We start from the raw sequence: 115,343 nt of genomic DNA on the forward strand, positions 1-115,343 counted from the left end.
TTATTAATGGAAGTTACCATTGAGCTGCTTCGCGAAGCGGGAGCCCGGCTTCCAACCAAAATCGGTCAGACGATTGGTATCGTTGGCGGTATCGTGATTGGACAGGCAGCCGTGCAGGCGGGGTTGACCAGCAACATTCTTATCATTGCCGTTGCATCATCTGCCATTGCTTCATTCGTCATTCCGAGTTACGTGATGAGTGCATCGATCCGGTTAATCCGGTTTGGACTTATCATGTTAGCCGGTTTCTTGGGCAATCTCGGACTGGTGTTCGGCATTGCGGCTATCGTCATTCACTTGTCGGGTCTGACCAGCATGGGAACGTCGTATCTCAACCCGGTTGCCCCGTTCAAGCCAAAAGATTGGAAGGACATCTTTATTCGAGCTCCCTTCACAGCCTTGCGGGAAAGACCTTCGCAAAGCTCTTCCCCAAATGTGATGCGAAATAAAACCAAGGAGTGACCCTTATGAATACGGAGACGAAGGAAAAGCTCTCTCCATTCCATACCACCATCCTCGTTCATATGATTCAAACGGGTGTCATGGCTTTAATACTTCCGCAGCTGCTCGCGGAGACCTTCGGCACAAACGGATGGGTTACGGTGCTGGGGTTTGGTCTTATAGCCACCGTAAATATTCTTTTGATTGGGGCGGTATATAAGCTGGGGAAAGGGCGGTCGATCTTTCAAATCCTGCAGCAGTCGATCCCCAAGTTTATGCTGGTACCCGTTTATTTAGCTTTAGCTATCGTATGGATCATGCTTGGCTGCATGGCGGGGAAGGAATATATTCTTATTTTCCAGATGTACGCATTCCCGACTACGGATCCTATGGAATTCAAATTCATCATGGATCTCCTTGTCTTCTGGCTGCTAACGAAAGGCTTGTACAATATTACTAAAGCTTCTACCGTATTCTTTTGGCTGTTTGTGTGGATGTTCTTTCTGCTGTTCTTTTTCTATACGGATTTCAGCTGGTCCAGGCTTACGCCATTCTTATTCAAGGGAGGACATTTCACTTATCTTGAAAGCCTGGATATTTATTCGTCGCTTCTAGGTTACGAGGTTGTACTTCTCATGTTTGCGTATACAAACCAGAAGACAAAGTTCGTAAAATCGGTCTTGATCGGCAATGGCATGACCACTCTGACTTATTCCTATCTCTCGATCGTTACGTTTGGGATCTATAGTCTCGAACAATTAAAGAACAAGGCTTTTCCCGTGCTTGAAATGTTGGCCTATATTCGTTTTCCGTTTATGGAGAGGATGGAGAATTTGCTGTACGGTTTTGTTTTGTTTACCGTCTTATTCTCGATCCTGATGTACGAGTGGTGTGCTTTGGAGGTGCTGAAGCAAATTTTTCCCAAGCTGAAAGCAAACTTTCTCGCTTTTATCGTTATGTTGACATGCTTTCTAATCGCTTATATTCCGGAGACGCTAAACGAGGTTGGGGATTGGCTAAGTACGCTAAGCATGATCGAATGCGGGATTGCGTTTGGTCTGCCTATTTTGCTATTGATTGTGCTTATGTTTCAGAATATGGGGAGAAGTCCTGCTCATGAATAAATTACCGATTAGCTTACTGGCGATTTTGATGCTTGCCGTCCTTCCCGGATGCGACTATCGGATATTGGAGCGAATAGGTTTTACCTACGCGGCCAGCTATGATACGGCTCCGGAAAATCAGGTGGAAATTACCGTCAGTATACCGAGAGCCGAGCCGACGATAAAAGTGAAAAGGGAGGTCCATTCCGCAATCGGACAAAGCTCAAAAGATGCGAGAGTTAAATTTGCGAACGAAACAGATCTGCTTCTCGTTAACGGACAAATCCGAGTGCTGCTTTATTCGGAGGCGCTCGCCCGCAAAGACCTGGCGAATGAAATAAACAGCATATTAAGGGACACCTCGATTTCCCCGTTGGTCAAGGTCACTTTAGTAAACGGGAACGCAAAGGATATGCTGATCAAAAACTACAAGCAGCATTTGTCTACCGACAAATACATTAACCGCCTTCTTGAGAAATCGAGCAACAACAACCGTATTCCGAAAACAACTCTATACGAGTTCGAGCGGGATTATTACGATGACGGGATTGACCCGATTGCGCCTATTTTGAAAGAAAAGGGGGAAGATATTACCGTTGATGGCATTGCTTTATTTCAGGATTATAAATATGTTGCCAAAATCCCTAATCGTGACGCCTTGTTGTTCTCCATATTGCGGGGGAAATTCAAGAAAGGGGACATGAGCTTGGTCTTGAGCGGAGGGGGAGACGGGAGTTCACCGGAATATATCATGTTCACTTCCGTACTCAGTGACCGCAAAGTGCGTGTGGAACGCAGAGCCGGCGGCACCATGCATGTAACGATCAATGCCAATTTCAAAGGCTCCGTACACGAATACATCGGGAATAACAAACTTAGCATTGACGCGCAACGGCATGAGGTGGAGAGTAAAGTCTCCGAGATCATGACCGAAAGCGCAAATCGACTTGTAAAGCAGCTGCAGCTGCACAAGGTGGACAGCCTTGGCATCGGCATTCATGTCCGCAACAGCATGTCATACGAGGCATGGAAAAAGCTGGACTGGCGAGAAGAGTATCAGAAGGTTGAAGTTGAATGCAAGCTTCATTTTAAAGCGAAAGATTATGGGAAAATAAGGTAGAAATAACAATCTGCCATCTTTCCGATCGGGTAAAACTCTTGTATGATATTGCCGTATCATTCTGTTATTGATAGGAGCGTATATCCTTGAAAACCCTGATCACCCGTCTAACCCCGCTAGTCATTGCAGCTTCCTTGTTATCGCCGGTATCCACACTTCACGCGGCCAGCAGCTCGCAGCAATTCAATGATCTTGCCGATCTGGCGCCAGAGATGAAAGCGAAGCTGGACGCTTTAATCGCAGCGGATATTTTTAACGGAACCAGCACGGATACTTTTGGACTTGATCAAACGATGACAAGAGCGCAGCTTGCTGTTGTATTGGCTCGAGCTATGAATTTAAACACATCAATGGTTGCCAATACTTCCTTTACGGATATACCGGCGACGAGTTATGCTTCCTCGTATGTTGAAGCTGTGAAAAAGGCCGGCCTCATGAATGGTATCGGAAACGATGGCTTTAATCCAAACGGCAATGTAACCAAAGAGCAGCTTGCCGCGGTTCTTGTCCGCTCGCTTGGGGAACAGTCAAGCATTGGAGATAAGGTAAACGGTACCGTTTCCGATTGGGCACAAGGGTACGTCTCCGAAGCCCTGAAAATGAAGTTAGTGGAAGCGACCGATGATTACGCTAATCAAAACGCAAATCGTGAAGATCTGGTTAATGGCATTTATGGAACGTTGCAGCAATATTCGGAGAAGGACAAGCTTTCGCTGATTGGTGGCAAGCAGCTTGGTGCCAAAAGTCTGTACGTGAACTTCAATCAGCACACGGATCCTTCAACGATCAGTTTTAGCGTAACCGTGAATGGGGCGGAGGTTAAGGCAAATGCCAATCCGGATGCGCTTAACGGTTATATTCTACGCTTTCCGGACCATTTGACAGCAGGCACATATAGCGTGAAGGTCAGCAGCTCGCAATCGGAAGTAAGCAATTCCTCCGTGCAAGTGAAGGTTCAGGAAGAATATCCTGTCGGCATTCAAATGACAGGCAGCGATACGCTCCCAAGCTCAGAGCAAGCTATTATTCCGTTTGAGGTTAAAAATCAGTTTGGCGAAGCGATGAACTATCCTTCCTCGAAGCTGAAGCTTTACTCGTCCGAAAAAAGTGCTTTAATTAACGATGATCTACAAGCTATAGTGATGGACACGACATCCTACAAGTATGATTTTGATCTCATTCATGTGTATCTTTACTTAGATGCTTCACCAGGCATCTCAGTGACAAAAATGTTCAAGGTTGGACAAGCTTCAATTGCCTCCGCAGTGAGAAATGTGACGATTCGCAATGCAAAAGGAAATGCCGTCTCCAGCTTAACGCAAGGTCAGAGCTATTACATGAACTTCGATGTATTGGACCAATACGGGACACCGATTTCCTTGAAGTCCTTAGCTGCTGCAAAGGTAACTGCAACTGTCAGCGATACGGACCTTCTTACGGCAGGTCCGATCCAGGCAGCGGCTTCTTCGGACGAAGCCGATTTTACGATTCCTTTAATCGTTCGATACCCGGAAAAGGACACGGATGTAACGGTTGCTTTAACCACGGAAGGGCAAAATAGGTCAACATATACTATTCGCATCGCAGGAGTCCCAAAATCGGTAACATCCCCAAACCCTCCGGTTGTTACGCCCGAAGCTCCTCGTCTAAGCGAGGTTACGCATCAGACTACCGCCGGCGGACAAATTTTTGCGACGAGCAGCCAGAAAGGATTCGTGTATTTACTTCCAGGCGGTCCGGAGGCAAATTCTACGATGGAGTCCATTATGAACCGCTCCAGCGAGGAGGGAGGACTAGCAGTAACGGCTGAAGCTGGTGTTCCTCTTTCATTGTCAACCGAAAATTTGGAACAGGGCGAATATGTTCTATATGCGGTAAATCCGGATACCGGACTTATCTCCGAGCCGGCATTAGTTACTTTGACGCCAGCTCCGGCGGATACTTCTGCACCTGTAATTACGGGCGTTCAGGATACGGAGTTTTTAAGTACGGAGACGAAGGAATTGAAGGCTACAAGCTCAGAGGATGGCTTTTTATATTTGGTTCAGGCGGATGTTGGGGTTTTGGGTTCGCCATCATTAGAAATGCTTGATCTTTACGCGACAGGCTCCGGTTTGAAGGTGGAGGTATCGGCTGGGGAGGAAGCAACGATTACGGTAGAGGCAGGGAGCTTTATTCCGGGATATTATACTTTCTTCGCCGTAGACGAGTCAGGAAATATTTCAACGGCTGCCGGTACGATTATTGTCCGCTAAAACAAATAGCAAACCCGCTGCAGGCACCAGCCTGCAGCGGGCTTTTTTGTGTCTTATTGCATCGAGCGGTATGGCGTCGAATGCATGCTATCGTTATGGGAGTTGAAGTTCGAATACGAATGTTGCGGCTGCTGCGATGCATATCCCGTGTTGTAGGACGGAGTATGGGTATTAAAGGATTGCGAAACCGAGGAGTTGAATTGCGTATGAATCATGCTCTCCACTTGTCTGCAAATTTGCGATACTTGCTGAAGCTGTTGAATAGCTGTTTGGTGGCCTTGAAGAGCGGTTTGGATGATTTGGGCTGCTTTTTGCTCGCGTGCCGCGAGTTCTTCAAGACGTTGCGCATTTTGCTGCTCTTGCTGAAGCAGCATTTGATAATTTTGGCTGGCTTGCTGCGTTTGGTTAACCAGCTGTTGAATCACTTGCTCACATTGATGAAGGGATTGGCTTGCTTGATTGTTGTTTGAAAATTGCATGTTCTGAAATTCCTCCTTTGGTTTGACGAACACGTATAGAATCCCTTTCGTGGCGATAACTATTCAAATTTTTTGTCCGACATAAATCGAACGGGAAAGGGTCATTCTAATAAGCGGTGCTCGATTTAATCCCGACTTGTTTACTTGGAGGAAATCATGGAGAAGAAGAAGCAGTTGGATCTGGCTTCCATCGCAACAATTCCTTTAACAATGACCTTGGCGAACTCAATATTGATCCCTGTCCTTCCTTCCATGCAGAAAGCGATGGGAATAACAGCAGTGCAATCCAGTTTGTTAATTACGGCTTATGCCGCTGTCGCAATCTTGTTTATTCCCATTGCCGGATACCTCTCTGACCGCATCGGCAGGAAAAAAGTGATTTTGCCAGGGCTGCTGCTGGTTGCGGCGGCAGGCGCCTTTTGCGGCTTTGCCGCTATATCGTTCGATAAACCTTATGCTCTTGTTATGACGGGAAGGTTGTTTCAGGGATTAGGTGCGGCAGGCTGCTTCCCGGTCGTGCTTCCGCTTGTCGGTGATTTATTCAAGAAGGAAGAGGACGTAAGCAGCGGACTTGGTCTTGTCGAAACGGCAAATACGTTCGGCAAAGTGCTGGCCCCAATCATTGGCTCTGCTTTAGCTATGTGGACCTGGTATATGCCATTTTGGTTTATTCCGGTATTCAGCCTGATATCGTTTATTCTGGTAGCCGTATGGGTTAAGGCACCCAAAGATAAAAAGCCGGCTGTTCCTTTTGGCCAATTTGTCCGGGATGTCATCTCTTTGTTTCGGGAAAAGGGAAGATGGATATGGGGCGTTTACGTAGCGGGCGGAATCAATATGTTCGCTATTTTTGCCTCCTTGTTTTATTTATCGGAGATTCTGGAGGAACGGTGAAGTCACGGTATATTGAAGGGCTGTCTCGTGGCTATCCCGCTCGCGGCCTTGTGTTCCACCTCATGGGCGATTGGCAAATGGATCGGACAGAACAAGAAATTGATGAAATGGATCAGCGTAATTGGCTTTATTGAGGCCGCAGGCAGCCTTATATTTTTGGCATTTGGGGGAAGGGACTTTATTTGGTTCATTATTATCCTCCTTTTCGTTGGCTCTATTGGCCTTGGAGCCGCATTGCCGAGCCTCGATGCTTTGTTGACGGAAGGTATCGAGAAGGATCAACGCGGCACGATCACGTCCATTTACAGCAGTATCCGATTCCTTGGTGTTGCGGCGGGGCCTCCCTTAGCCGCGTTGCTGATCGCGCATTCGAAATCTTCCTTATTCTGGCTGCTAACCGCTTGCTGCGTTGCCGCCGCTCTTATCGCTCTTTTTACGATTAAGCCAAAGCAGGCTTAAACGTTATATCCGGGCAGATCCCTTCATACCTTCTTAAGGAACGGTACCGGAGGAGGGATCAGCGTTTTGGCCAAGTCTGAATGGTATGAGCACCGCTTTTGGCTGCAGATTTTGGGTGATCACGGGAGGTTTATTTTAAATACTTTATCGCCTGTTGAGAGCAATGATATCAAGCTTGCCAATTATTTTATAACGGCCTTCGACCAGTTACTCGAGTATGCAAGGCAGTCCTCATCCGAGACGGATTGCTTGTCCATCAGCAGACAGGCACTCGAATTGACGATCGAATTACGGTCGTTCAAGCTGAGTTTGCTGGAGAGAGCCTTGTTAGGAAAAGTGAAAATCATGCTGACTCCGACTTTTCTCAACCATATGGTCAACGAGCTGGAGGAATATCTTCGTATATTGAAGGAGCTTGTTGCAGGCAAGCCGGTTCCCGTATTCGATGCCCTTCATCATGATTTCTTGTGGCTGCCGGATGCGGCCGGTCATGCGGCTGCCATAGGCAGTGACCTTGATTTTGTTGAGAAGCCGCTGATCAAGCAGACTCAACTATTCGAAGAACGCTTTAATCAGCTGTACTTAAAAAGTATCGAAATGGCTGGTTACATGAGAACGGAATTGAAGGATTTTCCCGCATTCCGCAGGCTCCATAAAGAAGTGGATGTGGAGATGAAGCTATTTGTAGCTTTTCTCAAAGAGCTCGAGGAGCTTGAGGTAACCGATGAGGTACTTGACCGGATCAGCCCGTTAATGCCAGATCATATGATGCGGGAAGAGTGTTATTACCTTACGAAGCTGGCTCAGCTTGGACTGGTGCCGAACCCGAACTGCCAGGCGGATAAACCGAGGGTTCAACCCTGACGCTGGAATGACTATCTCGTGATGAGATAGTCATTTTTTTATGGCGAATGAAACATAGGGAAACCATGAAACGTTCAAGGTATATGTTTTTATTTTCCATATAAAGGAGTCTGAAGGGCATGATGAAACAAATGATGCTTGCTGCGGCGTTTGTTACGTTGTTAAGCGGTTGTGGCTCGAATAACGGGGAGCAGGTACAGCAAGTTCGATATTCCATAGGCGATCAAGAGGTTATGCTCAAAGGACTGCAGGATATCAAGTTATTCGGACAGAAAGAAGAAAACGGTTTATTCAAGGAGATCTCGGTCACGACATTGGCCGGGTCCAAGTCATTTCCTTGGTCCAATGTAACCAACCCAGCGTATTATCCGGCAATAGAGGTTGCTGATCTGAATGAGGACGGCGATAATGAAATTATAATTGTCTTGACGAAGGGGTATGGGACAGGCGTAAATGCACAAGAGCTCCATATTTTAAAAGAAGATGATCTATCGGAGTTAACGGTCGAGAATCCCCTCCATTACATAATCAAGCATTCTCATTCCAGTATTCAGAGCATAGGCGACAAGGTGAAGGTCACGGTTTGACGTTGACGGTCAAACCTATAACAAGGACTACGCGAAATCTGCCGCCGGCACCTGGAATGATAAAATATGGTTTGGTAACGTCTTGAATTACGCAGTGATGGATAACAAGCTGGTAGCGTTCGTACCCGGAAACCTATCCCCTGCGGAATACCCGTTCACGATTAAGCTCGAATACGGGAAGGATCTTAAGGTAGCCGGATCAACGATAATAGAGCAGTAGGAGTTGAGGCTTGTGTTTCTTAGAAGCGTAGAGATCAGGCGGGATGAATCTATCAATGAACGGGAATATCCGTTCACGATTCCGGCGATCAAGTCGATGGACAGGCTGCATTTCCGTTCAAACGTAACGTTTCTCGTTGGCGAGAATGGCTCGGGCAAATCGACCTTGCTTGAGGCCATTGCTTATCAATGCGGTTTCCATACGGCTGGCGGAGGAAGGAACAACGCTTACGAGGTGGATGCTTCATCGGCGATACTGGGCAACGCCATCAGGCTGGCTTGGATGCCCAAGGTGACGAACGGGTTCTTCCTGCGCGCGGAAACCTTTTATCATTTTGCGTCTTATATCGACACGCTTGATCCCGATGTATTAAGCAATTACGGAGGCCGGTCCTTGCACAAGCAATCGCATGGGGAAGCTTTCCTGTCGCTGTTCAAGCACCGGTTCGGCAAAAAAGCCATCTATCTCCTTGACGAGCCCGAGGCGGCGTTATCCCCGGCTAGACAGCTGGCTCTTATGCGCGTTATTAAAGATTTATCGGAGGATGCCCAGTTTATAATCGCGACGCATTCCCCGATTCTGCTGGGGTATCCCGATGCGCAAATCTATAATTTCGATGAGCAGCCCATTGAGGAAATCGCTTATGAAGATACGCTGCATTACATTTTGACTCGCAGATTTCTCGAGAACCGGAAGACGGTGCTCAAGGAATTGTTTGAAGACTAATGGACAGTAAGGGGAGATTGCAAGCGTGGAGGACCAATGGAGAATTGCTGCGCATAATCCGCTGTGGCATGACATGTTCCGGGAAACAGCCGAAAAACTGAGAGAAGCCCTAGGCGACATTGCATTAAGAATTGATCATATCGGTTCAACCTCCATCAGCGGTTTGGATGCGAAGCCTATTATCGATATTCAAATTTCCGTTTCCCGATTGGGCGAGCTGGTTGGTTATAAATCCAGGCTTGAACAGCTCGGATTCGTTTATAGGGAAGACAATCCCGACTTGTCAAAGCGATACTTCAGAGAAGCTCCCGGCAATTGCAGAACACATATTCACGTAAGGCAATCAGGGAGCTTTTCGGAGCAGATGAACCTGTTATTCCGTGATTATTTGCGGCAGCACTCGGAGGATTGCCTGCGTTATGGGCAAGAAAAGCACAGGTTAATGGAGCAGTACAAGCATGAACGGATGAAGTATGTGGAAGGCAAAGGTCCTATCGTATGGGACATTCTTCATAAAGCGCATCTCTGGTCGCAAGACATCGGCTGGCAGCCTGGCGAGACAGATAAGTAGAGGAGGGACAACGTTGACGTTAACTCAACTAAAATACATTATCGAAGTCGCGAACCGCGGTTCGATTAACGAAGCGGCGAAGAGGCTGTTTATTTCCCAGCCAACGCTGTCGAACGCGATTAAGGATCTGGAGGAAGAGCTACAGCTAGCGATATTCGAGCGTTCGAATAAAGGGATTTCCCTTTCCAAGGAGGGAGTCGAGTTTCTCGGTTATGCCCGTCAGGTAGTGGAGCAGGCAGAGCTGCTGGAGGGCCGTTATTTGAACAAAAAGCCTTCTCCGCAGCATTTTTCGGTGTCCACGCAGCATTATGCTTTTGCCGTAAATGCCTTTGTAAGTTTGGTGCAGGAATACGGACAAGAGGAATACGAGCTGTCGCTACGGGAGACGAAGACTTACGAAATTATCGAGGACGTTAGAAGCCTGCGGAGCGAGATCGGCATCCTTTATCTGAACGAATTCAACGGCAAGGTAATCAATAAGCTGCTGAAAGACTCGAACCTTCATTTTACGAGCTTGTTTACGGCCAAGCCGCATATTTTCATCAGCATCAAGAACCCTTTGGCGAAGCAAGCCAAGGTAACGATTGACCAGCTGGACGAATATCCGTATCTGTCCTTTGACCAAGGGGAGTACAACTCCTTCCATTTCGCGGAGGAGATTCTCAGTACGTTATCGCATAAGAAAAGCATCCGGGTTAACGACCGCGCGACGTTGTTTAACCTTCTGATCGGGCTGAACGGTTATACGATTTCGACCGGAGTTCTTAGCGCGGATCTGAACGGGAACGAGATTATTCCAGTGCCGCTTGATACCGACGAGACGATTAATGTGGGCTGGATTGCTCACAGGAGCACCGCGTTGTCCAAGCTGGGAACCGCCTATATCGAAGCCTTGCATCAGGCGATACCGCCGGCTCCATGATATAGCTATTGGCTATAACTAGATATAGCATTTTACAGTTACACTATAACTCGAAATCCATGATATCTTTCTTGTAACAAATATTGAGGAGTTGTTGCAAGATGGCAAAGAGCAGTGTATTGGGGTACCCTCGAATCGGTGAAAACCGTGAATGGAAAAAAGCGCTGGAAGCATTCTGGGCAGGCAAGCTGGAGGAATCCGAGCTTCACAAACAGCTGCAGGAAATTCGCTTGAACCATCTGCGCAAACAACAGGACAAAGGCATCGACTTCATTCCGGTGAATGACTTCAGCTACTACGATCAAGTATTGGATACAGCCGCCATGTTCGGAATCGTTCCGAAGCGGTTCGCCTATAACGGAGGTCCGGTTCCGATTTCCGTCTATTACGGTATCGCCCGCGGCACGAAAGACGCTGCTGCAAGCGAAATGACGAAATGGTTCAACACGAACTACCATTACATTGTTCCGGAGTTCTATGGCGCTCAGCCGGCTCTTACGGAAAATAAACCGCTTATCGCTTACCGCGAAGCGAAAGAAAAGCTCGGCATCGAAGGCAAGCCGGTTATTCTTGGGCCGTTCTCCTTCCTCAAGCTGTCGAAGGGATATGGCCGCTCCGAGGTGGACTCCTGGCTCTCGATCCTTCTAAAGCTGTATGTGCAGGTTCTTCAAGAGCTTGCGGCCGAAGGCGTTCAATGGGTACAGATCGATGAGCCGGTGCTTGTGACGAAGCTGAGCAATGACGACGTGGCCCGCCTGAGAACGGTATACGGCAAAATCGCCGAAGCGGTACCCGGTCTGAACATTATGCTGCAGACTTACTTCGAATCGGTTGATCAATACAAGGAAATCGTTAACCTGCCTGTACAGGGCGTTGGCTTAGACTTCGTGCACGGATTAAAAGGCAACTTGTCCGCGATTCGCCAATACGGCTTCCCTGCAGACAAAGTGCTTGGCGCCGGCGTGATTGACGGCCGCGGCATTTGGAAGGCATCGCTTGGGAAAAAGCTGGAGCTCTTGAAGGAGCTGCAAGGTCTTGTACCGGCTGACAAGCTGCTCGTTCAGACTTCCTGCAGCCTGCTGCATGTCCCTGTTACGACAAAGCCCGAGACCAAGCTTCAGCCTGAGCTGAAGAATGCACTTGCCTTCGCGGATGAAAAGCTGGACGAGGTCGTTCTGCTTACCCAAGCCTTGAACAATGGCGAAGCATCCGTTGCCGAAGCGCTTGCGTCGAACCAGTCGGATGTTGGGGCATTGGAGCAGTCCGCTTCCCGGAACCGTTCGGATGTTCAATCCGCGGTAGCGCGCATTGAATCGCAAGTACCGGCAAGAAAATCCCCGTTTGCGGAACGCAACTCGGCTCAGCAGGAGAAATGGCAGCTGCCGTTGTTCCCGACCACAACGATCGGAAGCTTCCCGCAATCGACGGAAGTACGCAAGGCGCGCCAGTCTTGGCGCAAAGGCGAATGGAACAACGAGCAGTATTCGAGCTTTATTCAGGACCAGATTGATGCTTGGATCAGCTATCAGGAGGAAATCGGTCTTGACGTACTGGTACACGGCGAGTTTGAACGGACGGACATGGTTGAATTTTTCGGCGAGAAGCTTGAAGGCTTTGCGTTTACTCAAAACGGATGGGTGCAATCCTACGGCTCCCGCTGCGTGAAACCTCCGGTTATTTTCGGAGACGTTGCTTTCAAGGAAGCGATGACGGTCGAAGAAACCGTGTATGCGCAATCCAAAACAGACCGTCCGGTAAAAGGCATGCTTACGGGGCCTATCACGATTATGAACTGGTCCTTCGTCCGCGACGATATCGAGCGCGAGCAAATTGCTTATCAGCTTGCTTATGCTCTCCGCCAGGAGGTGGAAGCGCTTGAGAATGCCGGCATCGGCATGATTCAGGTGGATGAGCCGGCCGTGCGAGAAGGCCTTCCGCTGAAAGAAGAAGAGCAGAAGCCTTATCTGGATTGGGCGGTTAAAGCGTTCCGCATGACAACCTGCACCGTTTCGGACACGACGCAAATTCATACTCATATGTGCTACTGCGAATTCCATGACATGATTGATTCGATCGAAGAGATGGATGCGGACGTTATCTCCATCGAGACTTCCCGCAGTCACGGCGAGCTGATCCACAGCTTTGAAGTGAATACGTACAAGCATGGCATCGGCCTTGGCGTTTACGATATTCACAGCCCTCGCGTACCGGATGTTCAGGAAATGACCAATATGATTGACCGCGCGCTTCAAGTTCTTGATCCTAAGCTATTCTGGATTAACCCGGATTGCGGATTAAAGACACGCGGCAAGGAAGAAACCATCGCTTCGCTGCGCAACATGGTCGAAGCCACCAAGCTGGCGCGTGATAAGTTTACCGTTAAGGCATAAGATGATTCCGGAGACTCTACCAGATCGATTGGTAGAGTCTCTTTTTGAGTCATTTTATCTTTTTTTTTATATTTGGGCTCAAGGTGTTACAAAATAGAGTTGATAGCCGTCTTATACATGTCAACGTTAAGCCCGGGGCAAGCGTTAAGGCAATTGAATATCAAGGAGGCAATGGAGAATGAACCTATCCAATCCGGCGCCGGATTTGTTTAAAGATATCTTTCATAAGCATTATCCGTCCGTACTTCGAAAATTAATAGCACTCCTGCGTGATCAATCGGCTGCAGAGGATTTGGCCCAGGAGGTATTCCTGAAACTTTACAAAAATCCGCCGTCAAGGCCGGAGGCCGTTGGAGCTTGGCTGCATCAGGTTCTAACAAGGAGCGCCTACGATTACTTGGATCAGAAGGCAAGAGAACGAATGCTGGTGCAACGGCATGAGAAGCAGCTGATGACGGAGCCGCAGACCTTTCAATCCGGGGAGCAGGCCGTAATCAAGCAGGACGAGGAAGAGCAGGTTCAAGGCTGGCTGAACTCATTGCCCGAAAGGGACAGAGATTTGCTGCTGCTCCGTTATTCGGGATACAGCTATTCGGAAATCGCGCAGGAATTAAACGTGCAGCAGCCTCAAGTAGGCATGCTTCTGAAGCGGGCGGGAGAACGATTAAGAAAGCAAGCGTTAAAGCATGAAAATCAATGGTCGCAAGAGTAAGGAGAGAGAGCAAATGACAAATTATCCAATGGATGAACGGAAGCAAGCAGCCTTGCCCACTTCGGAAGAGACGAACGATGCTTGGGCAAAGCTTGAGCTTAAATTAAAAGAACAAGAAGGTTCTCCGGTGTGGGAAGCATGGATGAGGGAGGGCGTTACAGCGGAAGATACGGAGCATAAAGCCGCGGGTCCAGCTCCCATGCTCGGAGAGGAACAAGACGCTTATACCGGGAAAGTCGAGGAGAAGGAACGCTACGCAGCGAAGCCGCTGCCTTCCCCTTATCGCAGCTGGTTGAAGAAGCATGGCGTGAAGACTGGCGTTGCCGCGGCTGCCGTACTGATCTGTGCTGCAATCGCGATTCCGTCTACAAATGAAGCGCTGGCTTCCATTCTCGGCAAGTTTAAGATGAATCAGGTTGCGGTTGTGCAGGAGGATGATCTCAATACGGCATTGGAGGGCTTCTTCGGAGCCAATGCGTCCGTGGAATCGAGCAACAAGTTTGGTCAATTCGAGCGCACCTTTTCCGGTGAAGACGCCTCCGATCTAACGGTTGCGCAAGTACGCGAGAAGTACGAGATCGAGCTTAAGGAGAAGCTGGACCTGCCGACGTACGGGAAGCTAGCCGAGCTTCATATTTACGCACAGCAAGGGCAGGCTATCACTCTTCGTTTAGACGTGGATAAGATAAACGAAGTGATGAAAAAACTCGGAGCGCAGCAATTGCTGCCGGCGTCCGTTGACGGCAAAGCGATCACGCTGCGGATGGGCGAGGGAATAAACGCCGATTACAGCTTTGTGGATTCAAACGGTAAATCGCATTATGTCGGAGTCAACGTCATTCCTGTTCCGGTGGTCGAAATGGACCCGTCTATTGAAACGGAGGACGCTTATGAAGCTTTGATCCGATTCCCCGTTCTGCCGACTAACTTGAAAAACGTATTAATGCAAAGCACCCGCATTTCCGAAGGAGAGGTACCTTTCCCGATTATTACGAACGGCAATGTGACGAAATCGGCAGTGAACGGTACGGACGTCTATTTCGAGAACAGCAAGAACGTTTGGAATGGCTGGAACGCCACTTGGCTGAAGAACGGAAAAGTCACGCAAGTTCAAATGTATGATGCCGATTCGCGCGAAGAGGCCGAACAGATAGTGAAGGAATTGATTGCGCAATGAGTTATGCCATCGAAACATTCGGTTTAACGAAAAACTACGGGAACGGGCGTGGCTGTCACGATGTCACGCTCCGCATTCCTGCCGGGGAAGCCTTTGGCTTCCTTGGCCCTAACGGGGCCGGCAAGAGTACCATCGTTAAAATGCTGGTAGGGCTAACCGCGCCAACGGAAGGGAAAGCGTTATTGTTCGGCCAGCCTGCCGGGTCAGTGGAAGCGCGCAGGCGAATCGGCTATTTGCCGGAATTATTCCGCTACCCTGGATGGTTAAGCGGAGAAGAAGCGATGGTTTTCCATGCCAAGCTTTGCGGAATGAAAGGGGCGGAACTCAAACGCCGGATTAACCGCTTGCTGGATGAGGTAGGGATCGGGCAGCGAGGGAAGGATCGGATAAAAGGCTATTCCAAAGGGATGCAGCAGCGGCTGGGTCTCGCCTGCGCGTTGTTGGCCGATCCGGACATCGTATTTCTAGACGAGCCGGCATCGGCCCTCGACCCTGTTGGCCGGCATGAAGTAAGGGAGCTGCTCCAGCGTCTGCGCAAGGAAGGCAAAACGATTTTCTTGAACTCCCATCTATTAGAGGATGTGGAGCTTTTATGTGATCATGTGGCGCTGCTGAACAACGGCAGAATTCTGGCCGACGGACGCGTATCGGATGTACTTCGGGCTTCGACCCGATGGCGCTTCCGGGTAGGCGGCATGACTCCGGAGCTGCTGGACTGGCTTCGCGAAGCGATGATTGTACCGGTAGATATCATTCCTTGGGAAGGCGGCGACACGCCTGCATGGGGAGAGCATTGGCTGGAGGCCGAGCTTGCCGAGGACGAGCAAGTCGGCTATTTTAACCGTCTGCTGATGGAACAGGGACTGACTTTATACGAGACGCGCAAAGTGAAGTCAAGCCTGGATGAATGGTTTCTGCAGGCAGTATCGGGTTTGGAGCATAGGGGGGAAAACCGTTGATTGCCGTGTGGATGTTAACCTGGAAAGAGCTGATACGCAAAAAAGTCACCTTGATGACTTTGCTGCTTACGGTTTTGTTTTGGATCGCTTTTTATTTTATCGCGCGAAGCGCGGGAGCGTCGGTATCGCATTACGAATCCGGCATCATAAGCTTGGATAATTTAATCGACCGCTTCAGGGGAAGCGCTATTTTGCTATGGATCGGTTTTTTCTTCGCCTCCTTTGCGACAGGATTTCTGGCTATATTCAGCTCCGTGGCTGCCATTACCGGAGAAGCGGAGCATGGGGTGCTGCAATCGGTATTCGCAAGGCCGATTAAACGCACGTATTGGTATTTGGGCCGTTGGCTCGGTTTTGTTACGTTTTGTCTTGTTTATGCGCTAATATTATTCGTATCGATCATTGGTATCGTAACTTACGCGACTGGGGTTCACCCGGATTGGTCCTCCATAGGGCAGGCACTTGTTCTGTTCGTCAGCCCGGTGCTGCTGATGGTTACGCTGACGATGCTTGCGTCCTGCTGGCTTGCGCCGCTTGGCAACGGGGTTGCAATGGTGCTGCTCTTTGGAATGGGCTGGCTTGGTACCATGCTCGACCGAGTTATTGCAGCCGGCATGTTCGCATCCAACGATTCGACGAAAACATCCGATACGATGGAAATGGTGTCGGGTCTGATCCGGCTTCTTATTCCAACAGATGCCCTGCAGCAGCGGATGTTATCGGACTTATTCCAGGTTAAGGACCTGGGACAGTCGTTCACCTCCAGGGATTCCTTAGGCTACTTTTCAATCGTAAATCCGCCTTCAGACGCTTTCTTATATTACACGGCCGTTTATTTCGTGTTTTTCCTTGCGGCAGGTTTGTTTGCTATTCGACGGAAGGACTTTTGAACCAGCTTGTTTACAATAGCGGAATATCCCGGTCCCCGTAATGGGGACCTTTTGTCTTTAGGCCTGCTTGGAACGGGTGTAGCGAACCCGGTTGTCGAGAGTTGCTCCAGTTACTCCAGAATCGCCGTGTTCAGGATTTTTACGGTTACTTTCGGCTTAATGCGGAGTGTGGGATATTGCTCACGCCAGTTGAGATTTTTGTATAGGTTCGGATGAAAGACGGCCACCTCATGGCCCAGCTGCAAGAAATCGCAGTTCGCCTGCTGGAGAGCTGCCATGACTTTAGTTGTTCTAGTTGTAAGATCCGCTGCGATAAACGTCTCCATATCCTTAAGCATTTTATCCGTATGCCTTTTGAACTCGGAGCCGTCCTCAACCAATTTAACCTGCAGCTGCATCGAGATTTCGATCTCATGGAGCTTATCCGCATTCGTCAACACATGAAAACGGCGTTTGGCAGATTGAATAAGTACCGAATACTGCTTTCCATCCCGTTGGCTGGATAGCAATTGGTTCTTTCCAGACGAACTTTCGATCAAGGTGGCAAGCTGAGTCTCCTCATTATTCAAATTTTTCCCGGTATACCGCCCATCGCTGAATAAAGCTGTACCGGCCAGACGCGCTTCGTCCCGATAGGGCTCGAACCGGTTTAAGGCGAAATCGTTCATGAACTGGTTACCCCCGAGGATGTAATGAAGCAATTTATTGGAAGGAATCTCTCCCCTGCGGATTTCATCATCAAGAAGACCAATCAGGAAATTGGATACGGTCTGATCATTCATGCTTTTTTTGCTGAGCAGCTCCGAGAGATCACCGTCATACACGGCTAAATAAGCGTATAACGGGTTGGAAGCAAATTGACTGGCAATGTCCAGATGCCGCAATGGTTCATCCTTGGCGAAGCGGGAGCTTATCAGATACAGTCTCGTCTCAAGAACTGAAAGGATACCGGGCATTTCCTTGTTTGTATTGGAAACAGCATCATAGAGGTTGGTCCCGGTTGTCTTCATATGCAAGGAGGTTTGTCTTCCGCCGCCCTGACTTGCTTCCCGAAGGGAAGAGATGACGTAGTCCACTTTAAGCTGCTTGCTGTTTCCCTCGTAATCAATCCCGATAATATCGACAAAAAGCAGCTTTTTTAATTGAAGCTGATCCCAGCAGCCCGTCATAAAAAGACAAAGCACCAGGGCTACAACCGTTCTTGTTCTCTTCATACCCGATGCCTCCCGGCACTCCGAATTCCGGAAATAAGGAGCAGGAGAAGGGGTAACGCCACAACGGCGAGAATCGAGAGCTGATCCTGAAAGGCGGCGATTCTCAAAATATCATTGCGCTTTGTTAGAAAGAAGCTTGCGGCAAAGCAAATCGTTACAATAGCCCAGACCCAGTGATAAGAATTGCCGAGCCCCGATGTGCGCAAATGCACAAAGGCTTTGGAAGCCAGAAAGAAGTACACGTAGATCGTGGCGGAGACGACAAAGACATAAAAGACAAGAAACAGAATATCCAGGCTTTGCAAGACCTGAATGCGGTAGTTTTTCAAAATAAAAACAATCGGCTCCGGCACGATAATCAGCTGCTTCTGGCCAAACATCGTTGTACAGACGAGGCAGACGGTTACATAAAAAACGATGGTGAGAGCGTTGGCAACCGACATCGCAATCAGCAGTTTCTTTTTGCTTCCGGCTTGCACATAGGGGTAAGCATATAGAAGCAGATCGTATCCGATATAAGCGCTATAGGCGACATACACGCCTTTTATGACGTGGGCCCAGCCATGCGACAACACTGGCAGAAGATTTCTAGCATCCAATCCGTATATCCCGCTAAACGCAATCAGCAGGAAACAGATAACGGGAAAGATTATAAAGGACTGCGAGATGAAGGCCATTCTCTTAAGTGAAGAAGTGGCTGCATATCCGCAGATGATCATAAGCATAAGGAAGATTAGCCACCTTGGCGTAAGCAAGAACATCCAACGTTTTAAAATATCGGTGTACAGCGCGGTAATGAGCAGTCCGGAGAAGGAATAGTAGCATCCATACAGCAGGTTGAGGACAAAACCAATCGGTCTCCCGACAACTTCCCGGGTATACGCGTAGAAGTTCCGATTCGGATACCGGCTGCCGAGCCACCAGATTAACAAAATTCCGATTTGCGCGGCTACACCGCTAATCAGCACAGCAAGCCACGTATCTTGCCGGGCATTTTCTGCTCCTACGTGGGGAAGGGATAGAACCTCGGTACCGAGCTGAGCCATTACGGTTAGCGTGATCAACTGTCTTCCGTTGATAGACTCTTCCCTCATCATCTTTTCCAACTCCTCGGATGCCTCAGCCTAGTTTGATTATATGGCGAGGTTCCTGCCGGTCTTTTTTTCAGATTCCAAATAGGTGAACGGATCAGCGTATCTCTTATCCCGCTCAAAGAGAAGGGAGGAGAAAAATAAGGCTGTCCCATTGTGCTCATTTGACACAAGTAAATAAAGATGATCATGAAGAAAAACGCCAGACCCAGCAGCCCAAAGACGGAGGACAATAGAATCGCCGGATAACCGAGTAGTCTTACCGCGCTGCTCATCTCGTAGGATGGAATAATAAAAGAAGCCAAGCCTGTTAAGGCAGCTACGATAACCATCGTGTTGGAAGCCAGGTTCGACTGCACAATGACGGTTCCGATAACGATACCGCCTACTACGCCTATGGTTTGGCCGGCTGGACTGGCAAGCCGTATGGTGGCTTCCCTTAAGATTTCAAGCAAAAGCATCATGGCAATCGTCTCGATTAACGGCGGGAAAGTCACGTATTTCAGCGAGCTTTGCAGCGTATTCACGAAATTAATCGGCAGCAGCTGGGGGTTAAAGGAACTGACCGACACATAAAAGGCGGGCAGCCCAATGGTCAGCAGAAAGCAGGCAAGACGAAGAAGCCGGAAGAAGGTTCCAAGCAGCCAGCTAATATGGTAATCGTCAGGGCTTTGAAAAAAGGACCAAAACGTTACAGGCAATATAATCGCATCCGGTGAACCTGAGGTTGCAATGACCATTTTGCCTTCCATTAAATAGGCGCGTGCACGGTCTGGGCGTTCGGTAATTAAGAGCTGCGGGAACAGGCTGAATTTTTTGTCCCGGATCAGTTCGTCAATAAAACCGGGCGATTCCGTATAATCGCTATCGATGCTCAAGAGACGCCGGTCCAGCTCCTCAAATAATGACGGATCCGCGACCGACTTTATGTACATGACTGCTACCTTAGTCTTGGATAAACGGCCTATCGTATACGTTTTGACGACAAGCTCGGTTGAAGGAATCAGCTTGCGCATCAAATTCAGATTGGTATCCAGATTCTCAATGAACGCTTCATTTGCTCCGCGAAGAATACGCTCATTTGACGGAATGTTAATGGTGCGCTCCTTCTTCAAATCCGCGCCAAGCAAATACAATTTGCTCTCTCCGTCGCGATGCAGCACCGTCTTGCCGCATACAACCGCTTGAACCGCTTCTTCGACGTGATCCGTTTCCTCATAGTCGAGTATCGATATAACCTCGCGTACGTCATTCAAAGGCTTAGAAAGCAGAGGTTTCAAGATGAATTCCTGGACATGGGAGGAATCAATCAAAGTGTCCAAATAAAATAGTCTGTACTCGATTCCGCCAATCAGCAGCTTTTTTGATTGAAAATCGCTTTGACCGGAGAATTGCTCGTAGAAAAATTGCTCTGATGCCGCGACGGACGGGTTCACATGGATCTCCTCCTATGCCATTGATTTCCTTACTATAGCCATCGGATGGGAAGATTATGTGGCAAACAGTGATTCGGCGAAGGTAAGAATGAAGAGTATTAACAGGAGACGCAGCACCTTCTAAAACTATATTTGAAAGCGGTTGCATATATAGGAAAGCTGGGGGGATGTTTTCTTAGTTAAGGAAAAACTGGAACGTCTGGATAAAACAAAGAGGGTTATTGAAGAGTCGATCTTCGATAACCCTCTATTCGTTAAGATTACCTTAATAATAGGGTTCCATCATTAGGAACACAACAACCCCGGTTAAGCTGACGTAAAGCCAGATCGGCATCGTCCAGCGGGCGATTCTGCGGTGTTTGTGCAGTTGGTTTGTCCATCCCCATACGAGAGTGAACAAAGCTAAAGGCACGATGACGGCAGCTAGGAAGCTGTGAGTGATCAAGATGAAGAAATAAATCGGCCGGACTATGCCTTCACCACCGAAACTCGCTGTCTCCGAAGACATGTAATGAAACGTTAAATAGGAGACAAGAAACAGCAGCGTTGAAGAAAAGGCAGCGAGAATGAACCCTTTGTGGAGCCTAACGTTCTTCCGCAGGATCGCGATTAACGCCGCTAGCAGGAAGATGAAGGTGAAGCTGTTCAACAACCCATTGATTCTGGGGAAGATGGTAAGGTCGAAATCGATATTTCCCTTGTAGCCAATCGGCGAGAAGAACAAGAGTAAAATAACGATATTTGCGATCAGCGAGATCGTGACGATAGCAGCCGTATAGTTTTTGTTGCTGGCTTGCTGCATTACATTCTGTTTTTTGCTCATTAAAACCGAAGAACTCCTTTCCAACTACATGGTAATGGCTTCATTATAGACGGGTTTTGCCGAACATTAATCAAGCTTTGATGTCAAAATAGCGAATTCTTATTGACTATTTCGAGGCGGAGTTTTAAAACTATCCAATGTTTAACCGTGTTCTTAAATGTGTTGCCCACTGTTGATGTACTTCCGACGAAGGGGAAGAGAAAACAGTTTCAAAATCGTTTGGTGTTCTAATGATCTTATTTAGACCTTCTGAACCGTACTTTTGCAGAATAAACTCGCAAAGGAGAAGGGAGAATTGAAAGCCTTTCATACTCTCGAAATCCCAAGTGTCATTCTCCAGTTCTGAAAACGTGGGGATTTCACCTCGCGCAACCAATTCCATTATGGATTCATTTATATAATCTCTTGTCATTAGTCCGGCTTCATAACCGCCTATTCCTTGGTATAGCCACTTTGGTGCCAATGGATTTATATCTTTAACTAACCATATTGTAAAGAGGTGCACGGTTGACTTTAGTATGGATTGATAAGTGTGCTCCGGGCCGGGGTTTAAAGGGGATGTGATTTTTATCGTATCCGCTTCAATCATGCCCATAAACCAATTCGGAGCGTCGGGTTCGTTAACGGCTTGGTGGAAAGAGTTAAGATCCGGATAGATCTCAATGGTTATTCTTTTTGAAGGATGATGCTTTAATTTTGAACAAATATGATCAACGTTAACTCTTAGATGTTCGATAATATCCCGGTAAATCTTATGATCCGGTGTGGTCGTGCGGGTTGACCCGACATCTTTGCTCACAATCGATATGGTATCCAGGATGGACATCATTTTTTGAGCCTCCCAATCATCAAGTTCGTTTCTTAACTTTACCAGTGCTCTATATAGTCTGTTTTTTACCGCACTCATCCTCATCTCGACAAGCTCCGATATTTCTTTAAATGTGCAGCCTACGTCAAAATGAAGCGAGATAATTTCGCGGTCAAGCGGGTTAAGTTTAAGCAGCGCCGTAGTTACGTCTATTCGTAGTTCAACATTTTTAGTGAACTCAACCGTGATAAAGCGATTTTCCATTTCTTGAAAATTTACCGAAGTTTCTAAGCTTCGATCTCTTTTTCTAAACTCATTTTTTAATAGGTTGTAGGCTATTTGGCTTATCCAAGTGAATACGCTGGAATCTCCTCGAAAGGTGTGCCAATTTTCAAAGGCTTTAATGAATGCTAACTGAGTTGCGTCCTCTGCGGTTTGGTGATCCACTTTAAGGGAGAGGAATCGAAAAATTTTTTTATAATATTGCTCAAAGATTTGATCGAATTCGTCGTTGGGCCCAGACACTAGCGAACCTCCTTTGTTTTCACTTACATTAGACACCACAAAATTGAAAATAGCCACATAAACGATAAATTTATATCCTATCGCATTCGTTTTTGAAGATGCAGAATTACGGAAGCTTCGGCTAATGACACAGCAAAGCTCTTGGCGATATTGGAGATAGATGAGGGATCAATATTTATTGGAGAATTCGGTATGGGATTAAACCCTTCTTCTTTACTGATATACGCAACAAGGAGTTGACATTTAGCGTCTATATGGATGAACCTTGACCTGTGAAACAACATAAACAAATGTTTTTGGAGAGGATAATATTGAAACAAATAATAACTGCAGCTGTCATCTTATTAAGTATGATTTGTATAACGGGCTGTTCCTTTGACAAAGAAGCTAAAGAAATAAAGCCGATATTATATAAGGAAACGGTGGGAGATTTGGCTTATGAAATCATACTGGACAAAAAACAGGTATGGAATAAATGATGATATCGTAGTGAAGACAAAACTAACAAACCAGGGGGAAGATACGCTAACCTATGTTTCAGGCAGTTCTAGTTGTCCTAAACATGCAGTCGTGAATATCGTACATGTTGAAACAAATAAGAGATTGGAAATAAAACCTTACGGGCCTTGCACGGCTGATTTAGGCAAATCGAAATTGAAGCCAGGTCAAACGGTCGAAGATACGGATATTTATATTACGAAGGTTTACGGAAAATCCGGACAGGAGCTTGCACCTCTCGGAAAATACGATATCGAGGTAGCTTTGCCATCGGAAGATATCAGATCGACTGAAAATAATCATTCTGTTCCAATAGAACAACGTCAAAGCGTAAAAACACAGATCGTTTTGGTGAGATAAACGTCGTTTCTTTCTATTTACTAACTAAGATTGTGGAGGAGCTGTCGCGGACAGCTCTTTTTTTATATTTACTGCAGTTTTTAACCTAGCGATTCAATAACTCATAGTTAAATCAATTGATACAATAAAATTGTAATTAAAAGTGAAAAACCAAAAATTTAACTGAATGATTCATATAAATTGTAATAAAGCGTTGACAATTTCTAGAAAGTGCCGATATACTCTCGATATATTGGATTAAAGTAATGAAATGAGGTGATTGGGACGATGGTGTAAAGGGAAGATCATCATAGTCAGTCATTGATGAAAGCGCTTTAAATAAATCGATGAGGTGATAGGTTTGATGTTGAAACGAAGTATAGTGACTCTGTTGTGCGTACTGCTATTGTTTGCCCCTCAGGCGGCATTCGCTTACAAGAATCCGGCATCGCTGCCGGACGAATGGGGACAATATGGGCTTGGAGACCCTTACGTGCTGAAGTTTAACGGTAATTATTATTTGTACGTGAGCACGAGGGATACCGATATCGGGGTTAAGGTGTGGAGCTCGCCAGACCTTGTCCATTGGAGCTATGGAGGATTGGCCACAACCGATCCGGTTACAAAAGGAGCCTACGCTCCTGAAGTCGTGTATTGGAACGGATATTTCTACATGTATACCTCACCTGCCGGCAATGGCCATTACGTGCTGCGCAGCGAGAGCCCGACCGGTCCATTCACCGTGCAGACGGGTAATTTGGGCCATTCGATCGATGGAAATGTCTTCATTGACGATGACGGCAAGTGGTATTTCTATCATGCGAACGGAGCGGGAATTCTCGCGGCTGCGATGCCTACGCCAACAACGATCGGCAACAGCGTAAACACAGGCGCGAACATGAACGGTTGGACGGAAGGCTCTACGTTGTTCAAGCGGAACGGAAAATACTATATGACGTATACCGGCAACCATGTATTCAGCAAAGGTTACCGGGTCGACTATGCGGTCAGCTCAAATCCGCTCACGGGATTCGTGGCTGATAAGGATAACCCGATTCTGATCAGTACGGAAGGCCCGACAGTTGGCCTCGGCCATAATACGGTAGTCGTTGGACCGAACCTGGATGCCCGCTATATCATCTACCACAATCTCGAAGGACCGGGCATTGTTGGACCTCTTCGCCATATGGGGATGGACCGGATCGTATTCAACGGGGATAAAATGTCGGTGCTTGGACCAACGACATCCGAGCAGCCGGATCCGCAGATGCCGGATTTCGAGGACCGGTTCAATGGCGCGGAACTCGGCACGGCGTGGACGAATGCGGACGGTGGCAGCTGGAGCGTTGATTCCGGTATTCTGAGCCAGCAGACCGCCGGTACAAGCAGACTGGTAACTGCAGCTGCGACGGAAAACAGCTATACGGCAGAATTCAATCTGCAGCTGGCTGAGGCTAATGATACCGGCAGTTCGCAGCTTGGGGTCGTATTTTCCTACAAGGGCGATAATGATTTCGGAACGGCATTGTTAGATCCGGCGAGCAATTCGGTGAAGACGCAGTTCCGGGTAAATGGGTCCGATCTGGGATGGGTGTCGAGCACGCTGCCGGAAGGATACGATTATACAAAACTGCACAATATCCGGGTTGAGAAAGCGGGAGACACGTTCAAGATCTATGTCGACGGCATGCTAAAACAGACACGCAGCGTGACGCTTGGCGGCGGCAGCATCGGCTACGTCACGGAGAACGCGAAGGCTAATTTCGGGTATGCTGCTTTCAGCAACGACGTGAACGGCAGCAGCGATTTTGACGCTGCGAAACCGGTTCCGGGTCAAGTCGAGGCCGTTCATTACCTGTCCGGAGGCGAAGGAGCCGGGTATCACGACCAGACGCCTGATACAATCGGTGATTACCGAGGAGAAGGGATGGATACGGGCAAAGCAGAGAATGGCACCTCGCATATCACCGCTTTCGAGAAACGCGAATGGCTGCGGTACCGGTTAAACATCTCGGAAGCAGGAAAATACGATATCGATCTTTCTTATGCGGATGCAGCCATGGGCAGCAAGGTACAGCTCACTCTGGATGGTGGACAACCGCTGGGCGAGTTCGAATTGACAGGAGCCGCTGATACTGCTGATAAAGGATGGCAAACCGCACAGCTGAATGGGGTTGAATTGCCTGCAGGTGTACATGACTTGAAGGTCGCTGCCTTATCAGGCACTGTGTCTCTGGATAAGCTGACGTTCCACAAGCACGTGGACGTTCCGGTTCTCTATGATAATTTCGATGATGGCCAGGACGACGGTTGGAAACGATATGAAGGCTTCTGGAGCGTAAAGAGCGACATTGCCGAAGAAGAGCAGGCTTACGATGCTTATCATTCGATCCCGGGTTCGATTGGAACGGTCCATTATATCTCCGGCGGCGAGGGTGTCGGATATCATGAGAATACGCTCGAGAACATCGGCGGCCAGTACCGGGGAGATTCGGTCGACATTCGTTCCAATACGGTTGGAGGCGGGTATAACGTCGGTTGGAACCAGACAGGCGAATGGCTGAAGTTTAACATTGATGTGGCGGAAGCCGGATCCTATAACGCGGAATTCAAAGTAGCTACTACGCTGGACGGAGGTCAGATCCGGCTTTGGCTGGACGATACGACGGATCTGACCGGCATCGTGGACATTCCGAAGACCGGTGACTGGAACATCTGGAATGTGGTGCGTAAATCCGGCGTTACGCTGCCGGCAGGCAAGCATACGCTGAAAGCCGAAACGGTCCGCGGAGAATTCGATTTTGCGGGTATAGCGCTGACGAGGATGGAGCAGCCAATACCAGTACCCGGCGTCATCGAAGCCGAGCATTACAAGCCCGGCGGTGAAGGCGTAGGTTATCATGATTTAACTCCGGCGAACATTGGAGGCAAATACCGCAGCGATCAGGTAGATATTCGTTCGGCTGCATCCGGCGATCAGATCGTAGGCTGGAATCAAACAGGCGAATGGTTGAAGTACAACATCCACGTCGCGGAAGAGGGGTTGTACGATCTAGACTTATGGGCAGCTACGACATTCACGGATGCGCAAGTCCGGTTATGGCTGGATGACACAACTGATTTAACAGGCGTATTGAATGTTCCTGCTTCCGGAGACTGGAATAAGTGGAAGTCGGTTAAGAAGTCCGGTGTTCAGCTGCCGGCCGGCGATCATGAACTGAAGGTCGAGATTGTCAAAGGCGAGTTCGATATGACAAGATTGTCGCTTACCCAATTCGATAAGCCGCACGTGCTGCCCGGATTTATCCAGGCTGTTGATTACAAGGCAGGCGGCGAAGGAACGGGCTACCATGATCTGACTCCCGCTAACATCGGTACGGAATACCGGAATGAAGCGGTTGATATTCGCCAGAATGCGGGGGGCAGCTACAATGTGGGTTGGAACGCAACCGGAGAATGGCTGGCCTACAACGTAGATATAACCGATGCCGGCGTGTACAACGTTGATTTCGTGACAGCTACATCGATGGACGGTGCGAAAGTCCGGCTGTGGCTGGACGATGCAACCGATCTAACCGGTGAGGTCGATATTCCGAATTCCGTTACCTGGGAGAACTGGGCAACAACAACGAAGCAAGGCATCTATCTCCCGGCTGGGAAACATACCTTGAAGGTCGAAACCGTGAAAGGTGAATTCGACTTCCAAGGAATCCGGATTCATCAGAACCCGGTCGAGCCGAAGGTTGCTCATACCGGCGAATACCAGGCGGCGGTTGGCAGCTTCGCAAAGACGACGATCGGCGATGCCAACTGGTCGGATTACAGCGTGGAGTCCGATATCAAGCTGATTAACGATTCGGGTGACGGAGGTATTCTGTTCCGGGCAAATAACCCGGCTCACGGCAAGGAGCTGAATCAGAACAACGCGAACTTTGTGCAAGGATATGTCGCGTATCTGAATAAACAGGGCGTTCATCTCGGCAAGCTGAATTACAACTGGACCTATCTGACGGGAGTGCCGCTCGAGATAAAGACAGGCGAATGGAAGCATGTGAAAGTCGTCGCGCAGGGAGCGCGTATCCTGGTGTATGTGGATGATATGAGCAAGCCGGTTATCGACTATACGGACCGCAGCGGAAATCCGTTCACGCACGGCAAGGTTGGCATGCGGACGTTCATGAATGAAACGAGCTACGACAATTTCACGGTTCTTCCAGCTCCCATAAACGCTCCATCCGTCGGAAAGCTGCTCGATTGGTTTAGCTCAGCCGGACAGCTGGACGAGAAGACCCGGAAGCAGCTGGATAAGGAGCTTGAGCATGCAGCCGATGCGGTTAGCAAGAAGAAGCCGGACTGGAAGCAGGGTATTAAGCATTTGGAGAATTTATTGAAGCAGCTGAATAAAGAGAAGAAGCAGGAAGAGATATCCGAACAAGCAATGACAACGCTCAATCGGAGTGTTAACGCACTCATTGAAGCGTGGAATGCAAATCTGGGCAAATAGGCGACAATGCCAAGTCCAACTAACAATTAAAAACGTCCCTGTTCCGAAGAAGATTCGGTACAGGGACGTTTTGCGTCATTGTATTCGGTAATAGCTATGATGTTGTACCTTATGCCCGATTGGCATGAAAGGAATGACTTTACGCGCTGAACTTCCTTGCGCGAGCCTCCTTATCCGCTGCTCGGGAAGCTGCACCGACGCGAAGGTAACCGAATGCAGCTGCTGATATGAGTGCGGCTATGGCGACGCCGGCAGCGCCGATCCAAGTGATGGCAGCAAGGGATGCCCCTTCTACGACGACGCCTCCGATACCCGCACCTGCAGCCATGGCCAGCTGTATAACAGAGCTGTTAAGGCTAAGCATGATGCTGGTTGCTTCGGGAGCGAGTGAGATCAGATGGTATTGCTGCGTAGGGCCGGACGACCAAGCGGAGAAGGACCAGAGCATGAGCAGCGGGAACATGAGCGCTGGCGAATGTGCGGCGAACGAAATCACGACTAGCCAGACCGCGTGAAGCAGCATGCCGTTCACCAAAGTTCGCTTGAATCCCCATCGGTCGGTACTGAAGCCGCCAAGTTTGGAGCCGATAAGACTAGCGATACCAAACGCAAGCAGCGCGATGCTGACGAATTTCTCGCTCATGCCGGTAATATCAAGCAGGAAGGGGGAAATATACGTGTACGTTATGGAATAGCCGCCAAGCCAGAAAAACGTTATGCCAAGCGCGACGAGAATTTTAGGATTCTTGAGCAGTTTTAATTGATCGCGCAGCGGTACCGGCTGCTCGCCATCCGTCTTTGGAATCGCTAAGGCAATGAGCAATAGCGCCAGCAATCCGAGCAGTCCGATACCACCGAAGACCAATTTCCAGTCATAGGCGGAAGCGACAAGTCTGCCGAGCGGTACGCCGACGATCAGTGCCGTACTAAAGCCCATAACGAGCGTGGCGATAGCACTGCCCTGCTTCTCCGCAGGCGCGAGCTTTGCGGCGACCGTGAGTGCCGTGACGACGAAAACGCCGCTGCTGAGTGCAACGATAACGCGGGAAACGATGAGGGCGGTAAAGCCGGAGAAGAAGTAAGCGGCGACGTTGCCAACGATAAATATCGAAAGAGCGTACAGCATCAGCCTTTTGCGGTCGACTTTGGCAGCGGCCGCCATCAGGAATGGCGTCCCGAATCCGTAAGCAAGAGAGAACACGGTAATCAGCTGGCCTGCCGCTGCCACCGAGACGCCAATGTCGTCGGACACTTTATCCAGAATGCCGGCAATGATGAATTCGGAAGTGCCGACGAGAAAGCTGACTAAAGCCAGCATATATATTTTTAAATGGTAAGACAAATGTTCCAGCTCCTTATCCGTATCTCTCTGTATTATAGTTTTATATTTCTAAATCTATCGAAATATAGACCAAAAAAAAGGTTACCCCAAAAGATACGGGGCGTATTTCAACGCAACTTCTTTATTGACACTGTAATAAATGTACGTGCCGTCCTTGCGCAGCGTGAGCAGGCCGCATTCCGTAAGCTGCTTCAAGTGATGAGACAGCGTTGAACCGGCAACGGACTCCAGCTTGCTGCCGATGGCGGAGCAGCAGAGATTCTGCTCTTCCGTAAGAAGCATCGCTATTTTGATCCGGGTCGGTTCTCCGAGTGCTTTGTATACTTTCACTGCCTGTTTAACTTCCTCGTTATCCTCGACCATGGGTTCTCACCGCCTTTGCCAATGTATTTCGAAAACTATGGAAATAAGAATAGCACAACTCAGCAGCCGTTGTAAATGGGCAATTCGGGCGAGTATAAAGGGAATGTCCCCTTGGAACATTCCCTTTTCATTATCCAAATATATTTTCCAAAGCTTCTTTCTGTATTGGCTTAACATCAATAATTGAGCGAATTTGTTTTGCTTTTGAGATAGCGTCTTCTATGCTTTCAGCGATTCCCAACTCCAGAAGAGTGCCGGCTGCCACTGTACCCGTACGTCCTTTTCCCGCACAGCAATGGAAAGCAACTTTCTGACCATTGCGATAAGCTTTTACTACCTCGTCTATTGCTTGCTTGAACGCAATATGCTGGTTTTCTGGAGAATTATCGCCAAGCGAGATGGGCACATACTGTGCCTTGGATTCTGGATAGGCACGACCATCGGCCTCACCGCGCAAGTCGACAATCACATCAATATTTTCGTTTTTCTCCATTGCTTCTACGTCAGCAGCTCCGCCCATAAAGATCTTATCTTCATGAAGAGAGTGATAGTTCTTTTCCATGATGATTAAACTCCAATGCATTTTAATTTTTTTTAAAGTTATTGGAAGCAGACATTTATTCGCCATCTCTAACAAACTGTTCAATACGAGACTTAATGGAGTCTCTGACCGTACGGAATTGCTCCATGATTTCTTCTTCTGTACCTGTCGCTTTAGCTGGGTCATCAAAACCCCAATGCCATTTGATAACATCAGGATTCATAATGACAGGGCAGTGCTCGTCAGCATGTCCACAAAGGGTAATCACATAAGTAGCGCGATTCAAGATCTCGGGATTAATTACATCAGAGCTATTACCGCTTATGTCTACTCCGGCTTCTTTCATGACTTGAACAGCTCTAGGATTCAAACCATGCGCCTCTAGACCGGCACTTTTCACTTCGTACTTTTCTCCACCGATTGCGTTCAAAAAACCATCGGCGATTTGGCTGCGGCATGAATTCCCTGTGCATAGAAAATAAACAAGTGGTTTGTTAGACATATTAGAAACTCCTTTGAAATGTAATTTTATTGATCATCAGCCTACAACTTTTAGCCATAGATAAAGCCCGCATAAGGTAATAAACAAAACAGGTACCGTTAGGATAATACCCGTTTTAAAGTAAGCTCCCCAGGAAATCTTAACTCCCTTAGTCGATAACACGTGCAGCCAAAGCAAAGTAGCGAGTGAACCGATAGGGGTGATTTTCGGACCTAAATCAGATCCGATCACATTGGCATATACGAAAGCTTCATGAATGATTCCCGTAGAATTTGTATTATGAATGGCAAGCGCATTAATCATAACTGTCGGCATGTTATTCATAATCGAAGAGAGGATCGCAGCGGTGAATCCGGAACCTACTGTGGCTACAAATAAGCCTTGATCACCGACCCATTTAAATACACCGCCAAGTTCATCTGTCAGTCCAACATTTCTAAGTCCATAGACCACGACATACATGCCAATGGAGAAGGTGACAACTGCCCATGGCGCGCCTTTTACGAGCTTCCAGGTATGAATTTCCCTGCTCTGACGGGCAAGCACCAAGAAGATAATAGCTGCCACGCCAGCGATAATTGACACTGGTACGTTGATAAACTCACTTGATAAATAGGCGATTAGAAGAACGGCAAGGATAATCCAGGAGATCTTAAATAACCGCATATCTTTAATTGCATCTACCGGCTTCTTCAGTTGTGCCAGGTCGTATTGCTTAGGTATGCTTTTCCTGTAGAAGAGAAAGAGCACTAGTAAGCTTGCGGAAACAGAGAAGAGAGTCGGAACAATCATGCGGCTAGCGTATTCAGCGAATCCAACACCGAAAAAGTCCGATGACACGATATTCACCAAGTTACTAACGACTAGCGGGAGTGAAGCCGTATCGGATATGAATCCACTCGCCATAATAAAGGGAATAATCATACGTTCATCAAATTTCAACGCCCGGACCATAGCTAGAACAATAGGCGTTAAGATAAGAGCCGCACCGTCATTTGCGAAAAATGCAGCTACTGCCGCACCTAATAAAATGACGTACACGAACATCATAAGGCCTTTTCCTTTGGCAGCTCTAGCCATGTGAAGCGCTGCCCATTCAAAGAAACCAATCTCATCTAGAATGAGTGAAATTAGAATTACCGCAACGAACGCAAGAGTAGCGTTCCAAACGATTTGGGTTACATCCCACACATCATGAAAATTTACAACTCCAAAGATGAGTGCGATTACAGCACCGCCACAAGCGGACCAACCGATGTTAAGACCTTTTGGCTGCCAAATGACAAATACTAACGTAACTAAAAAAATGATTGATGCAAGTGCCAGCATAGTGCCTCCTGGATTACGTACAGCCTTTGACTGCATTGATGTTCTCTTCCATGGATGGAAGCTGATCGATTAGTTGCTTCAAATAACCCTTGTCATGTAAGTTCAATGAATAGTAAATCCATTGGCTACGGCGCTCCTCGTTAATGAGACCGCCCATTCTTAGTTTTTTTAGATGTTGACTAATGTTTGGTTGTGTTGTTTCTAAAATTTCAACGATATCACAGACACACATCTCTCGGTGTCGTAAAAGCGCCATAATTGTTAATCTGGTTTTATCGGAGAGAAGCTTAAGTTCATCGGACATTTCCTCAATGGATTGCAATTTCTTGCCTCCTTTCTGTAATTAGATTGCTAACTACAGGGCCATTATATACGCGATCAATTATATAAGTAAATGATTATATTAGTAATTACTTATTTAATATTGAGTTAACAAAGATTAACGCACGCAAAACAAAAGGAGGATATAATAAAAAGCTTCTGCATTTTTGCAGAAGCTTCTCATTTTATTAACATCCTGTATCCGTTTCACATGATGTAGACGCATTATTTGAACTGCAGCAACCACTACTCATACTCGTTACGGCGATTGGCCTGATAGACATCTTCTTAGGGGTAGTTGTGCAGCAACTGTTACTGTTATCACTTATTTCTGTTGATCTGGACACGGAGCAAACGCCAGTTTCCGGTAGATGAAGCTGCACTTCACGCGCTGCTTTAAAATCACCTGCTAATGCAGCAACAACACTACGAACTTGTTCGTAGCCCGTAGCCAGCAGGAACGTCGGAGCGCGACCGTAACTTTTTGATCCCACGATATAAAAGTCCTTTTCCGGCTGACGCAATTCGGCTTCACCGTGAGGGCGTACGGTGCCGCAGCTGTGAATATTGGGGTCAATCAAGTCGGCAAGCTGTGGGACAGACTCCACAGAGGTATCAGCTGCGTATCTCAATTCAGATAGGAACGAGAAATCCGGTCTTGCTCCCGTTGCTACAATAACCTCATCGATCTTATCAATAGAGTATGCCTTATCTAATTTAGTGCCATATAGAGTTATGGTCTCGGATTCTTTCTTAATTCGATCAATAAGAAATGGGGTATGAACCTGTACATTGCCTTGTTGTACATATTGGTTAGCTCGGGTACCAAGTGCTCCTCTTGCCGGTAAGCCGTCATTTTCTCCGCCTCCAAAAGCTTCCGCAACCTTTTTCTTTCTAAGCACCCAATGGATTGTTGTTTCCGGGTTTTCCAATTTCAACTCATTTAACAGGGTGAGTGATTGAATCGCTGAGTGACCACTGCCTACAACAACTATGTTTTTCCCCGCATAACGTTGTTTATCAGCACCTAAAATATCCGGAATTCCGTACTGAATATGATTTTTATTTTGTATCTCGCCTTCAGCAGGATGACCACTTGTGCTCATCGGATTTGGTTTGAGCCATGTCCCAGTGGCGTCAATGACAGAAGCAGCTTCTTCGCGCAATAGTTTACCGTGCTGCTCATATTCAATAATAAAGGAAGCTGTATCCCGACCGGCTGTTTTCATTTTATCGAATCCTTTTCGATAGATGGCTTTAACGGACGATTGAAGTTGAATAAAGGGCTGTAATTGATCTAACTGAGATAGTGGCAGCAGATACTCATTAACTAATTCTACCCCTGTAGGCATGTGGTCTTTTGCTGGAGCAGTCCATCCAGTTTCCATCAGGAGCTCCTTGGCAGCTGTATCCATATTAAATTCCCAAGGGGAAAACATCCTTACATGTTTCCAACTAAGTATAGAGGATGCGATATAAGCACCTCTTTCAAATAAAATAAAAGGCATGTTTCTCTTTACAAGTTGTGCAGCAGCAGCTAAGGCTACAGGACCGCCACCGATAATAGCTGTTGGTAATTGTGTATTCATTTTTTACGTCCTCCTCGAATTTTATTTGCAAAATGCAAGTATAAGATAAACGGTAGGCCTCCAATTTATTTTGGAGGCACACAACATGTTGCTGATTTTGTCATAGCATTATTAAACAATTGAATAGAGCGAAGCACCGTTTCTCTTTCAAATTCACTCATGGTTGAAAGGACGTCATTTAGTTGGGCATTTACGGTAAGATTAATCGCATTCTCAATAGTTAGCCCTTCGGGTGTTAGTGATAAAATATTGATTCGTTGATCAGATGGATGAGGCGTTTTCTTTATGAATCCCTTGTCTGTTAAGGTTTTAACCTGTCTGCTAAACGTGGTGATGTCCATTCCAAGTGCTCCTGCAATATCCTGCATAGAGGGGTTATGCTGACGATTTATTTCATATAGGATATGGCTCTGTACAAGTGATACCTCTTGACCGCAACAAGAATCACAGCATTGTTCACTTAATAAACCAAAATTTCGGGACAGAATCTGAAACATATTCCTCACATTTTCCATTTGAATGACCTCCTGAGAAAGTTATAGCATTTTTATTTGCAGTTTGCAAGTAATTATGTATAATCGATTTTAAAATCACCATAAGCAGGAGGGAAATTGGGATGTTGGATGTCTATAAGCTGTTTGGATATCCCTTGGATTTCGTTGTTGGGAGAAGAAAGCCATGTTAAAGGGCTGTTCTCCGCAGGACATTTATCAGCGCATAGTCATGGTCCTGCATTTCGATTTATACTTGGACTGGACAAGGCTTCAAGAACGATTATCCACACGATAACAAAACAGGAGGAGAGCTAATGCCGGAGATTCTAGTGAGACATGCAACATCCATGGATCTAAATAATGTATTATCCATCTATAATCAAGGAATTGAAGATCGTATTGCCACGCTTGAAGTTGAACTAAAAGATATCGACTATATGCAAAACTGGTACAACGGGCGCTGTGAGCGATATTCTGTTCTTGTTGCAGTTAAAGGTGATGTCATCGTAGGCTGGGCATCCTTAAACAAGTATTCTCCACGATCCGCTTATGATGGGGTGGCTGATCTGTCGATCTACATTGGAAGAGATCACAGAGGTCAGGGAGTTGGAAGTATATTGCTTGCTGCACTTGAAGAAGCTGCCGTACAGCATGGTTTTTATAAGATTGTTCTTTTTACTTTCCCATTTAATGCCTTGGGCCAAGGACTATATCGTAAACATGGATACCGTGAAGTCGGAATCTTTAATAAGCAGGGGATTATAGACGGCAACTTTGTAGATGTTATGGCGATGGAAAAGATTTTGAATTAATGGGGGACATTATTTCAACGAATAAAACTGCAGCAAATCGGAGGATGTACTGCAGCTTTTGTTGAAGTAAAGGGCATTTTTGCTTATTGTTAGCATTGCTACTCATAACGTTCTGAAAAGAGAGGTAAGAATGAAGCCATATATCAATTGGAGATATACGATCACCATCTACAAAAAAAAGCATGGAAGGAGCGTGATAAATTAAAAAAAAGGAGCAGAATGAAATGATACAAAACAGAAAAGCAACCGTTAATGACTATGATATGATCATAAATCTTTGGGAAAGATCGGTAATGGCCACTCATCACTTTTTGAGTTTCAAGGATAAAGAGGAAATCAAAAAAGAACTACCCCTGTATTTTCCTCATCTTGATGTACGTCTCTGGTTTACCGAAGACTCTATCATTGGTTTTACCGCCATCAATGGACATCACTTGGAAGCATTGTTTCTCGATCCCGCAAAAATTGGCAAAGGGTATGGGAAACAAATTATGCATTCATGCATCAATGATTTTGGGATCACTTCCGTCGATGTGAATAAACAAAATGAGAATGCGACAAGGTTTTACTTAAAAAGCGGATTCGGAATAACCGGTGAAGATTTGACAGATGGAGCAGGCCGCCCATATCCCATTTTACATTTGAAATATAATGAACAGCAGAAGTAATTGTTTTATCCAGGCTGTCGAGAAATCGACAGCCTTTTATCGTGTTGGCCGGCTATAGTGACAGCGCAAAAGCCTCAGCGAAATGCCGCTGCGGTTCTTTGACATGCCCGCATGCTTAATTGGAAGAACATCCGTACTGGCGATGTTAGCAAAATCGAGCTAAACCTGGATTTATTCCAAATTAAAGGAACTTTGGGAGAGATTTAACGTAATACCTGTGACTACGATCTTTGATAATTCTTTTTAGGAGGTATTATGAAAACAAAAAAATTGTTTCTAATGCTGGCAATGATGACATTGATGTTGTCGATGCTGGCACCGATTGGCGTAGTGGCAGCCGCCACGGGCGAGGGTTCACTTGCTTACAAGGATACCCAGAAGGCCGCAAACGAGAAAGCCTCGCTCCTCACGGGCCAATACGGTACGACAAGCGTTCAATACGCGCTTATCGATCAAGGGAAGATCGTTGTTTCCGGACATGCCGGAATTAACGATACTGCTGGCAAAAAGCCATTAACGGCGGGCACGATGTATGGTATCGGGTCGACAAGCAAAATGTTCACGGCGGCAGCAGTCATGAAGCTGGTAGATGCAGGCAAGATTAATCTGGATCATCCTGTTACGGAATACGTCCCGGATTTTACAATGAAGGACGACCGATACAAGCAAATTACTCCCCGCATGTTGCTTAATCACTCCGCGGGTTTTAACGGTTCATCACTGACGAATGCATTCTTATTCTCGGATAACGATACTTACGCGCATGATACGCTTCTTAAGCAATTGGCCGAACAGCAATTAAAAGCGGTGCCTGGCGCCTATTCGGTCTATTGTAATGACTGTTTTTCTCTAGCAGAAATTTTAGTTGAAAGAGTAAGCGGTACCGATTTTACTTCCTATATCCATCAGAATTTTACCCAACCACTGGGGATGATGAATACCAAAACACCTCAGGATCAGCTAAATACATCCCAGTTTGCTGCACTTTATTTCCCTAATTCCCAAACTCAACTGCCAAGAGAAACGGTAAACGCTATTGGAACGGGGGGAATCTACTCCACGGCGGAAGATCTGGCTCGATTCTCTCAGATTTTTACCGGGCAAGCTGCTGGCATTCTATCATCCGGCTCGGTAGATGCGATGGCGCAAGCCGAGTATAAGAAGGGCTTCTGGCCGGAGGATGCGGATACTGTAGTCAATTATGGATTGGGCTGGGACAGCGTCAACCTGTTCCCGTTCGGCGACTATGGCATTCAGGCATTGACCAAGGGCGGAGATACGATTCTGTATCACGCGTCGCTAGTCGTTCTTCCCGGAGAAAACATGGCAGCGGCCGTACTGTCATCGGGAGGCTCCAGCACAACCAATCAACTGCTGGCTAACCAGATTCTGCTCCATGCCTTGAAGGAAAAGGGAACCATAGATGAAATTAAGGCCGAGAAGTCCTACGGAGCACCTGTTAAAGCCGACATGCCCGCGGAATTGCTGGATTCTGCAGGGATGTATGGTGCAACGAATCAATTACTTACGGTTAACATTGCCAAGAACGGGGAGTTGTCGATTGCGACGCCTCAAGTTCCGAATTATCCAGCCGAGAAATACGCGTATACGGCAGATGGTTCATTTTTGAGTGCGGATGGAAAAGTGAAAATTAATTTCGTCAAGGAGAACAACGGACGTACCTACTTGTGGACTCGACAATATTTATCGTTACCGGGACTCGGACAACTAGCTTTGTCGGAGTATGCTGCCGAGAAGCTCGAACCTAACGATGTCTCTGAAGAAGTGCTTCATGCATGGAAGGAACGGGACGGCAAACGTTATTATGTCATTAACGAAAAATATACTTCCGTCACCTTATTGAGCCTCGGCTCCTTACAAGTTCGATTGTTCAAGGAAGCACCTGGTTACGTTATAGACCAGAAAATTACGGGTCTGAATACTGCAGTCGCAGACCATCAGATTCCTACAACGGGCAGCAGAGACGTTACGCCGCTTGATTTCTACGAGCAGGATGGTGTTGAGTACCTTCGTTATGGGGGGAGCCTGTTAGTAAGCGAAGATGCCTTGAAGCCGATCTACACGGGCAAACACTCTTCAACGACCATTCAAGCAACCGGTTATGCCAAGTGGTACTCGATTCCAGATCGTGCCGCCGGCAAGACCATGACGGTATCATCATCATCCAAGGGCTCATATGCCGTGTATGATGAGAACGGAGCATGCGTCGGTCTCGGTATCGTCAAACCGGGCAAAGCAACTGTACTTCCTAAGAATGGCACCATTATGTTCGCGGGCGAGGCGGGAGCAAAGTTTGAAATTAAATTGAAATAAGCATAGCCTAAAATATAAAAGCGGTGCAGGCAGCTATGCCTGCGCCACTTTTTTTGAGCCTAAACGCTATTTGAGGAGGAGGAATTTAATGAAAAATCAATTAAAAGGTAAAGTTGCTGTTATTTTAATAATAATGACTTGTTGTATCCTCTTATTTTTATTTTGGTTGTTATTTAATATGGTCGATGCTCCAGATCCGTTAAATCCCTGACCGATCGAGCATCGCCATTAATTTTAGATGCGTTTAAAATGAAGGAAACTCAATTTGCAAGAAAACGCATAGTCTATAGGTAATAATCGTTTATGGAGTTGAAAAATGATACAACAAATAACCTTGTTTAGGAGGTAATATGCGTAAATATAGTCTTTGTTTAATGCTAATTGGGATACTTGCTTTTCTTCTTGCCAGTTGCAGTCAGACATCGATCTATGGTACGCCCGCGCCTATCCAGAAATTGAAATGGGGTATGAATGAGGAGGAGGTAATGAATGCTCTAAAACTATCCGAAAAAGATATTACCAAAATAGATACAGGGCTTGCTCAGAATGATCTAATTCATTTAAATCATTCAATTAAATTATATGACCGCTCTGCTGAGGTCAGCTTTACCTTCTCCTATCACATCTTAATTGGACTTACAGCACATTTTAAACCGGAGGATGTTGAATACGTAGAAAAAGCGATAACGAAAGAGCGTGGAACAGGAATTTATGAATATAATGGTAAGAATGAGAAAACCGATGTAACCTGGCAAGACGAATTACTGGAAAACAATAAAACGTGGAAAGCAGCAGTGGAAGAGATCTATAAAAATCTTGGATTCAAGATTAGCGATGATCCCATGAAGGACGGAATATCCGTTGGTCAAAAGCCGATAACGTGGTGCAGGCTAACGATGGATAGTAATAGCCCCTTATACGGAAACCTGTATTTTAATGGCGATGTCGCATCGATGCTTAATTATCCTGAAAAATATGCTCCAGAATTCATTCTGAAATAGGTACAATAACCCCCTTTTAATTACAAAGACGACGGTTCATAATTTGGGGGGAGTATATCAGGTAATTCTGAAAACTTTAAAACGGCAGCTGACGGCTGTCGTTTTTTTTATTCCCCGTTGCAAATCATTCCCCTATTAAAACGGTTTAATGCTGCTTTTTTCCTAACTCCATGAGATTTCACCCGAATTTCTGCGATTATACGTGACTTTAAGACGAATTTTCTATTTTTACAATAACTAATTATCATTCTGAAATAGATTTTACAAAACCGGTTTAAGCTTAACCTCGTGTCCGGCATCACGGAAGAAAGCGAGGTTTAACGATTTTGGCAACTATTGATGACGTCGCCAAGGCGTCCGGCGTTTCCAAAGGAACGGTTTCAAGCGTGTTCAGCAAGAAACGCCCAATCAGCAAAGAGGTCACAGAGCGCGTTCTTGCTGCGGCTAAATCGCTGAACTACAAGCCGAATTATTGGGCGAGGAGCCTGGTGAACCGCTCCACGCGCATACTCGGATTGAATATCAGGGGGGAATCGCTCGAATTCGGCCAGTTCCACCATTCTCTTCTTAACGGCGTTCTTCGCGTCTGTTACGAGAATGGCTACCGCCTGCTGGTTAATGCGCTGTCGCCTTCCTATCTCAGTCAAGTCGAGAACATCTCTTCGGATCCGGTGGACGGCGAAATCTTATTGGACCCCATAGAATCGGATGCCAGGATTGAAGAGCGGCTTCAGAGCGGCATGCCCATCGTCATTATCGGCCGCCCGCCTGAGCCCTACGAGGCGCAGGTCAGCTATGTCGATAACGATAATATCGGCATGGCTGCAAAGGCCACAAACTACTTGATCGGTCTTGGGCATACGGAAATTCTGTTTCTGAATGCGCCGATATCAAGAACGGTATCGGAGGATCGAAGTGTCGGATACAAGGCTGCCTTCAAGCATGCCGGCATGCAGCCGAAGCCTGAGCTGATCCTGCATAAACCGCTTAAAGGCGAAACCGCACATGCCTTTGGCTATGAGTCGGCGTTGGCGAAGCTAACGGCTTCGCCTGGTATTACGGCGGTCATCGCCGATACGGACATGATGGCGCTTGGCGTGTATAAGGCCGCGGAGCAGCTAGGACTGCGCATTCCGGAGCAGTTGTCGGTGTTCGCGTTTAGCGACGATACCGTGCTCTCCCCTGAATTGTCGCCGCCGCTCACCGGCGTTCGGCTCCATGCCGACCGGCTTGGGATTGAAGCACTGCGGCTCTTGCTTGAGCAGTTGAACGCAACCCAGAAGAGCGCCAAACGGGTGCTTGTTCCGACGGAGCTTGCGATTCGCGGCTCTTGCGCTGCGCCTGGCGCACGAAGTAAGTAGAGGCAGCCTGTTGTGTTGTACCTTTATCGCTCTGATTTAGAATACCAATACGCTTGTGCATGTAGGAGGTTAACAACCCATGAAAAAAGTATGGTTAACGATGTCGACCGTTGCAGCTCTCGGAACGCTGCTTCTATCCGGCTGCGGTTCGGAGAATGGAACGAACAACACCGCTAATACGCCGGCAGCTGATAATACGCAAACCGGCAATGGCGCGAACACGCCGGCCAATACACCGGCGGCAGATATGAAGCTTCGGATTCTGGACGGTAACGTCGGCGGCAAGACACCGGAGGAGACTACGAAGTTCGCAGCCGAAATCACGCGACTGACCGGCATTGATACGACGATTGAGAAGCCGGCTAGCGATTACGATCAGAAGGTGTTGACGGCACTCGGCTCCGGCGAGAAATATGATCTCATCGAGCTCAGCGACCTCGGCAAGCTGGCTACCTTCGTCGATCAAGGGGTTGTCACGGATCTGACGGATTTCGTCACCGGCTCCAAAGTGCTCTCGGACCCGACAGTCGTCCCAACAAGCGAATGGGAGCAGCTGAAGGATAAGGACGGCAGAATTGTTGCCGTGTTTAACAAATTCCAAGGCGGCACGATGCCGATTGTACGCAAGGATTGGCTGGACAAGCTTGGTCTGAAGGAACCGAAGACGCTTGACGAGTACTATAACGTGCTTAAGGCGTTCAAGGAGAAGGATCCTGACGGCAACGGCAAGAATGATACGTACGGTCTCAGCACGGCCGATATTTACGATATACAAGCCTTCATGAGCGCCGCCGGCGTTAAGGCGCATTATGTAATGAAGGATGGCAAGCGCACCATTCCGTATGCGACGGAAGCAGCCATTCCGATTTATGAATGGTTCGCCAAGCTGGTGAAGGAAGGAATCATGGATCCGAATTTCGTAACGAACGACACGGGCAAAATGCGCAATCTGTTCCTCACCGACCGCGTCGGAATGGTCACCTATTGGGATGCCTGGGTTGGCATGTTCAACAACACGCGCAAACAAGAGGATCCGAATACGACGTTTAACGCAGAAGCTCTTGAAAGTATCCCTGGAGCTGACGGTACCAAACTTATGAGACGAGGAGATCCGGATTTCTGGATCATTCCGTCCAATGCCGAACATCCGGAAGCCGCGCAGAAATTCCTGGAATTCTGGCATACGGAGCCAGGCATTATGCTTGGAAGCCTGGGCATCGAGAACGAGGATTACACCAAGGAAGGCGATGCGTATAAGCTGACCCAGACCGGCACCGAGCATAACATGGACCACGGGGTACCGTTCTGGTACAACCAAAACGTGAAGTATCCTTTCGGCAAACTGCCGGGCGTACAAGAAGCGCAGGATCTCGTGAACAAGGACGCGACGCTTGAATTGTCGTTGCCGGGTTGGCCTGACGCGGAGAAGATCGTCAAGAATTACGCGCTTAAAGCGATGTCCGGTCAAATGGACGCTGCGGAAGCCGTAAAGAAGATGCACGAAGAGCTGCTTGGGAAGAAACTGATCGACGAGTAAACCCGATCCGAATGAATGGAATACAAGCAGGCAGGGGAGTATGAATTCCCCTGCTTGCGTGCTTTTCATCCCGATAATGGTTCCCTTTACCAGATAAGGACGTGAATAAAAGGATGAGATTATTGAAGAAATACAGCGCCCTCTACGTCATGATGGTGCCGGTGATCGCTTATTTTCTTGTTTTTGCCTATTACCCGCTCGTGAAAGGGCTTCAGACCAGCTTTCAGGATTACAAACTGATGGGGGACAGACCATACGTCGGATTCGCGAACTACTCCGCAGTGCTTCATGACTCGTTATTCTGGGAAGCGGTGATAAACACGCTCGTCATTGGAGGAGGCATTCTCTGCTTCAGCTTCGTTGCGCCTCTCGTGATCGCGCTGTCGCTTAACGAAGTGCTCAGGACCTGGTTCAAGAAGGCGGCGCAGATGATTTTGTACGTCCCGCATCTGCTCTCGTGGGTCGTTGTCGGAGGAATCTGGATCTTCATGCTATCGCCCGACAGCGGGATCATTAATATGATCCTTGTTCATGTGTTCCACATGAAGCCGATTAATTTCATGGCAGACTCCGGATGGGCGCGCTGGATCTTGATTCTTCTTGCAACATGGAAGGAAATGGGCTATACCTGTATCCTGTTCCTGGCAGGGATCGTATCGATTAATCCGTCGCTCTACGAGGCGGCGCGCATGGATGGCGCGACGCGCTGGAAGCAATTAATCTACGTCACGATTCCGCAGCTCAGCAACACGATGAAGGTTGTTTTCCTGCTGAATACGCTTGGGATTCTGAGGATCTTCGACGAGGTTTTTATTTTGCGCAACCCTACAATCGCCGCGAAAGTAGACGTGCTCATGATGTACACGTTCCAGAAGGGGATTCTCGAAATCCAGCTTGGCCCTGCGGCTGCCGCCAGCTTCTTCGTACTGCTACTAACTCTTGCGATGACACTCGTCGTACGGCGAATCACGCGATTTGATGAGGTGTAAAAACAATGTCCGATCGATTTGAACGTCTCGGGTGGAAGAATAAAGCGTTCGACATGCTAAACGTCTTGTTTCTGTTCGGGCTCATGCTGACCATGATCATTCCGTTTATTAACGTACTGGCGTTGTCCTTCTCCTCGGGTATCGCCTCCATGAGGCCGGAAATCGTGCTGTGGCCGAAGCAGTTCAGCGCGGAGGGCTACTCCATTGTATGGAAAAGCCTAGACATCTGGCGCCCCCTGATGAACAGCGTCATCGTGACCGTGGCCGGCACCGTACTGCACGTATTGCTGTCCAGCTTGGCCGGCTATGTATTTATCTATCCTCGTCTTCCCGGCAGGAAGGTAATGCTGACGTTCATTCTGATTACGATGATGCTGCCGCAGGAAGCGATCATGATTCCGCTTTATGTGGTCAACAAAGACCTGCATCTGATCAATACGCTGAGCTCGCTTGTGCTGTCGGGTCTCGTCTCCGGCTTTTCGATCCTGCTTATGCGCAGCTTCTTCCTGAACGTTCCTTACGAGATGTCGGAATCGGCCAAGATCGACGGCGCCGGAGAGTTCCGTATCTTCCTGACGATGTATATGCGTCTTGCGGCCGCGGGTCTTGCGACCGTTATACTGTTCGAGTTCGTTGGACGGTGGAACATGTTCACCGCTCCGGTCATGTTTATTAACGATTCCATGAAGTACACGCTTCAGGTTGCGCTAAAAGCGATGATCATCGATACGAGCAGCAATTCCGGTACCTATATGGTCACGACGAACGTGCGGATGGCAGGTATCGTCATCAGCATTCTTCCGCTGCTCGCGATATATCCTTTTGTGCAGAAATATTTCATGAAGGGCATCCTGCTTGGTGCCAGCAAAGAATAGGAGGAAGTAAAATGCAGGTTAAGAAACAACGGCTCGTGCTGCGGAGATGGATCAACAAAGACGAGCAGCGTTCTTATTTGGAGGTTCCTTTCGCGGTGGAAGGAGCTGTGGAGCGTATCGATATCGCCTACCGTTACGACCGCGGTGAAAACGGCGGGACGGTTGTCGATATCGGTCTTCGCTCGCCGAAGCGGATCGTCGGCTGGAGCGGCGGCGCTCGCGAAGCATTCTTCGTCGGCACGGAGAAAGCAACCCCGGGCTATCTGGCTGGACCGATCACCCAAGGTGAATGGGCCGTGCTGCTTGGTGCTTACAAGATCCCCGAGGGAGGCGCGGAGGTTATCGTTGAAGTGGAGCTGACCCGGCCGCACGGCCGCTGGATGAAGGGTGACCTTCATATGCACAGCGTGCATAGCGACGGGAGCTACACGATCGGGCAGGCGATTGAATCGTGCAAAGCCCGCGGTCTGGAATTCATGGCGCTTACGGATCATAATACGTCCTCACAGAATTATGCGGCGCTTGTTCCAGACGAAGAGTTGCTGCTTATTCCCGGCGTTGAGATGACCAGCTATTTTGGCCATGCCAACGTCCTTGGCACGACGGACGCGCTTCAAGATTTTCGCGTGACGACGGCAGCACAAGCGGACGCGGTGCTTGGGGATGCACGCGAGAGAGGCGGCTTCGTGTCGCTGAATCATCCATTCTGTCCATCTTGTCCATGGGAGCTCGGTTTTGACGTGCCATATGATGCAATCGAGGTGTGGAACGGCCCATGGCGCGGGCTTAATGAGCGCGCGCTTGCCTGGTGGCAAGGGCAGCTTGCAAAAGGACGCCGCGTGATCGCCCTCGGAGGAAGCGATGCCCACCGGGAGGAAAGGTTTGTCAAACATGGGCGTCCGACAGCTTCTGTGTGGACGGAAACCGACACGGTGCATGGCGTGTTGGCCGGCATCCGCCAAGGCCGCGTCGTACTGCAGTTCGATCCTGACGAGACCTGCCTTTCCCTTACCGCCGGCGAATACGGCATTGGCGAGACCATTCCGCGCACGGCTATCAAAGGGATGGATGGCATCCCGTTGACAATCGACGTTTGCGGCGCCAAAGGTGACCGCGTGCTCTTATGGTCTGACCGCGGTATTGAAGCGGCATGGGACATTGCCGTTGTGCCGGCATTCGTCGAAGCGAAGGAGAGGGAATCGGATGGCATGGAGTCGAGCGGCCGGACCGTGCAGCGGGAAATCGCCGCGATGCTCGAATTTGATGCGGCGGATAATAAAGACTGCGCTTTGTGGGCGCCGGAAGGAGCGTTTGCGCCTCAATGGATAGAAACGGAGAACGGTCAGGTCCGCTTGCGATTCGAGGGCTCGAGCGACAGATTATTCTACCGGCTGGAAGCACGACGCAGCGTGGAGGGGCTTAAGCAGTCGGCGGTGACTTGTCTGACAAATCCGATTTACATCGATCAAGACTAGCCTCCGCCGGAATCGAACGACTTTTCCCGGGAGAAAATGGTTCTCTTTTGTCGGAGTTGCCGTCCAGACTGCGCTTGGAAGCTTTCTTTTTGGGTCATACTGGCTAGTAAGGTAAGACGACAGAAGGAGGCGCATCAAGCATGACCATTTTGCCGATACATGAACGACTTGCGGAGTTGTGGACCATACGCGGCAGCCGGCATCTGACCGGGGAAGAGCAAGCAGACTTCGAGCACTGTCTAGCGGTAAATGCTATGCATATCAGACAAATCGCCAATTTGTATAATCTATCGCTGGCCGCGTCCATGGCGGGGGATGTGGAATGGCAGCACGAGATTTGCCAAAGGCTGGAGAAGTTGGGCGGCAGGCTGCCGGGCTCGCCCCAATTATAACGAATGCCCGTCGCTAGCCAACCGGCATAGCCTATTCCAATCTCGCTAAAAGCCGCGAAAATCGCGGTTTTTTACTTGTTCCAATCATTGATGCCAACAGAGTGAATCCGATTTCGTTCGTCTGGTAAAATCAAATCTTCATACATAATTATGGATGCATTAATCCAGCCTAATAGGCAGGATGGTGAACAGCAATGGAATCAAAATCACAGAATGAACCGACCGAGAGCGAAAGCAGGTTCCATAAAAATATCGAACTAGATTCAAATGTCAATGAGGACCGCGGGCGTGAGTTGCAATTGGATGCTTCTTTTGAAGAATGGTACCGGACTATCGGGCATTGGGAAGAACAAAAGTTAGAAATGACTCAAGCTCCCGAGTCCAATGTGTTTGATGACGCAGCCCATATGGATCGCGAACAAGAATAAAAACAGCGTGCTGACAGCGAAAGTGAGGATCAACATTTATGTCCAATAAAAAAAACTACTATTCCTTCGAAGATCCATCCGGAACTACGATTGAGTTTCGAGCCACCAGTTTACAGCAGGCAATGGTCATTAAGAAAAAGCTGGCTTTAAATTTGGGGATTTCCAAGGAGGATTTTGAAATAACGAACATTAGCAATAAACGAACTGCATCCAGTGATCATTCTGACGAATGACAAGTTGCATGGAGACAAGGCAGACGATCAGCGTGATCGTCTGCCTTGTCGTTTTATATGCATTCAACCTTTCCAAGCCGTAATTACAACACTGCCCATCACATTGGAGAAGTTGCTCAATAGGCGCTCGTTTGTCATCATCATGGCAATTACATCCGGCTTCGTGAATAGTTCGTGATCGATTACCCGTAAGGGGTCATCATCGCCCGCCAGCTGCTTCATTTGCAAAAAAGGAGACGCGGAGTGCTTATTAAACTTTGATTTGCTCATCAGCTTCAGCCATTCCGGAACGGTTCGCAGATGATGAAGTCCGTAAAACGACTGCAGCTTTTTCTTTTGCACCGTAGTTAATTTTACGGCAAAAGCCAGCTCTCGATCGTAGAGGACTCCTTTTGGCTTCAGGACTCGCCAATATTCGCTTATTGCGGAGCTTCCTTTGGTAAACGCCGTTACCGACTCCGTAAAAACGGCATCAAACGTTTCATCCGCAAAAGGCATTGAAGCGGCATCTGCCTGCAAGATTCGGACGGGTAGTTCGCTTATCTTCGCGCGGTAAGCCGCTTTTTGAATCATTTTCTCGTTCCGGTCAATGGCAGTCACGCTGCAGCCTAAGCTGGCTAAATAACAGGCCGTCCGGCCTGTTCCGCATCCTACCTCCAGCACTTTCGTGCCGCGCGGAAAATGGATCTGTCCGATTAATTCTTTGGTTGCTTGAAAGCCTCCCGGATGCGCGCTGCCTTCGCCGAGCCGGGCTAATAATGAATGGTAATCCAACGCCTTCTCACCTCTTCCGATATTCTATGCATATCCTCCGTTATGACTGCACCCATTCTTCGCTGCTTTTTGCATGCTCGCACCCTCATCTTTTATATTCGAATTGCTAGAGAGAATGGAGTACAATTCGATTTTTTTCTAAATAGAAGACAATCGTACAGACCTTATAGCAGATTTTTTCATAGTCTAAGATATACGAGCATCAGGTTAGGAGGAATGAAGTTATGCAGGAAATTTATCCGATTAGCCATCATACGGTATATCCGTACATCGGACGGAGGGTTAGTGCGGTTACGCATGACGGAAGGCATTTTATCGGAACGATTAAGGGAGTAGAAGACGGAAAGCTAGTCGTGGAGGATTGTATTTTTGATAGAAAGCCTTTGACTTTGTCGTCCGTTCGGAACGGAAAACCTTCAAAAAAACAAACGCGCTCCAAGCATAAAGCCAGACTGTCCAATTATGGTTACGGTTATGACGGTTACGGCGGGGGTTATGGCGGTTACGGCGGAGGCTGCGGTTTTGGCGGCGATTGTTACTTTTTCCCGTTTGCCATACTTGCTTCGCTTTTCATTTTGCCTTTCTTCTTTATTTGATTGCGGTAAAGAGGGCTTACGATGGCATCCAGGAAAGCTCCTAAAAAAAGAAAACCCGAGGGAAGAATTCTTGCGGTCAAAAAAGCAAGCCGTTGTATCGGGCAGCCCGTTTGCATACTGTTAAATGACGGTAACTGCTATGTCGGAACGGTTCAAGCCATTCATGACCATCAGCTGATCCTTTCCGAAACCAGAAGCTGCGGGAGTGTAAATCTTTCTGATCGTTCGAGAACACCGGAAATCCAAGTATCGGGACTGCTAGATTCCTTGATAGGCGGAATCGGCGCGATCAATTCTTTTGGTTCAATGGCGACAGGCTTATTTAAGCCAATGTTATCTGGACCTTCGGGTCAATCAGGAGCGGGAGTACAAACCAAACAAGAAGATACGAAGAGCCCTGCTATAGGGCAAGCAGTAGGAGAGCAGCAGAGCAGTTTTTTCGGATCTTTTAAACAAATGCTGCCGACTATTCAAGTTGGACTTAATATGGTGAAGACGATTATGCCTTTAATGAACATGTTTAAAATTTGATGCTTTAATCCGTTTAGCTCAGCCTGCCGGGAATGCCCGGTGGGCTGAGTGTCATTTGCACTACGGGAAAGACAAGCTTTCGTGAACGACGGAATACAGCCTCCATATTTACATTGACAATGGTACAGGCGGTTCGTATGATCAAACTAGAACTGTAAAAAATTGCAAATGGGATCGGAGGCGGATGGCGATAGCTGACTGGACGAACAAAATTACCGAAATCACATTGTTTGTAGAAGATTTGCATCGGTCGAAGGCATTCTATCAAGAGACATTCAAGCTTGCAATCCTATATGAGGATGAAAGCTGCGCGGTGTTCGATTTTGGCAATACAAGTATCAATTTGTTGAAACAATCGAATGCCCACGAGTTGATTGAACCCGCGCGGGTTGGCAGCGGCGAAGATGGAGCGCGGTTTCAGTTCACAATCCAAGTGTCGGACGTTGACAAGGTATGCGAAGAGCTGGACATGCTGGGAATTAAGTTGTTGAACGGTCCGATAACGCGCCCCTGGGGGCGGCGGACGGCTTGTTTTGCCGATCCGGACGGGCATGTATGGGAGATTGCACAGGTGCTGTGATAAATAGGCATTAACGGTAAGAGCCAACGTTAATGTATTGAGGGGTTATAGTGAACGAAACGGCAGCAGATCTTAGATCTGCTGCCGTTTTTATTGAGTAATAAAGCGTGATGGCTATCGCCATTCACATGGTTGTAATCACACTAGTTTGTAAAAAATCATGATTTTGATGTCGGATTCGTTAGGATTGCGTAGGTTTTCCATATAGTTGTCTACACAGTATGTTATCTAACTTAACACGGCCTGTCCATCAAAGCGTTGCAAGCAACGGAAAGGGGGATTGCATTGATTGAATTCCGGCAAGTGGAGAAGCACTATGGCGATTTTCATGTGCTAAAAGGCATCGATCTTAGCATCGCGCAGGGTGAAGTCGTCGTTGTGGTGGGGCCTTCCGGCTCGGGAAAGAGTACACTCCTCCGCTGCATCAACCGGTTGGAGGCAATTACGAGCGGCACTTTGACCGTCAATGAAGTCAATGTCGCCGACAAAAAAGCCGACATCAATAAGCTGCGGCGGGAAATCGGCATGGTGTTCCAGCACTTCAATCTTTATCCTCATATGAAAGTGGTCGACAATATTACGCTCGCTCCAATGAAGTCGCTCGGCGTGCCGAAGCCGCAGGCGGTGGAAACGGCCAATATGTATTTGGAGAAAGTCGGCATATCGGACAAAGCTGGCGCGTTTCCGTCACAGCTGTCCGGGGGGCAACAGCAGCGCGTGGCAATCGCCAGGGCGCTGGCCATGAAGCCTAAGATCATGCTCTTCGATGAGCCTACCTCCGCGCTTGATCCGGAAATGGTAGGAGAGGTGCTGGACGTCATGAAGACCTTGGCGCAAGAAGGGATGACGATGGTCGTCGTTACGCACGAGATGGGTTTCGCGCGGGAAGTGGCTGACCGCGTCGTCTTTATGGACAAAGGGCAAATCGTCGAAATCTCTCCGCCGGAGGAGTTCTTCGAGCAGCCTAGGGAAGAAAGGGCGCGGTTGTTTCTTAATCGCGTGCTGCGCCACTAACGTTTTGCGTTAGGGCGCCATGTTGCCAAAATCATGCAATCCTATAATGGAGAGGGGTTTCAAGCTATGAAGAAAAGAAGCTGGATGACGCTTGGCGTCGCACTGACGTTTCTTGCCACTGTATGGTTGGCCGGATGCAGCAGCAAAGAAGGAGGGAACGGCAACGGCGCAAGCGGGGAGCCAGCGTCCGGAACGGCTTCGGCGCTGGAGAGCATCAAAAGCCGAGGGAAACTCGTTGTCGGCGTTAAGTACGATACGAAGCTGTTCGGCCTGAAGGATCCGGCGAGCGGCAACGTCGAAGGCTTTGACGTCGACATCGCCAAGGCGCTCGCCAAGGAGCTTCTTGGCGACGAGACCAAGATCGAGCTGAAGGAGGTTACTTCCAAAACGCGCATTCCGATGTTGAACAACAACGATATCGATATAATCGTCGCCACGATGACGATTACGGAAGAGCGCAAGAAGGAAGTCGATTTCTCCGACGTGTACTTTAAAGCTGGCCAGTCCCTTCTGGTGAAGAAAGGAAGCCCGATCAAGAGCATCGACGACATCAAGAAGGGTACGAAGGTATTGGCCGTGAAAGGCTCGACCTCGGTCGACAACATTAAAGCGAAAGCGCCGGATGCCACCATCCTGGAGTTCGATAATTACCAGGACGCGTTCAGCGCGCTTAAAGCCGGTCAAGGCGACACGCTGACGACCGATAACGCGATTTTGTACGGCATGGCGGTTCAGGATCCGAACTTCGAGGTTGTCGGCGAGCCGTTCACCGATGAGCCGTACGGCATTGCGATCAAGAAAGGCGAGACCGATCTTCTGAATAGCGTAAATGCTGGATTGAAGAAGCTCTATGACAGCGGCGAATACGACAAGATTTACGAGAAATGGATCGGCAAAGCGCCGTCCGGGGAATAGAAGTCTGCGAACAAGAGGATGGGTGGCCAATCGCCACCCATCCTCTGCATATCAAGAATAGAGGGAGGGAGTAGCATGCCGGACATAGCGATTTTCACAGACAATTTCGAAATTTACATGAAAGGGTTTGGCAACACGGTCTGGGCGAGCGTCATTGCATTACTCGGCAGCTTCGCTCTAGGGACGATCATCGCCGTATTCCGCATTTCGTCCGTCAAGCCGCTCAGGTGGATCGGGACGGCTTACGTCGAGTTTGTTCGGAATATACCGCTTTTGCTAGTCGTCTTCGTGTTTTATTACGGCTTGCCATCGGTCGGCGTGACATTAAGCGGATTTATATGCGGCACGGTCGGACTAACGGTATATACGGCTTCCTTCGTTGCCGAAGCGATCCGGGCGGGCATTATGAGCATTCCGGCCGGACAGACGGAGGCGGCCAGAGCTTCGGGATTGACATACATGCAGACGATGCGGCATGTCGTGCTTCCGCAAGCCATTAAAATCGTCATTCCGCCGCTCAGCAATCAATTCATAAACCTCGTGAAAAACTCGTCTGTTCTTGGCGTCTTCGCAGGATTCGACTTGATGTATTACGGCGATCAGGTGGCGAGCAAGACGTACGCGACCTTTGATACTTACCTCTTTGTTGCGGCGCTGTATCTCGTTCTTACCATTCCTTTGAGCTTAGCGGCGCTGCAGCTAGAGCGAAGGTTAGCAAAGAACGGTTAGAGTTCGTTTTTACGCCACTGAACACCGTGAACCGCAAAATTCGCGAATAACTTTTAGGAGGATCGGCGGATGGACATTGCTGGCGCTTTTTCATACCATAATCTCATCTTCATCATAAAAGGCTTCGGCATCACGCTCTGGGTTGCTTTCATCGCGATCGTGCTGAGCTTCGTGCTGGGCAGCATCACCGGAACGCTTCGTTATATGAGAATTCCGGTCGTATCCCGCATCCTCGGCGTAATCGTCGAGTTTATCCGCAATTTGCCGCTGCTGCTGATCTTGTTTTTCACTTACTTCGCGATGCCGGACGTCGGTCTCAAGCTGGGGGTCATGAGCTCGGCCATTGTTGGTCTGGCGGTATTCGAAGCTGCCATGATCTCGGAAATCGTGCGCAGCGGACTAAGCTCCATCCCGAAAGGCCAGGTCGAAGCAGCCCGTTCGTCGGGTCTCACCTATACGCAAACGGTGTGGCATATCGTGCTCCCGCAAGGATTGAGGCGCATGGTTCCGCCAATCGTAAGCCAGTTCATCTCCCTTCTCAAGGACACGTCGCTAGCCATCGTCATATCCCTGCCTGAGCTGATGCATAATTCCAAGATCGTCATCGCGCAAAATTTCAATTATACCCTTCCCATTCTTGCACTCGTGGCCGTCTTATATTTCGCAATTAACTATGCGCTGTCGCTTGCGGCTAGGCGCCTGGAAAATAAATGGGGCTAAGCATCCTCGGACTTTAGATCCCGATGGGGGTCATTCCTATAACCATTACAAATTGGTACAAATCCGAAAGCATGCAAATGACCGTCGTCGCCATCGTCGTTGCGGTTGCCGGGGAATTCAAAATCAACCCGTTCAGCGGAGAGGTCTTTCGCATCGGTCTTGGCAGCAGCGCCTTTCTGTTCTTGCTTCTGTTGATGAGCCATCTGCCTTATTTGCGGACGGGACTTGCCGCAGGCGCGACGGTACTGCTGTTTCGGGTATCTTTTGACGGAGCAGCCTCTCCCGGGGCTTTCTATCTTCTCGGCAGCTTGAAGACGCACTTCTCCGCCATGCTCTATTACATCGTCTTCGCGGCCGGAATGGCTCTCATTCAACGCAGATTGCATCAATTGAATCCTCTTATTCTCGGCGCGTGCGTGTCCCTCATCGACTTTGTCTCCAATGAAGCGGAGCTGCTGATGCGAAGCGTCGCTTTCGGATTGCCGTATTTTCAAACCAATCAGTGGCTGTTGATTCCGGTCATCGCCGTGGTGCGCAGCTATTTTACGACGGGCATCTACAGCAGCATCGCCGTACACCAAATGCGGAGCGTTCACGCCGAACAGCAAAAACGGATCGAACAAATGATCAATGTCGGCAGCGGGCTCTATGGCGAGGTATTCTATTTGCGCAAATCGATGGATGTAATCGAACGGATTACCGCAAAGAGCCATGATCTGTACGGTCTACTGAACAAAGAAGGGCTAAACGACTACGGCCGGTCCGTTCTCGAGATTACCCAGCAGATTCACGAGGTGAAGAAGGATTCGCAGCGAATTCTTGCGGGACTGATGAAGCTGGCAGACTTGGAGAGCGCCCCGGAAATGACCTTGGCTGAGATTGTTGAGCTTGTGATGAAGTCGAACGGCGAATACAGCCGGATGCTGAAAAAAGAGGTCCGGATCGAGAAGGAAGTCGGGATTGATTACCTGACAGCTCACTACATACCGCTAATCACCGTACTCAACAATTTGGCCGCCAACTCGGTCGAAGCAATTGAGCGGCTAGGAACGATTCGCATCCGCGTAAGCGAACGCGAAGGCGAAACCATGTTTATCGTCAGCGATACGGGAACGGGAATTGCCGAACAGGATAAAGAAATGGTGTTTGAGCCCGGATTTACGACCAAATTCAATCAGGAAGGCGTCGCTGCGACGGGCATCGGCCTCTCGCATGTTCGCGATATCGTTGGCTCGTTCAGGGGCAGACTCCTCCTTATGGAACCGGGACGGGAAGCTGAAACCACGTTTGTCGCGGCCTTTCCGACCGTTAAGTTGAAGAAGGGAGTGTAGGCGCAATGCTATCATTCTGTATTGTCGACGACGATGCGGTCAGCAGGCGTATGCTGCAGACCATTATCGAGAAAGGCGGCGTGGGGGAGGTGCTGGGAATGGCGTCGGGCGGCGTTGAAGGGAAGCGGCTTGTACTGGACGAGAACCCCGATGTTGTGGTCATTGATCTATTGATGCCGGACCAGGACGGAATCGAAACGATTGCGCGGCTGAAGCAGGAAGGTTACGGGGGCAAGTACGTCATGATCTCGCAGATCGAGAACAAAGAAATGATCAGCAAAGCGTACCAAGCGGGCATTGAATTTTATATCCAGAAGCCGATTAACCGGGTGGAAGTAAAAGCCGTGCTTGGCAAAGTAAGCGAGCAATGGCGAATGGCCCGTTATCTGAAGGAAATCAAACAGTCAATCGCAAAGCTGGATGACCTGAATTCAGAGCCCGCGGGGACCCGGAAGAAGCATGATGCCAAAGAGACCATGCGGATGATCTTAATGGACATGGGTATCGTCGGGGAGAGCGGAAGTCACGACATCATCGAGATGACGTCGTGGTTGATTGGGCGGCAGCAAGGCGGCGGCTTCCCGTCACTGAAATTATTGTACGAGGTTGGAGCACGGGCGAGCAAGCCGGAGGGCTGCGATATGGAAAAGGAAGGGAAGGCGGTCGAACAGCGCGTCCGCCGGACGGTCATTGCCGCTTTATCCAACTTGGCAAGCATTGGGCTCACGGATTACAGCCATCCAAAGTTCGAGCATTACGCACCGCTTTATTTCGATTTCGAAGACGTGCGTCTCAAAATGAGAGAAATCGACGAGAAATGCCCGCAGGAGAAGCGCAAAGTAAACATCAAGAAATTTCTTCAAGTGCTGTACCTGGAAACGCTGGATAAAATGAAAAACCAGTAATAGATAAGTCGCATAAACTGCGGCTTTTTTATTTTTATAGGAAGTTAGATACATAAATGATTTCCGGGCAGTTTTTCATTATTTAAACCAACTGTCGAATTATGTCGCTATTTCGTGTATCCGAATAGTCCCGCTGCCGTGACGATTTAGGCCCTGTAAAATAGTCCTTCTATATAGGGGCATCTCCCTATGTACGGGCCATGATCGGACAGGCATAATAATCTTGCGCAAGCAAAAGGAAAAGTTTACCTGTTTTTCAAGCCTTCGTTTGCGCTGCTTTACATACGGGACGATGTTCCGAACGATAAGGAGGAAAAGTCAAAAAATGATGAATTCGAACACCAGGATCAATCATAGACGGCAGCTCGCGAAAGCGGCGATGGCCGTCCTGCTGCTTCTCGGCCTCGTCTATATTCATGTCCAGCCAGCCCGCGCCGCTTCGGTACCGCGACTTGTGGTAACGAGTCCGGTGGCCGATTCCTTCGTGCAAAATCGCATCTTTGTCCGCGTTACGGTCAATTCTCAGGTGCCCATTGCCGAAACAAAGGCCACGGCGGCAAGCCTGCCGGCGGTCAGCTTAACGAAGCAGGCTAGCGTCTGCGGATCGTCCTGCGAATACACCGGCTGGGTCGATGTCTCTTCGCTTCCTTGGGGGAATTTCACCTTGACGCTTTCCGCGGTTGACGTCGATGGCATTTCCAGCGCTCCGACCGCCATCACGCTTAAGCACAACCAAAATCCCGTGATTCATCCCGCTGCGCCGCTTCCGTTCGAAGTCGCTGACCCGAATCTGGCGGTCAACGTTTCTTGTACCGACGATAATCCCGGATCGGGCTGCAGCAGCCTGAAGCTTAGCATCAACGGAAAGTTATTGCTATCCGGCACGAATACGCTTGCCGAGACGATTTCCGCGGAGCAATGGCTCGGTCAGCCGGCTACCATACAGCTCAGCGCGACCGACTCCAGCGGGTTGACCAGCACGCAGTCGTATCCGATCTACGTCGAGAACGTCTCGAACCTGACGACCGTCTCGAAGGAAGCGGGCCTTGTGCTGGATACGGACGCTTCGCGCACGTTGCTATGGAATGCCTACGATCATCGTCTGCGCATTCACCACAGGGATACAAACGAAGTGGAGACGCTGCCGCTGCTCGTAGCGGAACAGACGCAGATGAACGTACGGCTAATCCCTGGAGGCGCTATGGGTAGCGCGTTTGATGCAACCGGCTTAGACTTGCCCGACGGCTATTATCGGAAAGGTCTCGACCCGCTGGGTACCTATTCGCGTTTCGTATGGCGCAACGGCCAGCTGCAATCCCTTGCGGGGGATGATATTCGCGTGAGTGGAGACTGGGCTGCCTACCATGCTCCGGGAGGAGGACTTCGCGAGCTGATGCTTGCGAACACCGCATCCGGTGAAACGGTCTCCGTCGGCTTCACCGACCGATTCGATTATGCGCTTGACGATCAGGGCACGCTTGTGTTTGCGCGAGAGGGCAAGCTATTCCGGTACGCGGAGGGCGCGGCTGCGCAAATTACGCCAAACGACGGGTTCACCTACCGCTCACCGGTCATGGACGGCGGCGTGCTGCTCTATGCACGGGATGACCAATCGACGAACAGCTCCAAGCTTATTATCGATCGGGATGGCGTTACGGAGGAGCTTGTTGGCGCATCTACCGTGACGGGGGATTACCTGACGGCAGGCGGCTGGATTGCCTATACGGTATATACGGAGGCCGGTCAGAAGCAGCTATGGCTGCGGTCGCCTGCCGGAGAGAATGAGCGGTTGACGCCGACCAGCACTGCCGACAGCCATTTCGTTGCTCTTTCGGCTGCTGGCGAAGCCGCTTACACCTATGACGGCGGTATTTGGCTGAGTCGTCTGCAAGAGGATGGCAGGCTGCCATCCGAGCGGATCGTCACGGATAAAGCGAAGATGCAATGGAAGGACGGGTGGCAGGTCTATCTCGGCACCGCTTGGTACGAGGTGCCGGGTACGGATCCAGGAACGGACCCAGGCACGGATCCAGGCACGGATCCAGGCACGGACCCAGGCACGGATCCTGGTACGGATCCAGGCACGGATCCAGGCACAGACCCAGGCACGGATCCTGTGCCAACGGCTGACCTCGACGGCAATGGCCAGATCGATTGGCTGGATGCGATCGAATTCCTGCGTTCGTACGGAACGGAGCGAGGTCAGCTTCATTATGATCCCAGGGCCGATTTTGACGCGGACGGCGTTATTGGGAAGGCGGATCTGATCGTTTTCTTGAGAGAGGGACATTTTGGCGCCAACTTGAACGCCGCCCTGCATAAGTTGATAAACGAAATCGCGGGCGGAAGCCACCGGACTTCGATTATTCACCGGTAGCAGCAGGTTTACGCGAAGGAACGAAAAAGAGCTATCCTCGAAGCGTCTGCTTCTTGGATAGCTCTTTGTGTTCTCCAGACGGGCATGTTCAGCTTTTGATCGCGCCGGCAGCGATGTCGGAAATAAACTGCTTGCTGACAAACAGGAACAAGACGATGAGCGGGATTACCGCCAGCAGCGTGCCCGCGACGACCATCGCATAATCGGTCACGTAAATTCCGTTCAGAGAGGAGAGCGCCACCTGCAGCGTAAATTTGCTTTCATCATTAAGGATGATCAGCGGCCAGAGATAATCGTTCCAGGAGCCGATGAAAGTAAATGCCCCCAGGAAAGATAACGCCGGGCGAAGGATAGGTATGGCGACGTTCCAGTAGAGACGAAAGTAACCGCAGCCGTCGATCCGTCCGGCATCCAGCAGCTCGGATGGAACGGCTTCCTGCGCGTATTGGCGAATCCAGAAAATGCCGAACGCATTGGCCATACCGGGAATAATCAGCGCCTTGAAGGAGCCTACCCACCCGAACTTCGCCATAATGACGAAGGAAGGAACGAGCGAGAGCTGCGACGGCGCCATCATCGTTGCGAGCAGAAGGACAAACAGCCACTTTTTGCCCGGGAAACTGAATTTAGCGAACGTAAAGCCGGCCAGGGAATCGAAGAACAACACCAGCAAGGTGCTGCAGGAGGCCACGAAAAGCGAGTTGAGAAACGCGCCAAAGAAATCAACGTTATCGAACACCCGCGTTATGTTGCTTATAAAATGCGTCCCGAACCAAAACTTTGGAGGGAAGCTGTATATTTCCGCCGTCGTACGCGTGGCCATCACGGCCAGCCAGTAAAAAGGAAAGACGGAAACGACAAGTCCAATAATAAGCCCGAGATAGAGCAGGATGGCAGATTTCCTTTTAACCATGCGTATCACCCCGTTTATTCATCTTTGGCACCGCCGCCCTGAACGATCCGCCAGTTGAAGACCGAGAAGAGGGCTATCAATATGAACATGCCCCAGCCTACGGCGGAACCGTAGCCGAAGTAATTGTTCACAAATGCCTCCCGGTACAGGTAGAGAACGATGGTCAGCCCCCCGCCGCTGACGCCGCCGTCGTTACCGACGAGCACTTGCGATTCGGTGAAGATCTGCATGCCTCCGATGGTGGACGTAATGACGGTGAAAAGAATAATTGGCCGCAAGTTCGGGATCGTAATGCGGAAGAAGGACTGGATGCCCGTGGCTCCGTCAATTTTGGCCGCCTCATAGAGAACGGTAGGAATGCTCTGGAGTCCCGCCAAATAAATGATGGCATTGTATCCGACCCAGCGCCAGATGACCATGACGGATACGGCCAGCTGAATGCCCCAGGTTTTGTTCAGCCATTCCACGGGGGAAAGTCCGAAGAGGGACAGGAAATAGTTCAGCAGCCCGTAATTATTGGAGAATACCGTGCTGAACACAATGGCAACCGCTACAAGCGATGTGACGTTCGGCAAGAAATAACCGATGCGGAAGAAGGTGCGGAACCTCGTGAACGACGCATTCAGCAAAAACGCGATGATAAGCGCGAAAAACAGCATTGGAATGGACGAATAGATCCAGATCAGGAGCGTATTGCCTACCGCTTTCCAGAACTCGGGATCGGTGACCATAAATTGATAATTGTTAAGACCGTTATAGGTCATCACGCCGATGCCGTCCCATCTCTGGAAAGAAAGATACATCGAGAATAGTATGGGGAATAAGCCAAAGACGGCAAACAAGATGTAAAAGGGAGAAATGGCCAGATATTGTTTCCGGTGCTTCCATATTTCAGACGCTAAACCTTGCTTCCGCTCCGAGAGCTGCATGGAGCTTCCGCTATCGAATTGAGTTCGGTTCTGTAAGGGTTGAGCCATCAGATTCTACCTCCATTGCCGGGATGGTATGATTCTTTAACGCAGCAGCTCCTTTTTTACTCTGGAAAGCGCGTCATTCCAAGCCTTATCCGGGCTTTTGCCTTCAAGGGCAACCGATGACAGCTCTCGGTTTACGATTCCGTTTAGGTTGGAGTATTTCGTTCCGAAATACGAGGGTTTCACGTTGCGGGCGGACTCCGTAAAAATCTCACCCGTAGCTTGACCGCCGAAAAACTCCTCTTTCATCTTCATGGCATCCGAATCGAGCGCCTTGGAGGCGGAAGGGAACAGGTTGAGCTCCTTGAAGCTTGTCACCTGATTCTCTGAATTCAGCAGCCATTTCATCACCTCGAAGGACTCCTTCGGGTATTTGCTCGTTTTCATAATGGCAAGGAAAGAGCCGCCGTTATTGCCGTCTCCGCCCGGAGCTCTCGCGACGCGCCACTTGCCCGCCGTATCCGGAGCCGCGTCCATCAGAATTTGTTTACTCCATACGGCTCCCACGAAGGAGGCAATCTTGCCGTTGTTCATCGCCGCGTTCCACTCGGTGGAGAAGGTGCCTGTATTGGCAAGCAAGTCCATCTGCGAGGCTTTTACCGCGAGATCCCACGCCTTTTTCATGGAAGAGGAGGGATCCTCGCCAATGAAGTTTTCGTTTTTATCAAAATAAATTTTATCCGACTGCGCGTTGACTTGGTTATACACCTGTCCGATATTGTCAAGCAGCTTCACCTTGCCGCCAAGCGCCTTCTGAAGCTTTTCGCCTGCGGCGAAGTAGTCATCCCAAGTGCCCATCATCCGATGAACCTCTTCCGGGTCGGTTGGCAGCCCCGCTTGTTCGAACAAGTCCTCTCGGTAAAATAAAGCTGTTGGACCAGTGTCAATCGGCATGGCGATCATTTCGCCCTTCGGCGTAACCCCAAGCTGCCATTTCCAGTCGAGATAGTCCCCCTCGATGTCCTTCGCTCCGAGCTCGTACAAATTGTAGAAGCGGTCGGCGCTTGGGAACAGCTCGGTGACCCAGTCGTTAAAGGCGACGATATCCGGGCCGCCTTTGCCGGCGGCGAGAGTCGTTTTCAGCTTGGATTTGAAGTCGCCCCCGATTTTCTGGGCGTTGATGCGAATTCCCGGAAACTGCTTCTGGACCTCGTGGATCAAGTTATCGTCCAGACTCCGGTTCCAGTACCAAAGGGTAAGCGTTTTCGTACTGCTGTTAGATGAGGTCCCGCTCGAACATCCGCTAATCATGATAACCAGAAGCAATAAACACGTTACTAATGCTCGGTATTTAGTCATCGTTTTCGGCCTCCCATTGCGGCATTTTGGTACTGCGGCAGCATCACCACCACTCTTTGAATGCTTGAGACGCGTTCGTCTTACGAAACATTATAGACGCATCCAAATCGATTTTGAACACGCTTTCACGAATTGAGGCGATGGTAGGACATCGCCCGGGTGCCATTTTATGAGGTATGGGTTCATAGTCTTAAGGGATTGTCTCGACTGTTATCGCATCCTGACGATAGGCTTAATTCCGCCTTGAATTAGCAAGCTTTCACAAGTAAAAGCTCGAAAATAGTCCGTCTGTTTTTAGTTGCGATAAGAAAATTCCATGTAATTCTAATATTTTTAGATGTGTTGCGAACGTAAGTTCTGATATAATGTAAAAAAATATTGAAGTCGAAAGGAAGCAACGATGAACGCTATAGAAGCTATAGTACAGAATTTAAGCGAAGTTAGACGCAGAAGCCTGATTATTTGGGGGAGTATTCCGGATGCGTTATTGGACTGGAGACCGGATTCGGAAGCGCTGAGCATGAAAGAGATGATCCGCCATGTCCTGGAAAGCGAACATTATTACCATCTGGCTTTGTTGAATGAAGGAAGTCTAACCTCTTATGAATCCCCCTATGAGGCTCGTGCTTTTACAACGCTCAAAGATGAACTCCGCTTTTCAGAAACTTATCGAAATGAATTTATGAATACAGTAAAATCTTATACGGAAGAGGATCTATCAAGAATCCAGATTGATAGAAAAGACGTAGGGTACATTCGATCATTAGGAGACATGCTTATGAGAATTGCATACCACGAAGCAGTCCATTCAGGTCAACTTTTAGATTATTTAAGAACAGCCGGGGTAAAACGGCCTAAGGTTTGGGATTGACGAACCGTTTAGAGAGGTGCAAATATGAGTGAATTTACATATGGCAAAATCATTCGAATGGCCGATAAGCCTAAGCTCTATGAGTTTTTGCCTACAGGAACGCCTACTATGAAGTTGAACGAGAAGAGGGTGTTATTTTATTGATTGCCGAAGCCATTATTATACAAAATGACTCTGTGCTTATGGTTAAACAATACGTTGAACGGGGAGATATCGTTTGGAATTTTCCTGGGGGCGGAATTGAAGAAGGAGAGAGTCCCGAACAAGCGTGTATACGGGAAGTTCATGAAGAGACGGGATTCGATATTCAATTGAAGGCATTGTTACACGAGGGAAACGAGAAGTTTAGCTTCATAGGAGAAGTTGTTGGGGGAGAATTGTATCTCGATAATGATAACCAAGATAACCTTGATATCATAGAAATTGCATGGATTCCATTAATTGAACGTGAAAAATTTGATTCCATAACCTCACCGATGCTTGAGCTAGCAAAAGCGCATTTGAATGTATACGATTGAGGAAAGCTAGAATAACGACGAAATAGGCCATTCCGAAAGGATGGCCTAAACGATTTTCACCTGTTGCTATAGGCTGTGGTTCATTAGTTCCGACTGCAGCTGAAGGCGTAGTTTCTCAATAATTGAAAAATTCGTCGCAGCCGTGTAAAACAATTTAATCTGTGAATCTATGGATTCCGCTGCCGCCAAATGGGAGGTGGCTTCCTTCATTTTCGCCGAATAACGTTCTTTAATTTCCGCTATTTCCGCTGCATACGTTTCATCCGTTCCTGGGATCATCGTACGTTCATACATATCCAAGATCTCATCCCCGTCCCGGTCCGGAAAGTATTCATGAGGAGCGGTACTGTCGAATATAGCTGTGCTAAGTTTCGGGAAGATCAGCATATCCAGACTGTTTGGATCAAAACCGCAATGAAACAGTTGAACTTCGATGCCATTCTTCTCGGCCGTTGCCGCAAGTTTTTTCAAAAGCGTGGATTTACCGGAACCCGGTCTTCCCTTGATAAAGATTCTCCTGTTTAATGGAGCCGTCAAGCTTTGAATAAAATCAAAAGCACCCTTCGGAGTCGCTGCGCCGAAAAACAAATGGCGTCCAATGGTTGGCGTTCCGATTTCATGACCAGCGTACAATTCCTCAATCAATTCCTGCGTGACTTTATCGGCCTTATCGAATTCCATGCTTTCGATATAAAATTTTTCCCATTCATCATGAATTCGCAGGGCGGTTGCAAAAGATTCATAGGCTTTGGAATAAGCAGCACTTAGCTTTTCTTTAAGCTCTTCGATTATATCAATAGCATTCGTGGAAAAATTTCTGCTATCGAGTGCCACGCCGAAATCGATCTCAATCACTGCACCTGCTCCGCCCTCTATGTTCCAGTCGCAAGCTTGCCCGTCAACAATGCCTACCTTTAATTCGGTTGCAATAATACCGTCCAGCTCATCAGGTCGAAGCGGGGAATGAAAGCATTGCACCTGCTGCCCGCTGTCCAACAGACTATCGGCTAATTTACGAATGATTGTGGATTTACCTGTACCACGGGGACCCATTAGGACGAGAATTCGATCAAGCCCTCGGAAAGCTGATTTATACAGAATATGAGCTCCGTGTGCCGTATTGCCGCGGGCAAAATAGTGAGATGCCTTTTCAACCAACCTGAACACTCCTTTGTGCGCCTATCCTGTGATATAAGCGCATATGGGATAGATGCCTATCGTTAAGCTTATTCCGGTTGGCGCACAGAGGTGTTTATAATGTTGAGTTGAGAATAGACTACAGTTTTATGAATGATTGATTTACGGAGTATAAGCGATATTTTCCGTGCCGCCAGTAAGTGAATTGATGTATACAAGCGCAATGCCCTCTACGCCAGACACGGGTATTTTATACACGAGCTTGCTCTCGTGAATTTCGAGTATAGGCGAGCCGGTCGCTCGCAAGTTCGGACTGATTGCCGCGGCAGCTTGCTCCGCTGTAAGCTTGGGATGAAGAGGAAAACTTTTATTGTAATCTTTAAAATAGTTGGATGCATCAAAATTCATCAGATCGCCCGTTTGCGCATCGAATTTCCATACAACCTTCATTTGCGTAATAGGGACTTGCTCTCGGACTGGAATATACACGAGTTGAATCGAGGTAGTCGATTTCTCTTTCATTACGAGTGTCAGGCGGTCATCGGACCAACGTTTCATCCATTCGTCTGCGAGCGCAACGGTTTGTTTCATGTCTACCGTCTTCGAAGAAATTTCTTTCTGCATGTCGCTGCGCGTCACCCGAATGACGTGTCCACTTTTGCTTAGCGTAACGATATACGGGCTAGTCCTTTTTCCGTTGGCATCCGATAACGTAAAGTCCATGACCTCTCCCAAATCGGGGCTGCTACCGCCTGATATCATATGAACGAATTGTTTGCCGGGGCCCTTGTTCCAGCTATCGCCCATGAAGATTTTGGCTTTAGCCGCCAGTTCCGTTGCTTTATAGGTCGGCTCGCCTGCAAACACAGTTCCTTTCTTCGACGGCGTGTAAGGATTCAGATTGTACTGGAAGTCATTGAAATCTTTATTGCCGTAAATTGAAATCCCATTGAGTTGGCTGAGTGCCGTCTCCATCTCTAACGAGATACGTTGAATTTCGGCGAGAGAGATGCCATTTGCTTTCATTCGATCTATGTAAGGCATCGCAGTGCGGGCATATTTACGCATCCGACTAATTTGTTCCAATTGATCCGAAAGGAGCGCCGGTCCTTTCTCGCTGGCAGGATAGGGCAGGTATCGACTGCTATCGATTGCAAATGATTCGTAGGCTGGCCAATATAACCCTTGGAAGTTGATCATTGCAGATCCGTTGGTAAGTACGCTTTTGATGAGGTCTGAGTCCTGAATGGCTTCATCGATTGCCTCTTGACGCTTGCTAGGAGAGTTGGCTGCAAGTGCTTCCGCAAGTGAATAGTCAAAACCGTTCAAGTACATGGATTGCATTTGAACCAAATACAAGATGTTTCGATACTGTTGCTGTTCCCATTGCCTAGAGTGCTGATGTTCTTTATAGCCATAAATCGCGCCTGCAATCGTTGTTGCTCCTAGCAAACCGATAATGGCTTTGGAAAGAAGGTTCATATTTAAGTAAGCTCCTGTCTTCGTCTTCACATGTCCTATCCACTTTAACAAAGACGGGAATGTAGATTAAGATGTAAAAACTACCAATTTCAAAGCCAATGCCGTATGCGCCTTATAAATCTATATTATTGAAATAACTTTAGGCATATTATTTAGGGAGTGTAGGCTTTCTTTAAATAAGGCTTTACAGCTATTCTTCCTTATCTTTTTTCTTTCTCGGAAACATGAACAATAGTGACGATGTCTCCAGCCATTCGTAATTCTCCGTGATGCCGTACATATCTGCTAAACTAAAAATGACTAAGAATGGTAAAAGACCAAGTGCAAATACAGCAATTAATAATCCGATTGAAATGGATTTGAAAATCTCCATTGCTTTCATAAACTCATCCCCAATCTAAAATGGATTCCAAATGCCTTCATTGGCTACAGGCTTATCCTTTTAGATAATGTATCGTATTACGATATAAATATGTAGAGGAGCATGTATTAATGTCAAATCCGGTTGTTACAAAATCCTTGTACGAGCGATTGGCTAGCTTCAGATACAAGTTACGGGTATTTATGCAGTTTAGTGAAAGCGTTGCAAAGGAAGTGGGTTTAACTCCTCAGCAACACCAACTGCTTCTAGCCATACAAGGTTATCCAGGTCGTGATTATGCGACTATTTCGGAGGCGGCAGAGAAATTGCAAATAACGCATCATGCTTGCGTCGGATTAGTATCCCGCTGCCAGAAGTCCGGACTTATAAAGCGCCGGCGAAATCCGGATGATGCGAGAAGTACTCTAATTTCTCTAACGGACAAAGGTCTCATACTCTTGGAGCATATATCCGAAGTTCACCTAAAACAGCTTCAAGATCTAAAGATTGACCTTGCATTTTTTGAAACGACCATTCCATAATTGCATATTGCTTTTCATAATCCCATGTCGGATTCAGGACCTTTTTTTATTTTCCAAATAAAGGCATGCGAGTGAGAGGTTATCATGCTATAATGGGTTAACTTGAAAGTTATTGGAGGTATCTAATTAGACATCATGTGGACCTAATTTCCTGTCGATCATGATTTTCGAAAATGACGATAAGCGATAAGAGCTCAGCCTATGCGCGGAGCGGATTAGGATACGTGTGTCTATTGGAGAGGACTCCTACCACCTTGGTGAATGCCATTTATTGGCGTCTATTTAGGGTGTTTTCACGCTATTTCTATATCCGCATATCCTTAGCCGCAGGCGCGTCCTGCGGTTTTTTTTTCTTCGACAATCATAACCCTTGTCAGTTGTTCAACTAAACTTGAAGCGGTGATTGGAATGACAATATTAACCTTACGCGGAATTACAAAAAGCTTTGGCGACACGAATGTGCTCGTGAACGTAGACGCCGATCTGGCATCCCGAGAGCGGATTGGCTTGGTCGGGATGAACGGGGCAGGCAAAACAACGCTCGCCAATCTGATATTTGGTACGATTCTACCTGACAACGGTAAGATCACTTTCCACAAGGATCAACTTCGAATCGGTTATTTGCTGCAATCGACTTCGTATACCGTTAATACCTTCAGCAACATGATGAACCATTCCGATGAGTCCCATGAAACCGAGCAGTTTCTAAAGACTACGAGCCATTTCGGCTTGCAAAAGGTGAAAGAGTGGGACGGAGCGCGTTTAGCGGGATTAAGCGGGGGAGAGAAGACGAAATTGGCGATTGCCCATATTTTGTCCTCCAAACCGGATATTCTGCTGCTCGACGAACCGACGAATCATTTGGATTTTGAAGGCGTCGATTGTCTCGTTCAAGAGCTACGACGGTATAACGGCACAACAATTGTAATATCGCATGACCGTTATTTTCTCGATCAAACGGTGGACCGGATTATCGAGCTGCAAGATGGCGTTTCGACGTCATTTCCGGGCAATTATACGTTCTATCGGGAGGAAAAGTCCCGCCGTTTTCAGAGTCAACTGCATCAGTATGAAGAACAGCAGAAATACGAGCAGAAAATTGAAGCGGAAATCAAGCGGTTGAAAAGCTGGTCCGAGAAAGCGCATCGCGAAGCCGGTAAAGTTGGGAAAATGGCTGAGATGCGTGCAGGCGTGAAGGAATTCTATCGCAGTAAAGCCAAAAGCATGGATAAGCAAATCAAATCCCGCATTCATCGCCTGGAAAAGATTGAGATAGAAGGCGTGAAGAAGCCTAATGAGGAAGCAAAGGTATTCTTCGGCTGGGATCACCCAGACAAACGCGGCCGGCGAATCGTGGAAGCACAGCAGATTAGCAAGTCGTATGGCAGGCGCTCCTTGTTTAAAGATAGCTCCTTTTATTTGCAACGCGGGGAGAAAATCGGTTTGCTAGGACCTAACGGCTGCGGGAAAACGACGCTTATTCAGATGCTGTTAGGCAATAAATCGGTAGACTCCGGTCAGCTATGGATTAGTCCAACTGCAAAGGTTGCGTATTTAACGCAGGATGTATCGGATCTTAATCAGCAGCAAACCGTTCTCGAGCTTTTGCAGGAGAGCCATGAAATCCGGAGCGATATTGGGAAAGCACGGACCTTGCTGGCCAATATGGGGTTCGATGCGTCAATGCTGGAAAAGCCGATCGCTCAGCTAAGTCTTGGTGAACGCACGCGGATCAAGCTGTCGCTGCTAATGATGCGCGAGCAAGATTTGCTCATATTGGATGAGCCAACGAACCATCTCGATCTGGCAAGCCGCGAGCAGCTTGAAGAGACATTATCGGAGTATCGCGGAACTCTTATCGTAGTCTCGCATGACAGATATCTGATGGATAAGATCTGCACGAAGCTGCTTGTTTTTGAAGATGGCAATATAAAGCGGATTGAATCCGGCTACGAAGCGTTTCGCGAGCGGACACAGAGTATCCTTGGTTCAGGAGACAAGTACGAACAGCAATTGGAAGAGGAAAAGCTGGTTATTGCGAATCGAATCGTTTTTGTACTTGCGGAACTAAGCATGCTGAAGCCAACCGACATCCGGTATGCGCGGCTTGATGAAGAGTATAAGCAACTGCTCGTTTTGAAGAAGCAGCTAGGTACTTGAAAAGCTAGGAAATAGAGTGGAAATGGCAGTTGATCAGAGGATCAGCTGCCATTTTTATTGAAAATCAAAGTAAGTTCTGTTCCAGTATGTGGTAACATAGAAGTGGCTGGGATTGGGGATCTAGCCAGAGGTTTATGATAATCGGAGCCGTGTACAAACCAGAGGCGGATACTATTTCTTTGTTACGGTGGCTGCTGGAATGGCAATCACTGTCGTTTTATGGGCACGGAAATAACGCAGTAATAAAATGATTGGATGAGATAAATGAAAAGAAATAAAAATCAGAAAAATATAATGGTTGCCAATATTTTGTTATTTGCTGCAATGTTCGTTGCTTGCCAAAGCTTGTACGGGAATCTGAAAACTTTGCTGGATGTCATTCATAATTTCAACTTCGAGATCAAAAATGTTACCTATTCCTATTGTGTTTTGACCGTACACACCGATTTTAAAACAATTCGGTTTGATCTTTTGGCTCCACTTTTAGTTGCTACTATCGGTATCCTTATTAACGTTGTGAATCTTCTATTTTACTATTCGAAAGGCAATTCGAAGGATCGTTGATGTAACAGTTTAAATGATTGAGTTTCCGAGTTGAATTCATTTTAAGGAAGAAGGCATATTGTGGATTTCAAAGAAATAAAGAAAGACCTGTTCACTATGACGGAGGATTATGACTTAGCGCATTGCATTTCTGCGGATGCAAAAATGGGTGCAGGAATTGCAGTTGAGTTCAGAAAACGGTTTAAGCTTAAATCTCTTCAAGATATGGCAGACAAGAATCCATTAGAAATAGGGAAATGCTATAGAGTGGGAAGAGCTTGAATCTAATTACCAAATCGAAATACTGGCACAAACCCACATACGAATCTCTTACCCAGGCTGTTGTATCAATGAAAGAGCTGTGCTTAGCTGAAGGAATAACCAAGCTTGCTATGCCGCAGATAGGATGCGGGCTTGATAAGCTTCAATGGGGAAAAGTAAGAGAAATTATAACGGAAGTTTTTGAACATACGGAAGTTGAAATTATAGTATGTCACTATCGATAGCAAGGAGGTAAGAGGTATAGAAGGAAACCAATCACTTTGGCGCGTACTTCGAGCTGTTTGTTGACGGAGGGACTGCATGAAAAAAAGATATATGATCATCCTTGTACTGATATTCGGTATTTTAATGTTAATTGGCTATAATAGGTATTCATATAAGTTCAAGAGCCTTGATAATGCAACATTATTTCTGGGTCCAATAGAATCACCGGATGGTAAATATGAAGCTAGCTCGTATTATTTAAATTATGGCGGTGCAGCTGGCGGAGTAATGTATATCGTTGAGGTTGAACAAACCCAGACCGGCGAGAAGAAAAAGGTATATTCGAGTAATCATAAGAATGATTTTTCGATGTCTTGGAAAGCATCGGACATCCTGTCTATAAAAAACGAAAGCCCTAAATATAATGAATACAGGAATATTGATCTAAATGTAAGTACGGATATATATGAAGAGTCAGGAGCTGCATGTCGAAGTCTTTTGCTTAAAAAAATTTTAAAAACTGCTATAAAGCGGAGGACATTAAGGAGCCTTTTATTTTTAAGCTGCTTGGTTTTTGATCAACTAACTCGAATCGTAAAAGTACATTACATATAGCTGGACAGTTGAGTTATAAGGAAAAAATCCATTGTCCAGAATTTTCCTCCCGACTAATATGGTATTGATGATGCACTTGTTTAAAATCCATATCCTCGGAGGAAAAGCACATATGTCTTTCAGTTATTATGGTGAACTTTGCACAGAGGTTTATGACCTTACTAAAAAAGTCGGGCAATCCTTCAGCGGAGATATAGAGTATTATCGCGAAAAACTTAAGCACTGCAAAGGACGTATTCTGGAGGCCATGGTAGGCTCTGGACGAGTGATCATTCCTCTCCTTGAATCAGGATTAATCGTCGACGGGGTTGATTATTCCGCGCAAATGCTTGCTTCTTGCCGTTATCGCTGCGAAGCACGTGGATTAGCTCCGGACTTGTATCAAGCAAATTTGCAGGAGCTTTCTTTGCCGCATAAGTATGAAGCGATCATTATACCTGGGGGCTCGTTTTTGTTGATTGAACAACGGGAGGAGTCGATACAGGTATTAAATCGGCTATATGAACATTTGGAACCAGGCGGAAGGTTGATCCTTGATCTGTTTTTGCCTGACAACAATTACAACAGTTCGGAATTAGGGCGATGGGACGGTACGGCAACTTATTACTTGCCAAATGGTGATCTCATTACGATGGAAGGCAAGAATGTGGAAGTTGATTTGTTCTTCAATCAATACCGTGTCAGCTATTTGAAATATGAAAAGTGGCGAAAAGGGGTATTGATCCAAACGGAATTACAACGTTTTGCCATGCGCTGGTACGGGGTAGAAGAGTTCAAATTGATTCTAGAGGGTATTGGTTTCTCTGACGTAACGGTTTGCGCTGATTTTGTGGATGGGGAAAAACCTTCAAACGGCAATCAGAAGTTTGTTTATCAAGCTACGAAAATATAAAACGAATTTGTCCAAGGGATGGACATTTGGCTTGTTGATAAATTTACATTTTACACAAAACCACCGAAATCATGACAGGATACGGTGGTTTTCCGTTTTTCTGGAACTTTTTAGCGCTGGATTTACAATTCCTTAGGCTCGGTTTAACGCAGAAGAAACATCCGCTCCTTAATCTATACGTATGGGAACGATCCCATATGGGAACGGTCTCACAGCTATGAAAGGGAGTGCACCGTGGACAATCCGACCATCAAAGAAATCGCCCGGCGCGCCGGGGTATCCAAATCTACCGTTTCGCGGATTATTTCCGGGAATGGTTATTCCAGTCCGGAAGCGCGTGACAAGGTTCTTGGGTTAGTCGAGGAATTGCAATATAAACCCAATGCGGTCGCTAGGGCTATGGTATCGCAAAGAACACATAACATCGGGGTGCTCTTATATAGAAGTGAACTTCCGATTGCCTCGCATCCCTTCTACGGGAAAATCGTCGATGCCGTCTTGTTGGAAGCGGCACGGTTGAATTATTCGATATTCGTTACAACGGATCACGATATGTCGTATCGTTCGGCCGACTTCATGATCGAGAAGCGGGTGGACGGGCTTATTCTCATCAGCCGGCTACAACAGAACGTGATTGATCACATCACGAGCTTCGGCATCCCATTCGTTATGGTGAACGGTTCGACGGATGTGGATGGCGTTATCCATATCGTCAACCAGGATGAAGAAGGCGGCAGAATGGTCGCCGAGTTCTTGACGCAGACCGGGCATGAGCGAATATTTGTTGTCGCGGGGCCGCAAAGTCATCGCAGTCATCATTTGCGCCTAAAGGGATTTATGACTTCTATCAGGCAGGCTGGTATCCAAGAAGCCGATACGGCAATCCAATCAGCGGCTACTTCGACCTTTGCAGAAGGATACGAGATTATGAACCGGGAGTGGGAGCAATTCCGGGAGGGTGGGTATACGGCGCTCTTCGCCACCAATGACATGCTTGCCATGGGCGCGATGAAATTTTTGCTGGAGCAATCGGTCCGGATTCCCGAGCAGATGTCGGTGGTAGGATTCGATGACGTTGATTTCGCGGCAATGTTCTCGCCATCCTTGACGACGGTCAAGGTGGATACCGGGGATATGGGTACGCAATCCGTTCGGCTCCTCGATCAATTGATCCGGCAGGAACAGAATGTTGCGCATCCCAACCAACTGGTGCCCCGGCTGATCGTCAGACAGTCTACCAGATCACTATAGATCCATACCGAAAGGAGCGATAACTCTTCATGCGCTGGTATTTCAAGGCACTTGGAACAAGGAAAATCATTGAATTTATCGTGCTTGTCGTCTTTGTCATCTTCTTTTTAGGACCGCTTCTGAACTTGGCTATTCTAGCCTTCACCGGAAAATGGAGTTATCCGGACGTTATGCCAACGGAGTGGTCCATGAAATGGTGGGCTTTCGTCTTCAAGCAGGAGGACATCCCACAGTCAATCGGCTTGTCCTTCATGATCGCCGCGATTGTAACAGGGCTGTCTATTGTATTGTGCATTCCGGCAGCCTATGCGTTCGCCCGCATCCGGTTTCCGTTCAGCCGATTCTTCCTGTTCTCGTTTCTGCTGACCCATGCGTTCCCTAAGATGGGGCTGTATGTCTCGATCGCGGTGCTCTTCTACAAGCTTGGACTCATGAATACGCTGCTTGGCGTTGTCCTGATCCATATGATCAACGTGCTTATGTTTATGACTTGGATTCCGACGGCCGCTTTCCGGAATGTGCATCAAGCACAGGAAGAATCGGCTAGAGACGTGGGAGCTGGTCCGTTCCGCGTATTTCTTAAGATCACCTTGCCGATGGCACTGCCGGGCATCATTGTCGCTTCCATCTTCACTTTCCTTAACTCGCTCGACGAAGCGCAGGGCACGTTCCTGGTTGGCATCCCGAATTACAAAACGATGCCGATCGTCATGTATTCGATTATCAGCGATTATCCCGCTTTTGCTGGCGCGGTGTTTTCCATCATTTTGACGGCACCAACGATTATTCTGCTGCTCGCAGCCAAACGTTTCGTTAGCGCGGATGTCATGTCCAGCGGGTTCACATTGAAGTAACAAGGCAATTCTCGCACGACAAAGGAGGCTATTACGGGTATGGTTCAAGGCATTCAAGATGTTCGAGAAAATCAAGGTATTCAAGGTAAGCAGGGAAAGCAAGAAAACCACCAGGTTCGGGGCAGCCGGGAAATCCAGCTATCCGTGCAGCAGCTTTCGAAACGATACCGCACCGGCGAAGGGGTTACTTCGATCTCGCTTGATGTGCATAAAGGTGAGCTCGTTACGCTGCTTGGTCCTTCCGGCTGCGGCAAAACGACGGTACTGCGCAGCATTGGCGGTTTTCTAGAGCCGGATTCCGGCGATATTCTCATCGAAGGGGTGAGCGTGCTCAAATCGCCGCCGGAGAAACGTCCGACCTCAATGGTATTCCAAGGCTACAATCTATGGCCGCATATGACCGTGTTCGATAATCTGGCATTTGGTCTTAAAATACGCAAGGTGAAAAAAGCCGATATCCGCAAACAAGTTACGGAAGTGTTGAAGCTCGTACGTTTGCCGGATGCCGAGAATAAATTCCCCGGCCAGCTTTCGGGCGGTCAGCAGCAGCGTATTGCTCTTGCCAGATCGCTGCTTTTGAAACCCGCCGTTCTATTGCTCGATGAGCCATTCTCGGCGCTGGACGCGAAGCTTCGGCATGAGATGCGTGAAGAGCTGCGGGAGATTCAGGCGGAGACCGGTCTTACGATGGTATTCGTTACGCATGACCAGGAAGAAGCGCTGTCGATTTCCGACCGGATTGTCGTCATGAATCACGGCAACATCGAACAAATCGCATCGCCGCAAGAAATTTACGATCATCCGAACACGCTGTATGTCGCTCAATTTATCGGCAAAATGAACTTTTTGAAAGGGGTGGTTTCGGAAGGTCAAGTAATGGTAGGAATAATGAAGTTCCCAAATTCGAAATCGTTGTCCGGCGGAGTATGGCTGGCAATCCGGCCTGAAGATGTCATGCTGTCAAGTCATGGCCAAGAGGGTTTGCCCGGTATCGTCAAGCAGATTATGGTTCTAGGCCATTATGCCGAAGTATCGATCCAATTACCGGAGTATGGCGTCATTCGGGCGTTTCAGCCGCGGGATGCCGTGAAGGAGCTGAATTCAGGCGACCAGGTTTACATCAGCTTCAAGAAAGTCATTGCGTATCCGGAAGTTTAAGCAAATCGCATCTCGAACGAGAACAAAAATTCCTCAATGCCAAGGAGGCAAATAAGCATGTTAAGCAAAAAATCCACCCTTACTTTACTGACTGTAACAACCGTTACCGCTGCTCTTCTCGCGGGTTGCGGGAACTCCAATAATTCGGATACTGCCAATGCCGGCGGAACAAACCCCGGAGCGACGAATACGGCCTCGGCGAATCCATCTGCCCAGCAAGTCGAATTCAGCTTTTACTTTACAGGCTCCGAGAACGTAAAAAATCTATGGGATACGATTATACCGATGTTCGAAAAGGATCATCCGAACATTAAGGTTAAAGAGGTGTATATTCCATCCGGCACAGGCGCGCAGCCGACGTATGACCGCATTCTTGCTGCGAAGCAGGCAGGCAAAGGCTCCGGCGGAATCGATCTGTACGAGGACGGGCTAAGCAACGTAACCCAAGGGCAAAAGGACGATCTGTGGGAAACACTTGATCCGGCTAAAATCGGCAACCTTGCTTCCGTTGACGCGAATACGATGAAGGACGTATCCAACCTGGCAATTCCGTATCGTTCGTCCGCCGTGGTGCTCGCATACAACAGCGAGAAGGTGCCGACGCCTCCGAAGACGCTGGATGAGTTGTTCACTTGGATTAAAGCGAATCCGGAACGCTTCGCTTACAACGATCCTTCCACGGGCGGAGCCGGCAGCTCGTTTGTGACAACAACGCTGTACGACAAGCTTCCAGAGGATGCGATTCATAATTCCGACCCAAGCGTTGAGAAGGAATGGGACAAAGGATTCGATACGCTGAAGGACCTCGGCAAATACGTTTACGGTAAAGGCATTTATCCGAAGAAAAACCAAGGCACGCTGGATCTGCTCATCAGCGGCGAAGTAGACATGATCCCGGCATGGTCGGACATGGCGCTTGAGCAAATCGGTAACGGCCAGCTTCCGGCTACGACGAAAATCGCTCAAATTACCCCGGGCTTCAACGGCGGCCCGACCTACTTGATGGTACCGAAGCTGTCCGATAAGAAAGACGCGGTTAACGAGTTTCTGAACTTCGTCTTGTCGCCGGAAGCGCAAGCGGTTGTGGTGACCAAGATGCACGGCTTCCCTGGCATCCAGCTGTCAAACATGCCGCAGGACATTCAGGATTCCTTCAAAGGCGTGGCTGAAGGCTTCCGGACGTTCAACATCGGCGATTTGGGCAATGAAATCAACAAACGCTGGCAAAGCGACGTAGCGGCGCAATGATGAAAAAACAAGTGAAAATGGGGATACTGGGATTGCTTCTGGTCATCCCCTCTTTTCTGCTGCTGTTCCTCACGGTCGTCATCCCAATCGCGGTCTCGTTCAAAGAAAGCTTGACCAACAAAGAGGGCGGCATGGACCTGTCGAATTACAAGTTCTTATTCACCGACAAGCTGATGCGCTCCAATATCGTATTTTCGCTGGAAGTAACGGTTATATCGGTCGTTATCGTGCTGATCGTTAGTTATGCGCTAGCAGCTTACATGCGTTTCAACAAAGGCAAGTTAGTCAAGTGGATTCGGAATATGTACATGATCCCGATGTTTATTCCGTCGGTTATTGCGACGTACGGCTTGATTCAGCTGTTAGGCAACCACGGCTGGGTAGCCCGGTGGGTGCTGTTGTTTGGAGGAAGCGGAATTCCGCGCCTTATTTTCGATATGAAAGGCATTATTATCGCTAATTTGTGGTTCAACATTCCGTTCACGACGATGCTGCTTGGCTCTGCCTTGGCGGGAATTCCGGACTCGGTGATGGAAAGCGCAAAAGACGTAGGTGCGGGGAAGCTTCGCATTTTCATCCGTTTTATCGTGCCGCTCACTTACAAAACGCTGCTTGTGGCGGTAACCTTCGTCTTTATGGGCGTAATCGGTTCGTTCACCGCGCCGTTCCTGCTTGGACCTAATGCACCGCAAATGCTTGGCGTGTCCATGGAGCAAATATTCGGCGTGTTTCAGGAAAAAGAGCAGGCTTCCGCACTCGCATTCTTCACCTTCCTGCTCTGCTCGTTTATGGGCTACTTCTACATTCGCAGCATGATTAAGGAAGAGGGGGCGCGTTCTTAATGAAACGTCTTGTTCTGGAAGCGGAGGGACAGGTGACTCCGGTATGCTCCAAAACGCATATTGCCTACAGCTTTCATCTGGATCGGCAGGGAGGCAAGCTTTGGATCGGCTTCTCTTACGAGCCTAAAAATCTCGAGGACCGCGAGCAAGCTCATCCGTTAATCGCGGCCGGCATCAACAAGTATACGGAGCAGGCGCAGTGCGCTCGATTATTGGAAAAGTGGGAATCGTTTCTTCCTCTTAAAAACCTGATTACAATTTCGGTCGACGACCCCAAGCGGCACCGCGGAGCCGGTCATCGGCATAATCCGGAGCAGTTGCTGTTGATCGCAGGCGAGGATGCTTCTCCGGGTTTCGTCAGCGGCGAATTGAGCGAAGGGCTGTGGCGCGTTACGTTAAGTCTTCATGAGATTGTAACGGATCATTGCCGATACCGCCTGCGAATTCATCATGAGGAGGCTTAATGGAATGCGCTGGATGGCATGTGAGCTGCACAGTCATACGAACCACAGCGACGGCAGGCAATCTTTGCTGGAGCTTGCGCAAGGAGCAAAGGCGCTTGGCTTTGACTCAGTGGCGCTGACCGACCATAATACGATGACGGGCTTGAAGGATCGGGAGAGTGTAGAGCAGGAGACCGGCTTGACCATTATTTCAGGCATGGAATGGACGACGTTCTACGGACATATGGTGACGATCGGTCTAACGGAATTTGTGGACTGGCGTCCCGCAGGTCCGGGCGATATTCACGAGGGGATTGAACAGGTTCATGCGTTTGGCGGGATTGCCGGGATGGCACATCCTTATCGCATCGGTAATCCGATGTGCACGGGCTGCTTCTGGGAGTTTGAAATTCGAGACTGGAACCAGCTGGATTATATCGAGGTATGGTCGGGTACGTTCCCGTCGATTAAGACGGATAATGCCCGAGCGTTTCGTCTATGGACCGATCGGTTGAACGACGGATTCCGGATTGCGGCAACTTCGGGCCGCGATTGGCATGCGCAGGAACTGACGGATGAACCGTTGCCGGTGACGTATTTGCAGCTCGACGAAACCGAAGGCAGCTTAACGGAACAAGCCGTACGCGCGCTTGCCGCAGGGAAAGCTTCGGTGACCATGGGACCGTTAGTGACGCTGGAGCTACATTCCGGCAAGATCGTTTATACGATCGGCGATTGCGTACCGGAGCAGGAGCGAAGCCTTAGCTACGAAGCTGTCGTAAACATTGATTTTCAGGTTAGGGCAGGCTATTGGGCATTTCCCGAAGCTCGATATTCGATCGCGCTGACGAGCAACCTCGGCGTTATTGGCGAGCAGCCGGCGAGTCCGGAGCAGGAGCAATATCGCTTCGGAATTACCGGTAAGGGATTAAACTGGGTTCGGGCAGAGCTAAAAGGAAACGTACGCGGTATGCGTACGATGATTGCTTTTACGAATGCGATTTACGCGGAATCCGAATAAGCTTATGATGAACGAAAGACGGTAATTAGGAGTGTGACGGGAATGACGCAAAGTTTTCCGCTGATTACGGCTCATGCAGGCAGCATGAACACGGAAGCGCATACGCTTCGATCGGTCCAAATCGGGCTTGAGCTTGGCGCCGACGTGGTGGAAGAGGATATCCGGGTGACCAGGGACGGGATTCCCGTGCTGGCGCATGACGATGAATGGCTTACCGTTGAACGGTTTCATGTGAATATAGCGGACAGGAGTTACTCGGAGCTAACCGAATGGCATGCCGAGTCGGGGAAAGGTACCGTGCCGCCGCTCCTTAAGCTGGAAGATATTCTGCCCCTCGTACAAGCTTCCGGTAAAATCGTGAATTTGGACTTGAAGGTTGATGCGGCGATTGAGCCCGTTGCGGCGCTGGTCCACAAATTCGGCCTGTCGCGGCAAGCTTTCTTCTCCGGCTGCGAGCGGGAGCGGGCGCTTCTCGCGCAGCGGCTGCAGCCGGAAATGAGCAAGCTGCTTAACACCAACGTCGAATTGTTTAAGACCCTGCCTTACCGGGAAGCGATGATTCAAACCTGCGCGGATGCCCGCGAAGCTTCCTGCATCGGAGTGAATATTTATCACGGAATCTTGCGGCAGGAGTTTGTGGAGTATGCCGCGGGACTTGGAATGCCCGTATACGCATGGACCGTTGAGGATGAAGCGCTCATGCGCCAATACGCCGAATGGGGCGTGCATTCCATAACAACGCGTAATGTGGCGTCCTTAATCCGCGTGAAGCAGGCGTTCCGGGATCAGCAGCCTTCCGTCTAATCTATTTATATCGAACCGCCCTTGTTCAGGGGCGGTTTTTTGTTGTTCAACGAAATAATGATTAATTCTATCTATCGTTACGATAGAAACAACGATATTGATCAATGATTCTGAATTTCATACAATCAGGCAACAGGAGTCACTGCTAATAAACCTAAAGGATATCACCAACTTAGGCGTGGAGAGAGAGGATAAATGTCATGGGCGAGCTTTTTATGAATGATAGAGTGACAGGTTCGGAAGTCTTGCTAAGAAGTTTGCTAATTGAAGGGGTAGAGTGTATTTTTGGTTATCCAGGTGGCAGCATTTTGAACATATACGATTCGATTCTGGATATTCCGGAGTTCAAATCTATTCTGGTGCGGCATGAACAAGGCGCCATCCATGCTGCGGACGGTTATGCTCGCGCAACGGGCAAAGTTGGCGTCTGTTTTGCGACTTCGGGTCCCGGGGCTACCAATCTGGTGACAGGAATCGCTACAGCCAATATGGATTCGGTTCCATTAGTTGTGATTACAGGAAACGTCTCTTCGTCCTTGCTCGGTACGGATGCGTTTCAGGAAGCGGATATTGTCGGAATAACGATGCCGATTACGAAGCACAGCTATTTGGTACGGGATATCGAGGAATTGCCCCGGATCATTCATGAGGCGTTTTATATCGCATCGACGGGGCGGAAGGGACCGGTATTAATCGATATTACCAAGGATGTAACAAGCCAATTAACCACATTTGAGTATTCGCTTGATACTCCCCAAATCCGAGGCTATAAACCGGATACACAGCCGGATTCCAATCAAATCGACAAGCTGCTTCGAGCCATTGAAGAAGCGGAACGGCCCGTCATACTGGCGGGGGCAGGGGTCATTTACTCCGATGCTTCGAAGGAATTGCTTGCTTTTGCTGAAAAAACGCGGATACCGGTTACAACGACCCTGCTCGGGTTAGGAGGTTTTCCTAGCGGACATGAACTATGGATAGGCATGCCAGGCATGCACGGAACCTATACGGCCAATACAGCCTTGCAAAATTGCGATCTTCTCATCAGTATCGGAGCACGCTTCGATGACCGGGTAACGATGAAAACGAACGGATTTGCTCCAAAAGCCAAAACAATCGCGCATATCGATATTGATCCGGCAGAGATTGGCAAAATCTTATCGACCGCGATTCCGTGCATTGGCGACGTAAAAACGATCCTTCAACAAGCAAACCTGTCTGCCGCTCCCGCCAAATCAGAATTATGGCTCGAACAGATTAAAGAAAATAAAAACAGCTTTCCGCTTCGTTACACCGACTCGGACGTTACTTTAAAACCGCAATTCGTTATCGAAATGATTAGCGAATCGACCGGCGGCGAAGCGATTATTACGACGGATGTCGGCCAACACCAGATGTGGGCCGCGCAGTTCTACAAATATATGCATCCGCGTTCGATCATTACGTCGGGTGGACTTGGTACGATGGGCTTTGGCCTGCCTTCGGCAATAGGGGCGCAGATCGGCAATCCGAACCGGCTCGTAGTGTCCGTTAACGGTGATGGCGGCTTTCAAATGTGCGCGCAGGAGCTTGCGGTTTGCGCTTTGTACAATCTTCCGGTGAAGATCGTTATATTGAATAATCAGGTTCTGGGCATGATCCGGCAGTGGCAAGAACTCATTTATGATAACCGGTTTAGCAGCATGAACCTATCCGGCAGTCCGGACTTTGTAAAGCTGGCTGAGGCTTACGGTGTCAAAGGCTTTAGAGCAACGAATAAAGAGGAAGCTATTGAAGTATGGAATAAGGCTCTGGAAATCGACGGTCCAGTCGTTATAGATTTTACGATCAGTCAGGAAGAGAATGTCTATCCGATGGTTGCCCCGGGTTCGACAATAGATGAGATGATTATGGGGGATGAAGCATGAAACGCTGCACGTTTTCGGTACTGGTAAACAATCATCCGGGTGTTTTGCAGAGAGTCACGGGCTTATTTAGTCGTCGCGGTTTCAATATTGACAGCATTACGGTTGGCCAGTCGGAGACACCGGAGCTGTCACGAATGATTATTGCGACTTACGGTGATGACAACACGCTGGAGCAAGTCAAAAAGCAATTAAATAAATTAATCGATGTCGTGCAAATCGTCGAATTAAGCGCCTATCCGATGGTTGACCGCGAGTTGGCTCTCATCAAGGTAAGTTCCGTTAATAAAGCTGATCCGGCAATATTAAGCATCGTTGAACCTTTTCGGGCTTCCATTGTCGATATAGGCTCGGAAAATATAGTGATCCAAGTGGTTGGAGACCAAGAAAAAATAAATTCTTTTATAGAGCTGCTGAAGCCATACGGCATTGTAGAGTTAACCCGCACGGGGATGACGGCTATGCTCCGTGGTTAATGATTGAAGTCATCTATCGTTTTCATAGAAACACCGATATTGATCAATCTTATTATCTTTCATAGAATGAGGTTGCAGGGCAGGAGCCACACGAAAGGGATGGGATAAAATGAATTCTAATAACCTTCAATTTGACGTTCATTTTGATAATGCTTTATTCTTCGGTCAATACGTGATGGTTATTCGGAATGAGAAATATACCGGTGGAGGTTTACTGGAGAAATATGATCAAGAGTATGTATGGATAAGAGGCAAAAAACATTCTCGAGCCCATTGCTCCTTCATTCAAATGCCGCCGCCGGACGTGGATTTCCCGAACTAGTATAGGATGTAAACAGCTGGCGGATATTAAGGAATAATTATGCCTTGGAGAATCCGAAAGCAAGCGATATTGAAAAGGAGAGGAATGGAGATGTTTTGGGAGGCATTTAAATCCGGACGTTTTTTATCGGCATACCTATTAGTTTTTCTAATGCTAGCGGTTGCCGTGGCTTCTCATCAGCGGGATATTCTATTCCCCGAAATCGCCGGCATGGCTATGGGAGTTATGGTGTTTCCCGTACCGCATTGGGTTAAAAATCCCGTTCATTTGTGGCTTTCTCCAACGATAGGCGCCTTTATCGGAACTTCGATGAACTTCTTGTCGATGCCGCCTTTGCCCAAGATTTGGTTGGGATTAATTATTATCGTCATTTTGATGCATGTATTCCGCGTTAACTTTGGACCAACGATTCCCGCAGCGCTATTGCCGATTTTTCTTGGGCTGCACAATTATACATTTGCAATCTCGACAGCCATCTTTACCTTTGTGATTATGGCTGCCGCCTTTAAATTCAGAGATCCGAACAAGTTGTCCGGAAGTGACGTTCGCAAGGTAAAGGATACGGTTATCATAACCTTGATTCTGGCTCTTTGGATTGGACTGGCTTTTTCGACCAAATTGAATGTACTCATCATTCCGCCCGTATTCGCGCTCATTTTCGAGCTGTTCCATACGGAGAAGTTCCATTGGAAGATGATATCGCCCCGTCTATCCGTATTGACCGTTACGGCTATACTGTCCGTTGGCGTTTATCATTTAATGCCGGGTTCCATTATAGGGGTCGGAGTAATAAACGTGCTCATTACCTTCATTCTCTGCAAACTGTTCAAAACTCCCGTACCTGTTGCCTTCGGCGTTTCGTTAATGCCGCTTATCGTCCCTGATTGGGGGACATGGGCATTTCCGGTTGGCGTATTTGTTACGACAGGCTTTTTAATGTGCTTTTCGGCTGCGTATCGCCAGTTCACGAAGAGACATGCGGTGCTTGCCGCACGAACTTAATTTATTAAGCGGAAGACAAGAAACCATGGAGCAGAGCTTCATGGTTTCTTGTCTTTTTTGTCGAATAAAGCGAGGCAATAATTGGGAAGATATAACTAAACGAAGGTTCTGCGAAGGGGGCATTGGAGTGAAACGGTTCAAGAAATGGATGCAGGCTAAACCAAAGCATCCATTCATAGCTGAAGGATCTCCGGAGGATATCGAGTATGTCGATCTGTCCTCTGCTTTGGATCAAAACGAGGCGATGTTCCAAGCCATATTCAAGAACTGCTCCGATATGGTTTTCCGCAAAGTATGTTACTCCGGACAAGAATCTCTTGTTGTCTATCTCGCGAGTCTTGCCGACGAACAGCTGATTGACGATCATATCCTGAAAGCTTTGTTCGAGGGCAATATTGAGCAAGAGCAAGGTCGTAATTCTTCCGGAGCTGAGGCTCTGGGTAAATCGATCATCTCCGCGGGAATGACAAAGCTGTCTTCTGATGTGAAGGAGATTGTTCGTCAACTATTGGACGGTTACGCGGCCGTTTTAACGGATTCGGACAGCCAGGCCTTGCTGGTCAAGGCAAACGGAGTCAAACATCGCAGTCTCGAAGAGCCATCTTCGGAGCAGGTTATCCGCGGTCCTAGGGATGGATTTATTGAAAATATAGCAACGAACATCGGCTTGATACGGGGTAGACTGAAAACGGCAAGGCTAAAGATGGAGTCCGTCGTAATCGGTGAATTAACGCAAACGCAAGTTGTCATAACCTATATCGTTGGAATTGCCGAGGATTCGCTCATTGAAGAAGTTCGCAGCAGGGTAACCCGAATTCAGATAGACGGCGTTCTCGATTCCGGCTACATTGAAGAATTTATCGAGGATTTGCCGTACTCGCCTTTTCCGCAAGTCCATAGCACGGAACGCCCGGACGTCGTAGTTGCCGAGCTTCTGGAAGGAAAAGCAGCCATTCTTGTGGATAACACCCCATTTGTATTAATCGTTCCCATGACATTCTGGACAGGACTCCAAGCAAGCGAGGATTATTACATACGGTGGCCAATTGCCACTTTTGTCCGTTGGATTCGTTTCTTGTTCATTTTCATCGCTATCTTTGCTCCTTCCTTATACGTGGCGATAACAACCTTCCATCAAGAAATGATTCCGACAAATTTGGTGCTGAGTATTGCGTCCTCCAGGGAGGCCGTGCCTTTCCCAGCCATGTTCGAGGCGCTCTCGATGGAGATTGTCTTTGAAGCGCTGAGGGAAGCGGGCATTCGTCTGCCCAAGCAGATCGGACAAGCGCTCAGTATCGTAGGAGCATTAGTTATCGGACAGGCTGCCGTGCAAGCGGGGATTATATCCGCTCCCGTCGTTATTATCGTATCCATAACGGGTATCGCCACATTTGCCATCCCTCGTTTTAATTTCTCGAGCGGTATCCGGCTGCTGCGATTTCCGATCTTGTTTTTAGCGGGAACGCTTGGTCTTTACGGGATTGTGCTCGGATTTCTATGCATCGTATTGCATGTCGCCTCGATCCGTTCGTTTGGCGTTCCGTATATGACGCCGCTTGGCCCGATAACGATGACCAATCTGAAGGATATCCTTATTCGAGCACCTATCTGGGCGAGAAGATTCAGGCCTCAGGCGACAGGAATGAGCGATCCGGTTCGAGAACCGGCCGGACAAAAGCCAAGTCCCGACCGTAATAAGCGAAAGTAGCTGCTAGCAAGTCGCGAAGAAAGAGAAAGGATCCGACATGAAACGATTGCTGCGAATTTGCTTGATCTTGCCCATCCTCCTAACTAACGGTTGTTGGGACCGTACGGAAATCAATGATCTTGCCTTTATTACGGGGTCTGCGTTTGATTTGACAGAGAGCGGGGAAAGTCTGTTGACCCTGCAATTTGCGATACCCTCCGCTTCACAGTCGGCAGGGACGAGCGATCAGCCCAAAAAGTTCTTCGTCTTGTCTGCCACTGGAAAAAATGTCAGCGAAGCGTTTGTGAAGATTCAGAAGAAGAGCTCGCGAAGGCTGTTCACCTCTCACCGCAGCGTGATATTTATTGGCGAATCGCTCGGCCGGCAAGGGATTAACGATGTCCTTGACGTATTCGCGCATGATCCGCGCCAACGTCTGAGAACGTACATAATGGCTGTAAAAGGGGGAGAAGCAAGACAGGTTCTGGAAGCGCAATATCCTTTTGACCAAGTGCCAATGGAAGCGGTCAAAGAGATGGAAATCGAGCAAAGCGAAATTGCGGTAACCTTGCGGGATTTCTTCATGGCGTCTTCCAGTCAGGGGATTTATCCGATCATGGGGGTTATAGAGACGGATTCGGAAGGCACCGGAAAAAGTAAAACCAGTGTGTTCAAGCTGTCAGGGACTGCCGTGTTTAAAAACATGAAATTAGTCGGTCTGTTGAATAGTTACGAGACGGATGGCTTAAATTGGGCAAGAGATCATATGGAGGATGGCAGAATCAATTCCGAACTGCCTGATGGCAAAGGGAATGTGGGGATAATTGTTACTCATGCCAACCGCTCCATCAAATCGGATATAACAGGAGATAAAATAAAATTCAAGATCCTGTTGCAAGCGAAAGGTGCTCTTGTCGAGAATAATTCGACTCTGGATGTTACACGACCGCAAAATCTAATTCTCGTACAACAGGCATTGGAGAAGGCAGCGGAAAAACAAATTCAGGATGCGGTTATGAAGCTTCAGAAGCGCTTTTCCGCGGATGCCGTCGGATTAGGGCGGGAGCTTTACCGGAATAAGCCGAAGGAATGGAAAGCTGTTCAAACGCAATGGGACAGCAAGTTTTCCGAGGCAGACATCACCGTTGACGTGAAGCTTTCGATTGGCGGAGCCGGAATGGCCGGTCCTCCGTTGCAATTAACCGAGAAGGAGATTAAACATTGACTGCCTATATAATTGTCTACGTGCTTTTTGTGATCGTTTGCTTCATTTATCATTTTAAGTCCTTGCGGGCAAAGGAAGAGACGAGGGAAGTCGTCGTTTGCGGGGGGATTTTGGTCGTTTCCATGCTGATTGGCTCCTTGCTGATGGCTCATGTAAAGGTGCCGAGCTTTATCCTCGCTTTTCAAATCTGGCTTGAACCAATCGGTATGCGTTTATTGAACCATTGAGCGCGTCCCTTTTTTTCGTATCGAGTCAATCAACAGCAGCAATACAGGGATTAGGCTTTGATTAATGAAACCCAATAAAGGAAAGGTGTAGGCCAGATAATTGAGAAGCTCTGCGTTATTTTTGAAAATCCAGACGGATCCAACCAGAGACAGCAGCGTGAGTGAAAAAATCAAGCTTCGGTTATTGCGCAGCTCAAACAGCTGACTTACGCAGAGGCTTAAAATAAACATGGACACCGAAACTTTTACGAAACAACCAATCACCCACGTGGAAACCGCAATCGCCTCCAGCCGCTCGAAAGAGCCCTCGACTCCGATATATTGGACAACGCTCAAAAAAGAATAAGTTAGTTTGCTCGTAAGCGGACCAAAGATCATAATCGTAAGGGTTACGATGCTTACGGAGAGCAAAGTAATGCCGGAGAGCGCAACAAATGAAGCTTTACGGGCAGCCTTAGGCTGATTTAAGTAGGGAAGGAGCCATCCCAATATATAGAGCTGATTCATAAAGCCTCCTGCCGGGTTGACTGCTCCACGAAGGACCGGATAGATGCCACCGCTTAAAATCGGTTTAATTTCGTTGAAATTAGCTTCTCTTATCGTAAGAATTAAAAGCGGTATGAAAAAAACGAGAAGTAATACGGTCAGGAATTCGGTGCTTCTGGCAATAACTTCTATGCCAAGGCGAGCGGCCAGTCCGCAAATGACGAGAAACGTCAGACTAATGATAAGGGTAGGGCTTGTCGGAAGCAGTAACGTGCTGATGAATCCCGTGTGCTGCATCGTAATGGTCGTAATGGATACAAACCAATAATAAACGTAATTGGCCGCTACCAACTTCCCTAAGCCTTTACCTAGAATTTTCGAGCTGTATTGCGTGATGGTCTGTCCCGGATATCGTTTCGCGAGTTCAATCATCACGAGGATGCAAACAACTCCCGTAATAGGCGCGATCAGGGCGGACAACCATGCGTCTTGCATCCCAAACATAACCATAAAGGAAGGAACGGTTAATAAGTTCGTCGAGATGATGAACGTAAATATTAAGAAGCCTAGTTGATTTCCCGTAATTTTCTCGGTTGCTCGCATGTGGTGTTCTCCGTTTCCTGGCAAAGGTGTTCCAAGTATTGACGGCGCAGGAAGGATTTATACCGATCATTTATTTTATCTATCATAACGATAGAAACAACGATATTGATCAATCATTGCGATTTTCATAAAATGGGCCAATAGGAGATCGTAGATCGGCGCAGCAGATTGCACTCCGCATTAAATAAACAGAAAGTGGTGTCCGTTTCATGCAATCCATGACTGCCGTTGAGAAACAAAGAAGCATTGGTTCCATTCAGTTTTTGCCCGTTAATCTATTCGCATCGGTTATGGGGATATCCGGATTGTCTCTCGCCTGGAGAGAAGCCAACCGGCTGCTGGGTACCTCTACCGTTATCGCTGACGTATGCGGGATTCTGGCCATAGCAATCTTTATCGTGCTAAGCATAAGCTACTTGGTAAAGTGGGTCTTGTATCCGCAGAAAGTAAAAAATGAATTTATTCATCCCGTTATGGGAAATTTCTTTGGTACGATTACGATCGCCATTCTTCTGCTTTCCTCGGTTATCGGAAGCTACAGCCAAGCGACAGGACAAGCGATTTGGGTGATAGGGACGGTATTGGCATTGGTACTGGGTTTTGTTTTTGTAGCGCGCTTGCTGAACGGAAATTACAACCCGGAAAATATGGTTCCAGCCTTGCTGGTTCCCGTGGTGGGAACCCTGGATATTTCGGTTGCCGGCGGGCAAATGCCCTTTCCCTGGGCACGCGAAATCAACTTGCTATCCCTTGCCATTGGCGGGGTTGTTGCATTAGTCTACTTCACTTTGATTGTATCCCGACTGATCCATCACGCCCCGATGCCGGCTGGTTTAATGCCTTCCATGATTATTATGATTGCGCCGTTCGAGGTTGGATTTCTCGGTTACACCAATTTCGAGCAGCGGGTTGATTCCTTTGCATCCATTTTGTTTTACTTTGGTCTGTTTTTATTCCTTGTGTTGTTCTTTAAAGTGTTCAAAAAAACGATACCGTTTGGCGCTTCTTGGTGGGGGGTAAGCTTCCCGATGGCGGCGCTTAGCAATGCGGCTTTAAAATACGCGCTATATACCGATGCATGGCCGTTAACCGTGATTGCCGTAATCGTACTCGCTTTGCTGAGCATCGTATTGCTGGTGCTCTTTGTTCGCACATTGAATATTTTGTTTAACGGAAAACTTCTTAAAGGATAAGGGAAGCGAAAGGCAGCCAATCCAGGCTGCCTTTTTCGTGGGTTTGGGTATCGTAAAGTGAAATTATGTAAACGGTCTGCCGACTCCTCTCGCGTAAACCTTAAACGTTTGTTCAAAGCGGGAAATTGGTTCGTTTATCCATTGCTTTCTTGGGCGGAGGTCATTATTATAAGACAATGTCAGTCCAACTAAATAGTAAAATCCTCATCCAATTCGATGAGGTAGAGGTCGCGTAGTTGATGAGTAGATCAGGGGAGGTCCAGTAAGACCGCCGATCCCGATTGAAAGGCAGCATCGCCGAAGCCGTCCGGTATACTGACCGTGGCAGGCTGGGGCCGTTTCCGAACAGGAACGGAACTGTCATATTGCTTGTAATCAACGGCAATATGTTGTGCTATCTTGATATTGGAAGTGGGGAAGATGAAGCGGTCTTTCTTGTTTTTGCGAAGAGAGGCGGCTTTTTTTGCGTTTATATCGCTGCTATTTATGGGACATTATTGGAAACGTAGATAAGGGGAGTATGAGTTCGTGAAAGAAGAGAACAAATTACGCAGAGGCCTGAAGTCCAGGCATATGGCGATGATTTCCCTGGGAGGTTCTATCGGGACGGGGTTATTCCTGGCGAGCGGCGGAGCGATTCATGACGCGGGTCCGGGCGGCGCATTGCTTGGTTATTTCATCATTGGCATTATGGTATACTTCCTTGTTACCAGCCTTGGCGAAATGGCGACCTACATGCCGGTATCCGGTACGTTCAGTACGTATGCAACAAGATTCGTGGATCCATCCCTCGGCTTTGCGCTTGGCTGGAACTACTGGTATAACTGGGCTATTACGATTGCGGCAGAGCTGTCCGCCGCAACCTTGATTATCAAATTCTGGCTTCCTGACAGTCCTTCCTTCTTATGGAGTGCGCTGTTCCTGGCTTTAATGGTTGGTCTTAATCTGTTGTCCGTCAAAGGGTACGGGGAATCCGAATACTGGTTCGCCATGATTAAGATCGTTACCGTCATTGTATTTATAGGTATCGGCTTATTAATGATCGTTGGGATCTGGAAAGGCGACGCGGTTGGCTTCAGCAACTTTACGGCGGGCGACGCTCCGATCTCGGGAGGATGGCTTGCGGTTCTGGGAATCTGTATGGCCGCAGGATTCTCGTTCCAAGGAACGGAGCTTGTAGGTATTGCGGCAGGGGAATCGGAGAATCCCCGCGAGAACGTTCCGCGTGCAATCCGCAGCGTATTCTGGAGAATTCTCTTGTTCTACATCCTGGCGATATTTATTGTAGGAATGTTGATTCCATACTCGACAGACACGCTTGCGGATGACAGCGTAGCGGCTAGTCCTTTCACTATCATTTTTGAAAAGGCCGGCCTCAGCATCGCCGCTTCCGTCATGAACGCGGTCATTCTGAGTTCGGTATTGTCGGCAGGCAACTCGGGCATGTATGCTTCGACCCGTATGTTATGGGTGCTCGCGAAAGAAGGAAAAGCTCCGAAAATCTTCGCGAGGCTGAACAAACGCGGCATTCCGGTTTATGCGCTGCTTGCTACGGCAGCGATTGGCATGCTGGCCTTCCTGGCCTCCTTCTTCGGCGATGGACAAGTGTATATCTGGCTGCTTAACGCATCCGGTATGTCGGGCTTTATCGCATGGCTCGGCATTGCCATCAGCCATTACCGGTTCCGCAAAGCTTATGTGGCGCAAGGCCGGAATGTAGAGGATCTGCCGTACCGTTCGCTTTGGTATCCGTTTGGTCCGATTCTGGCAGGCGTCATGTGCATGATCGTCATTATCGGTCAAAGCTTCAGCGCCTTTACGGACGGCAAGGTAGACTGGACGTTTATGCTTGCTTCTTATATCGGAATTCCGTTCTTCCTTGCGATTTGGCTCGGATACAAATGGAAGTACAAAACCAAAGTATTAAAGCTTGAAGAATGCAATATTGATCCTACAGCGGAATAACAAAAGGAAAAGCAGAGGCTGCCGCAGCCTCTGCTTTTTTTATTCGATATCATGTTCAACCGGCAGGATCAGTTCATTGGATTGGCTTTCGCCGCTGCAGGTACTGTCATCATAGGTATAGTTGAAACGGGCGGTGTATCGCGTAGCTACTTGGGTAAGGGATTCGTTCTCTATTTCCTCCGAGTCGGACACGTAAATCCAGTAGCTGACCTTAACCGTTTGACCAGGTGCGATTAAGCCTAGACTCGCGCCTTCCGAATCCGTAAAGGAGGGAATCTGATTATCGTTGATTTGAGGATCAAGCAGATAGAAGCCCTTCGGATAATCCGTGCGGTATAAGGTGACTCCCGCTGCGAGATTCCCCGTATTTTGCACGTAGGCAGTAAAATGGACCGAACGCTCCGCTTCGTAATACATGGGCTCTGCTTTTGCCTGAACGGAAATAACCGCCGCAAAGATGTCGGTAACTATAGGGTTGGACACCGCATTTTGCCGGACTAACCGTCCGTCGGTCAGTCTATAAGTGTAGATAGCCTCTACTTGATTCGGAATTTGAGAATTTGCCGTCCGGATGGTGACCTGATAAGTAATGACGGCAGTTGATCCGGCTAATAAGGTACCTAACGGGAGACCCGAAGACGGATTCGTTCCTTTGCGGGGCACGCCGTCGACCATTATGCTATCGGGAAGAAAAACCGTTCCTTGCGGAATAAGGCGGATCAGAAAGGCATCTACGGCAAAGCTGTTCTCGTTGTTTACCGTAATCGTATACGTCAGTCTGGAGCATGCCGATGCCTTGACAGGATCTACAGCTAAGCTAACGGTTAAGGAAGGGTCGGTAATGTTCAAAATAAGCAGATTAGTCAGCGTTCGGTACACCGTACCGTTCACGGTATACTCGATAGTCGCTTGGAACGGAACACGCGTCTCGGCAGGCATTGAGGCAAGACGGATAGCTACCCGGATGGACACAATCGCGCCCGGTGCCAGGTATCCGATATAAATGCCGGAGGCCGGATCAATCCAGGGCACAAGCACGCCGTCGATAACCACACTGCCCGGTACGAATTCAAATCCTTCGGGCAGCGGCAGATATACGATTACGTTCTCCATCGGAAGCAAGCCGTCGTTTCGAACGATCAAGTCATAGAAGACGACATCGCCGAGAAAGGTGACCGGCGTACTCATGCTGGCGTGCGCATCCAGTTGATACGGCACAACCTCAAGGGTAATTTTATTGGATACCGCGGAATCCGATATGACTCTACCGTCCGGGGTAGAGAATGTGTAGAGTACTGCCGCTTCATTATGGAATACATGCGAATCGGGTATGAAAACCACAATAGCTTGAAAAATAACCTGGATGGTGCTGCCAACCTGAATCGTTCCTAGCGAAATACCTGTCAACGGCGAGGCTCCCGGAAGAGGAGAGCCATCCAGCAGAACGCTATTCGGAATAAAAGACAAACCGGCCGGAAGCAAGTCATGCAGCTTCGTGGACGCAGGACGGTTACCGGTATTGGAAATAAGAATGGTAAAAGTGACGGTTTGATCCCGGTTTAATTTCTGCGGGAAAGCGGACTTATTCGCCGTAATAATGGGACCGACAAGCGGCGTCTGGACCGTATTGGAATAGGCGACTCCATCATAAATGCCGCTGCTGAACCGGACATGAGTCTGGTTCAGCAGCTTGAAGTCATTGGGCGGGGTCATATCGCAACCACCTGTACGTTAAAGGTTACGGTTGCCGTAGCGCCGTTTGCAATCGTTCCGATGGAGATGCCGGTATTCGGGTTGCCCGCAGGCAGCGGATTACCATTCAACGTTACGCTGCCCGGCACAAATACGGTGCCTGTTGGAACAGGGTCGACCAGAATAACGCTGTTGACAGGGCTTATGCCAAGGTTAGAAACGAGAATTGTATACGTAATAACGTCGCCAACAACGGCATCGATTGCATTAGTGCTCTTCACGACGGATACATCCGGTGAAGATACCGGAATCGACAGCGTATTTGAATTGACCGATCCGGTGATCGTTCTGCCGTCCGGCGCCGCATACGAAAAGTCGCCGCTAGCCGTATTGACGAGCTGCTGGGAAGGCGGCAGCGTCTGGATAACCACCTCATACGATACGGACACCACAACGGACTGACCCGGGTTAACGGTACCGATGGAGAAGCCGGAAGAAGGATTAGCGCCAGGCTGCGGTACGCCGTTAACAAGCACGCTGTTTGGCACAAAAGCGCCGCCGGTTGGAGACGGGTCCGTAATCGTAACCTGTGCCGGCAGGTTTCCGGTATTGGATACAACCAGATTGTACGTAACGGTATCGCCAACCGTTGCGTTCGATGTATTGGCCGATTTCTGAATTCCAATAATGGCTTGATACACCGGCAGGACTACGGTATTGGAGAACGCCGAGCCGGAAAAAGCGCCGGAAGTGAAGGTTGCGCTCGCTTGGTTGCTAAGCTGAGCCGGCGTAGGCAGCGATGTGATCGTCAGATTAAACGTGACGGTTGACGTTGCGCCCGGAGCAATGGTATTAAGCGAGATACCTGCTGCCGGCGACGCGCCAGGACGCGGAAGTCCGTCTACGGTTACGCTGTTCGGGACAAATACCGACCCTGCGGGAATAGCGTCAACAACAATCACGTTATTAACATTTTCGATACCGTTATTGGTAACCGCGATCGTGTAAGTGACGGTATCACCTACAACGGCGGTTGTTACCGGAACCGATTTCGCTATGGCAACATTAGGAACAGATACTTGAATGACCAATGTATTCGAAGTTAGGGAGCCGTTTAAAGTACGGCCGTCCGGCAACGTGTACGAATAGGTTGCGCTCGCTTGGTTCGTAAGCTTTTGTCCCGGCGGCAGCGACTGGATAATCACAGAGAAGGAGACGGTTGCTGAGGTAGTCACATTGCTGACAGGAATGCCGGTAGACGGATCAACACCCGGTACCGGCTGATTGTTGACGATTACGCTGTTCGGAACAAAGACGGTGCCCGTCGGGATCGTGTCGGTCAACGTGATGTCAGCGCCATAGTTGCCGGTATTTGATATGGCTATGGTGTAGGTAACCGTGTCGCCAACCGTTGCATTAGTGGTGCTGCCGGTTTTTACTGCGAACAGAATCGGGTCATAGACAGGCGTTGACACAATATTGGAGAACGTAACTCCCGAGAAAGCCCCCGATGTGAAGGTAACGGAAGACTGGTTGTTCAGTACGGCCGGCGAAGGCAATGACGTCACAAGGACATTAAATACAATGGTTGTTGTCGCTCCCGGGCTGATCGCGTCTATAATGACGCCCGTTGCAGGATTAGCCGCCGGTCTCGTCACGCCGTCGACGGTAAGGGAGCTCGGAACAAAGGTGGAGCCGGCAGGGATCGGGTCGGTGAACAAGACATTCGTAATCGTCGCGATTCCGCTGTTCGTGACGGTAGTCGTATAAGTGACTGTATCGCCGACCGATAAGGCGGTCGAAGGGGTGCTTTTGACAACTGTCGCGTTAGGCGCGGAGACCGGGAACGTTACCGTATTGGAAACGGCCGTCTGATTAAATACCCTGCCGTCCGGAAGCGTATAGGTAATGCCGGCAGTGCCTGTATTCGACAATTGTTGAGGCGAAGGCAGGGAATTGATAACGACCGAGAACATCACGCTGACCGATGCTCCAGCCGCTACGGAGCCAGCCGGAATTCCTGTTACCGGGTCGGCACCGGGCACGGGATTGCCTCCCACCAGGGCGCTGTTTGGCACAAAAGAGGTACCGGCGGGAATATTATCGGTTACCGTTACGGTAGCCGGATAATTGCCCGTATTTGTTACAATTAATGTGTACGTAACCGTTTGGCCAACGGAGGCGTTAGACGTGCTGGCGCTTTTTACGATGGAAATAACGGGCAGATCAACCGGCGTCGATACCGTGTTGGAGAATGCCGTCCCCGTGAATGCGCCGGATGTAAAAGTAACGGATGCCGTATTGTTAAGGACGGCAGGATCCGGAACGGTATTAACGCTATTGTTAAACGTAATCGTGGCAGTACCGCCAGGCGGTATAGAGGCAAGCGGAATACCGCCAATTGGGCTTGCTCCCGGAACCGGCGTGCCATTAATCGTAACCGTCCCCGGGATAAAGGAAGTTCCCGCAGGGGCAGGATCGGTAAAATGCACGTTGTTAACCGTTTCAATCCCGTTATTTGTAATGACTGCCGTATACGTGATGGTGTCTCCTACAGTAACAGCGGTGTAGTTGGCGCTTAATGCAATCCCGACATTTGGAGCCGACACGGGGAAGGTTACCGTATTGGAATTGACGGAACCGGTTAATGTCCGGCCGTCCGCAGGCGTATACGAATAGGATGCCGTTCCCGTATTGCTTAACGATTGCGGCGACGGAAGGGAGGTAACCACTACGCCAAAGGTAACCGTAGTGGTTGCGCTTGGAGCCAAGGACCCGATATCGATGCCGGTAACCGGAGAAATGCCCGGCATCGGCAATCCGTTTACGATCACGCTGTTCTCCGTAAAAGTTGTGCCGGCAGGAATGGTATCCGTTACAATCGTTGCCGCTGCCAGGTTGCCCGTATTGGAGACGACTAAAGTATAAATAATGGAGTCGCCCAGGGTGGCATTGCTGGTGCTGGCGCTTTTGACGACCGCGATTTGCGGCTGTGTGACCGGTGTAACCGTCGTGTTGGATGCGGATGTTGCCGAGAAGGTGCCGGAAGTAAAGCTGGCGGTCGATTGGTTCGTAATCTGTGAAGGAATTGCCATCGTTATCATCACCTCGAATGATACGGTAACCGATGCTCCTGGTGCCAGGCTACCGAGTGATATGCCGGCTTCGGGTGAGGCTGCCGGCTGGGAAACATTTTGAACCAACACGCTTCCGGGTACAAAAGCCGCATTGGATTGAAGCGGGTCACGCAAAACAATGTTGTTCACCGCAGCGATGCCGTTATTGGTCAGAACGGACGTGAAGAGCATGGTATCGCCGGTTACGACAACGGTTCGGCTGGCGCTTTTCACTAGGGCAACATTCGGCAGCGCAACTTGGACCGTAACCGTATTGGATAAGGCGGAGCGGTTAATGACGCGACCGCTCGCAAGCGTGAACGTATAAGCGGCGCTAGCCTGATTGACCAGCTGTCTGCTTGCCGGATAAGAGACGATGTTTACGACGTAACTGACCGTTGCCGTTCCACCGGCAGGTAAAACGCCAACCGGAATGCCGGTTGCCGGACTGACGTTTGGAGTAGGTACTCCGTTAATAAGAACGCTGTTATCGATAAATACGGCTCCACTCGGAACGGTATCCGTCAATGTTGCGTTTGCTGCAGTATTTCCCGTATTGGCTAAGGTGAAATTGTAAGAGAACGTATCGCCAACGGTTGCATTGGAGGTACTAGCCGATTTGCTTACCGCAACAACCGCTTGCGAGACCGGCGTCGTAACGGTATTCGACGTGGAGCTGCGGGTAAAGGCGCCGGAAGTAAAAGCGGCGCTTGCGGCATTGCTTAAACTGCCGGACGAAGGCAGCGATGTGACGCGAATCTGAAAGGCTACCGTAACGGTTGTCCCGGCACTAATTGAGCCTAGCGAAATACCGGCGTTTGGATTAGCGAGTGACGAAGGCGTTCCGTTAATCGTAACGCTGCCTGAAACAAAGGCTGCTCCTTGCGGTATGGGGTCGGACAATACAACGCTCGTTACCGGTGCAATCCCGTTATTCGTGACAAGCACGGTATAAGTGAGTACGTCCTGAACGGCCGCAGCGGTATCGCTGACCGATTTGGATACGGTGACATTTGGCGAGGAAGCGGTTATGGACACGGTATTGGAGCTGCTGCTGCCGTTTAACGTCCTGCCGCTTGGCAAGGTATAGGAGTAGGTTGATGTTGCCTGGTCATTCAAAACGGGCGGTGACGGTAAAGTGTTCAGAAGCGTCTGGAATGTAACGGTCGTCTGGGCATTAGGCGCCAGACTGCCGATTGCGATGCCCGTTAACGGCGAGGATGCGGGGCTGGCAACGCCGTTAATCGTCACGGAGCCCGGGATAAAGCTTGAACCGGCAGGGATATTGTCAAACAAGGTTACGGTTGCGGCCAGATTTCCGGTATTCCGGGCAAGGATGGTGTACGTAATGGTATCGCCAACCGTTGCAGCAGTGGTACCGACTGACTTGGTCAGCGGAATAACAGGCTGGTAAACCGGCATTGTTGTATTGTTGGAAGCGGCAGTCCCCGAGAAGGTACCGACGCTGTATGAAACGTTTGAACGATTGACCAGCTGCGCGCTTGCCGGCAAGGAGCTGACTAATGCTTGCAGGGTAACCGTGGTTGAACTGTTGGCCGCCACGGTTCCGACCGCAATGCCGGTTGCCGGATTCGCCGTTGTATTCGGCGAGCCGCCGATCGTTACGCTGCCCGCAACAAAAGTTGTTCCCGCAGGGAGCACATCCGTCAACGTCACATTCGTAACGGCTTCCGTTCCGTTATTCGTAATGACCGAAGTATAAGTGAGCGTTTCTCCTACGGCAACATCCGTTACATTCACGGATTTGGTTAAAGTTATGCTCGGAAGCGATACGGGGAGCGTTAACGTGTTGGATGCGGCAGAGCCGGAAATGGTCCGCCCGTCCGGCGGCGTAAACGTATAAGCCGCCGTGCCTTGGTCCACGAATTGCGGCGGAGACGGCAAGGAATTGACCTGCACGTCAAAGGTAACGGTAGACGTGGCGCCTGCGGCAACGGATCCGATCGCGACGCCGGCGGCAGGGTTCGCGCCAACAACGACCACGCCGTTTACCCGGAAAGTCCCGGTGATAAAGGAGCTTCCCGTCGGAATGTTATCCGTTAGCGTTACAGTAGCGGCTCTATTGCCGGTGTTTGCAACCAGCAGGGTATAAGTAACCGTACTGCCCACGGTGGCGGTCGTCCGGTTCGAGCTTTTGGTAATGCCGATAATCGGCGAATAGACGGGCACGGATACCGTATTGGAAGGAATAACTCCCGTAATATTGTCGCCGCCCGCCACCATCTGGAATGTAAAAGCTGCTTTCGCGCTGTTCGGAAGCAAGAAGGTGCTCGGCAGCGAGCTGACGACGGCCCGGTAAGTAACGACTACGGAGCCGTTGATGTTCAAAGCTCCCAGCGGGGCGCCGGCAATGATATCGTAAGTAGGTCGCGGAATGCCTCCCACCGTAACGCTTCCGCTTACGAAAGTCAGGCCGGCCGGCAGAGCATCGGTGAGTACAACGCTTGCCGCATTGGCGGTCCCCGTATTGCTGACCGTAACGGTGTACGTAATGGTATCGCCGACCACTGCGCCTGCGACGCTTGCGCTTTTTACAACGTTTATGGTAGGCGAGTTGATATTGATTTGAATGGCATTGCCATTAACGACATATGCATCGCCGGAGGTTGTCAATGTCAGGACGGCGGATGATTGGTTATTGACGAGACGCGCGGATACGTCGACGTTGGTGATATCCCACCCTTGCCGGCCGCCGATAATATTCGTGCCCGGAGCGCCGTTCGTCTGGTTGCGGCTGCCGAAGGTGCCCGTTGTGTTCAGGTTGCCGGTATCGTTGTTGATCTGGGATGCAAAAAAGTTGTTCGCAAAGTTGTTCGGGCCGGATAAGGCAACGGTAGTTGCAGAGGTTGGGCCGAATAATGCCTGGTCGCCGGTCCGGTTGGCGTCGCCTTCCTGGGCGCTGAATAAAGCTCTTCCGCCAAGCGTTCCGGAGATTGGGGTTGCGAATCCGGTCAAAGTGGTGGACACAGGCCCGGAATCGGCCTGCACAAGCACCGCGCCGGCGCGCAGCGACATGTTGCGGAAAGGCAGAGACGGATTCTGATAAATAACGCCTAACGTCCAGCCGCAATGATTGGCGGTAGAATCGTTATTAATCACAATGGTACCAACCACATTGCCGGTCGTATACGTTCCCGCGCCGCCTTGCGAAATAAGCGAAGTTACATTATTTGACCGAACGTAAGCGGAGGCGCCGTTGCCCAGGTTGACCTGATTGCTGGTCGCGGCATCCGGCGAGACCGTAAACGTTCCGGCCGGCGTGGTGAAGGTAACCGGGTTATTTATGAACGCGCTTAGATCCGTGGTGCCGTTAATATAAGAGCCGCCCCAGATCAGCTCGGCGTACAGGATGGTACTGCCCGCCGGTAAAGTCAAAACGGCAGAGGCGCTGTTACTGGCAAAAGCGCTTGTTGTGCCTGCAGGATATGTACCGAAAACAGATGCGGTATTTATCGTTGAAAAAGCGCCTATGCTATCCAGCGTTCCCGGAACGCCAGCCGTATCGGAACGGCTTAACCCAAGCGTATTCCCGGTAAAGGTAATCGCTCCGGTTGCGTTAAAGGTTGCACGAGTGACAAGAGGAATTGGTATCACCCCCTCGAGATCGTATCATTTTAGATTTAATGAGGGCAGAAACAACGGATTTTATAATTGCACATATCATACATATGAACGATGTTACCGGTTAACTACGTTTCTTTCCTAATTATACATTAGTAATTAAAAAGGCTTGAACCTTTGCAGGTTCAAGCCTTTTCTCAGGATGCGCTTATGCTTCTCGATTGCGCGGCACTTGCGGGTGCCCGATTCTCCTTGTTGACCAAGGAATGAACGAGGAAGGAGCCTACCGAGACAGCGGCCGTAATTACGGCAAGCCAAGCGACCGGCGTTAATCCGCCGCCGTCGTAAAGCCCGCCCATCATATACGGACCGATAACCCGTCCAGCCGACCCGATTCCGCCGGTCAAGCCCAGATAAAATGGGGCGTTTTTGCCGCTATTCTCGGTTAGAAAGGCCGGTATGGCGGGCGCGATCAGCATCTCGCCTAGCGTAGTCAGAATCATGCCAAGCACCATGCCGGGGAAGCTGTGCATGATCAGTATGACGACATAACCGCTCATGTACAAAACGGCGCTTGCCGTCAACTGGGCTTTGACCGAGCTGGCAGCCATACGCTTAATCAGATTGGTCACCGGCTGGGCAACAAAAATCAGAATGCCGTTAAGCGTCCAAAGATAGCCAAACATTTGCTTCGACATGCCGTGCTCGATAATAAACGGAGATACGCCGGTATTCCAGATGCTGTTGCCGAGGTTGATCAGCATTCCTCCGAGCGCCATAAACAAATAGAGCCGGACGTCGGTAACAAGCTGCCATAAGGTTGCGCCGCCGGCATCGCGTTTTTTCCTCATCAGCTCCACTGAATGATCCCCGCCGCCTGTCCCAACCCGCTGCAGATAGAAGAGGAAGAACAAGGCGAACACGCCGGATGTAACGCCGTTAAGCACAAAGCTGAGCGAATAGGAGACGTCGGCCAAAAAGCCGCTTAGCGCCGTGCCAACCGCCACGCCGATATTGTTGGCGATATAAACGATATTGAAGAGCTCTCCGCGCTGCTTGGCAAATCGGAAGCCGATAAAGGCCTGGATAGCAGGCATCGATAAGGCATTAAACAGCCCGATAAGGCCCATCATGACGATAAATACGGTCCAGGCATGACTTAAAGCCGGCAGAAGCAGCAGTCCAGCTGCATTTAAGGCGAGTGCTCCGATAATCAGCTTTTTTACGCCAACCCGGTGGTAAAGCGCACCCCCGAGCAGTTGTCCGGCAATCCCGCCGATAGACTGCACGAGAATGACGAGCCCGGCGTCGGACATGGATCGTCCAAGCTGGTCGAAGACGAACATCGTAACAAGCGGCCACATCAGCGCGCTGCCAATGGCATTAATAAGACTGGCGAGCAGGAACACTTTAATTTCTTTCGGGTATTGCGATAGTGATTTCATCGATGTTATAGACTCCCGGATGTTAAATCGTGATGCAAGGCTTCTATTATACCTTAAGGCAAGCCAAAAAGCCGAAGGATATTTTTGTGCTAAAGCAATTATCCCTTTTGCCCGTATTGGTTCCGGTAGTCGCGGGGCGAGAGCCGGATATGGGTCTTGAATACGCGCTCGAACTGAGACAGGCTTTCAAACCCGACATCCGCCGCGATTTCGGTAATTCGTTCATCCGTTTCGCGAAGCTGCTGCTGCGCTTCCTTCACCCGGGTAATGCCGATATATTCCGTCAGTCCGAAGCCGGTGTACTTCTTGAACGTGCGGCTCAAATAACTGGCGCTGAGATGGAACTGCCTGCTTAAACCGTCAAGCGTCAGCGGTTCCCGGAAATGGTCGGCCACGTAGCTTGCGATCTCCATCGCTTTGGCAGCCGCGGGGGAAGGAGGGACGGAGCCGTCGCTTGGCTCCGGTTCGGTCTGAATCGCGTGGCGAGCAGCGAACAGCAGGGCTTCGGCAACGGCATGGCGAATCGGCATTTCATGTCCAGGAGGACGCTCCTGCACCTCCTGGAGAAGACCGTACAGCAGCTGCTCAAAGCGAAGGCGTTCCTGATGGGCAAGCCGGAAAACCCGGCGCGAGCCAAGGAAGGGGGAGAGAAGCAGCTCGGCTTCTTCCTTGCCGTATTGCTCGAAATATTTTTCGTTGTAATAGAGAACGACTCTCGCATGGTTTGGAACGCCGGTATCCGAGGTTTTGTGCAGCTCATTGGCCGGAATAAGCACCAGGTCTCCTGCGGCAATCGGATATTTGCGGTCTTTAATGAAATATTGCCGTTCCCCGCTGAACAAGTAATAGAGCTCATATTGCCCGTGGATATGCTCGACGGACATCGTGAAATGGCCCTTGCGTTTGTTATATTCCAGAAAGAAAAGATCTTCCGAATCCCCATAGAATAGTTCATTGCTTAAATGCATGATCAAAGACCCCCGAATGACAAAATATGCGGTATAGAATTAATTCTAGCATAGATTGCGGAGAGATTGAGCAGATATTGCTGTACATTTTGAATATAGGAAATCCAATACCAGCCAATAAGGAGATGTACAAACCAATGTCTAACAAGAAAACGTACGTGCAAGTCGGAACCGGGGGGCGCGCGGAATTTTTCTATGGGGCGATTGCCACAACCTACCGGGAAACATCCGAGCTGCTTGCCTTTTGCGATATTAACCAGACCCGCATGGACTATGCGAACAAGCTTCTGAAGGACAAGTACGATTACCCTGCCGTAAAGACATACAAGAGCGACCAGTTCGAACGCATGATCGAGGAGATCAAGCCGCAGTTTGTCATCGTTACGTCCGTTGACCGCACGCATCATCAATATATTATCCGTGCTCTCGAGCTTGGCTGCGATGTGATTACAGAAAAGCCGATGACGGTCGACGAGGACAAATGCCAAGAAATTCTGGACGCGGTTGAGCGGACGGGCCGTCAGGTGCGCGTAACGTTTAACTACCGCTATGCTCCGCATCATACCAAAGCCCGCGAGCTTATTGAAAACGGTACCATTGGCGACGTAACCTCCGTGCACTTCGAATGGCTGCTCAATACGCAGCACGGCGCGGATTACTTCCGCAGATGGCACCGCGACAAACGCAACAGCGGCGGACTTCTTGTCCACAAGTCGACCCATCACTTCGATCTCGTGAACTTCTGGATTGGCTCCGAGCCGGATACGGTATTCGCGATGGGCGACCTGCTGTTCTACGGCCGTGAAAATGCCGAGAAGCGCGGCGTTACCAGGTTCTACGACCGCGCGACCGGCAATCCAAACGCGGAGAACGATCCGTTTGCGCTGCCGCTCGACAACAACGAGCATTTGAAAGCGATGTATTACGACGCGGAGAAAGAAGACGGTTACCGCCGCGACCAAAGCGTATTCGGCGACGGCATCTCGATCGAAGACACGATGAGCGTGTTGGTCCGCTACAAGAACAAAGCTCTGCTGACGTATTCGCTTAATGCATACCTGCCTTGGGAAGGCTACCGGATTGCGTTCAACGGTACAAAAGGCCGCATCGAAATGACGGTAATCGAGCAATCCTACGTCAACTCCGGCGGGGACAAAGCCTTGGAAGGGGCGGTTCAAGGCGTGAACATCATCGTATTCCCGATGTTTGGCGAAGCCTACACGGCGGAGTTCGAAGAAGGCGAAGGCGGTCATGGCGGCGGCGATCCGGTTCTGCTCAACGATATTTTCGGCGTACCGGTGGAAGACCGCTTTAATCGCGCGGCTAACCACATTGACGGCGCGCGTTCCATTCTGACGGGCATTGCAGCCAACAAATCGATCCGTACGGGCCAATCGGTGAAAGTCGATGACCTGGTACGCTTTTACGAATAGGAGGAATTTCGGATGAAGGCTTTTATGGATGATCAATTTCTATTGAACAGCGATACCGCTGCCTTGTTATACGAGCAGTTTGCGAAGCCGATGCCGATTATCGACTACCATTGCCACCTGGATCCGAAGGCAATCTACGAGAATAAGCCGTTCCGCAACTTGACCGAGGTATGGCTGTATGGCGATCACTACAAATGGCGCGCGATGCGGGCTAACGGCATAGCAGAGGAGTATGTGACCGGCGGCGAAGGCGTCAGCGATTATGACCGGTTCCTCGCTTATGCGCGTACCGTTCCGATGGCGATCGGCAATCCATTGTATCACTGGTCCCATCTGGAGCTTAAGCGTTTGTTCGGCATTCACGAAGTTATTAACGAGAAGAATGCTCCGGTTATTTGGGAGAAAGCGAATAAAATATTTGAAGGCAACGGGATGACGCCGCAGGAGCTGGTGCGGCTATCGAATGTCCGCGTTGTATGCACGACGGATGACCCGGCGGATTCGCTGGAGCATCATATCAAGCTGATGGAAGAAGACCGTCATGGCTTCCAGGTACGCCCTTCGTTCCGTCCGGATAAGGCGCTTGAGATTAACCGTGCGACATTCCTGCCGTGGATCAATCGTCTGGAGGAAGCAAGCGGATATGAAGTATCCGATTACAGCGTGCTGCTGAAAGCGCTGAAGGAGAGAGTGGACTTCTTCCACCGGACCGGTTGTCTGCTGTCCGACCATGCCATCGATACGGTTCTGTATGCGGACGCGACGGAAGAGCAGGCGGCGGCGATCTTTGCGAAAGCTCTCCGCGGCGAACCGGTAAGCCTGGAGGAAGAAGCGCAATACAAGACCTTTACGCTGGTCTACCTATCCCGTCTGTATGCCGATCATGGCTGGGCGATGCAGCTTCATATTCATGCCCATCGCAACAACAATGCTGCAATGATGAGACGTCTAGGTCCGGATACGGGCTATGACTCCATTAACACGGGTTCATTGGCAGGACCGCTTGTCCGGCTGCTCGACAGCATGGAAAATAACGGCGGTCTGCCGCGTACGATTCTGTATTCCTTGAATGCTTCGGATAATGACGTGCTTGCTTCCATTATCGGCAGCTTCCAGGACGGCACGATTCCGGGTAAAATCCAGCTTGGCTCGGCATGGTGGTTCAACGATACGATTGAAGGCATGCTGGCCCAAATGAAATCTCTTGCGAATATGGGCCTGATCAGCAGGTTTGTCGGCATGCTGACCGATTCGCGGAGCTTCCTGTCTTATCCGCGGCATGAATACTTCCGCCGGATTCTGTGCAATCTGCTTGGCGACTGGGTGGAATCCGGCCAAGTTCCCGCGGATATGGAGCTGCTTGGCTCTATCGTTGAAGGCATCTGCTACCGCAACGCGGAGCAATACTTCCGTTTTGGATCAGACTCGGCGAGCATTAAGGTTCAAGCGGAGGTTGCCCAATGAGTTCTATGACAAATAACTTACCTAACTTGAATTCTGCCATCCTGCGTGAAGGAGAGGCTTCATCTTATAACCGGATGAAGTCTTATCCGGTCAAGGCGCTGCAAATCGGCGAAGGCAATTTCCTCCGCGGCTTTGTAGATTGGATGATTCACCGCTGCAATGAGCAAGGGCTTTTTAACGGGAGCATTGCGGTATCCCAGCCTCGCCCAACGGGCGCGGCGAAGCTGCAGGAGCTTAAGGAGCAGGACGGTCTCTATTATCAATGGATCAGAGGCCTGAATGATGGGGAGCTTGTCGATCGGCGCGAGCTGATCTCGGTATTCTCAGCCTTTATCGATCCGTATCAGGAATGGGACCGTTTCCTTGCGCAAGCGGCAAATCCGGATTTGGAGCTGGTTGTGTCGAATACGACGGAAGCGGGTCTAGTCTACCAGGCATCTGAATGGGCGCCGGATCAGCCGATCCTATCGTACCCGGGCAAGCTGACGCTGCTCTTATACCGCAGGTTCGAGCATTTTGGCGGTGATCCGGGCAAAGGTCTTCTTCTGCTGCCATGCGAGCTTGTTGAGCGCAACGGCGATAAGCTTCGCGACATCGTGCTGCAGCATGCTTCGGACTGGAAGCTGCCTGAGCCGTTCGCGGACTGGATCCGGGAGCATAACCGGTTCCTGAATTCGCTGGTGGACCGGATTGTCACGGGCTTCCCGGCCGAAGAAGCGAATGAGCGTTTTGAGGAATGGGGGATCAAGGACCGTCTCTTGAACGCGGCTGAGCCTTATCATATCTGGGCGATAGAAGGGGAAGAGGAGTTAGACGAGCGCCTTCCGTTCGTAAAAGCCGGATTAAACGTCGTATGGACAAACGATCTGCAGTCCTATCAGCTTCGCAAGGTACGGATCCTGAACGGTGCCCATAGCTGGATGGCGGCATACGGGCTGCTGAACGGATTAAATGAAGTACGCGAAGTCGTTGAGCACCCGGTCTACGGAGCGCATTTGCGCGAAGTTGTTTTTAAAGAGATTGTACCGTCCGTACCGCTTCCGGAAGGGGAAATGAAAGCGTATGCCGGGCAGGTTATCGAACGTTTCGCGAATCCGTACGTGAGGCATAAGCTTACGGATATCGCGATGAATAGTTTATCCAAATTCAAGGTGCGCCTGCTTCCGACTCTTATGGCCTATTACGAGCGTACAGGCGATTTGCCGCCGTTTATCGTGAAGGCGTTTGCCTCCTTGCTTAAACTGTACCGCGTAAAGCTAACCGAGGAAGGCGCTTATGTCGGCACGCGTCTGGATGGTAGCCAGCTGCTCATTCGAGACGATGCGGCTATGCTGGCGGAGCTTGCCTCCCTTTGGAACAAAGCGGATAACGGCGAGCTTAGCTTGAAGGAGCTGCTGGAGGATGTTCTCGGACGCGACGTTTGGTGGGGAATGAATCTAAACGGAATAGCCGGCCTGGCTGAGCGGTTAACGGCCGAAATTGCTCAATTGGAGGAACAAGCATGAGAAATGCAACGATTACGAACGCAACGCTGCTTCACCCGCAAGACGATGTCGTTATCGCTCTGCGGGATATCGAACCGGGCGAGATCGTCAGATGGCCGTCGGCCGATGGAAGCGAGCAGTCGGTAGCGGTAGATAAAGCGGTGCCGCGCGGCCATAAAATTATGATTCATCCCGTTGCGGCCGGCGTGTATGTTCATAAATTCGGTTACTCGATCGGAGTCGCCAAAGAAGACATAACGCCAGGCAGCTGGGTTCATACCCATAATCTCCGAACCGGATTAGGAGAGGTTCTGGAGTATGAATACAAGCCTAAGACGGATTCGGCTTCAACCGAAGCTGTGGTCAGTCCGTCTTGGCCCGCAACCTTCCAAGGTTATGTCCGGGAAGATGGGGAAATCGGGATCCGGAATGAAATCTGGATTATCAATACGGTTGGCTGCATTAACAAGACCTGCGAGACGCTCGCCAAGCTTGCCGGACGTCAGTTCGAGGGGCAAGGGATCGACGGCGTATACCATTTCCCGCATCCGTATGGCTGCTCCCAGCTCGGCGATGATTTGACGGCGACGCAGAAGCTGCTTTCCGCCCTTGTCCGGCACGGAAATGCGGCGGGCGTGCTCGTTATCGGACTCGGCTGCGAGAATAACCAGATTGAAGCCTTCAAGAAAGCGATTGGCGATTACAATCCGGATCGCGTCAAGTTCCTGAAATCCCAAGAAGTGGAGGATGAGCTGGAGGAAGGGCTGAAGCTGATCGAAGAGCTCGTCCGGTACGCCGGCGGATTCAAACGTCAGGACTTGCCTCTTGCGAAGCTGCGGATTGGCCTGAAATGCGGCGGTTCGGACGGTTTTTCCGGCATTTCGGCGAACCCACTTGTGGGCCGTATCGCTGATGCGATTACGGCTGCCGGCGGTACGGCGCTGCTGACGGAAGTGCCGGAGATGTTTGGCGCGGAGACGATTCTGATGGACCGGGCGGCGGATGAGCAGGTATTTAACGGGATAGTTAACCTCATTAATGATTTTAAAGGATATTTTATCCGACACGGACAGGAGATCTATGAGAATCCATCCCCAGGCAACAAGGACGGCGGGATTACGACGCTTGAGGAAAAGTCGCTTGGGTGCACGCAAAAGGGCGGCCATGCAACGGTAACCGACGTTCTTCCGTACGGGGAACCGTCGAGAAAACCGGGCCTCAACCTTGTTCAAGCACCGGGCAACGACTTGGTGTCGGTTACGGCTTTATCGGCTGCCGGGGCCCATATCGTATTATTTACGACGGGACGAGGCACGCCTTTTGGCGGTCCGGTTCCAACCGTCAAGATTGCGACAAATACGCAGCTGGCGGAACGAAAAAAGAACTGGATCGATTACAACGCGGGTCAGTTGATTGAAGGGAAGAGGATGGAGGAGCTTCAGGAAGAGCTGCTTCATCAGATTGCCGAGCTTGCTTCAGGCAAGCGGGAGACGAACAACGAACGTAACGGCTTCCGCGAAATTGCGATTTTTAAAGACGGCGTTATTCTATAGTTATTAATGAACCGGGCTGCCGCCGCTAAGCGGGTATCCCGGTTTTTCGTTTTGAAGGCGGGTCCGGAAGTCATGTATACTAGTAGGCACTTGCATCTGATTATTGGGAGGCCTATTACGATGAGTCAGCGTTACCGCATTACTAGATCTTTGAAGGAAACAGGCAATGTTCAGGATATGACCTTGGACGAGTGCAAGCAGCTATTTGCGTCCAAGCCGGATTTCGAATACACCTCGGTCTTTACCGTAAAAGGCCCGGAGAGCACGATGTCCATCGAAGGCGATTTCTTTATGTGGAGCTACGGGGAAGCTAAGATCCCTTTCCGGTTGTACAGCGGCGATCTCTATGTGGCAGTGAGCAATGAGGCGGTCGTTCCGAAAATGATCGAAATTGCGAGCGAGCTTGAAGCGGATATTGTGGAAGGTTAATGAGATTGCGAAAAATCAATTAAAAAACCAACTCTGCGAGGAGTTGGTTTTTTAATTGTTTCAAGCTTGCGCGTCGCCTACGTAACGATTTCTTGCAGCACCCATGCCAAAGATAAAAATGAGCAGGCTTGCGGCAATCAGCATGCCAATCGATACCGTCCAGTGATGGGTCATGTCGTGTAATATGCCGAATACGAGCGGACCGATTGCCGCCAGCAGGTAACCGACCGATTGCGCCATTCCGGAAAGCTGCGCGGCGGCATGGGAAGTGCGGGTACGGAGCGTGAAAAACAGCATCGCGAGACTAAACGAGCCCGCGCCGGCAATCCCGATAAACACCGACCATAACGGAACCAAGCCGTTCCCGTCCAGCAGCAATCCTCCTATGCCGACCAGGTAAAGAACCGTTGTAATAATCACGAGTATCCGTTGGCTTTTCATCCGGCTTGCAATGATGGGGATCACAAACGTAAACGGCAGCATCGAGAATTGGATAAGCGACAGCATCCAGCCGGCCGTATCGTCCGTCATGCCTCTGTTATTTAAGATTTCAGGAAGCCAAGCGACAAGATTGTAGAAGATAAAGGATTGCAGTCCCATAAATAAAGTAACCTGCCAAGCGAGAGAGGAACGCCAAGGCTTGGCTTCACCCGCAGCCGTGCTCACTTGGGATACGGCTGCTGCCGCTTGACGGGTTTGACTCATTCGAGGCAGCCAGAAGACGGTGCCCACGGCTGTCAGCACAAGCCAGCAGCTTAAGGCGCCTTGCCAGCCAAAGCCCGCATCGCGGGCAAGCGGTACGCTAATGCCGGAGGCAAAAGCGCCGCAAAGGTTCATCGATACCGAATAAATCCCGGTCATTAAGCCGATTTTGCTAGAAAAATCTCGTTTTACAAGGCTGGGAATAAGAACGTTGCAGACGGCAATGGATAACCCGATCAGGATCGTTCCGCCAAACAGGGCAACGGAGCTGGAGATCGAGCGGCATAAAGTACCGATCCCGATAAAGATCAAAGCGATAAAAATGACGCGTTCGACTCCGTAACGCCGCGCGAGCTGCGGGGCGAAGGGGGACATAAACGTAAAGGCGAGCAAAGGAACGGTTGTCAGGAGCCCGGCAACGGAATTGGAAATCCCGGTCGATTCGCGGATGTAGCTGACTAACGGTCCAACCGACGTGATAGGCGCCCTAAGATTGGCGGCTACGAAAATAATGCTTAAAGCGAGCAGCAGACCGGATGCTTTCTTAAGGTCAGCTTTCGCTATTTTGCTGATTTGTTCCATGTTGGTCTAGTCCTCCGGTGATGTCTTCATTCTGGAAATGCTGCTGCGTTTCTCCAATGTACTGCTGAACCATCTCTACTGCTTTGCCGCTGTTCTGCTCCCTAATCGCCTCCATCAGCCGTACGTGGTTATCATGGAAGCCGTGGAACCGATCCTTGTTGAACATGTCCACAAGAATAGGCGGCACGCTGTCGTAAATATAATCGTACAGCTCGATAAGCAGCCCGTTTCGGGAGGAAGCAATTACGGCCAGATGGAACTCCATATCCCAGCGGGCATAACCGTCGGCATCCGCCTTTTGAATAGCCTCTTTACTCTGATCCAGGCAATAAGCCATCCGCACCAAATCCTCCTCGTCCCGCCGCTGGGCGGAAAGACTCGCGGCTTCCTTTTCCAAGGCATGCCGAACCTCTAGCGTTTCCAGCCAGCTTGCTCGTTGGATTCGCTTCTTAAGTACGGGGCCAAGCGCGCTGGAGGAGCTGACATACGTACCGTCTCCTTGCCTTGTTTTCAACAATCCCGCATGGGTTAAGGCGCGGATGGCTTCCCGCAAGGTGTTGCGGCTGACTTGAAGCTGCTCCATCAGTTCAGGCTCCGGGGGGACTTTTGTGCCAACCGCCCATTGACCGGAAGCAATCAGACCTTCGATCTGCTCCGCCACTTGTTCAACCAGCGTTAGCCGTTTTGTTTGCTTTAGCATAGCGTTTCTCCTTTCCAAACGTTCAAACGTAGGATGTTTGGTTATTTTACCCCTAAAGTGATACATTTGCAATAAAAAAAGACCATTTCCCGGATTTGCGGAAAACGGTCTGGCATTTAATGAATTCTTGTAAGCTTCTCCGGATTGGAGATGGCGTAGACGGAACGTATTTTTCCCGTCTGTCCATCGGGCTCGAAGAGATAGACTTTGACGGGCTTGTTATCCTGGATTTGCATCAAGCCTTGTTGTCCGCTGACGACTATAGGCTGCCAGCTTCCTTCAAAGGCACCCTTCCTCGCAATACCCTCCAAAAAGGCAATAATTCTGTGCGGACCAAGGATCGGATTAAGTGCAGAGCGTACGATGCCGCCGCCATCCGACAGCATAACCGCGTCGTCGGTAAGAAGGTGGATGAAGCTTTCCAGTCGTCCCGTGTAGATCGCTTCGGAGAAGGACTGCACAAAGCGGGTCATGGACTCATCCAGCGTCGCTTTATTTTCCTCGTTAAGGGAGGAGGAATGACCGATCTTGGCGGAAGCGCGGCTGAAAATTTTCCGGCAAGCCGCTTCGGATTTATCCAGCATAGCCGCGATCTCCGCATATTCATAGCCGAAGGATTCCCGCAGGACAAATACGGCGCGCTCGGGCGGCGTACAGCTCTGAAGCAGAACGAGAAGGGCGTAACCGAGCTGTTCATGCTGAATAACATTGTCGAGCGGCGAAAATTCCGGAGCCCCGTCACTCACCGGCTCGGGCAGCCATTGGCCCGGGTAGCTTTCGCGTTTGCGCGGAGCCGACTTCATCACGTTTAAGACCCGGTTGGTGAGCAGTTTGACCAGATACGCCTTTGGGTGCGAGATCTCGATGCCATCAAGCCTGCTGACGGTAACGAACACATCCTGGACCGCGTCTTCCGCTTCGCTCATCGAGCCCAGCATCCGGTAGGCGATCGAAGTTAGGAGCGGCTTATACTCCCGGTAGAGCTGTTCAATTTCCAAAGCTGTATCGCTTGCCGTCAAGTCCTATCGACCTCCAAAATTTAACTGTTTTGATCATACCGTAACGAACCGCAAGAAACCACCCTCATCCCGAGGAGTGGTTTCTTTGGCTATTGAAAGCGAGGCAGAATGCGCAGCTCGCATGGTGTAGGTTTCGTTATCTAAGACAATGCAGCAGCCGGATTTGTGACAGGGGATAAGAAAAAAGATGGAGCATGACAAGGCAGTGTGCTGCCCCGGTTGCGGATCATTATAGAAAAAATGCATTGACGTGGATCGCTATTTCGGATTACACTAGCACCAGTCATTTAGTAAATTAGTAAATTAGTAAATAAGTGAACGAGGATCTTCCGACTAATTAAATTCATGAGGAAATTTAGAGTGAAGCTTGATGCATTCAATTAGTTGGCTCCATTAGAATCAACCATGCTGAAAGAGGTGAGGACAGCAGCTCCGTATAACCGCCGCAATGACACTGCGAGAACGTGACAACGGTCTTGCCGCCAAAATCAAAAATTTTACTAATCACGAGGTATCTATTATGTTTTCCAATCGTTATGTACGAACGATCATTTGTTCCCGGGTGCTGCTGCACCTGGGAATATGGATCCGGAATTACGCGGTGTTGCTGTATGTGACGGATCTAACCGGCAACGATCCGGTTTACGTCTCGCTTATTTCGGTTGCGGAATTTGCGCCGATCTTCCTATTCGCCTTAATCGGCGGGACCTTCGCCGATAGATGGCGGCCGAAGCGGACGATGGCAGGGAGCGATTTGCTCTCGGCGGTTTCCGTCGCAGGCGTATTGCTCGCGCTCATTAACGGCGGATGGATAGCCCTGCTGATCGGAACTTTTCTATCGGCGAGCCTGTCCCAGTTTTCCCAGCCTTCCGCAATGAAGCTATACAAACGCCATGTACCCGGCGAGCAGCTGCAGGGCGTGATGGCGATGTCCCAAACGCTTGTCGCGGTCTTTATGGTTCTTGGGCCGGTTATCGGCACGCTTATCTTCCTAAAGCTTGGCATCCAGGTATCCCTTATTTTGACGGCCGTCTTATTCCTGGGCTCCTCGCTTATTCTGGCAACGCTGCCCCGTGACGCAAGCGAACAGCATTCAAACCTCAAATCCAGCTTTATGAGCGAGATGACAGCCGGCATCCGGTACGTCTGGTCGAATCAGGCTCTTCGAACCTTATGCCTCAGCTTTGCGGTAGTCGGGTTTGCTTCCGGTCTAACGCAGCCGCTTCAAATCTTTATTGTGGTGGAGCAGCTTGGACAAGCGAAGAGCTTTCTGCAATGGCTTGTCATGACAAACGGCGCAGCCATGCTGATTGGAGGAGTTGCGATTATGGGCGCAGCGAAAAAAATACCGCCGCAGCGTCTATTCGTAGCGGGGCTGCTCATTACGGCAATCTGCACGACCGGGATCGGCGCATCTAAGATGATTTGGCTGACCATTCTCTTATTGATCATCAGCGGGTTGGTATATCCGGCTATTCAAGGAGGCATTCAAACGCTCATCGTACGGAACACGGAGATGGCTTATATGGGCCGCGTATCCGGAGCGATTATGCCAGTGTTTATGGGGATGATGGTTATCGGCATGTCTCTGTCTGGCTATTTGAAAGGTGCATTGTCGTTATTCGCCGTCTATGGCTTAAGCGGACTCCTCATCATGGCTGGCGTTCTAATCCTGCTGAAGCTCCGGGAACGTCAATCGGGCAAATAGGGAAGGCAGACACATAAATTCCTTATTAACGTGCAAATTAAGGAAATCCAATTGCCGTTGAGAGGGGTTACAGAATAACCATGCCATATCATAAAGATCTGCCGCAGTTTCCCGAGTCTTATTGGACTGCCTCCCAGCATGAAAAGGGTAAATTTCCGAAGCTAGAGCAGGACTCGGAAGCCGATGTTGTTGTAGTAGGCGGCGGGATCTCCGGTATAACAACGGCGTATCTGCTGAGTCAGGAGGGTCTTCGGGTAGTTCTGCTCGAAGCGGGAGAAATACTGAATGGTACGACGGCTCACACGACTGCCAAAATCACGGCGCAGCATGATCTGATCTTTGACGAGCTCATTAGCTCGGAAGGCAAGGAAAAGGCTTCGCTTTATTACGAAGCCGCGAAAGAGGCCATGAATTTCATCCATGAGACGATCGGCAAGCATCAGATCGAATGCGGTTATACGGAGCAGGACGCTTATGTTTACACCCATCATGTGGATTATATCCTCAAGGTGGAAAAGGAAGCGAAAGCCTATCAAGAGCTTGGCATTCCAGGGGCCTATCTGGACACCATTCCGCTTAACCTGCCGCTCTTTGGAGCTGTCCGGATGGACGGACAAGCACAGTTTCACCCGCTCAATTATTTATTGAAGCTGGTTGAGGAGTTTTTGAAGGCTGGCGGCAAAATCCATGAACAGACAACGGCCGTAGACGTGGAACGCGTAGACGATTCGCCAAAAGTCATGACCGGCGACGGCCATCGGATTGGCTGCAAATACGTTGTTTCCTGCACCCATTTTCCTTTTTACGACGGTCAAGGCTTTTATTTTGCAAGAATGCACGCCGATCGTTCCTATGTACTTGGCTTACGGGTGGAAGACGAATATCCGGGCGGGATGTATTTGAGTGCCGAGGACCCGAAGCGTTCCGTGCGTTACGCTCCGCTCGATGACGGGAATAAGCTGATTATTCTAGGCGGACAGAGCCATAAGACGGGACAAGGGATCTGCACGATCAACCATTACGACGAGCTGCGGAAGTTTGCGGAGAATCAGTTCGAGATAAAAGAAATTTCCTACAGATGGTCCGCGCAGGACCTTGTTACGGGAGACAAAATACCGTTTATCGGGCGCATTACGGCTTCGCATCCCGACGTCTTTATCGCAACGGGCTTCCGCAAATGGGGGATGACGAACGGTACCGCGGCTGCCCTCCTTATCCGGGATCTTATTCTGGAAAGAGATAATCCGTATGCGGAGCTGTTTACGCCTTCCCGTTCTCTGTCCTGGAAAACCGTTGGCAAGCTGATAACGGATAACGCGGATGTTGCGAAGCACTTGATTTCCGGGAAGCTGGAGTATGTCAAGAAACGTCCGGAGCACCTTGAGAAGGACGAAGGCAGCGTTGTTCAAATTCAAGGCCGCCGGGCAGGGGGATATCGGGATAAAGACGGTCAACTCTTTCTTGTCGACACGACCTGCACCCATATGGGCTGCGAGGTGGAATGGAATAACGGGGAACGGACCTGGGATTGCCCTTGCCACGGCTCGCGCTTCTCGATCACAGGCGAAGTTATTGAGGGTCCGGCGGAAAAGCCTTTAGTTCGCTTATAAAACAAACGAAAACCAGCTTGCATTCCTTGTTAAAGGGATAGGGCTGGTTTTTTCGTGCCGTCTATTTGTCTGCGATAAAAGTAGCGCAAAGATGCTCGAGAATCACTTCCTGCGAATAACCGCGGACCTCCCGCTGGAATAGATAGGATTCGCTGCTTACGCCGTTGAGCAGCATATCGGCACGGAATACGCTGTTTGGTTCAGATTTTCCCGAAGCGGCAAGCATCTCGTCAAACAGCTGAACAAGAATTTCATGCAGCTCATGGTAAAGAGGACCTTTTTGCCGGGTGCTCGGCCGGTTGGCTTGCGAAGAATCCTCTACGCCCCGGAGCAGCTGGGATTTCTTTTCCCGAAACTTGATAAACAAGCCAAGAATTCCTTTCAGTCTGGAGCTTGGAGAGTCAGCATGGTTATCTTCCAGGTAGGCGTAGATATCCTCAAACAGAATGACCAGATTGTCCTTCATGAGGTCCAGACACAATTCGCTCTTATTACGGTACCGGCGGTAAAGAGTGCCCGGTCCGATCTGGGCTTCAGCCGCTATCTGATTCATGCTGACCTGTTCCACGCCATGCTGTTCGAACAATTGGAGAGCGGCGTTAAGGATACGCTGACGGTTCTCGGCAGCATCCCGGCGCTCGGGCTTAGGCGGAGTAGTTGTTAAATCTTCATTCATGACCGGATCACATCCTATCTTAAAAACATGATTTTAAGCTTGGTTGACAAACGGAGAGGTCTCCGTTTAATATCAAAAGGAGAGTTCTCCGCTTAATATTATCATAACCGTAAGGAGTGTGTACAACCGATGTTGAACACGAAAAGAAGCGCATTCGTAATCATGGACTTGCAGAACGGCATTGTATCCCGTTTTGCGAATAACCCCGAGGTCATTCAACCTTTTCGGAAGGCTTTAGAGGCTGCGCGGGAGCACGAGATCCCGGTGATTTTTGTCCGTGTCGGCTTTAATGAAGGATATCCGGAAGTAAGCCCCCGCAATAAATCCTTTTCGGTCGTTGCGCAGCATGGCGGCATGACGATTCATGACGAAGCCACGCAAATTCACGAATCGGTGAAGCCATTGCCAGGCGAGCCGGTAGTAACGAAGTTCCGGATCAGTGCTTTTGCCGGCAGCAACCTGGAGGTTATCCTTCGCGCGAAGCAGGTCGAGAATCTTATTCTCTGCGGCATTTCGACAAGCGGAGTTGTGTTATCCACGGTGCGCGAGGCGGCTGACAAGGATTATGCCATTACCGTATTAAAGGATGCTTGCCTGGATGCGGATCCCGAAGTGCACCGCGTCCTTACCGAGAAGGTGTTCCCGCGCCAGGCGGACGTTAAAACGGTGGAAGACTGGATTGAATCCTTAGCTTAAAGCACCCGGAAGGAACAGAATGAAGGAGGATGACAGGTATGCCAATATGGAAAAGAAACCTGTTCGTCTGTTGGTTTGGCGTATTCGTCGCAAGCATCGGCATGAGCCAGATCGCCCCGGTATTGCCTTTGTACATCAATCATCTGGGCGTTTCCGATACCAGAATGGTAGAGCAGTATTCCGGTTTAGCGTTTGGGATTACCTTTATATTGTCCGCCGTGTTTTCTCCGATATGGGGAATCGCGGCGGATAAATACGGGCGGAAGCCGATGCTGCTCCGGGCTAGTCTCGGCATGGCCATCGTTATTTTCAGCATGGGCTTCGCCCAAAATGTGTATGAGCTGATTGGCCTTCGCCTGCTGCAGGGGATCATTACGGGTTACGCCTCCGCTTGCACGGCGCTTATCGCAACGCAGACCGAGAAAGCCCACGCCGGGTGGGCGCTCGGAACCTTGTCCACGGCGGGAATCGCGGGTTCCTTGTTAGGTCCGTCCATCGGCGGATTTATTGAATTGCATTTCGGTATGCGGAATGTGTTTTTTATTACCGGAGTATTGTTATTGTTCGCTTTTATTACAACCTTGCTGTTCGTGAAAGAGAATTTCACCCGCGTGGATAAAAAAGCGCAGAGAATGAAGGAAGTGTGGGACAGTATCCCCGAGAAGAATCTGACGATCACTTTGTTCGTGACGTATTTTGCCTTAACGCTTGCCATGTATTCCATTGAACCGGTCTTAACGGTGTATGTCACAAGCTTAACGAGCAGCACCAAGCATGTTGCACTGCTGGCCGGGTTTATATTCTCCGCCTCTGGACTGGCCAATATGATCGCGGCGCCAAGGCTCGGCAGACTGTCGGATAAGATTGGCGCGCACAAGGTGATGCTTATCGCTTTGATTGTTGCGGGGCTGTTGTTTATACCGCAGGCATTGGTCCATCAGCCTTGGGAGCTTATGGTGCTTCGATTCTTGCTGGGTCTGGCGGCAGGGGGACTTAACCCGTCTGTTAATATTCTAATCAAAAAAATTACGCCGGATGCTCTCACGGGCAGAGTGTTTGGTTTTACGATGTCGGCGGGGTACCTCGGCGTCTTTATCGGTTCGATTCTTGGCGGGCAAATATCGGCTTGGTTAGGCATCCGGGCCGTTTTTTTGACGACGGGAGCCATCCTGCTGCTCAACGCCTTGTGGGTCTACGCGAAAGCGTATAAGAGGCTTAATCTGAGAGCGGCTGAAGGCCGTTAATTTTTTTGCGAAAATGGGTTTACCTCGGATTCGTTTTTTGTTATTATAACTGCAATATGAAATGCAATGACGAGACGAGTAGGTAAATCAATTCTTTTCCAGAGAGCTCCGGTATGCTGAAAAGGAGTAAAGAGTTATTTATCGAAGAAAGACTCCGAGCAGCGCATCGGAACCGGTCTGGCCGGGGATGGTGTGACAGGAGCTCCTGTTATAGAGCTAGAGTATAAGCATTCGATGGCAATGCCGTACTTGAAGAGGCTGATATGGCGACATATCCGCGAATTTAGGGTGGTACCACGGGTATTCAAATCTCGTCCCTGAGACTACGGTCTTGGGGGTGGGATTTTTTTATTTTCGCAGCAAGCAAAGGGATTTATACCGCATACATGTAAGGTATAAGGTCGGCATACAAAATCAGACTGAGAGGATTTGAAGAATAAATGTCACAAAAACTTAAAGTTGGTATTGTTGGTGGAACAGGCATGGTTGGCCAGCGCTTCGTACAATTGCTGGATCAGCATCCTTGGTTTGAAGTAACGGTTATTGCCGCAAGCGCAGGCTCGGCAGGCAAAACGTACGTTGAATCTGTTCAGAACAGATGGAAGCTTGACACACCAATCCCTGAAGCGGTTAAGAATATCGTGGTGCAGGACGCTTCGAAGGTCGAAGAG

General features: G+C 49.2%; 106 protein-coding genes, 1 riboswitch and 1 other annotated feature (2 of these 108 cut by a window edge). Of the genes, 76 read left to right on the top strand and 30 right to left on the bottom strand.

The annotated features are described in order from the left end of the window. The 4 genes from ACR9FF_RS14055 to ACR9FF_RS14070 all read left to right on the top strand — a co-directional run. Positions 1-462, top strand: the 3' portion of a protein-coding gene (locus tag ACR9FF_RS14055) for a spore germination protein (protein WP_244935512.1). The gene continues 1,035 nt to the left of window position 1, outside the view; the window shows 462 of its 1,497 coding nt (coding positions 1,036-1,497); the start codon falls outside the window, past its left edge; its stop codon occupies positions 460-462. 5 nt (positions 463-467) lie between these two features. Continuing rightward, the gene (locus ACR9FF_RS14060) at positions 468-1,565 is read left to right on the top strand and encodes a GerAB/ArcD/ProY family transporter (protein ID WP_435171800.1); all 1,098 of its coding nucleotides are present in this window, start codon (positions 468-470) and stop codon (positions 1,563-1,565) included. After that, the gene (locus ACR9FF_RS14065; protein ID WP_435171801.1) at positions 1,558-2,664 is read left to right on the top strand and encodes a Ger(x)C family spore germination protein; all 1,107 of its coding nucleotides are present in this window, start codon (positions 1,558-1,560) and stop codon (positions 2,662-2,664) included. Before ACR9FF_RS14060 ends, ACR9FF_RS14065 begins: the two co-directional genes overlap by 8 nt. 86 nt (positions 2,665-2,750) lie before the next feature. After that, positions 2,751-4,919, top strand: a complete 2,169-nt coding sequence (locus ACR9FF_RS14070; protein ID WP_435171802.1) for an S-layer homology domain-containing protein — start codon at positions 2,751-2,753, stop codon at positions 4,917-4,919. A gap of 53 nt (positions 4,920-4,972) precedes the next feature. On the opposite strand, the gene ACR9FF_RS14075 is transcribed toward ACR9FF_RS14070, so the two are convergent. Next, positions 4,973-5,398, bottom strand: a complete 426-nt coding sequence (locus ACR9FF_RS14075; RefSeq protein ID WP_201008055.1) for a hypothetical protein — start codon at positions 5,396-5,398, stop codon at positions 4,973-4,975. 156 nt (positions 5,399-5,554) lie between these two features. Between ACR9FF_RS14075 and ACR9FF_RS14080 the strand changes: the two genes are divergently transcribed. The 13 genes from ACR9FF_RS14080 to ACR9FF_RS14140 all read left to right on the top strand — a co-directional run bounded on the left by ACR9FF_RS14080 (position 5,555) and on the right by ACR9FF_RS14140 (position 16,769). Beyond that, positions 5,555-6,292 carry an MFS transporter gene (locus ACR9FF_RS14080; RefSeq protein WP_435171803.1) on the top strand — a complete coding sequence of 246 codons (738 nt, stop codon included), beginning with the start codon at positions 5,555-5,557 and terminating at the stop codon, positions 6,290-6,292. A gap of 27 nt (positions 6,293-6,319) precedes the next feature. Continuing rightward, positions 6,320-6,751 (top strand): MFS transporter, encoded by a 432-nt coding sequence (locus tag ACR9FF_RS14085; RefSeq protein WP_435171804.1) that lies wholly within the window; start codon positions 6,320-6,322, stop codon positions 6,749-6,751. A 66-nt stretch (positions 6,752-6,817) separates the two neighbouring features. Continuing rightward, the gene (locus tag ACR9FF_RS14090; protein WP_201008053.1) at positions 6,818-7,615 is read left to right on the top strand and encodes a DUF2935 domain-containing protein; all 798 of its coding nucleotides are present in this window, start codon (positions 6,818-6,820) and stop codon (positions 7,613-7,615) included. A 119-nt stretch (positions 7,616-7,734) separates the two neighbouring features. Continuing rightward, positions 7,735-8,202, top strand: a complete 468-nt coding sequence (locus tag ACR9FF_RS14095) for a hypothetical protein (RefSeq protein ID WP_435171805.1) — start codon at positions 7,735-7,737, stop codon at positions 8,200-8,202. Between the two features lie 82 nt (positions 8,203-8,284). Beyond that, positions 8,285-8,422, top strand: a complete 138-nt coding sequence (locus ACR9FF_RS14100; protein WP_435171806.1) for a hypothetical protein — start codon at positions 8,285-8,287, stop codon at positions 8,420-8,422. Between the two features lie 12 nt (positions 8,423-8,434). Beyond that, the gene (locus ACR9FF_RS14105; protein WP_317979343.1) at positions 8,435-9,148 is read left to right on the top strand and encodes an AAA family ATPase; all 714 of its coding nucleotides are present in this window, start codon (positions 8,435-8,437) and stop codon (positions 9,146-9,148) included. Between the two features lie 25 nt (positions 9,149-9,173). Next, positions 9,174-9,719: a GrpB family protein gene (locus tag ACR9FF_RS14110; RefSeq protein WP_435171807.1), complete on the top strand. Its 546-nt coding sequence runs from the start codon at positions 9,174-9,176 to the stop codon at positions 9,717-9,719. Between the two features lie 13 nt (positions 9,720-9,732). Then, positions 9,733-10,641 carry a LysR family transcriptional regulator gene (locus ACR9FF_RS14115; protein ID WP_127491999.1) on the top strand — a complete coding sequence of 303 codons (909 nt, stop codon included), beginning with the start codon at positions 9,733-9,735 and terminating at the stop codon, positions 10,639-10,641. A 101-nt stretch (positions 10,642-10,742) separates the two neighbouring features. Next, positions 10,743-13,031 (top strand): 5-methyltetrahydropteroyltriglutamate--homocysteine S-methyltransferase, encoded by a 2,289-nt coding sequence (gene metE / locus ACR9FF_RS14120; protein ID WP_435171808.1) that lies wholly within the window; start codon positions 10,743-10,745, stop codon positions 13,029-13,031. Positions 13,032-13,209: 178 nt separating this feature from the next. Beyond that, positions 13,210-13,743, top strand: a complete 534-nt coding sequence (locus ACR9FF_RS14125; protein WP_435171809.1) for a sigma-70 family RNA polymerase sigma factor — start codon at positions 13,210-13,212, stop codon at positions 13,741-13,743. A 13-nt stretch (positions 13,744-13,756) separates the two neighbouring features. Beyond that, a complete protein-coding gene (locus ACR9FF_RS14130) occupies positions 13,757-14,920 on the top strand; it encodes a hypothetical protein (RefSeq protein WP_435171810.1) in 1,164 nt (387 codons plus the stop codon). Beyond that, positions 14,917-15,879 carry an ABC transporter ATP-binding protein gene (locus tag ACR9FF_RS14135; RefSeq protein WP_127492008.1) on the top strand — a complete coding sequence of 321 codons (963 nt, stop codon included), beginning with the start codon at positions 14,917-14,919 and terminating at the stop codon, positions 15,877-15,879. The genes ACR9FF_RS14130 and ACR9FF_RS14135 overlap by 4 nt, the downstream gene beginning before the upstream one ends. A 5-nt stretch (positions 15,880-15,884) precedes the next feature. Beyond that, positions 15,885-16,769, top strand: coding sequence for an ABC transporter permease (locus ACR9FF_RS14140; protein ID WP_435172107.1), 885 nt, complete (start codon positions 15,885-15,887; stop codon positions 16,767-16,769). Between the two features lie 110 nt (positions 16,770-16,879). On the opposite strand, the gene ACR9FF_RS14145 is transcribed toward ACR9FF_RS14140, so the two are convergent. From ACR9FF_RS14145 to ACR9FF_RS14165, 5 genes are all read right to left on the bottom strand, one after another. After that, positions 16,880-17,983, bottom strand: a complete 1,104-nt coding sequence (locus ACR9FF_RS14145) for a Ger(x)C family spore germination protein (RefSeq protein ID WP_435171811.1) — start codon at positions 17,981-17,983, stop codon at positions 16,880-16,882. After that, positions 17,980-19,080: a GerAB/ArcD/ProY family transporter gene (locus ACR9FF_RS14150; RefSeq protein ID WP_435171812.1), complete on the bottom strand. Its 1,101-nt coding sequence runs from the start codon at positions 19,078-19,080 to the stop codon at positions 17,980-17,982. The genes ACR9FF_RS14145 and ACR9FF_RS14150 overlap by 4 nt, the downstream gene beginning before the upstream one ends. Continuing rightward, positions 19,077-20,510 carry a spore germination protein gene (locus ACR9FF_RS14155; protein WP_435171813.1) on the bottom strand — a complete coding sequence of 478 codons (1,434 nt, stop codon included), beginning with the start codon at positions 20,508-20,510 and terminating at the stop codon, positions 19,077-19,079. The genes ACR9FF_RS14150 and ACR9FF_RS14155 overlap by 4 nt, the downstream gene beginning before the upstream one ends. Before the next feature lie 265 nt (positions 20,511-20,775). Next, on the bottom strand, positions 20,776-21,333 hold the full coding sequence (locus ACR9FF_RS14160; RefSeq protein ID WP_435171814.1) for a DUF420 domain-containing protein: 558 nt from the start codon (positions 21,331-21,333) through the stop codon (positions 20,776-20,778). 130 nt (positions 21,334-21,463) lie between these two features. Then, positions 21,464-22,666 carry an RNA polymerase sigma factor gene (locus tag ACR9FF_RS14165; protein ID WP_435171815.1) on the bottom strand — a complete coding sequence of 401 codons (1,203 nt, stop codon included), beginning with the start codon at positions 22,664-22,666 and terminating at the stop codon, positions 21,464-21,466. Positions 22,667-23,104: 438 nt separating this feature from the next. On the opposite strand from ACR9FF_RS14165, the gene ACR9FF_RS14170 reads away from it, so the two are divergent. Beyond that, positions 23,105-23,524, top strand: a complete 420-nt coding sequence (locus ACR9FF_RS14170) for a hypothetical protein (protein WP_435171816.1) — start codon at positions 23,105-23,107, stop codon at positions 23,522-23,524. A gap of 343 nt (positions 23,525-23,867) precedes the next feature. Next, the gene (locus ACR9FF_RS14175) at positions 23,868-28,007 is read left to right on the top strand and encodes a carbohydrate-binding protein (protein WP_435171817.1); all 4,140 of its coding nucleotides are present in this window, start codon (positions 23,868-23,870) and stop codon (positions 28,005-28,007) included. A 139-nt stretch (positions 28,008-28,146) separates the two neighbouring features. Here the strand turns inward: ACR9FF_RS14175 and ACR9FF_RS14180 are convergent, their stop codons facing one another. From ACR9FF_RS14180 to ACR9FF_RS14215, 8 genes are all read right to left on the bottom strand, one after another. After that, a complete protein-coding gene (locus ACR9FF_RS14180) occupies positions 28,147-29,349 on the bottom strand; it encodes an MFS transporter (protein WP_435171818.1) in 1,203 nt (400 codons plus the stop codon). A gap of 81 nt (positions 29,350-29,430) precedes the next feature. Beyond that, positions 29,431-29,712: an ArsR/SmtB family transcription factor gene (locus ACR9FF_RS14185; protein ID WP_127492028.1), complete on the bottom strand. Its 282-nt coding sequence runs from the start codon at positions 29,710-29,712 to the stop codon at positions 29,431-29,433. Positions 29,713-29,842: 130 nt separating this feature from the next. Next, positions 29,843-30,274, bottom strand: coding sequence for a protein-tyrosine phosphatase family protein (locus ACR9FF_RS14190; protein WP_435171819.1), 432 nt, complete (start codon positions 30,272-30,274; stop codon positions 29,843-29,845). 55 nt (positions 30,275-30,329) lie between these two features. Continuing rightward, entirely contained in the window at positions 30,330-30,755 is a 426-nt protein-coding gene (gene arsC, locus ACR9FF_RS14195) for an arsenate reductase (thioredoxin) (protein ID WP_435171820.1), read from the bottom strand. A gap of 36 nt (positions 30,756-30,791) precedes the next feature. Further along, positions 30,792-32,084: an arsenic transporter gene (locus ACR9FF_RS14200; protein ID WP_435171821.1), complete on the bottom strand. Its 1,293-nt coding sequence runs from the start codon at positions 32,082-32,084 to the stop codon at positions 30,792-30,794. Positions 32,085-32,097: 13 nt separating this feature from the next. Further along, the gene (locus ACR9FF_RS14205; protein WP_435171822.1) at positions 32,098-32,406 is read right to left on the bottom strand and encodes an ArsR/SmtB family transcription factor; all 309 of its coding nucleotides are present in this window, start codon (positions 32,404-32,406) and stop codon (positions 32,098-32,100) included. 187 nt (positions 32,407-32,593) lie between these two features. Beyond that, positions 32,594-33,994, bottom strand: coding sequence for an NAD(P)-binding domain-containing protein (locus ACR9FF_RS14210; protein WP_435171823.1), 1,401 nt, complete (start codon positions 33,992-33,994; stop codon positions 32,594-32,596). Between the two features lie 65 nt (positions 33,995-34,059). After that, positions 34,060-34,509, bottom strand: a complete 450-nt coding sequence (locus tag ACR9FF_RS14215) for a MarR family winged helix-turn-helix transcriptional regulator (protein ID WP_127492042.1) — start codon at positions 34,507-34,509, stop codon at positions 34,060-34,062. A 293-nt stretch (positions 34,510-34,802) separates the two neighbouring features. Between ACR9FF_RS14215 and ACR9FF_RS14220 the strand changes: the two genes are divergently transcribed. From ACR9FF_RS14220 to ACR9FF_RS14275, 12 genes are all read left to right on the top strand, one after another. Beyond that, on the top strand, positions 34,803-35,300 hold the full coding sequence (locus tag ACR9FF_RS14220) for an arsinothricin resistance N-acetyltransferase ArsN1 family A (protein ID WP_435171824.1): 498 nt from the start codon (positions 34,803-34,805) through the stop codon (positions 35,298-35,300). A 224-nt stretch (positions 35,301-35,524) separates the two neighbouring features. Next, entirely contained in the window at positions 35,525-35,968 is a 444-nt protein-coding gene (locus tag ACR9FF_RS14225) for a GNAT family N-acetyltransferase (protein ID WP_435171825.1), read from the top strand. 255 nt (positions 35,969-36,223) lie between these two features. Beyond that, positions 36,224-38,302: a serine hydrolase domain-containing protein gene (locus ACR9FF_RS14230; protein ID WP_435171826.1), complete on the top strand. Its 2,079-nt coding sequence runs from the start codon at positions 36,224-36,226 to the stop codon at positions 38,300-38,302. Between the two features lie 88 nt (positions 38,303-38,390). Beyond that, a complete protein-coding gene (locus ACR9FF_RS14235) occupies positions 38,391-38,513 on the top strand; it encodes a hypothetical protein (RefSeq protein ID WP_435171827.1) in 123 nt (40 codons plus the stop codon). A 274-nt stretch (positions 38,514-38,787) separates the two neighbouring features. Continuing rightward, entirely contained in the window at positions 38,788-39,303 is a 516-nt protein-coding gene (locus tag ACR9FF_RS14240) for a hypothetical protein (RefSeq protein WP_435171828.1), read from the top strand. Between the two features lie 326 nt (positions 39,304-39,629). Continuing rightward, positions 39,630-40,664 (top strand): LacI family DNA-binding transcriptional regulator, encoded by a 1,035-nt coding sequence (locus ACR9FF_RS14245; RefSeq protein ID WP_435171829.1) that lies wholly within the window; start codon positions 39,630-39,632, stop codon positions 40,662-40,664. Positions 40,665-40,743: 79 nt separating this feature from the next. Then, entirely contained in the window at positions 40,744-42,201 is a 1,458-nt protein-coding gene (locus tag ACR9FF_RS14250; protein ID WP_127492054.1) for an extracellular solute-binding protein, read from the top strand. A 113-nt stretch (positions 42,202-42,314) separates the two neighbouring features. Beyond that, complete coding sequence (locus tag ACR9FF_RS14255; protein ID WP_127492056.1) at positions 42,315-43,190, top strand: ABC transporter permease subunit; 876 nt, start codon at positions 42,315-42,317, stop codon at positions 43,188-43,190. A 5-nt stretch (positions 43,191-43,195) separates the two neighbouring features. Next, positions 43,196-44,065 carry a carbohydrate ABC transporter permease gene (locus tag ACR9FF_RS14260; protein ID WP_127492058.1) on the top strand — a complete coding sequence of 290 codons (870 nt, stop codon included), beginning with the start codon at positions 43,196-43,198 and terminating at the stop codon, positions 44,063-44,065. A gap of 11 nt (positions 44,066-44,076) precedes the next feature. After that, positions 44,077-45,540, top strand: coding sequence for a CehA/McbA family metallohydrolase (locus tag ACR9FF_RS14265; protein WP_435171830.1), 1,464 nt, complete (start codon positions 44,077-44,079; stop codon positions 45,538-45,540). A 140-nt stretch (positions 45,541-45,680) separates the two neighbouring features. After that, the gene (locus tag ACR9FF_RS14270; protein WP_174806528.1) at positions 45,681-45,932 is read left to right on the top strand and encodes a DUF7667 family protein; all 252 of its coding nucleotides are present in this window, start codon (positions 45,681-45,683) and stop codon (positions 45,930-45,932) included. A 194-nt stretch (positions 45,933-46,126) separates the two neighbouring features. Next, the gene (locus tag ACR9FF_RS14275) at positions 46,127-46,360 is read left to right on the top strand and encodes a hypothetical protein (RefSeq protein WP_435171831.1); all 234 of its coding nucleotides are present in this window, start codon (positions 46,127-46,129) and stop codon (positions 46,358-46,360) included. A gap of 296 nt (positions 46,361-46,656) precedes the next feature. On the opposite strand, the gene ACR9FF_RS14280 is transcribed toward ACR9FF_RS14275, so the two are convergent. Further along, positions 46,657-47,367 (bottom strand): class I SAM-dependent methyltransferase, encoded by a 711-nt coding sequence (locus ACR9FF_RS14280; RefSeq protein ID WP_435171832.1) that lies wholly within the window; start codon positions 47,365-47,367, stop codon positions 46,657-46,659. A gap of 224 nt (positions 47,368-47,591) precedes the next feature. Between ACR9FF_RS14280 and ACR9FF_RS14285 the strand changes: the two genes are divergently transcribed. From ACR9FF_RS14285 to ACR9FF_RS14330, 10 genes are all read left to right on the top strand, one after another. Beyond that, positions 47,592-47,963: a hypothetical protein gene (locus ACR9FF_RS14285; protein WP_435171833.1), complete on the top strand. Its 372-nt coding sequence runs from the start codon at positions 47,592-47,594 to the stop codon at positions 47,961-47,963. Positions 47,964-47,984: 21 nt separating this feature from the next. Continuing rightward, positions 47,985-48,494, top strand: a complete 510-nt coding sequence (locus ACR9FF_RS14290; RefSeq protein ID WP_435171834.1) for a hypothetical protein — start codon at positions 47,985-47,987, stop codon at positions 48,492-48,494. Between the two features lie 184 nt (positions 48,495-48,678). Continuing rightward, entirely contained in the window at positions 48,679-49,074 is a 396-nt protein-coding gene (locus ACR9FF_RS14295; protein ID WP_435171835.1) for a VOC family protein, read from the top strand. A gap of 285 nt (positions 49,075-49,359) precedes the next feature. Further along, a complete protein-coding gene (locus tag ACR9FF_RS14300) occupies positions 49,360-50,088 on the top strand; it encodes an amino acid ABC transporter ATP-binding protein (protein ID WP_317979374.1) in 729 nt (242 codons plus the stop codon). Positions 50,089-50,154: 66 nt separating this feature from the next. After that, positions 50,155-51,003: a transporter substrate-binding domain-containing protein gene (locus ACR9FF_RS14305; protein WP_435171836.1), complete on the top strand. Its 849-nt coding sequence runs from the start codon at positions 50,155-50,157 to the stop codon at positions 51,001-51,003. 75 nt (positions 51,004-51,078) lie between these two features. Beyond that, a complete protein-coding gene (locus ACR9FF_RS14310) occupies positions 51,079-51,732 on the top strand; it encodes an amino acid ABC transporter permease (RefSeq protein WP_317979376.1) in 654 nt (217 codons plus the stop codon). A 69-nt stretch (positions 51,733-51,801) separates the two neighbouring features. Beyond that, positions 51,802-52,452 (top strand): amino acid ABC transporter permease, encoded by a 651-nt coding sequence (locus ACR9FF_RS14315; protein WP_127492081.1) that lies wholly within the window; start codon positions 51,802-51,804, stop codon positions 52,450-52,452. A 77-nt stretch (positions 52,453-52,529) separates the two neighbouring features. Further along, a complete protein-coding gene (locus ACR9FF_RS14320) occupies positions 52,530-53,783 on the top strand; it encodes an ATP-binding protein (protein ID WP_435171837.1) in 1,254 nt (417 codons plus the stop codon). 5 nt (positions 53,784-53,788) lie between these two features. Next, complete coding sequence (locus ACR9FF_RS14325; RefSeq protein ID WP_435171838.1) at positions 53,789-54,688, top strand: response regulator; 900 nt, start codon at positions 53,789-53,791, stop codon at positions 54,686-54,688. A 325-nt stretch (positions 54,689-55,013) separates the two neighbouring features. After that, positions 55,014-57,065 (top strand): hypothetical protein, encoded by a 2,052-nt coding sequence (locus ACR9FF_RS14330; RefSeq protein ID WP_435171839.1) that lies wholly within the window; start codon positions 55,014-55,016, stop codon positions 57,063-57,065. 88 nt (positions 57,066-57,153) lie between these two features. On the opposite strand, the gene ACR9FF_RS14335 is transcribed toward ACR9FF_RS14330, so the two are convergent. From ACR9FF_RS14335 to ACR9FF_RS14345, 3 genes are read right to left on the bottom strand one after another with little or no spacing between them, the layout of a single operon-like run. Next, complete coding sequence (locus ACR9FF_RS14335; RefSeq protein ID WP_201005097.1) at positions 57,154-57,978, bottom strand: carbohydrate ABC transporter permease; 825 nt, start codon at positions 57,976-57,978, stop codon at positions 57,154-57,156. A 14-nt stretch (positions 57,979-57,992) separates the two neighbouring features. Next, on the bottom strand, positions 57,993-58,955 hold the full coding sequence (locus ACR9FF_RS14340; protein WP_435171840.1) for a carbohydrate ABC transporter permease: 963 nt from the start codon (positions 58,953-58,955) through the stop codon (positions 57,993-57,995). 36 nt (positions 58,956-58,991) lie between these two features. Next, positions 58,992-60,251: an ABC transporter substrate-binding protein gene (locus ACR9FF_RS14345; protein WP_435171841.1), complete on the bottom strand. Its 1,260-nt coding sequence runs from the start codon at positions 60,249-60,251 to the stop codon at positions 58,992-58,994. Between the two features lie 400 nt (positions 60,252-60,651). Between ACR9FF_RS14345 and ACR9FF_RS14350 the strand changes: the two genes are divergently transcribed. After that, on the top strand, positions 60,652-61,122 hold the full coding sequence (locus ACR9FF_RS14350) for a DinB family protein (protein ID WP_435171842.1): 471 nt from the start codon (positions 60,652-60,654) through the stop codon (positions 61,120-61,122). A gap of 140 nt (positions 61,123-61,262) precedes the next feature. Next, positions 61,263-61,640: an NUDIX hydrolase gene (locus tag ACR9FF_RS14355; RefSeq protein ID WP_201005100.1), complete on the top strand. Its 378-nt coding sequence runs from the start codon at positions 61,263-61,265 to the stop codon at positions 61,638-61,640. 66 nt (positions 61,641-61,706) lie between these two features. On the opposite strand, the gene ACR9FF_RS14360 is transcribed toward ACR9FF_RS14355, so the two are convergent. From ACR9FF_RS14360 to ACR9FF_RS14370, 3 genes are all read right to left on the bottom strand, one after another. Beyond that, positions 61,707-62,798, bottom strand: a complete 1,092-nt coding sequence (locus ACR9FF_RS14360; RefSeq protein WP_435171843.1) for a PRK06851 family protein — start codon at positions 62,796-62,798, stop codon at positions 61,707-61,709. A 141-nt stretch (positions 62,799-62,939) separates the two neighbouring features. Beyond that, the gene (locus ACR9FF_RS14365; RefSeq protein WP_435171844.1) at positions 62,940-64,289 is read right to left on the bottom strand and encodes a hypothetical protein; all 1,350 of its coding nucleotides are present in this window, start codon (positions 64,287-64,289) and stop codon (positions 62,940-62,942) included. A gap of 160 nt (positions 64,290-64,449) precedes the next feature. Continuing rightward, the gene (locus ACR9FF_RS14370; protein ID WP_435171845.1) at positions 64,450-64,641 is read right to left on the bottom strand and encodes a hypothetical protein; all 192 of its coding nucleotides are present in this window, start codon (positions 64,639-64,641) and stop codon (positions 64,450-64,452) included. Between the two features lie 110 nt (positions 64,642-64,751). On the opposite strand from ACR9FF_RS14370, the gene ACR9FF_RS14375 reads away from it, so the two are divergent. The 21 genes from ACR9FF_RS14375 to ACR9FF_RS14475 all read left to right on the top strand — a co-directional run bounded on the left by ACR9FF_RS14375 (position 64,752) and on the right by ACR9FF_RS14475 (position 84,322). Then, entirely contained in the window at positions 64,752-65,162 is a 411-nt protein-coding gene (locus tag ACR9FF_RS14375; RefSeq protein ID WP_435171846.1) for a MarR family winged helix-turn-helix transcriptional regulator, read from the top strand. A 408-nt stretch (positions 65,163-65,570) separates the two neighbouring features. Then, positions 65,571-67,322: a ribosomal protection-like ABC-F family protein gene (gene abc-f, locus ACR9FF_RS14380; protein WP_435171847.1), complete on the top strand. Its 1,752-nt coding sequence runs from the start codon at positions 65,571-65,573 to the stop codon at positions 67,320-67,322. A 624-nt stretch (positions 67,323-67,946) separates the two neighbouring features. Next, the gene (locus ACR9FF_RS14385; protein WP_435171848.1) at positions 67,947-68,147 is read left to right on the top strand and encodes a hypothetical protein; all 201 of its coding nucleotides are present in this window, start codon (positions 67,947-67,949) and stop codon (positions 68,145-68,147) included. Between the two features lie 68 nt (positions 68,148-68,215). After that, the gene (locus ACR9FF_RS14390; RefSeq protein WP_435171849.1) at positions 68,216-68,371 is read left to right on the top strand and encodes a hypothetical protein; all 156 of its coding nucleotides are present in this window, start codon (positions 68,216-68,218) and stop codon (positions 68,369-68,371) included. A gap of 76 nt (positions 68,372-68,447) precedes the next feature. Next, a complete protein-coding gene (locus ACR9FF_RS14395) occupies positions 68,448-68,966 on the top strand; it encodes a DUF5412 family protein (RefSeq protein ID WP_435171850.1) in 519 nt (172 codons plus the stop codon). 112 nt (positions 68,967-69,078) lie between these two features. Then, positions 69,079-69,858 (top strand): class I SAM-dependent methyltransferase, encoded by a 780-nt coding sequence (locus ACR9FF_RS14400; RefSeq protein WP_435171851.1) that lies wholly within the window; start codon positions 69,079-69,081, stop codon positions 69,856-69,858. 234 nt (positions 69,859-70,092) lie between these two features. Further along, positions 70,093-71,109 (top strand): LacI family DNA-binding transcriptional regulator, encoded by a 1,017-nt coding sequence (locus ACR9FF_RS14405; protein ID WP_435171852.1) that lies wholly within the window; start codon positions 70,093-70,095, stop codon positions 71,107-71,109. Between the two features lie 29 nt (positions 71,110-71,138). Then, positions 71,139-71,963 carry an ABC transporter permease gene (locus tag ACR9FF_RS14410; RefSeq protein ID WP_201005123.1) on the top strand — a complete coding sequence of 275 codons (825 nt, stop codon included), beginning with the start codon at positions 71,139-71,141 and terminating at the stop codon, positions 71,961-71,963. 132 nt (positions 71,964-72,095) lie between these two features. After that, positions 72,096-73,121, top strand: a complete 1,026-nt coding sequence (locus ACR9FF_RS14415; RefSeq protein WP_435172109.1) for an ABC transporter ATP-binding protein — start codon at positions 72,096-72,098, stop codon at positions 73,119-73,121. A 57-nt stretch (positions 73,122-73,178) separates the two neighbouring features. Then, positions 73,179-74,369, top strand: a complete 1,191-nt coding sequence (locus tag ACR9FF_RS14420; protein ID WP_435171853.1) for an extracellular solute-binding protein — start codon at positions 73,179-73,181, stop codon at positions 74,367-74,369. Next, positions 74,369-75,211: an ABC transporter permease gene (locus ACR9FF_RS14425; RefSeq protein ID WP_435172111.1), complete on the top strand. Its 843-nt coding sequence runs from the start codon at positions 74,369-74,371 to the stop codon at positions 75,209-75,211. The genes ACR9FF_RS14420 and ACR9FF_RS14425 overlap by 1 nt, the downstream gene beginning before the upstream one ends. Beyond that, positions 75,211-75,675 (top strand): hypothetical protein, encoded by a 465-nt coding sequence (locus tag ACR9FF_RS14430; RefSeq protein ID WP_435171854.1) that lies wholly within the window; start codon positions 75,211-75,213, stop codon positions 75,673-75,675. The genes ACR9FF_RS14425 and ACR9FF_RS14430 overlap by 1 nt, the downstream gene beginning before the upstream one ends. 4 nt (positions 75,676-75,679) lie before the next feature. Further along, positions 75,680-76,675, top strand: a complete 996-nt coding sequence (locus ACR9FF_RS14435) for a CehA/McbA family metallohydrolase (protein ID WP_435171855.1) — start codon at positions 75,680-75,682, stop codon at positions 76,673-76,675. 42 nt (positions 76,676-76,717) lie between these two features. Beyond that, on the top strand, positions 76,718-77,479 hold the full coding sequence (locus ACR9FF_RS14440) for a glycerophosphodiester phosphodiesterase (protein ID WP_435171856.1): 762 nt from the start codon (positions 76,718-76,720) through the stop codon (positions 77,477-77,479). A 200-nt stretch (positions 77,480-77,679) separates the two neighbouring features. Next, complete coding sequence (gene ilvB / locus ACR9FF_RS14445) at positions 77,680-79,386, top strand: biosynthetic-type acetolactate synthase large subunit (protein ID WP_435171857.1); 1,707 nt, start codon at positions 77,680-77,682, stop codon at positions 79,384-79,386. Then, entirely contained in the window at positions 79,383-79,859 is a 477-nt protein-coding gene (gene ilvN / locus ACR9FF_RS14450) for an acetolactate synthase small subunit (protein ID WP_201005142.1), read from the top strand. The genes ilvB and ilvN overlap by 4 nt, the downstream gene beginning before the upstream one ends. A 109-nt stretch (positions 79,860-79,968) precedes the next feature. After that, positions 79,969-80,181, top strand: coding sequence for a hypothetical protein (locus ACR9FF_RS14455; protein ID WP_201005144.1), 213 nt, complete (start codon positions 79,969-79,971; stop codon positions 80,179-80,181). A 90-nt stretch (positions 80,182-80,271) separates the two neighbouring features. Next, positions 80,272-81,183, top strand: coding sequence for a hypothetical protein (locus ACR9FF_RS14460; RefSeq protein ID WP_435171858.1), 912 nt, complete (start codon positions 80,272-80,274; stop codon positions 81,181-81,183). Positions 81,184-81,331: 148 nt separating this feature from the next. Next, the gene (locus ACR9FF_RS14465) at positions 81,332-82,891 is read left to right on the top strand and encodes a spore germination protein (RefSeq protein ID WP_435172113.1); all 1,560 of its coding nucleotides are present in this window, start codon (positions 81,332-81,334) and stop codon (positions 82,889-82,891) included. Between the two features lie 37 nt (positions 82,892-82,928). Beyond that, positions 82,929-84,095, top strand: a complete 1,167-nt coding sequence (locus ACR9FF_RS14470; RefSeq protein WP_435171859.1) for a Ger(x)C family spore germination protein — start codon at positions 82,929-82,931, stop codon at positions 84,093-84,095. Further along, positions 84,092-84,322 carry a hypothetical protein gene (locus ACR9FF_RS14475; protein ID WP_435171860.1) on the top strand — a complete coding sequence of 77 codons (231 nt, stop codon included), beginning with the start codon at positions 84,092-84,094 and terminating at the stop codon, positions 84,320-84,322. Before ACR9FF_RS14470 ends, ACR9FF_RS14475 begins: the two co-directional genes overlap by 4 nt. On the opposite strand, the gene ACR9FF_RS14480 is transcribed toward ACR9FF_RS14475, so the two are convergent. Further along, on the bottom strand, positions 84,308-85,411 hold the full coding sequence (locus tag ACR9FF_RS14480; protein WP_435171861.1) for a GerAB/ArcD/ProY family transporter: 1,104 nt from the start codon (positions 85,409-85,411) through the stop codon (positions 84,308-84,310). The two genes, ACR9FF_RS14475 and ACR9FF_RS14480, sit on opposite strands and share 15 nt — an antisense overlap. A 209-nt stretch (positions 85,412-85,620) precedes the next feature. On the opposite strand from ACR9FF_RS14480, the gene ACR9FF_RS14485 reads away from it, so the two are divergent. Continuing rightward, complete coding sequence (locus tag ACR9FF_RS14485; protein ID WP_435171862.1) at positions 85,621-86,604, top strand: SLAC1 anion channel family protein; 984 nt, start codon at positions 85,621-85,623, stop codon at positions 86,602-86,604. A 214-nt stretch (positions 86,605-86,818) separates the two neighbouring features. Then, a riboswitch (Lysine riboswitch) is annotated at positions 86,819-87,009 on the top strand. Between the two features lie 168 nt (positions 87,010-87,177). Beyond that, positions 87,178-88,569: an amino acid permease gene (locus ACR9FF_RS14490; RefSeq protein WP_435172115.1), complete on the top strand. Its 1,392-nt coding sequence runs from the start codon at positions 87,178-87,180 to the stop codon at positions 88,567-88,569. Between the two features lie 39 nt (positions 88,570-88,608). Here ACR9FF_RS14490 and ACR9FF_RS14495 read toward each other — a convergent pair whose 3' ends face one another. From ACR9FF_RS14495 to ACR9FF_RS14510, 4 genes are all read right to left on the bottom strand, one after another. Beyond that, positions 88,609-90,282, bottom strand: coding sequence for a hypothetical protein (locus ACR9FF_RS14495; RefSeq protein ID WP_435171863.1), 1,674 nt, complete (start codon positions 90,280-90,282; stop codon positions 88,609-88,611). Further along, positions 90,279-96,992 (bottom strand): DUF7507 domain-containing protein, encoded by a 6,714-nt coding sequence (locus tag ACR9FF_RS14500; RefSeq protein ID WP_435171864.1) that lies wholly within the window; start codon positions 96,990-96,992, stop codon positions 90,279-90,281. Before ACR9FF_RS14500 ends, ACR9FF_RS14495 begins: the two co-directional genes overlap by 4 nt. 164 nt (positions 96,993-97,156) lie before the next feature. Beyond that, positions 97,157-98,404, bottom strand: a complete 1,248-nt coding sequence (locus ACR9FF_RS14505; RefSeq protein ID WP_435171865.1) for an MFS transporter — start codon at positions 98,402-98,404, stop codon at positions 97,157-97,159. A 98-nt stretch (positions 98,405-98,502) separates the two neighbouring features. Next, entirely contained in the window at positions 98,503-99,372 is an 870-nt protein-coding gene (locus ACR9FF_RS14510) for a helix-turn-helix domain-containing protein (protein WP_435171866.1), read from the bottom strand. Between the two features lie 137 nt (positions 99,373-99,509). Here ACR9FF_RS14510 and ACR9FF_RS14515 point away from each other — a divergent pair, with 137 nt between their 5' ends. From ACR9FF_RS14515 to ACR9FF_RS14535, 5 genes are all read left to right on the top strand, one after another. Next, positions 99,510-100,805: a Gfo/Idh/MocA family protein gene (locus tag ACR9FF_RS14515; RefSeq protein ID WP_435171867.1), complete on the top strand. Its 1,296-nt coding sequence runs from the start codon at positions 99,510-99,512 to the stop codon at positions 100,803-100,805. Positions 100,806-100,817: 12 nt separating this feature from the next. Further along, positions 100,818-102,269, top strand: coding sequence for a glucuronate isomerase (gene uxaC / locus ACR9FF_RS14520; protein ID WP_435171868.1), 1,452 nt, complete (start codon positions 100,818-100,820; stop codon positions 102,267-102,269). Continuing rightward, positions 102,266-103,774, top strand: a complete 1,509-nt coding sequence (locus ACR9FF_RS14525) for a tagaturonate reductase (protein ID WP_435171869.1) — start codon at positions 102,266-102,268, stop codon at positions 103,772-103,774. Before uxaC ends, ACR9FF_RS14525 begins: the two co-directional genes overlap by 4 nt. Further along, on the top strand, positions 103,771-105,306 hold the full coding sequence (locus ACR9FF_RS14530; protein ID WP_435171870.1) for a UxaA family hydrolase: 1,536 nt from the start codon (positions 103,771-103,773) through the stop codon (positions 105,304-105,306). The genes ACR9FF_RS14525 and ACR9FF_RS14530 overlap by 4 nt, the downstream gene beginning before the upstream one ends. 120 nt (positions 105,307-105,426) lie before the next feature. Continuing rightward, the gene (locus tag ACR9FF_RS14535; protein ID WP_248759247.1) at positions 105,427-105,735 is read left to right on the top strand and encodes a hypothetical protein; all 309 of its coding nucleotides are present in this window, start codon (positions 105,427-105,429) and stop codon (positions 105,733-105,735) included. A 60-nt stretch (positions 105,736-105,795) separates the two neighbouring features. Here the strand turns inward: ACR9FF_RS14535 and ACR9FF_RS14540 are convergent, their stop codons facing one another. The 3 genes from ACR9FF_RS14540 to ACR9FF_RS14550 form a co-directional block, all read right to left on the bottom strand. Then, a complete protein-coding gene (locus ACR9FF_RS14540; RefSeq protein WP_435171871.1) occupies positions 105,796-107,019 on the bottom strand; it encodes a CynX/NimT family MFS transporter in 1,224 nt (407 codons plus the stop codon). Next, positions 106,988-107,719: a FadR/GntR family transcriptional regulator gene (locus ACR9FF_RS14545; RefSeq protein ID WP_201005186.1), complete on the bottom strand. Its 732-nt coding sequence runs from the start codon at positions 107,717-107,719 to the stop codon at positions 106,988-106,990. Before ACR9FF_RS14545 ends, ACR9FF_RS14540 begins: the two co-directional genes overlap by 32 nt. Before the next feature lie 116 nt (positions 107,720-107,835). Beyond that, the gene (locus ACR9FF_RS14550) at positions 107,836-108,738 is read right to left on the bottom strand and encodes a sigma-70 family RNA polymerase sigma factor (RefSeq protein ID WP_201005189.1); all 903 of its coding nucleotides are present in this window, start codon (positions 108,736-108,738) and stop codon (positions 107,836-107,838) included. Between the two features lie 520 nt (positions 108,739-109,258). Here ACR9FF_RS14550 and ACR9FF_RS14555 point away from each other — a divergent pair. Both ACR9FF_RS14555 and ACR9FF_RS14560 read left to right on the top strand, forming a co-directional pair. After that, on the top strand, positions 109,259-110,446 hold the full coding sequence (locus ACR9FF_RS14555) for an MFS transporter (protein ID WP_435171872.1): 1,188 nt from the start codon (positions 109,259-109,261) through the stop codon (positions 110,444-110,446). Between the two features lie 80 nt (positions 110,447-110,526). After that, positions 110,527-112,056: an FAD-dependent oxidoreductase gene (locus ACR9FF_RS14560; protein ID WP_435171873.1), complete on the top strand. Its 1,530-nt coding sequence runs from the start codon at positions 110,527-110,529 to the stop codon at positions 112,054-112,056. A 61-nt stretch (positions 112,057-112,117) separates the two neighbouring features. Here the strand turns inward: ACR9FF_RS14560 and ACR9FF_RS14565 are convergent, their stop codons facing one another. Continuing rightward, positions 112,118-112,732: a TetR/AcrR family transcriptional regulator gene (locus tag ACR9FF_RS14565; RefSeq protein WP_435171874.1), complete on the bottom strand. Its 615-nt coding sequence runs from the start codon at positions 112,730-112,732 to the stop codon at positions 112,118-112,120. A 129-nt stretch (positions 112,733-112,861) separates the two neighbouring features. Between ACR9FF_RS14565 and ACR9FF_RS14570 the strand changes: the two genes are divergently transcribed. From ACR9FF_RS14570 to asd, 3 genes are all read left to right on the top strand, one after another. Next, positions 112,862-113,428: a cysteine hydrolase family protein gene (locus tag ACR9FF_RS14570; RefSeq protein ID WP_435171875.1), complete on the top strand. Its 567-nt coding sequence runs from the start codon at positions 112,862-112,864 to the stop codon at positions 113,426-113,428. A gap of 38 nt (positions 113,429-113,466) precedes the next feature. Beyond that, a complete protein-coding gene (locus tag ACR9FF_RS14575; RefSeq protein WP_435171876.1) occupies positions 113,467-114,672 on the top strand; it encodes a multidrug efflux MFS transporter in 1,206 nt (401 codons plus the stop codon). 57 nt (positions 114,673-114,729) lie between these two features. Further along, positions 114,730-114,994, top strand: a binding site (T-box leader). 118 nt (positions 114,995-115,112) lie between these two features. Further along, positions 115,113-115,343, top strand: partial view of an aspartate-semialdehyde dehydrogenase gene (gene asd / locus ACR9FF_RS14580; protein WP_127492167.1) — the 5' end (the start) only. Its footprint extends 855 nt past the window's final position; the window shows 231 of its 1,086 coding nt (coding positions 1-231); it begins with the start codon at positions 115,113-115,115; the stop codon falls past the right edge of the window.

Origin of the sequence: Paenibacillus glycanilyticus, from assembly GCF_051200795.1 — a bacterium.
GTDB lineage: Bacteria > Bacillota > Bacilli > Paenibacillales > Paenibacillaceae > Pristimantibacillus > Pristimantibacillus glycanilyticus.

Coding starts and splice junctions, on each gene's coding strand:
- ACR9FF_RS14060 (WP_435171800.1), top strand. CDS start 468: ATGAATACGGAGACGAAGGAAAAGCTCTCTCCATTCCATACCACCATC.
- ACR9FF_RS14065 (WP_435171801.1), top strand. CDS start 1,558: ATGAATAAATTACCGATTAGCTTACTGGCGATTTTGATGCTTGCCGTC.
- ACR9FF_RS14075 (WP_201008055.1), bottom strand. CDS start 5,398: ATGCAATTTTCAAACAACAATCAAGCAAGCCAATCCCTTCATCAATGT.
- ACR9FF_RS14080 (WP_435171803.1), top strand. CDS start 5,555: ATGGAGAAGAAGAAGCAGTTGGATCTGGCTTCCATCGCAACAATTCCT.
- ACR9FF_RS14095 (WP_435171805.1), top strand. CDS start 7,735: ATGATGAAACAAATGATGCTTGCTGCGGCGTTTGTTACGTTGTTAAGC.
- metE (WP_435171808.1), top strand. CDS start 10,743: ATGGCAAAGAGCAGTGTATTGGGGTACCCTCGAATCGGTGAAAACCGT.
- ACR9FF_RS14125 (WP_435171809.1), top strand. CDS start 13,210: ATGAACCTATCCAATCCGGCGCCGGATTTGTTTAAAGATATCTTTCAT.
- ACR9FF_RS14130 (WP_435171810.1), top strand. CDS start 13,757: ATGACAAATTATCCAATGGATGAACGGAAGCAAGCAGCCTTGCCCACT.
- ACR9FF_RS14135 (WP_127492008.1), top strand. CDS start 14,917: ATGAGTTATGCCATCGAAACATTCGGTTTAACGAAAAACTACGGGAAC.
- ACR9FF_RS14145 (WP_435171811.1), bottom strand. CDS start 17,983: ATGAAGAGAACAAGAACGGTTGTAGCCCTGGTGCTTTGTCTTTTTATG.
- ACR9FF_RS14150 (WP_435171812.1), bottom strand. CDS start 19,080: ATGATGAGGGAAGAGTCTATCAACGGAAGACAGTTGATCACGCTAACC.
- ACR9FF_RS14160 (WP_435171814.1), bottom strand. CDS start 21,333: ATGAGCAAAAAACAGAATGTAATGCAGCAAGCCAGCAACAAAAACTAT.
- ACR9FF_RS14170 (WP_435171816.1), top strand. CDS start 23,105: ATGAAATCATACTGGACAAAAAACAGGTATGGAATAAATGATGATATC.
- ACR9FF_RS14175 (WP_435171817.1), top strand. CDS start 23,868: ATGTTGAAACGAAGTATAGTGACTCTGTTGTGCGTACTGCTATTGTTT.
- ACR9FF_RS14185 (WP_127492028.1), bottom strand. CDS start 29,712: ATGGTCGAGGATAACGAGGAAGTTAAACAGGCAGTGAAAGTATACAAA.
- ACR9FF_RS14190 (WP_435171819.1), bottom strand. CDS start 30,274: ATGGAAAAGAACTATCACTCTCTTCATGAAGATAAGATCTTTATGGGC.
- arsC (WP_435171820.1), bottom strand. CDS start 30,755: ATGTCTAACAAACCACTTGTTTATTTTCTATGCACAGGGAATTCATGC.
- ACR9FF_RS14200 (WP_435171821.1), bottom strand. CDS start 32,084: ATGCTGGCACTTGCATCAATCATTTTTTTAGTTACGTTAGTATTTGTC.
- ACR9FF_RS14210 (WP_435171823.1), bottom strand. CDS start 33,994: ATGAATACACAATTACCAACAGCTATTATCGGTGGCGGTCCTGTAGCC.
- ACR9FF_RS14215 (WP_127492042.1), bottom strand. CDS start 34,509: ATGGAAAATGTGAGGAATATGTTTCAGATTCTGTCCCGAAATTTTGGT.
- ACR9FF_RS14220 (WP_435171824.1), top strand. CDS start 34,803: ATGCCGGAGATTCTAGTGAGACATGCAACATCCATGGATCTAAATAAT.
- ACR9FF_RS14225 (WP_435171825.1), top strand. CDS start 35,525: ATGATACAAAACAGAAAAGCAACCGTTAATGACTATGATATGATCATA.
- ACR9FF_RS14230 (WP_435171826.1), top strand. CDS start 36,224: ATGAAAACAAAAAAATTGTTTCTAATGCTGGCAATGATGACATTGATG.
- ACR9FF_RS14235 (WP_435171827.1), top strand. CDS start 38,391: ATGAAAAATCAATTAAAAGGTAAAGTTGCTGTTATTTTAATAATAATG.
- ACR9FF_RS14240 (WP_435171828.1), top strand. CDS start 38,788: ATGAATGCTCTAAAACTATCCGAAAAAGATATTACCAAAATAGATACA.
- ACR9FF_RS14250 (WP_127492054.1), top strand. CDS start 40,744: ATGAAAAAAGTATGGTTAACGATGTCGACCGTTGCAGCTCTCGGAACG.
- ACR9FF_RS14255 (WP_127492056.1), top strand. CDS start 42,315: ATGAGATTATTGAAGAAATACAGCGCCCTCTACGTCATGATGGTGCCG.
- ACR9FF_RS14260 (WP_127492058.1), top strand. CDS start 43,196: ATGTCCGATCGATTTGAACGTCTCGGGTGGAAGAATAAAGCGTTCGAC.
- ACR9FF_RS14265 (WP_435171830.1), top strand. CDS start 44,077: ATGCAGGTTAAGAAACAACGGCTCGTGCTGCGGAGATGGATCAACAAA.
- ACR9FF_RS14270 (WP_174806528.1), top strand. CDS start 45,681: ATGACCATTTTGCCGATACATGAACGACTTGCGGAGTTGTGGACCATA.
- ACR9FF_RS14275 (WP_435171831.1), top strand. CDS start 46,127: ATGGAATCAAAATCACAGAATGAACCGACCGAGAGCGAAAGCAGGTTC.
- ACR9FF_RS14285 (WP_435171833.1), top strand. CDS start 47,592: ATGCAGGAAATTTATCCGATTAGCCATCATACGGTATATCCGTACATC.
- ACR9FF_RS14290 (WP_435171834.1), top strand. CDS start 47,985: ATGGCATCCAGGAAAGCTCCTAAAAAAAGAAAACCCGAGGGAAGAATT.
- ACR9FF_RS14295 (WP_435171835.1), top strand. CDS start 48,679: ATGGCGATAGCTGACTGGACGAACAAAATTACCGAAATCACATTGTTT.
- ACR9FF_RS14305 (WP_435171836.1), top strand. CDS start 50,155: ATGAAGAAAAGAAGCTGGATGACGCTTGGCGTCGCACTGACGTTTCTT.
- ACR9FF_RS14310 (WP_317979376.1), top strand. CDS start 51,079: ATGCCGGACATAGCGATTTTCACAGACAATTTCGAAATTTACATGAAA.
- ACR9FF_RS14315 (WP_127492081.1), top strand. CDS start 51,802: ATGGACATTGCTGGCGCTTTTTCATACCATAATCTCATCTTCATCATA.
- ACR9FF_RS14320 (WP_435171837.1), top strand. CDS start 52,530: ATGACCGTCGTCGCCATCGTCGTTGCGGTTGCCGGGGAATTCAAAATC.
- ACR9FF_RS14325 (WP_435171838.1), top strand. CDS start 53,789: ATGCTATCATTCTGTATTGTCGACGACGATGCGGTCAGCAGGCGTATG.
- ACR9FF_RS14330 (WP_435171839.1), top strand. CDS start 55,014: ATGATGAATTCGAACACCAGGATCAATCATAGACGGCAGCTCGCGAAA.
- ACR9FF_RS14335 (WP_201005097.1), bottom strand. CDS start 57,978: ATGGTTAAAAGGAAATCTGCCATCCTGCTCTATCTCGGGCTTATTATT.
- ACR9FF_RS14340 (WP_435171840.1), bottom strand. CDS start 58,955: ATGGCTCAACCCTTACAGAACCGAACTCAATTCGATAGCGGAAGCTCC.
- ACR9FF_RS14345 (WP_435171841.1), bottom strand. CDS start 60,251: ATGACTAAATACCGAGCATTAGTAACGTGTTTATTGCTTCTGGTTATC.
- ACR9FF_RS14350 (WP_435171842.1), top strand. CDS start 60,652: ATGAACGCTATAGAAGCTATAGTACAGAATTTAAGCGAAGTTAGACGC.
- ACR9FF_RS14370 (WP_435171845.1), bottom strand. CDS start 64,641: ATGAAAGCAATGGAGATTTTCAAATCCATTTCAATCGGATTATTAATT.
- ACR9FF_RS14375 (WP_435171846.1), top strand. CDS start 64,752: ATGTCAAATCCGGTTGTTACAAAATCCTTGTACGAGCGATTGGCTAGC.
- abc-f (WP_435171847.1), top strand. CDS start 65,571: ATGACAATATTAACCTTACGCGGAATTACAAAAAGCTTTGGCGACACG.
- ACR9FF_RS14390 (WP_435171849.1), top strand. CDS start 68,216: ATGAAAGAGCTGTGCTTAGCTGAAGGAATAACCAAGCTTGCTATGCCG.
- ACR9FF_RS14395 (WP_435171850.1), top strand. CDS start 68,448: ATGAAAAAAAGATATATGATCATCCTTGTACTGATATTCGGTATTTTA.
- ACR9FF_RS14400 (WP_435171851.1), top strand. CDS start 69,079: ATGTCTTTCAGTTATTATGGTGAACTTTGCACAGAGGTTTATGACCTT.
- ACR9FF_RS14410 (WP_201005123.1), top strand. CDS start 71,139: ATGCGCTGGTATTTCAAGGCACTTGGAACAAGGAAAATCATTGAATTT.
- ACR9FF_RS14420 (WP_435171853.1), top strand. CDS start 73,179: ATGTTAAGCAAAAAATCCACCCTTACTTTACTGACTGTAACAACCGTT.
- ACR9FF_RS14425 (WP_435172111.1), top strand. CDS start 74,369: ATGAAAAAACAAGTGAAAATGGGGATACTGGGATTGCTTCTGGTCATC.
- ACR9FF_RS14430 (WP_435171854.1), top strand. CDS start 75,211: ATGAAACGTCTTGTTCTGGAAGCGGAGGGACAGGTGACTCCGGTATGC.
- ACR9FF_RS14435 (WP_435171855.1), top strand. CDS start 75,680: ATGCGCTGGATGGCATGTGAGCTGCACAGTCATACGAACCACAGCGAC.
- ACR9FF_RS14440 (WP_435171856.1), top strand. CDS start 76,718: ATGACGCAAAGTTTTCCGCTGATTACGGCTCATGCAGGCAGCATGAAC.
- ilvB (WP_435171857.1), top strand. CDS start 77,680: ATGGGCGAGCTTTTTATGAATGATAGAGTGACAGGTTCGGAAGTCTTG.
- ilvN (WP_201005142.1), top strand. CDS start 79,383: ATGAAACGCTGCACGTTTTCGGTACTGGTAAACAATCATCCGGGTGTT.
- ACR9FF_RS14455 (WP_201005144.1), top strand. CDS start 79,969: ATGAATTCTAATAACCTTCAATTTGACGTTCATTTTGATAATGCTTTA.
- ACR9FF_RS14460 (WP_435171858.1), top strand. CDS start 80,272: ATGTTTTGGGAGGCATTTAAATCCGGACGTTTTTTATCGGCATACCTA.
- ACR9FF_RS14465 (WP_435172113.1), top strand. CDS start 81,332: ATGCAGGCTAAACCAAAGCATCCATTCATAGCTGAAGGATCTCCGGAG.
- ACR9FF_RS14470 (WP_435171859.1), top strand. CDS start 82,929: ATGAAACGATTGCTGCGAATTTGCTTGATCTTGCCCATCCTCCTAACT.
- ACR9FF_RS14480 (WP_435171861.1), bottom strand. CDS start 85,411: ATGCGAGCAACCGAGAAAATTACGGGAAATCAACTAGGCTTCTTAATA.
- ACR9FF_RS14485 (WP_435171862.1), top strand. CDS start 85,621: ATGCAATCCATGACTGCCGTTGAGAAACAAAGAAGCATTGGTTCCATT.
- ACR9FF_RS14490 (WP_435172115.1), top strand. CDS start 87,178: ATGGCGATGATTTCCCTGGGAGGTTCTATCGGGACGGGGTTATTCCTG.
- ACR9FF_RS14495 (WP_435171863.1), bottom strand. CDS start 90,282: ATGACCCCGCCCAATGACTTCAAGCTGCTGAACCAGACTCATGTCCGG.
- ACR9FF_RS14505 (WP_435171865.1), bottom strand. CDS start 98,404: ATGAAATCACTATCGCAATACCCGAAAGAAATTAAAGTGTTCCTGCTC.
- ACR9FF_RS14510 (WP_435171866.1), bottom strand. CDS start 99,372: ATGCATTTAAGCAATGAACTATTCTATGGGGATTCGGAAGATCTTTTC.
- ACR9FF_RS14515 (WP_435171867.1), top strand. CDS start 99,510: ATGTCTAACAAGAAAACGTACGTGCAAGTCGGAACCGGGGGGCGCGCG.
- uxaC (WP_435171868.1), top strand. CDS start 100,818: ATGAAGGCTTTTATGGATGATCAATTTCTATTGAACAGCGATACCGCT.
- ACR9FF_RS14525 (WP_435171869.1), top strand. CDS start 102,266: ATGAGTTCTATGACAAATAACTTACCTAACTTGAATTCTGCCATCCTG.
- ACR9FF_RS14530 (WP_435171870.1), top strand. CDS start 103,771: ATGAGAAATGCAACGATTACGAACGCAACGCTGCTTCACCCGCAAGAC.
- ACR9FF_RS14535 (WP_248759247.1), top strand. CDS start 105,427: ATGAGTCAGCGTTACCGCATTACTAGATCTTTGAAGGAAACAGGCAAT.
- ACR9FF_RS14540 (WP_435171871.1), bottom strand. CDS start 107,019: ATGGAACAAATCAGCAAAATAGCGAAAGCTGACCTTAAGAAAGCATCC.
- ACR9FF_RS14545 (WP_201005186.1), bottom strand. CDS start 107,719: ATGCTAAAGCAAACAAAACGGCTAACGCTGGTTGAACAAGTGGCGGAG.
- ACR9FF_RS14555 (WP_435171872.1), top strand. CDS start 109,259: ATGTTTTCCAATCGTTATGTACGAACGATCATTTGTTCCCGGGTGCTG.
- ACR9FF_RS14560 (WP_435171873.1), top strand. CDS start 110,527: ATGCCATATCATAAAGATCTGCCGCAGTTTCCCGAGTCTTATTGGACT.
- ACR9FF_RS14565 (WP_435171874.1), bottom strand. CDS start 112,732: ATGAATGAAGATTTAACAACTACTCCGCCTAAGCCCGAGCGCCGGGAT.
- ACR9FF_RS14570 (WP_435171875.1), top strand. CDS start 112,862: ATGTTGAACACGAAAAGAAGCGCATTCGTAATCATGGACTTGCAGAAC.
- ACR9FF_RS14575 (WP_435171876.1), top strand. CDS start 113,467: ATGCCAATATGGAAAAGAAACCTGTTCGTCTGTTGGTTTGGCGTATTC.